The 115343-nt window shown below is 72.3% G+C and carries 45 protein-coding genes (2 of these 45 cut by a window edge); 23 read left to right on the forward strand and 22 right to left on the reverse strand.

The features are described 5' to 3' along the window. The 4 genes from KR546_RS04760 to KR546_RS04775 all read right to left on the reverse strand — a co-directional run. Positions 1 to 24384, reverse strand: the 5' portion of a protein-coding gene (locus tag KR546_RS04760) for a Calx-beta domain-containing protein (RefSeq protein WP_338019091.1). The gene continues 10551 nt to the left of window position 1, outside the view; only the first 24384 of its 34935 coding nucleotides appear in the window; its start codon is at positions 24382 to 24384; its stop codon lies beyond the left edge, outside the window. A gap of 417 nt (positions 24385 to 24801) precedes the next feature. Further along, positions 24802 to 64194 carry a Calx-beta domain-containing protein gene (locus KR546_RS04765; RefSeq protein ID WP_238443559.1) on the reverse strand — a complete coding sequence of 13131 codons (39393 nt, stop codon included), beginning with the start codon at positions 64192 to 64194 and terminating at the stop codon, positions 24802 to 24804. 125 nt (positions 64195 to 64319) lie between these two features. Then, positions 64320 to 65249: a hypothetical protein gene (locus tag KR546_RS04770; protein ID WP_238443560.1), complete on the reverse strand. Its 930-nt coding sequence runs from the start codon at positions 65247 to 65249 to the stop codon at positions 64320 to 64322. 81 nt (positions 65250 to 65330) lie between these two features. After that, the gene (locus KR546_RS04775) at positions 65331 to 65681 is read right to left on the reverse strand and encodes a nuclear transport factor 2 family protein (protein ID WP_238443561.1); all 351 of its coding nucleotides are present in this window, start codon (positions 65679 to 65681) and stop codon (positions 65331 to 65333) included. Positions 65682 to 65991: 310 nt separating this feature from the next. On the opposite strand from KR546_RS04775, the gene KR546_RS04780 reads away from it, so the two are divergent. From KR546_RS04780 to KR546_RS04790, 3 genes are read left to right on the forward strand one after another with little or no spacing between them, the layout of a single operon-like run. Then, positions 65992 to 67458 carry a M20/M25/M40 family metallo-hydrolase gene (locus KR546_RS04780; protein WP_238443562.1) on the forward strand — a complete coding sequence of 489 codons (1467 nt, stop codon included), beginning with the start codon at positions 65992 to 65994 and terminating at the stop codon, positions 67456 to 67458. 60 nt (positions 67459 to 67518) lie between these two features. After that, positions 67519 to 67965: a fluoride efflux transporter FluC gene (locus tag KR546_RS04785; protein ID WP_238443563.1), complete on the forward strand. Its 447-nt coding sequence runs from the start codon at positions 67519 to 67521 to the stop codon at positions 67963 to 67965. After that, positions 67962 to 68321, forward strand: coding sequence for a fluoride efflux transporter FluC (locus tag KR546_RS04790; RefSeq protein ID WP_238443564.1), 360 nt, complete (start codon positions 67962 to 67964; stop codon positions 68319 to 68321). Before KR546_RS04785 ends, KR546_RS04790 begins: the two co-directional genes overlap by 4 nt. Here the strand turns inward: KR546_RS04790 and KR546_RS04795 are convergent. Beyond that, positions 68307 to 69227, reverse strand: coding sequence for a COX15/CtaA family protein (locus KR546_RS04795; RefSeq protein ID WP_238443565.1), 921 nt, complete (start codon positions 69225 to 69227; stop codon positions 68307 to 68309). The two genes, KR546_RS04790 and KR546_RS04795, sit on opposite strands and share 15 nt — an antisense overlap. 194 nt (positions 69228 to 69421) lie before the next feature. Between KR546_RS04795 and KR546_RS04800 the strand changes: the two genes are divergently transcribed. Further along, positions 69422 to 70432: a heme o synthase gene (locus KR546_RS04800; protein ID WP_238443566.1), complete on the forward strand. Its 1011-nt coding sequence runs from the start codon at positions 69422 to 69424 to the stop codon at positions 70430 to 70432. Between the two features lie 177 nt (positions 70433 to 70609). On the opposite strand, the gene KR546_RS04805 is transcribed toward KR546_RS04800, so the two are convergent. From KR546_RS04805 to KR546_RS04840, 8 genes are all read right to left on the reverse strand, one after another. After that, positions 70610 to 71356, reverse strand: coding sequence for a hypothetical protein (locus KR546_RS04805; protein ID WP_238443567.1), 747 nt, complete (start codon positions 71354 to 71356; stop codon positions 70610 to 70612). After that, positions 71353 to 72213, reverse strand: coding sequence for a cytochrome c oxidase assembly protein (locus tag KR546_RS04810; protein ID WP_238443568.1), 861 nt, complete (start codon positions 72211 to 72213; stop codon positions 71353 to 71355). The genes KR546_RS04805 and KR546_RS04810 overlap by 4 nt, the downstream gene beginning before the upstream one ends. A 6-nt stretch (positions 72214 to 72219) precedes the next feature. Beyond that, a complete protein-coding gene (locus KR546_RS04815; protein ID WP_238443569.1) occupies positions 72220 to 72552 on the reverse strand; it encodes a cytochrome C oxidase subunit IV family protein in 333 nt (110 codons plus the stop codon). Between the two features lie 52 nt (positions 72553 to 72604). Further along, positions 72605 to 73186 (reverse strand): cytochrome c oxidase subunit 3, encoded by a 582-nt coding sequence (locus KR546_RS04820; protein ID WP_238443570.1) that lies wholly within the window; start codon positions 73184 to 73186, stop codon positions 72605 to 72607. A 51-nt stretch (positions 73187 to 73237) separates the two neighbouring features. Beyond that, a complete protein-coding gene (gene ctaD, locus KR546_RS04825; protein ID WP_238443571.1) occupies positions 73238 to 75310 on the reverse strand; it encodes a cytochrome c oxidase subunit I in 2073 nt (690 codons plus the stop codon). Between the two features lie 85 nt (positions 75311 to 75395). Beyond that, positions 75396 to 76595 (reverse strand): cytochrome c oxidase subunit II, encoded by a 1200-nt coding sequence (gene coxB / locus KR546_RS04830; RefSeq protein WP_238443572.1) that lies wholly within the window; start codon positions 76593 to 76595, stop codon positions 75396 to 75398. A 356-nt stretch (positions 76596 to 76951) separates the two neighbouring features. Then, positions 76952 to 77698, reverse strand: a complete 747-nt coding sequence (locus KR546_RS04835; protein ID WP_238443573.1) for an ABC transporter permease — start codon at positions 77696 to 77698, stop codon at positions 76952 to 76954. Continuing rightward, positions 77698 to 78588 (reverse strand): ABC transporter ATP-binding protein, encoded by an 891-nt coding sequence (locus tag KR546_RS04840; protein ID WP_238443616.1) that lies wholly within the window; start codon positions 78586 to 78588, stop codon positions 77698 to 77700. Before KR546_RS04840 ends, KR546_RS04835 begins: the two co-directional genes overlap by 1 nt. A 299-nt stretch (positions 78589 to 78887) precedes the next feature. Here KR546_RS04840 and KR546_RS04845 point away from each other — a divergent pair, with 299 nt between their 5' ends. Genes KR546_RS04845 through KR546_RS04860 form a run of 4 tightly spaced genes read left to right on the forward strand, consistent with a single transcriptional unit; the run spans position 78888 to position 84278 of the window. Continuing rightward, entirely contained in the window at positions 78888 to 80210 is a 1323-nt protein-coding gene (locus tag KR546_RS04845) for an AI-2E family transporter (RefSeq protein ID WP_238443574.1), read from the forward strand. Next, positions 80207 to 81058 (forward strand): 50S ribosomal protein L11 methyltransferase, encoded by an 852-nt coding sequence (locus tag KR546_RS04850; protein ID WP_238443575.1) that lies wholly within the window; start codon positions 80207 to 80209, stop codon positions 81056 to 81058. Before KR546_RS04845 ends, KR546_RS04850 begins: the two co-directional genes overlap by 4 nt. After that, a complete protein-coding gene (locus tag KR546_RS04855; protein WP_238443576.1) occupies positions 81055 to 82299 on the forward strand; it encodes a class I SAM-dependent RNA methyltransferase in 1245 nt (414 codons plus the stop codon). Before KR546_RS04850 ends, KR546_RS04855 begins: the two co-directional genes overlap by 4 nt. Positions 82300 to 82355: 56 nt before the next feature. Further along, a complete protein-coding gene (locus KR546_RS04860) occupies positions 82356 to 84278 on the forward strand; it encodes a potassium/proton antiporter (RefSeq protein WP_238443577.1) in 1923 nt (640 codons plus the stop codon). Between the two features lie 11 nt (positions 84279 to 84289). On the opposite strand, the gene KR546_RS04865 is transcribed toward KR546_RS04860, so the two are convergent. Further along, on the reverse strand, positions 84290 to 84709 hold the full coding sequence (locus KR546_RS04865) for a hypothetical protein (RefSeq protein ID WP_238443578.1): 420 nt from the start codon (positions 84707 to 84709) through the stop codon (positions 84290 to 84292). Between the two features lie 92 nt (positions 84710 to 84801). Between KR546_RS04865 and KR546_RS04870 the strand changes: the two genes are divergently transcribed. The 3 genes from KR546_RS04870 (at position 84802) to KR546_RS04880 (ending at position 87430) form a co-directional block, all read left to right on the forward strand. Beyond that, positions 84802 to 85629 carry a TIM barrel protein gene (locus KR546_RS04870; RefSeq protein ID WP_238443579.1) on the forward strand — a complete coding sequence of 276 codons (828 nt, stop codon included), beginning with the start codon at positions 84802 to 84804 and terminating at the stop codon, positions 85627 to 85629. A gap of 121 nt (positions 85630 to 85750) precedes the next feature. Then, positions 85751 to 86878, forward strand: a complete 1128-nt coding sequence (locus KR546_RS04875; protein ID WP_238443580.1) for an SAM-dependent methyltransferase — start codon at positions 85751 to 85753, stop codon at positions 86876 to 86878. 84 nt (positions 86879 to 86962) lie between these two features. Continuing rightward, positions 86963 to 87430, forward strand: a complete 468-nt coding sequence (locus KR546_RS04880) for an SRPBCC family protein (protein WP_238443581.1) — start codon at positions 86963 to 86965, stop codon at positions 87428 to 87430. Positions 87431 to 87433: 3 nt separating this feature from the next. Here the strand turns inward: KR546_RS04880 and KR546_RS04885 are convergent, their stop codons facing one another. Continuing rightward, on the reverse strand, positions 87434 to 87820 hold the full coding sequence (locus KR546_RS04885; protein ID WP_238443582.1) for an MmcQ/YjbR family DNA-binding protein: 387 nt from the start codon (positions 87818 to 87820) through the stop codon (positions 87434 to 87436). 138 nt (positions 87821 to 87958) lie between these two features. On the opposite strand from KR546_RS04885, the gene KR546_RS04890 reads away from it, so the two are divergent. Further along, positions 87959 to 88162 carry a hypothetical protein gene (locus KR546_RS04890; RefSeq protein WP_238443583.1) on the forward strand — a complete coding sequence of 68 codons (204 nt, stop codon included), beginning with the start codon at positions 87959 to 87961 and terminating at the stop codon, positions 88160 to 88162. Positions 88163 to 88313: 151 nt separating this feature from the next. After that, on the forward strand, positions 88314 to 91868 hold the full coding sequence (gene metH, locus KR546_RS04895; protein ID WP_238443584.1) for a methionine synthase: 3555 nt from the start codon (positions 88314 to 88316) through the stop codon (positions 91866 to 91868). Positions 91869 to 91954: 86 nt separating this feature from the next. Here the strand turns inward: metH and KR546_RS04900 are convergent, their stop codons facing one another. After that, positions 91955 to 92923 carry a type IV toxin-antitoxin system AbiEi family antitoxin domain-containing protein gene (locus KR546_RS04900; protein WP_238443585.1) on the reverse strand — a complete coding sequence of 323 codons (969 nt, stop codon included), beginning with the start codon at positions 92921 to 92923 and terminating at the stop codon, positions 91955 to 91957. Positions 92924 to 93071: 148 nt separating this feature from the next. Between KR546_RS04900 and KR546_RS04905 the strand changes: the two genes are divergently transcribed. Continuing rightward, a complete protein-coding gene (locus KR546_RS04905; RefSeq protein ID WP_238443586.1) occupies positions 93072 to 94286 on the forward strand; it encodes a CHAD domain-containing protein in 1215 nt (404 codons plus the stop codon). Positions 94287 to 94476: 190 nt separating this feature from the next. Here KR546_RS04905 and KR546_RS04910 read toward each other — a convergent pair whose 3' ends face one another. The 5 genes from KR546_RS04910 to recC all read right to left on the reverse strand — a co-directional run bounded on the left by KR546_RS04910 (position 94477) and on the right by recC (position 105738). After that, positions 94477 to 95115 carry a protein-L-isoaspartate(D-aspartate) O-methyltransferase gene (locus tag KR546_RS04910; protein WP_238443587.1) on the reverse strand — a complete coding sequence of 213 codons (639 nt, stop codon included), beginning with the start codon at positions 95113 to 95115 and terminating at the stop codon, positions 94477 to 94479. 116 nt (positions 95116 to 95231) lie between these two features. Further along, complete coding sequence (locus tag KR546_RS04915) at positions 95232 to 96734, reverse strand: LVIVD repeat-containing protein (RefSeq protein WP_238443588.1); 1503 nt, start codon at positions 96732 to 96734, stop codon at positions 95232 to 95234. 141 nt (positions 96735 to 96875) lie between these two features. Next, entirely contained in the window at positions 96876 to 98768 is a 1893-nt protein-coding gene (gene recD, locus KR546_RS04920; protein ID WP_238443589.1) for an exodeoxyribonuclease V subunit alpha, read from the reverse strand. Beyond that, positions 98765 to 102184, reverse strand: a complete 3420-nt coding sequence (locus KR546_RS04925; protein WP_238443590.1) for a UvrD-helicase domain-containing protein — start codon at positions 102182 to 102184, stop codon at positions 98765 to 98767. Before KR546_RS04925 ends, recD begins: the two co-directional genes overlap by 4 nt. Continuing rightward, positions 102181 to 105738, reverse strand: a complete 3558-nt coding sequence (gene recC, locus KR546_RS04930; RefSeq protein ID WP_238443617.1) for an exodeoxyribonuclease V subunit gamma — start codon at positions 105736 to 105738, stop codon at positions 102181 to 102183. Before recC ends, KR546_RS04925 begins: the two co-directional genes overlap by 4 nt. 247 nt (positions 105739 to 105985) lie before the next feature. Between recC and KR546_RS04935 the strand changes: the two genes are divergently transcribed. The 4 genes from KR546_RS04935 to KR546_RS04950 are packed head-to-tail and all read left to right on the forward strand — an operon-like array spanning position 105986 to position 107713. Continuing rightward, entirely contained in the window at positions 105986 to 106273 is a 288-nt protein-coding gene (locus KR546_RS04935; protein ID WP_238443591.1) for a hypothetical protein, read from the forward strand. Positions 106274 to 106294: 21 nt separating this feature from the next. Next, the gene (locus KR546_RS04940) at positions 106295 to 106747 is read left to right on the forward strand and encodes a hypothetical protein (RefSeq protein ID WP_238443592.1); all 453 of its coding nucleotides are present in this window, start codon (positions 106295 to 106297) and stop codon (positions 106745 to 106747) included. Beyond that, positions 106744 to 107292, forward strand: coding sequence for a hypothetical protein (locus KR546_RS04945; RefSeq protein WP_238443593.1), 549 nt, complete (start codon positions 106744 to 106746; stop codon positions 107290 to 107292). The genes KR546_RS04940 and KR546_RS04945 overlap by 4 nt, the downstream gene beginning before the upstream one ends. After that, complete coding sequence (locus KR546_RS04950) at positions 107282 to 107713, forward strand: hypothetical protein (RefSeq protein ID WP_238443594.1); 432 nt, start codon at positions 107282 to 107284, stop codon at positions 107711 to 107713. Before KR546_RS04945 ends, KR546_RS04950 begins: the two co-directional genes overlap by 11 nt. A gap of 47 nt (positions 107714 to 107760) precedes the next feature. Here the strand turns inward: KR546_RS04950 and KR546_RS04955 are convergent, their stop codons facing one another. Further along, entirely contained in the window at positions 107761 to 108375 is a 615-nt protein-coding gene (locus KR546_RS04955; RefSeq protein WP_238443595.1) for a hypothetical protein, read from the reverse strand. 209 nt (positions 108376 to 108584) lie between these two features. On the opposite strand from KR546_RS04955, the gene KR546_RS04960 reads away from it, so the two are divergent. The 5 genes from KR546_RS04960 to KR546_RS04980 form a co-directional block, all read left to right on the forward strand. Continuing rightward, entirely contained in the window at positions 108585 to 111386 is a 2802-nt protein-coding gene (locus KR546_RS04960) for a bifunctional acetate--CoA ligase family protein/GNAT family N-acetyltransferase (RefSeq protein WP_238443596.1), read from the forward strand. Positions 111387 to 111549: 163 nt separating this feature from the next. Continuing rightward, positions 111550 to 112410 (forward strand): phosphoadenylyl-sulfate reductase, encoded by an 861-nt coding sequence (locus tag KR546_RS04965; protein WP_238443597.1) that lies wholly within the window; start codon positions 111550 to 111552, stop codon positions 112408 to 112410. After that, complete coding sequence (locus KR546_RS04970) at positions 112407 to 113198, forward strand: precorrin-2 dehydrogenase/sirohydrochlorin ferrochelatase family protein (RefSeq protein ID WP_238443598.1); 792 nt, start codon at positions 112407 to 112409, stop codon at positions 113196 to 113198. The genes KR546_RS04965 and KR546_RS04970 overlap by 4 nt, the downstream gene beginning before the upstream one ends. Beyond that, the gene (cobA, locus tag KR546_RS04975) at positions 113195 to 114097 is read left to right on the forward strand and encodes a uroporphyrinogen-III C-methyltransferase (RefSeq protein WP_238443599.1); all 903 of its coding nucleotides are present in this window, start codon (positions 113195 to 113197) and stop codon (positions 114095 to 114097) included. Before KR546_RS04970 ends, cobA begins: the two co-directional genes overlap by 4 nt. Beyond that, positions 114094 to 115343, forward strand: partial view of a nitrite/sulfite reductase gene (locus KR546_RS04980; protein WP_238443600.1) — the 5' portion only. Its footprint extends 655 nt past the window's final position; only the first 1250 of its 1905 coding nucleotides appear in the window; it begins with the start codon at positions 114094 to 114096; its stop codon lies off the right edge, out of view. The genes cobA and KR546_RS04980 overlap by 4 nt, the downstream gene beginning before the upstream one ends.

Raw genomic sequence — 115343 nt, forward strand, 5'->3', positions numbered from 1 at the left:
GCCGCCCTCGGCCTCGTCGCGATCGAACCCGAAGACCTGGCCGATCTGGAAGGTGTCGGCCCCACTGCCACCCTCGAGGCTGGTGATGGCCGAGTTGTCGTCGACCGCGAAGTAGTCGTTGCCCTGTCCACCCAGCACGCGCACCCGGCCGTTGATGGACGTGTCGTAGTTGATGCGCTGGACCTCCTGGGGGCGAACCGACGGATCGCCGTCCGGATCACTGGCCCGGGTCTCGTCGAGCGTGCCGTGCAACAGGGCCACGAAGGCCGGGCGGTCCGCCGCCTCCCGATCGGTGCCCAGGTACTGCTCCGGGCCGGGGATCCAGGCCGCCTTGCGCAACAGGAAGATGTCGTCGGTGGGCCGCAGGTTGCCGAACTCGTCCTTGCCCTCGTCTGCGGTGTCGATGCCGTGGACGACCAGTTCGTCCACCCCGTCGTGGGGCTCCCCGGAGTCCAGCACGTTGACCACGTAGTCACGCAGGGCCCCACGCGACCCGGTCGTGTAGACGGTGTAGGTGTCGCTGCCCGCCTGGCCGTCGAGGTTGAGCGTGTGCAGCGCACCGACGTCCATGGTCTGGAGCATGTACACGACCAGGAAGTCCTCGCCATCCTCGGCCTGCAACTCCACGAAGGCCGACCCGAACACCTCCGTGTACGACCCCAGCCACGTCTGGTCCAGCAGGATCGTGTCCACGTCGGCGTTGCCGAACACCCGCGCGATGCCGAACACGTCCTCGTCGACCAGTGGCGTCGACAGGTCGTCGTCGACGAGGCCGGCCGTGATCTCGCCCCGCAGCAGCATGTCGGTGCCGTTGCCGACCTCGGCGGGACCCGTGTGGTAGGTGCCTTCGGCGTCCTGCTGGTCGCCGCGGACCACGATGTTCGTGCCGGCCAGGATGAAACTGTTGGACGTGTCGTCGGCGTTGAGGGCCGGCGTCCAGACGTCGTCGCCGACCACCAGCAGCACGCTGGACAGGAGAGCCGCGATGGTTCCGTCGAGCCTGGTCGTCAGCACGTTCTCGGCGAACCAGTACGACCCGCCGTCGTGGATCCACAGGTGCTCGTCGAGGTCATTGGTCTCACGGACCGTCAGGCTGATCGATCCGGTCGCGGCCTCGGCCAGGACCAGGTGCAGGATGCCCTCGATCTCGGTGAGCCAGATGGACCCGGTGGCACGCAGGGCGACGTCGTCGGGACCAGTTCCCCTGACCGTGGGCACCGTCGCCTCGAACCGCGCCGAGTCGATCTCGAGGTCGTTGCCGTCCTGGCCGATCGACCCGCCAGTCGCGTCCAGGTCGATCGAACGACCCCGGATGTCGACGTAGGAGGTGGCGTCGGCGGCCGACAGGATCGTCCCGGCCAGGCCGACCGGATCGGCGACCGCGTCGATGATCGAACCCGCGAGCGTCTGTGCAGCGACGTCCCCGTCGGTGTCGATGAGGTCGATGCGCAGGTCACCGCTCGTCTCGGTCAGGTAGATCCCCTGGTCGGACGTGCCCTCGGTGTCCAGCGCCAGCAGCACACCGCCGGCACCGGTTGCGTCCACGTCGATCTCGAGGAAGTTGGTGGCCTCGCCGATGCCGCCGGCCATCCCGGCGAGGCCAGCCTCCATCGTGATGTTGACGGCGGTCACGTCGGTGGGGGTCGGGTCGGTGCCCAGCACGCCGGTGCCGCTCTCGGCGTCCAGGATGCGTTCGTCGGCCAGCAGGTGCACGTCCGACCCGGTCGACGTGATGTCGCCGACGCGCAGGTCGCTCCCATCCCTACCGCCGAGTCGCTCCAGCACGGTGATGGCCCCGTTGGTGGTGATGTCGACCTTGCCGTCACCGTCGACGTCGGAGTCGACGTCGGTGTCGGCGACGATCGTGATGACCGAGTCGAAGCCACCCCCCGCGTTGCGGACGTGCTGGATCAAGATGTCCCGGCCACCCGTGATCGACGCGAACGTGACGTCGCTGTCGATGGTCGTGCGGTTGCCCCCGAAGGCACCCAGCTCGGTGTACGCGTCGCCAGTGTCGGGGCGGAAGTGACGGTCGAAGAAGCCGGAACCACTGCGGCCACAGGCCACCGACGTTGCCGGCGAGCAGTCGTCCTCGCGGGGGTTGCCCGGCGGCGTGCGGAACAGGGGCGAGGTCGGCTGGCTCGACCGTGCGGTGAGCAGCAGCACCTTGACCGGTGCCACCTCGACCGGGGTCAACTCCTGGGCGGTGTCCAGCAGGTGGACATCGGCGTCGTTGCCGGCGTGGAAGATGTCGACGGTGACGGCGAGCGGACCGGTGGTGACGGTCTCGCGCCGCACGACCCGCAGGTCCACGACCGCATCGGAGTCGGCATCGACCCGCAGCGTCGCGAGTCGCAACTGGGCATCGAGGTCGACGAACTGGACGAGCTCGACCGGGATGGGGCGCCGGGACGTGATCACGCCGGACGTCGACCGGACGTGGGTGCCGATGTTGCCCGTGTGGCCACCGAGCAGGTCGGAGTCGGCGGTCATCTCCAGGACGTTGGTGCGCAGCAGGAGGAACGGTCGCGACGGGGTGCTGCCCACGACGATGTTGCCGCGGTCGTTGTCGATGATGGTGGTGCCGATGGGGTTCTCGATGGTGACCCCGACCGGATCGTCGGCCGCGGTCCCGGCCAGCCGGCCTTCCATGATGATGTCGGACTCGGACGTCGCTGCGGTCTGCAGGTTGCGGATCTCCACCAGCGTCGGGCGGAAGCTGTGGACGATGTCGAACTCGAAGGTGACGCCCGACGTGGCGTTCTCGGCCAACGACACGTTGTCGGCCGGGGTGGCCACGCCACCGGGGATGCGGTCGCCGGCGACCGTGACGAGCGGGTTCTGCGCGCCGTTCACGACGTCGATCAGGTGGGTCACGAGGTCACGGTCCGACGCGTTCAGGATCCGGACGTGGTCCCACGTCTCCTGGTAGTCGAACAGGCCCGCGTTGCCCCAGATCTCCCCGTCGGGAGCCGAGTTGGCGCCGAAGTCACCGGTGTTGAAGCGGAACCGGGCGACGCTGCTCTGGTCGTACCGGATGTCGCCGACCACGATCTGGCGACCGGCACCGAACGTGCTGTCCACGCCCATCGCGTTGCCCAGGTCATCGGTGACGACCACGTTCACCAGGCGCGTGATGGTGCCGAATGCGTCGACCTCCAGGATCGGGTTGGGCTCCCCGAGCATGATGACCGTCGCCTCCCAGTACACGAGGCGGCGAGGCGTGTAGGCGCCGGGGTAGTGCTCGTCGTGGCTGACGAAGGCCCCGCCGTACGCGTCGGCGTCCTTGTCGTAGCGCGTCACGTACTGATTCGCGTCGACCGTGAGGTCGGCGGTCTTGAGGAACGACTCGTCCTGGGCCGACACCTTGGCGGACGTGGCGACCTCGGCCTCGGACGTGGCGTCGGTGTCGCCGGCGAAGCAGCGACAGCCGGCGCGCGACCTGGCCAGCAGGGACAGTCCACGCTGTTCGGCCCGGAGCCAGATCGCCTGGTTGCCGACGAGTTGGTCGCCGGTCCCGCTGCGGGTGCGCACCAGCACCTGGGCCGTGCCGGCAAGCTTCGCCCTGGCGACGGCGTCCGAGTCGGCCCCGAACGCCTTGGCCAGCGCGTCGGCGTCGGCCCGCAGCGTGACCCCGTCGACGATGGCGTCCACGCGGATGCGGTCGCCGGTGATGCGCGCCGTCCCGGTGACCTCGGACTGGGTGGACGAACTGGGGTGCACGATCGCGGTCGCGGTGGCATCCGTGTCCACGCCCAGGCCCGAGCCGTCGCTGCTCGCGATCGCGACGCCGCGGATCGACGTGGTGGCGGCGACCACCACGTCACCACCCGCCGTCAGGATGCCCGCGACGACGGCGCTGGTGGTGTGGCGCAGGGTGCTGTTCGCATCGGAGTGGACCCCCGCGCCCAGCCCCCCGGCGCCGCCCCGCGCCGTCACCGTGCTGTCGAGCACCGCGGTGCCGCTGACGGTGATCGCGTCCGTGGCCAGCAACCGGGCGCCGCCGCCCACCGTCACCGTGGTGTTCGTCGTGACCGACGTGGTGGCGGTGGCGTCGCCGATCGAGACCAGGCCACCTCCTCCGCTGGTCGTGTTGGCCCCGACCAGGCCACGGTTGGTCGCCGTGACCGTGATGGTGCCGGCCTGCAACAGTGCGTTCGCGCCGATGGTCGTCGAGACGGTCGTCGTGACCGTGGCGGTGGCGGTCGCGGCCCGGACGTCGATCACCCCGCCACTGGAGCCGGACGACGACGCGGTCGGCCGGGTGTCACCGGACGGGGCGCCCGCGGTCGTGCCCAGTCCCCCGACGCCGTCCAGGAGCTGGGTCCCGCTGCCACCTGGCTTGAGGTCGAAGACCAGCGTGTGGACCCCTTGCACGGCACTGGTGAGGTTGACGCCCTCGATCTGGAAGCGGTGGGCCCCACCCGTGACGCCGCCGTTGCCGAACGTCACGTTGGCACCCGACGTGGGCGATGTCCCGAGCTGGAAGCTGGTCGCCGTGCGGTTCTTGACGAAGTAGACCCGCCCGTCCACCAGGCCCGCCAGGGGTGCGTCGGCTGCCCGGTAGATGCGATGCACCACCTGCGTGCCGGCCGCAGAACGGTCCGGAGTGAGCGTGATCGGTGCCACCGCGATGGGTCCGGGGTCATCGTCGCCGTTGGGATCGCAGTTGTCAGGGTCGGCCACCCCGCCGACCGCCCGGCAGTAGGTGGTGGCGAGCCGGATGCGGAACGCGTCGACCCGGATCACCCAGTAGTACGCACCGGTGCCGATGAGTCCCGGACTGATCGTGGCGCCGTTGCCCCCGGTGGCGACGTAGTACACGCGATCGCCGGTGTTGAGGCCGTGGCCGTTCTGGAAGACGCCGTCCTCGTTGGGATTGGTGCCCAGGAAGATCGTGTTGTCGTTGGCGTACTGCAACTGGTTGTCACCGCTCAACAACGGCTCCCCGCTGTTGGTCCCCGTCGTGCGCAGTTCCACGGCCTGCACGTTGAACGTCTGCCCGCCCAGGGCGCGATAGGTGACGGGATCGTTGGTGGCGAACGTGTTGGCGACGTTGACGACGTTGGTGCCGACCTGGCCGCCGTTCACGGTCACGCTGCCCGTGTTGGCGAGCGGGTCGACCAGCTTGATGGTCAGGTCGTCGACGACGTGCACCCGGTACAGCTTGCCCGCCACCAGCCCGCCGATGACACCGACGCCGGCGCCCGGGAAGTACAGCACCTCGTCGCCCTCGAGCAGGCCGTGCGCACCCCGGAACCGGATCTCGTCGGTGAGCGGGTCGACCTGGCCACCGTCGAACACCGAGCCCAACTGCAGCGAGAAGCGTGGGTCGAAACCGGCGCCGGCGACCGGCACGAGCACGGTGTACTGGCGGCCCGGAGTCAGCCCGCCGACGGTCGGCTGGCCGTTGTTCTGGTAGGTGACCAACTGGCCACTGCTGAGCCCGTGCTCCTTGGTGAAGGTGATGCGGTTGCCGCTGACACCGTCGGAGCGGTCGACGCCGCCGGCGGCGTTGAAGGTGCCGTCGCTGTAGTCCGGTGGGTCGATGTTGTGGACCGCGTCGACGGTGATGGTGCCGGCCGTGATGCGTGCTGACGCCCCGACGGCCACGGCGACGTTCGGCGTCGTCGTCACCGCGGCCCGGTAGGTCGTCACGTTGATGGCGCCCCCGGAACCCGACCGGGTACTGGCGTCGGCGTCGGAGTTGCTGACGGCACGCACCAGGACGCCGGTCGTGACGGTGATGTCGGAGGCACTCGACCCCAGGACGGCGTCGACGTCGGGCCGTGCGTACGCGCTCGAGTCGCTGGCGGTGTCGACGTTGATGGCCCCGCCAGTGCTCGAGTCGAGCAACGAGGTCGCCAGGTCCGACGCCTCAGCGAGCACGTCCAGGGCATTGGCGCCGGTGACGTCGCCCAGCAGGCTGGCCCTGGTCGTGCCCCGGGACGTGGCGACCGGGTCGATGTCCCCGGACACGCTGATGATGGCACCGGCGTTGGTCTTGGCGCGAGCCGTCGAGAAGTTGCCCGAGCGGGCGTCGACCGTGATCCGCCCGCTGGCGGCCAGCGTGCTCGTGGCCGATGTCGTGGCCGACACCGTGGCGCTCGCCAGCGCGTCCACCGAGGCGCTGGAGGTCTGGAAGAGCAGGGACACCCCGACCGAGCGGGAAATGGCCGTGGCGGCATTGGCGTCCACGAACTTCGCGCCGTCGTAGTTGTGGTGGGCACTGATCCGGATGGCACCGCCGGTGGTCGCGACGGTCCCGGTCACGGTGGTGGCGATCACGGGGCTGGTCGTGGCGTCGACATCAATACCGGACACCGTCACGCCGATGCTGACTGCCACACCCGAGGCATAGGCGTCGGCGCTGGTCGTGACGACCGACTCGACGACGACGTTCCTCGTGGCCGTGATCGAGCCCGCCACGGAGGTGGTGACCGTCGGCGAGGTCGTCGCGCGCGTCGTGACGGAGGTGGCACCGGCGCCCAGCGCCACCGCCACGGCAGCCGCGTCGGACTGGCTGGATGCCCTGACCTCGTTGCGGATCGTGACGTCGGTCGCGGCGAGCACCTGGCCGTCGAAGCGGGTCGTGATCGTGCCGCCCACCGTGGCCGCCGGGCGGATGATGCCGACGCCCACGCCCAGTGCCCCAGCGACGCCGAGGCCGTCGGCCTGGGCACGGGCGTACACGACGTTGACGACGTCCACCGTGGTCGCCGCCGTGACCTGGGTCGCGGCGCCAACCCCGGTCGTGACGATCGGCGAGTACGTCACGTTCACCACGCCACCGACGGCGCCGGCCAGCAGGCCACCACTGCCCAGCACCACGGTGCCGAACGCCGGGGCGACGGTGTCGCCGCCGTAGGTCGGGTTGCGGTTCACACCGGCATCGGTGACGTTCAGGCGGGACCCGAAGCGCACCGATCCGCCGGCCACCGAACCGCCCGCGACCGTGAAGGCACCCAGCGTCGGAGTGACGTTCGCGGTCACGCGGGCACCGGCGCCACCGAAGCCGACACTGGCGCTGACGCCGGTGCCGTCGGCGATGGCATCCGCGGTGAGCTTCGCGTCGAACGTGGCGGCATGGCTGCCGGCGTCGACGGCGCCATTGCGACCCAGGTAGGCCGTGACCGTGGGGGCCGACGTCGCCGTGGTCACCGTGCCGACACCCGAGGCCAGCACCGACACGGTCGTGAGGTCTGCCTCCGCCCGCACGACGGAGGTGCCCACGGCGTCGACGTCGACGCCGGCGGCGCCCGTGGTCGTGACCGACGTGGTCGTGGTGGTCGCGGTGTCGTCGGCGGGACCGATGCGGGCCACCACGCGCGTGACGTCGCCGGCCGCGACCTGGGCACCACCACCGCCCAGGGCGCTGACCCCGACCGAACTGGCCCGGGCCGTCGTGGTCGCCGAGCCGGTGGCCAGGACCCGGACGCTGGCGCCGGTGATCGTCGCCCCGGCGGCGACACCGGCGGTGACGCCACCACTGCTCGTGGCACCCACGACCAGGACCGAGACGTCCACGAGACCCACCGACACCGTGCCTGCCGTGGCGGTCGGCGCCAGCGTGCCGGTCGCGGTCACCGTGACCGCGCCTGCCCCTGCGGCCAGGACACCACCCGCCAGTGCAGTCGTCGTCGAGGCGGCACGGGCGCTGGTGTTCGAGCCATTGCCACCGACCGCGGCGACACCGATGAACTCGGTCCTGGCCGTGGGCGTGTCGACGGCCGTCGCGGCGATGGCGATGCCACCCGCCATGACGTCCGCCTCGGCGGTGGTCCTGGCCTGCGTGGTCGCGGCGACCGTTGCCGAGACGAACATCACGCTGATGCTGACGGCGCCCACGTTCACGCCCAGGGCATCGGCGGTGGCCGTGTTTGTCGCCGTGGCCGTGATGGTCGCGAGCCCGCTGCCCAGCCGCACCGTCCCGGCGACGGCCGCATCACCGGTGTGGGTGACGGCCGCGTCGGCATCGGCGCCGCTGCCCGTGATGGCGGCGATCCCGAGGAAGAACGTCGTCGCGGCGGACGTGTTGGCGGCGGTCGACGTCACCGTGAGGCTGGCGGCCGTCAGGACCGCGCCGCGCCCGACGTAGGCGCGTGTGGCGCCGCCGACCCCGGCGTCCGCGAGCATCACGTTGATCGACACGCCACCGCCGGACCCGCCCTGGATGTCGGCGTTCGCCGTCGTCGTGGCGGTCGCGGCGATCGTGGCCGCACCCGTGAGCGTCACGTTCGTGGTCGGCGCGGCGGGGACGGCCACGCCCATCGGCGCCCCGACGAACGCCTCGGTGGTCCCGGTCGCCGTCGCGGTCGACTGCCCCCCGGCGCCGGCGATCACGCCGACGCCGACCGGCGTGGCGTCACTGGTGGCCGTGTCGGTGGTGATCGCACGGACCAGGAGCGAGCCGGCGACGATCGTGGCGTTGCGACCCACGTAGGCCCGGTTGGTGCTCGCGACGGTGGCCACGGCCTCCACACCAGCGGCAGCTGCGGCGGCAAGGGCACCGCCGACGGCCGTGGCGGTCGCGGTCGAGGTCGACGTGGACACGACCGAGACCAGGCCGGCGAAGGTCAGCGTCGTGAGACCTGCCGGCGTCGCCTCGGCCCTGGTCCCGACGTAGGCCTCGGTGGTGCGCGTCACGGCGGCATCGGCGAGCGCCACCCCGAGCGCGACGCCCAGCCCGATCGCAGCGCTGACGACGTTCGCCGTCGCCGTGTGGGTCCCGGTGGCGGCGACCTGCAGCGTCGGGGCGGTCACGGTGACGGCGCCGCGGACGAAGGCGCGCGTGGCACCCCCGACGACGGCGGTGGCCAGCATGACCGACACGCCCAGGACGGTGCCGGCCGCGGCCCCGTCGGCCTCGGCGTCGGCCGTCAGGGTCGTCGTGGCGCGCACCACGACACCGGTCGCGGCGGCCAGGGTCCCGCCGTCGACGAAGGACTGGGTCGTGCCGTTGATGGTGCTGGTGGCATCGGCACCGGAGCCGGCCGCGCCGATGACGGCGAGCGCGACGGCGACGGCGATCGCCAGGGCCTCGGGGTTCAGCGTCGAGGTGGCCAGCACCGTGATCGCGCCCGTGCGTGCCGTCACCGACGAGGCGACGACGGCGGCGAGCACCTCGTTCTCGATGAGGTTGTCCACGACCGACGCACCGGCAGCGATGCCCCCAGAGCCGACGACCAGCGAGGTGGCGTCGGCCACGGCGGAGATCGCCGAGCTGTCGGTGGCGGTGACGCTGACCGCGTTGCCCGCTACGACGCTGCCACCGCTGATGTTCGCCGAGGTGGACGCCGTGGAGGTGTTGAGCGCGATGGCACCCGACGCAGCGAACGACACGGACGCGGGATCGGCGGCGATGGCGAGCGAGGCCACCACCGGAACGGCGATGACGACGCTCCACTGCCTGGCCGTCACGACCACGTCACCGATGGACGACGTGACCACCACGCCGTCGATGCTGCCCGCCACGACGCTGCGGATGTCGTTGTGCGCGAAGGCGAGCCCGAGCGCGACGGACACCGAGCCACCCAACCCGACCGCGACCGACAGGCTGGCGGCCGTGGCCACCGACTGGACGGTGACGACGCCGTCGACCCCGTCCACGGCCGAGACGGTGACGTCGCCGCCGTTGGCGATGACCGTCGACGCACGGCCGAGCGTGTTCGTGATGGCGGCCGAAGCCGTCGTGCGCACGTCGTTGAGCGTCTCCGCGCCGGCCAACGACACCGACCCGCTGCCGACACCCGATGCCGCCACCGACACCGCGATGCCGGTCGCGTATGCACCCAGCGTGGGGGCGGTGCTGGCGGCGACCGTCACCACGCCGTCGGCCGTCACCGTCGACGAGTCGATCACCGCGACGGCGCGGTCCTCGATCAGGTTGATGGCCAGCGAGTTGGCGAACGTCGCCGAGAGCGACAGGCCGGCGGCGGCCGAGACCGCGACCGAGACCGCCGTGGCCACCGTCAGCGCCTCCGTCGTCGACGTCGCCGTGACCAGGACGTCGTCCGCGGTGACCGTGCTGGCGCCCTCGATGGCGGCCCGCGCCGAGTTCGCGAGCAGGTTGCGCGCTGCCGGCACGGTCGCGGCCACGCTGATCGACACGACGCTGACCGACACCGCGATCGAGACGGCGGTCGGCACCGCGGTGAACGTCGACCGCTCGCTGGCGGTCACGATCACGTCACCCGTGGCGGAGACGTCGGCAGCCCAGATGGACGCGTCGGAGGCGTTGGCGATGTCGTTGAGCGCGACCGCCACGCCGATCGACACGGCAACGCCCAGCGCGCCGACGCCCACTGACAGGGCAGCGACGACCGGCGCCGACACCACGGTCGAGTCGTCCGTGGCGGTCACGGACACCGACGACGCCGTCACGCCCCGGCCCTGCGCCACCAGGCTGTCGGTGACCGCCGCCGTCGCCGACATCGACACCTCGTTCACCGTGACCGCGCCGGCGAGCGCGACGGCGCCGGCGACACCGGTCGAACCGGCCACGGCGATGGCGATGCCCACCGCGGCCGCGGTGATGGTCGGGCTGGTCGAGGCCGCCACGACGACGGCGCCCGTGGCCGACACCCGGGACGAGGAGATGGCGGCCGACACCTCGTCGGTGACGATGTTGATGCCGACGGAGGCCGACACCGTCTGGGAGAACGAGAACACGGGGTCGGCAGACGCCGCCACGGTCACCGCGGTGGCGACCATGACGATGGTGAGCGTGTCCGTCGCCGTCACCGTGACCGATCCGGCCACGATGTCGGAGCCATCCCGGATCGCGGCCGTGACGGTGTTGGAGACGACGTTGGTGGCCGAGGTCGCGGCGCCGGCGATCGCCACGGCACTCGCCACCAGCCCGACGGCCACGGCCACCGAGGCGGCCACGGGTGTGGTCGTGATGGTCGAGGACTCGGATGCCGCCACCACCACGGCCCCGCCGGACGTCACGTCCGCGGCCTCGATGACTGCGGCCACGTCGTTGTCCATCGTGGTGACGTCGACCGCGACCCCGATCGAGACGGCCGCCCCCTGCGAGCCGACCGACACCGACAGTGCGGCCACGACGGGCACCCCGACGATCGTGGACACGTCCGATGCCGTGACCGCGACCGACCCGGCGGTGATCCCGCGGCCGTCGGCCACGAGGCTGTCGGCGATCCTGGCCGTCGACGACATGGACGTGGTCGTGGCGGTGGCCGCCCCGCCGAGCGCCACTGCCGCGGTGCCCCCGGCCGAACCCGACACGGCGACCGCGATCCCGATGGCGGCGGAGGTGATGTCGGGCGCCGTCAAGGCAGCCACGACCACGGCACCGGTGACGTCGATCCTGGACGCGACGATCTCGGCGACCACGACGTCGTCGACGATGTTGACGCCGACCGAGGCGGCCAGGGCGCCGGAGGCCGAGAACACCGGGTCCGCTGCCACCGCGACCGACGCCGCGGTCGCGACCATCACGATCGTCAAGGTGTCGGTCGCCGTGACCGCCACCGACCTGGCCTCGACGGAGGATCCGTCGTCGATGGCGGCACGCACGGTGTTGGACACGATGTTGGTCGCCGAGGTCGCGGCCCCCGACAGGGCCACCGCCGTCGCGACGATGCCCACCGCCACCGCGATCGATGCCGCCGTCGGCGTCGTGGTGATCGTCGAGCTCTCGGAGGCTGTCACCGTGACCGGCCCACCGGCGACCACGTCCGCCGAGGAGATCACCGCCGAGACGTCGTTGGACATCATCGTCACGTCGACGGCGACGCCGATCGACACGGCGACACCCACCGAGCCCACCCCGACCGAGATCGCCGCCACGGCCGGCACTGCCACGATCATGGACGAATCCGACGCCACGACCGTCACCGACGACGCCTGGATGCCATGCCCATCCGCCACCAGGCTGTTCGAGATGCCCGCCGACGCCACCATGGCCACGGTGTTGGCCGTCGCAGCGCCGCCCAGGGCCAGGGCCCCGGCCACGCCGCCGGAGCCGGCGACGGCCACGGCGATGCCGACCGCCGCCGCGCCGATCGTGGGTGACGTCGACGCGGAGACCACCACGGCGCCTGACGCATCGATCCGGGACGCGTCGATCACGGCGGTCACCGTGTCGCTCACGACGTTGATCCCCACCGACACCGCCAGCGAGCCGGACGCCGAGAACACCGGGTCCGCGGCCACGGACACGGACGCGGCGGTCGCCACCATCACGATGAGCAACGTGTCGGTCGCCGTCACCGAGACGGAGGCAGCGTCGACGCTGGACCCGTCCTCGATGGCGGCACGCACCGAGTTCGACACGATGTTGGTGGCCGACGTCGCAGCCCCCGACAGGGCCACCGCCGTGGCGACGACACCCACCGCCACCGCGATCGATGCCGCCGTCGGCGTCGTGGTGATCGTCGAGCTCTCGGAGGCGCCCACCACCACCGCGCCCGTCGGTGCCGAGACGTCCGCACTCGCGATGACCGCCGACACGTCGTTGGACATGGTCGTGACGTCGACTGCCACCCCGAGCGACAGGGCCACCCCGACCGACCCGACCGACACCGAGAGGGCGGCGACGACCGGTACGGCGACGATGGTCGTTGCATCGGTGGCCGTCACGACCACGGATCCCGCCTCGATGCCCAGCCCGTCCACGACGAGGCTGTTCGAGATGCCGGCCGAGGTGGACATCGCCACCGTGTTGGCGGTGGCGGCGCCACCCAGCGCGACCGCACCGGCGAACCCCGGCGAGCCGGCCACGGCGACGGCGATCCCCGTCGCGCTGGCGCCGATCGACGGCGTGGTCGAGGCGGTCACGACCACTGCCCCGGTCGCCGCGATCCGCGAGGCGTCGATGACGGCCGTGACCTGGTCATGCACCTGGTTGACGCCCACCGAGGCCGCCACCGTGCCCGAGAACGAGAAGCCGGCCGTGTCCGCCGCCACCGAGATCGAGACGGCTGCGGCGACCATGACGATCAACAACGTGTCGGACGCCGTGACCGACACGGAAGCAGCCGTCACGTCGGAGCCCGCCTCGATGGCCGCTCGCACGGTGTTGGAGACGACGTTCGTCGCCGACGTCGCGGCACCGGCCAGCGACACCGATCCGGCCGCACCCACCGCGACCGCGATCGAGGCGGCGATCGGCGTGGAGGTGAGCACCGCCGCCTCGACGGCGTCGACGACCACCGCACCCGGAGTGGTCACGTCGGCAGCCGAGATCGATGCCGTGACGGTGTTCGCGATGGTGTTGACGTCGACGGCCACGCCCAGCGACAGCGACACGGCCACCGTGCCGACCGCGACCGTCAGCGCGGCCACCGCCGGCACCGACGTCAGCACGGTGGCGTCGGAGGCCGCGACCGTCACCGACGAACCCGCGATGCCACGACCGTCGGCCACCAGGCTGTCGGAGATCCGGGCCGACGACGACATGGCCATCGTGTTCGCGGTGGCGGCACCGCCCAGGGCCACCGCACCCGCAACCGTCCCCGACCCCGCCACCGCGACGGCGATCCCGATGGCGGCGGCGCCGACCGACGGGTTCATGTCCGCGGTCACCCGGACCGCACCGGTCGCGGCGATCCGTGAGGACTCGACGAGTGCGACGACCGACCCGCCGAGGTCGTTGACCGACACCGACACGGCGAGCGTGGCTGCGAACGCGAAGGTCGGGGCGGCCGAGATGGCGATCGAGGCTGCGGTGGCCACGGTGACGATGACCAGGGCCTCGTCGGCATCGACGGTCACGTCACGTGCGGTGATGTCCGAACCGCTGCTGATGGCGGCGCGGACGTCGTTGTCCACGACGTTGGTCGCGACCGTCGCCGCCCCGGAGATGGCGACACCCACGGCGCTGGTGCCCACGCCCACCGACAGCGAGGCTGCCGTCGGCGCCGCCGCGACGACCGTCGTGTCGATGGCCCTGACCACCACGTCACGGGCCGTCACCGTCGACGACGCGATCTCGGCGGTGGCCGAGTTGGCGACCTGGTTCACCGACACGGCTCCGGCCAGCGAGACCGCGACGGCGCCCATGCCGACCGAGACGCTGATGCTGGCGGCCAGCGGGACCGAGGAGATGGTCAGGGCCACGACCGCCACGACCTCCAGGTCACCCGTGACGGTCAGGGTGCTGCCGCTCACCGAGGCCACGACCGAGGAGGCAACGTCGTTCGTCGTGGCCGCACCGGCCAGGGCGATCGCCCCGGTGATCCCGCTCGGGGACGCTGCCACCGCCACGGCCAGGCCGACCGCGGTGGCGACCACGAGCGTGGCGGCCGTGGCCCGGACGGTGACGTCGCCGGCGACCACGATCGTGGCCCCGCTGATGGTGGCGCTGACGACGTCGTCGATGGTGTTGGTCGTGACCGCGGCACTCAGCGCGATCGCCACCGCGACGGCGCTGTTGGAGTAGGCGACGGCGACGCTCACGGCGACCGCCGTGGTGATTACCTGCGCGTTGTTGGTGGCCACGACGTCCAGGCTCGCTGCCGTCACCGAGCCGCCGGTGATGCTGGCCTCGATGGTGTTGCCCACGGTGTTGACCGCGACCGGGACCGCCGCCGCCAACGAGATGGAGATGACGGCGACACTGACGCTGACCGACGCCGCGATCGGCGTCGCCACGATCATCGCCGACCCGGTCGCGGTGACGGCGACCGCTCCCTCGGCCTCGATCGTCGAGTCGACGACGGTGGCGCGCACGGTGTCACCCACCTCGTTGACGGCCACGGCGCCGCTGATCGACAGGGCGACGCCCACGGCCGACGACGCGATCGACACGCTCACGCTCGCGGCGGCCGCCGTGGCGACGACCTCGGAACTCGAGGTGGCCGAGACGTCCACGGCGCCCGGCACGACGACCGTGCTCGCATGCACCTGGGCGAGCACCGTGTTCGTGATCATGTTCGTCGTGGCGGCGGCACCCAGGGCGACGGCCACGGCCACGCCACTGGCGTTGACGACCGAGACCGCGACGCCGACCGCGGTGCCGACGATCGAGCTGGCCTCGCTGGCGGCGACCTCGAGCGAGGCGGCCGCAACGGTGGCGTCGACCACGGCGGCCTGCACCAGGTTGTCGATGTCGTTGGTCGCAACGGCCACCCCGGCTGCCCCGCCCACACCGACGGACCCCTGCGGCACGACCGCGAGCGCCACGCTGGCCGCCGACGCGACGATGTCGGACACGTCGGACGCCGTCACGACGACGGGGCCCGGCGTGCTGACCGTCGAGGTCCGGATGGAGGCGCGGACCTCGTTGTCGATCGAGTTCACGGCGAAGGCACCGGCCCCCGCCAGGGCGACGCCGGCAGAGGACCCACTCGCGAGCGCGCCGGCGATGCCGATCACGGTCGCCACGATCTCGGCCTCGACCGATGCCGTGACGGACACACCGTCGGCACCGGCGAGGACGGGCGAGCCGACGATCTCGGCGATGGCGGACGCGGCGACGAGGTTGGTGGCGACCCCACCGGCGCCGGAGGCGGCGGCACTGGCATCGCTGGAGAAGGAGGCACCGACCGCGGCGGCCAGCATCGTCGCGACGACACTCGTGTCGTTGGCCGCGGCCACCGTGACACCACCGACCGCGTGGACCGCACTGCCGGTCCGCAGCGCCGCCAGGACGTCGATGTCGACGGTGTTGACCGAGACCGCCGCCGCCCCACCGAAGGCGAAGGCACCACCACCACTGCTGGTCGCGACGCCGACGGCGCCGGCGAACGCGGTGCTGACCACCACTGCGGTGCTGGTCGCCACGACGTCCACGGACGCGACCGGCGCGGCCGCCGAGCCGAGTGGGGAGCCGTCCACCAGCGCGGTGACGTCGCGGTCGATGGTCGCCACGACGACGCCGGCGCCGATCGCGGCCCCGCCCCCGGTGCCGGAACCCCCGGCGGTGACCTGGATGGCGATGGCGCCCGCGGTCCCGACCAGCGACGTGGCGTCCGTGGCGGTCACGGCCACCGGACCGCCGGTGGCCACGGGACTGGCGGAGACCGATGCGGTTGTCACTCCCGACGCGGTGTTGCCGACCCCCGACCCCGCCCCGGCGAGGCCAGCGGTCACACCCGACCCGCCACTGCTCACCGCGCCGGCGACGCCGATGGCGAGCGCGTTGACGAGGGTCGAGGAGGTGGCGTGGACGCTGAGCCCGGTCGGCGCCTCGACCGGCGTGTCCGTGACCTCGGCGACCACGTCGACGGCGATTTCGTTCACGGCGACGGCGGCGCCGATGGTGACGGAGGCGCCCCCGCTCTGCTGGCTGGCGACCGTGGCGGCGACGCCACCGGCGTCGGCGATGATCTGGGAGGCGTCGGTGGCCGTGATCCCCACGCTCGTCGCGCTGACGAGGGCCGACTGGAGGGCCGTTGCGCTGACCGAGGTGGTGATGGTGTTGACGGTGACGGCGCCTGCCCCGTTGAGGGAGAAGCCCGTCCCCTCGCTCCCGCTGCTGGCGGTTCCCCCACCGGCGATCGCAAGTGCGATGATGCTGCTGGTCGTACGTGCCCCGATGGCGATGGACGAGGCCTCGACCTGGGTGTCGCGGACCACTGCCCGGACGTCGGTCGTGATGAGGTTGACGGCGATGGATGCGCTGATGGCCAGCGGGGGGCCGCGCGCCAGGACCAGGCCGACGGCACCGGCGTCGGCGACGATCGTGGAGGAGTCGACGGCGTCGACGGAGACACCCGATCCGACCTGCACCACGGCACCGGCCACCGTCGCGGCCGACGTCGTGTGGATCGAGTTGCCCGAGCCGCTGCCGGCACCGGCGAACGACGCGCCCCCGCCGGAGCCCGTGGTCACCGCACCGGCGACACCCAGGCTGAGCGTCGTGATGGTCGTGGCCGTGGTCGTGGAGACGGTGAACGAACCGGTCGCCCTGACCACGGTGGCCGGAGCGACCTCCACCCCGGCATGGACCTCGGTCGTCACGTCGTTGGCGCCGACGGCGGCGCCGACCGTCACCGAGCGGCCGCTGCCACCGGACAGCTGGATCGCGACCGCACCGGCATCGGCGATGATCGTCGTCGTGTCCGCCGCCACCACGACGACGTCGCCCGCGCTGGCCGTCACCGGCGAGGCCCCACGGACGACGGCCTCGACGATGGTCGACACCAAGTTCACGGCGATGGCGCCCGCGCCGGTCACCCGCAGGTCGCTGCCACTGCCGGTCTCGACGTTGCCCGAGCCCGCCAGGGCGAGGACGATGACCTCGGCGCTCGAACCCGCCTCGACGACCAGCCCGGTGGCCACGACCGGCGTGTCCTGGACGATCGCCCGGGTGGCGTGACGGACGTCGTTGACGGCGATGGAGACACCGACCGCGGCGCCACCGTCCCCACCGACGGTGAGGGCGATCGCGCCGGCGATGGCGTGGATCGTCGTGGCGTCGGTGGCCCGGACGGTCACGAGGCCGCCACTGTCGACGGTGCTGTCGACGATGGACGCCACCGTGTCACCCCGGACCACGTTGATGGAGATGCTTCCGGCCCCGGTCAACGAGAACGTGCTCGCGGCATCGCCACCCCCGGTCGCCGCGCCGGCGGGGGCGCCGCCCGGGGTCTCTTCGCCGGGTGTGGCGGGGGCTTCCGGCGGGTTGGTCTGTCCGGTCGAGCGATCCCCACCCTTGACCGCGACGGCCAGTCCGATCGTGATGGTCTCGATCGTGGCGGCGGTCGCCGCCGTCACGTCCACCGCACCGCCCACGACCACGCTCGTGTCGGCAACGGAGGCGACGACGCGCCCGACCAGCACGTTGATCCCGATCGCCACCCCCACTGCCGCCGAGCCACCGGCTGCCACGGCGCCGCCACCGGTCAGGGCCCGGATCGTCGCGTCGTTGGCGCCGGACACCTCGAGCGCGCCACCGGCCGTGATGGACGAGTCGGTCACCGCCGCCCGGACGTCGCCGGTGACGACGTTGATGGACAGCGCGCCCGCGACCGCGGTCTCGCTGGATCCCGCCCCGGCCACGGACACGGCGACGATCTTGCCGTCCAGCAGCACGTCCTGCTCGCTCGACACGGCCGCGACCGTGACGTCCCCGGACACGCCGGTGATCACCACGTCGATGACGGTGGCAGACGCGTCACTGCTGACCTGGTTCCACCCCATGGCGGCACCGAACCCGGCCTTGTCGAGCCCGATGCCCAGTGCCCCGCCGACGGCCTGGAGCACCACGTCGTCGCGGGCGGTCACCGCGACGCCGGCCGGACCGGCCAGGTCGATGCCTGCCAGGCGGGCCTCGACGTCGTCGTCGACCAGGTTGATCGCGATCGTGAACGCCCCGCCCACACCTTTGCTCACCCCGGCGGACACGGCGACCGACCGCAGGGCGATGTCCTCGCTGGCCGCGACCGTCAGGTGCCCACCGACGACGAGCGACGGCCGGGTCGCGACCCCCAGCACCGCCGCACTGGTGTCGTTGGTGACCTGGTTGAAGCCCAACGCCGCGCCCAGGCCAACCCGGGTGCCGTAGCTCAGTCCACCACCGATCGCGATGATCCCGCCAGAACCCCTCGCCACGACGCTGGCCGCCCCACCCACCACGGCGTCGACATCCTCCAACCGCGCGTGTGTCGTGCCCAACAGGCGATTCACCGACACCGACCCGGCGACCGCGATGCCCTTCGAGGTCGTGTTGCCGGCGCCACCCACGCTCGCGGCGATGATCCGGGCATCCCGGCGCGCCAGCACCGCCAGGTCACCGGCAATCGCCAGCGTGGTCCCCAGCACGACGGCACGCAGGGCCCGGTCGACCTCGCTGTAGCTGAATGCGCCCGCGATCGCGGCGGTGGTGCCGGTGCCGGCGCCACTCAGGAACGAGCCGCCGCCGGTGATCGCCACCAGCCCGGTGCGGTCACGGGCCTCGACCGTCAGGGATCCGGCGGTGATCGTGCCGTCGTCGTTGACCGCTGCCACGATGACGTCACGCAGCAGGTTGACCGACACGGCCCCGGCGAAGCCGATGCCGGTCTGGGCCTTCGTCTGCGACTGTGGCTGGGCCTCGTCGAAGGCGCCGGGAGTGGACACGCCGTCCAGTTGGTCGTCAGGGGTGGCACCGCCCATCTCCTGGTCCTCGTTGCCGACGACGGCGGCCGCGACGGTCAGGGCGATGACCTCGCCCAGGGTGGCGGCCGTGACCGACACGCCCTCGGCCACGTCGATGGTGACCGTCTCGGGGCCGCGTGTGCCGAGATCACGCGATCCCACGATCGCCCGCGTCCGCCGGTCCAGGTCGTTCACGGACACGCTGACCCCGACGCCGATGCTCTCGCCCTTGGTGATCCCGCCTGCCCAGTTCGCGACGGTCTCCAGTGAGCCCGCGAACACCGACACCGACCGACCGGTCACCACGGCCCCGCTGTCGAGGTGGGCGAGGGTCTCGGAGTCCTGGCCGAAGTAGGTGAAGGTGCCGGAGACGGCGAAGGAGCCCGACTTGGCACCGGACTGGCTGAAGCCGAAGGCGACGATCTTCTCGCTCGCGGTCAGCGTGAAGCCGCCGTCCAGACCGTTGTACAGGTGGACACCGGACTCGATGACGGCCTCCGTGGTGTTGCCCAGCACGAAGATGAAGATGGCCCCGCCGAAGCCGCCCTTGGCGCCCGAGGACCCCACGGACGGCCGCGCGATGCCGGTTGCCCCCTCGGTGTCGACCTCGAAGAACCCGATCTCGACCCCGCCGGGGAGCACGAAGTCGAAGACACCGGTCATGTGCACCATCTGCAGGGTGTTGCCTGCGAACACCGAGACGACCTGCTCCTCGGAGTTGACGGTGTTGTTGGCGTGGCCGTTGACCGCCGGGTCACGCCAGCCGAGGTCCTGGTTGAGCATGGCGTCCGACTTGACCGTCGCACGCGCGACGTTGGTCAGCACCAGCACGTTGACGGAGCCGGCGATGCCGACCTCGTCGGCCTGGGCAACGCTGCGGGTCCAGGTGTTGAACACCCGCGACTTCAGGCCCAGGGTGCCGTCCATGTACTGGTTGATCGCGTCGTAGTTGTCGCCCTTGAGCATGTCGATGAGCTCGCCCAGTGTGGAGGGGAAGAACTCGTCGGGTCGGGTGCGGAACGGGTAGCTGATCGACCCGATGATTCGCATGGCACGCAGGGCGTCGAGTTGCGCGCCCGACTCGACGGTGGCCTCGGCGGTGTCGAGGACGACGGCCACCGAGACGGCGGCACTGATGGCCGCCTTCTTCTTGCCCTCGGCATCGGGTTGCGGTTCGGTGCTGCTCTCGGCGCTGAGCGACAGTTCGTGCGAGATCGTGGCGTTGACCTCGAGGTCCTCGTTGGACTTCAGGATCGCGGTCGACCCGGCCGTGGACCGCACGACGTGGTCGGCGAACACGAAGGCCAGGGCGCCGGCGACGCTGAGCGACGACGATGCTCCGCTGCCGCCCTTTCCGGCGTTGGCGTCGTAGTCGGCCGTGAGCTCGTCGAAGATGCTGTCGAAGATGCTCGATCCGGAGCCGGGCGCGTCGTCGTCGGCATCGTCGGGGTCGGACGGATCGGTCTTGGTGATCCCCGAGGTCGCACTCGCACCGTTGCTGGCATCCAGTGAGGCCGAGGCTCCGAGCCCCGTCGCGAGCCCGGAGTCCAGGACGTGCAGGGCCGCGAGGAAGTAGCTGCCACCCGGTCCGACCGGCCCGATGTCGATGGCCACGCCGGCGCGCGCCTCGTTCTCGCTCTCGGCGAGTTGGATGACCTGCTTGTCGACGAAGCGGAAGTCCCCCTGGAGGTTGAACTGGTCCACGGCCGTGATCACGTAGTACTGGCCGCCGTCGACCAGCCCGTCGATGTCGGGCGAGCCGTCGTCCTTGGTGTACTTGACGGCCTGGCCCAGCTCGAAGGTGTTGCCGAGCAGCGAGAAGTCCACCGGTGATCCGACCCCGGTGAAGGCGGGGTTGTCCAGCACGATGGTGTCGGCATCGGCGTCGACACGGTCGGAGTCGAAGGTCTTGGTGTTGACCGCCGCCCTGAGGTCCGGCGTGGGGCCGTTGGTCAGGATGATGGCCTCGCCGCGGTAGGCCCCCAGCTCGCTCTCGGCCAGTTGGATCGTGAGTGATTCGTCGAAGGCGGTGTCCGGGTCGTCCTCGACGCGGATGACGTTGTACTCCTGGCCGTCGACCAGCCCACCGGCCAGGGCGCCCAGGGACACGCCCCCGATGCTGTTGCCACGCCGGTTGGCGTAGGTCACGGCATCCCCGGTGGTCAGCGCGATCGGCCCGACGTAGATGCTGTTGTTCACCGGATCGACGTACCCGAGCTCGCCGGGACCTGCCGTCGGGTCGAACTCGAGCTTGACGGTGTAGCCGTCGTCAGCCAGGGCCGTGATGTCGCCGTCGACCTCCGTGAAGATCCTGGCCCGGGAGAGGTCGATGGCCGCGGCCAGCCCGGCCGTGCCGTCGGCGTACATCCCGGCCTCGGCCGACGTGCTGGACGCGACCTCGCCGGACGCGTTGAAGTTGGCGGTCTTGCCGGCGATGATCACCGCACCGGGGGCGAGCCTCGCCGTGGCGTTGGCCTCGGCGTAGGCGACCGCCAAGGACATGGCGGTCATCGTCGGGTCGACCGGGACGTCGCCGAGTTCGCGCTTGGTCTCGGTGGTCATCGACGCCGTGGCCGAGGCCGATGCGGAGAGGTTGGCCTCGACGGCCGACTCGATGAGCACCCCGGTCAGGATGTCGAGCAGGGCCGTGACGATCGCGCCGGCGTAGCCGATGCTGATGGTCTTGCTCTTGGCCTCACCGGTGGCATCGGCACCGGCCGACACCGCGATGCCCAACGTCCCGGTCGAACGCACCGTGGCGCCCTCGCGGATCGTGAGCGTGGCGTTGTAGACCTTCTGCAGCACCTTGACCGGCAGGGGCAGGAGGTCCGTCACCTTGGACAACAGCGGCTGGATCACGAAGTCGTTGACCAGCGTGGGGATCCCGAGCACCTCGGCGAGCGACCGATCGGTGGCGTCGGCGAGCAGGAAGATCTCGCCGCCGGTGATGGTGGCGCCGGCCCCGACGTCGAAGACGACGTCCTTGGACAGGAACGGGACGGGCAGGGGGTTCAGCAGGTCGGGCACCAGCAACTGCCGTGCCCACAGGTTGAGGTAGCCGTCCTCCTGGAGGTCGGGGTCCGGCTCCGAGGTGTTGAGGGCCGAGATCGTGACGCCGGGATCGACGAAGATGCGCTCGGCGAGGGCGTCGATGCTGCCGCCGTCGGTGAAGATGCTGCCGGCGAAGACGATCGTGTCGATCCCGCCATCCCCGACCGCGACATTGGGCGAGAGCGCATCGTCCAGCGTCTCACCGAACAGGCCGAGGTCACCGCTGAAGCCACTGTCGAGCGACTCCACCCGGATCAGGTCGTTGCCCAGGCCGGCCTCGATCACCAGGGCCCCGGTCGGGTTGGCGAAGTCGACCGTCTCGAACACGACACCGAGCGTCGACCCCACGATCTGCATGCGGCCGGCCGTGGGGTGGTTGCGCAGGACGATCTCGTCGTCGAACGGCGTCCCGAAGAAGGTCAGCGTCCCGATCGGGTCCTCGATGACGATCGGTTCCATGCCGGCGTAGCGGAGCACGACGCCGTCACGGATGATCGTGCCGCTCTGCGGCCCCGTCACCTCGTAGTGCACGACACCGCTCGCGCCCGAGAGCACGACCGTGTCGAAGCCACCGTCGCCCCCGGCGATGGTCCCCGCGATCGATCCGCCGGCCGCGACGACGAAGGTGTCCTCGTTGTCGGCCGCGCCCACCAGGTGCTCGAACCGGAGGAACGTCACGCCGGCCACGGTGCCGGCACCCTCGCCGGTCACCGACCACGACTGGTCCGTCGACGGCCCGGCCAGCGTGTCCGACCCACCGCCACCGTCGATCGTGATCGCCACGGACGCTGCGGTGCCCGTCACGGCGATGCGATCGTCGCCATCACCACCCAGGACACGCAGGTCGCGGCCGGTCGGTGCCCAGTCGAGACCGTCATCGCCGACCCATGCGACACCACTCCCGTCGATGGCCAGGGTGTGGTGCAGGACCGCGCCGGCCGCGGCGCCCACGCTGGCGATCACGCCGTCGTCGACCCACCGTGATGCGACGCCCACCAGGGCGACCACCAGGGGACCGTCGGGGTCGTCGGTGACCACCGTCAGCGTCGCCGCCGCCGTGCCGGGGGCCCCGGCGGTGAAGGTCACCGAGATGACGGCCTGCCCACCGGGCGCGATGTCGGCGGTGGTCCAGGCGACGGCGAACGTCCCGGACCCGTCCTCCAGGGTGACGTCGACCAGTGCGAGGGGACCGTCGCCCACGTTCGTCACGACGACGTCCACGGAGCGCGCCTGGGTGGGGACGACCCGGCCGAAGTCCACCGCCGAGACACCGTCGGCGGAACCGAGTGCCGTCTCCGAACTCGAGCTCGGGTCGCCGGCGGCCGCACTGGCGGCGACGCTCGACGTGTCCACCGTGCCGATGGCAGGTGTCGTCTCGCTCGCGTCGTCGGTCGCCGCGGCAGCGGGCTCGATCGAGGTCGAACCGTCCGCGTCCTCGGTGTCGTCGGTGCCCTGGTCGTCGCCGGTCTCGGCCGCGGCGTCCTGGTCGCTCGCCGACGCGTCCGTGGCCGACCCGTCGTCGTCCGCGACGACGTCGTCGGACGGCGCCGCGGCATCGGTGGCCACCTCGTCGGTGTCCGAGCCGGTGGCGGGATCGTCGACCTCGGTCGTGGACGCGCTCGCGGCCACCTCCTCGACGGCGTCGGCGGCCTCGTCGACCGACTCGTCCACCGATTCGGGGGCCTCGTCGACCGGGGCAGGCACGGTGTGGGTCTCGCCCACGGCCAGGGCGGGTTCCATGAGCCCGTCACCGGCGTGGTCCAGGCCGGCGACGTGGCCGAGTTCGTGGCGCAGGACGGTGCCGAGGTCCATCCCGTCCGACCCCCAGCCATGCCCGGCCGCGGTCGCGTCGACGGTGATCGTGTGCCCGCTGGTGGACGCCAGCTGGTCCCCCGACAACTCACCGACCGTGGCGGTCGTGCCGGACAGGTCCACGCCGGGCTGGGCCGCCTCCCACGACGCGATCGCCGCGGCGAGGGTCCCCGCCAGCTCGCCACCGTCGAGGTCGGCGACCTCGTCGCCGGCGGCAGACCCGCTCGCCGCCACCATGTTCTGGGCGGCGTGGGCGGGCACGACCTCGGACCAGAAGTCGCGGCCCTGCTCGAACAGGCCACGCAGGGCCCCGGTACTGGGTGCGAGGATCGGTCGGGGGAGCAACTGGCTCGCGGCCTCGAACGCATCGAGTCGTGCCGACACGGTCCCGAGCGGGCTGACCAGGGGCACCAGCAGCAGGGCAGCGAGCAGCGCAACGATGACGCGCCGTGGTGCCCCGATGGAAACTGTCACTCGCCCCAACTTGCTGCTCGTGCCGCCCGACCCCCAGGCCGAGTGCGCTCGGCGACTCTCGCTCGCCGTCCCGGGGTTGTCAAGCGGCCCCCCTCGATCGGGGGCTCGCGTGCGCCTCACCGGTGCCCTCCGGGGGACCCCAACCCGAACGGATCACCCCGTCGAGGCGCTCCGACGGTCCCGCGGGCGGGCAGGACACGTCGCGAGGGCATGCAAGTGACCGAGACGTGACGACGAATCGGCTCCGGATCCCCTTCGATCGGGAAGCAACGCTTGTGAATCATGGATCGATCCCGTCACCAACGCGTGTCAACGGGCGATGCGCCCTGTTCCCTGTCCGGGCATGAACTCTCGACCTCGACTCGAGACCGAGGGAGGGATCGGCGGGGGCGGACGGGGCACGCGCACGGGGTGCGTTCACCGGGGTCGGCCCTTGTCGTCGTCATCGATCGTGATCGTCGTCGACGTGGTCGAGCCGAGGGTCGCCCCGGTCACGACGGCCAGGTCGACGGCGAACCACTCGGTGCCCTCGCGACCGTTGTCCCCCACGATCGACACGTCGACCGTGGCCACGGTCTGGCCCGCCGCGAACGTCACGGTGAACGTCGCCGGCACGAAGTCCTCGCCGGCCTGGGCGGACCCCGCCCGCGTCGTCACCGTGATCGTCACGGGCACGGTGGTCGGCTCGGACAGCTCGATGCGCAGCGGCACGGCGTGGGTGGCGTCGGTCTCGTCCACGGTCAGCGACGAGGCGGTCATCGACACCGTCGGCACGACCGGCTCGGGTGCGGGCTCGCCGGGCGTGTCGCCACCGTCATCGGGCTCCGGGGCGGTCGGCTCGTCGCCGGGGTCGTCGCCCGGATCGCCCGGATCGTCCTCCGGTGGCGGGGCGGTCGTGCTCGTGGTGGACGACGAGGCCATCAGCCCGTCGGTGCGCACCCGGACCCGTTCGACCGACAGGGTGCCGGCCAGCGCGAGGAACCCGAACGCGCCGTCGGCCACCGCCGCGTTGAAGGCCAGGCTGGTCACGAACGCACCGTTCAGCGTCACGCTGACCGACGCACCCTTGATGACCACCATCAGCACATGGTCGACGCCGGCCGCCAGCGACCAGGACACGGCCGCGTCGACCACCAGGCCACCGCGGGGTGACACGTGGCCGACCTGGACCTGCTGACGTGCCAGGTCCAGCAGCACGAACTTGGTGTCGTCCACCCCGTAGGTGTCGAACGACAGCCCGGCCCGACCCCCGGCGGACACCCGCAGCGTGGTCGTCAGCTCGAGGTAGGCGTTGGCCTGCAGGCGACCACCCGGGTCCACGGCCGCCATCGCCGGCGTGGCGCCGCTGACGGTGGTGGTCAGGCGGCCACCGGTGGCGGTCCACGTCCCGCTGGCGGGGGGCCGGGCCACCGCCCCGAAGCCGTCGTCGAACTCCTCGGTGAGGTCGAGGGTGATCGTGGCGGGCAGGACCTGCAGGGTGAAGTTGTCCAGCCGCCCACGGGCGTTGTCTGACCCGAAGCCCACCAGGCCCTTGTTGAGGGCCACCTGCTCACCGTTGAGCATTCGGGGTGCGAACGTGTGGGTGAAGAAGTCCCGGCCATCCATCGCCACCCACACGACCGTGCCGTTGACGTAGATCACCAGGTCGTACCAGCGGCTGTGGCGCACCCCACCGGGGACCGACGACTGCGTGACGACGTGCCAGCCAGAGGCGTCCCGGTATCCCATGACGAGCTTGTTGGTCGCGTCGTCGATCCCGGCGAACTTGAAGTCGGTCGGCGAGAAGTAGTCGAAGATCACGTACGCGTTGGACTTCCAGCCCCCGGTGGCCTTGTCCATCCAGACCCGGGCGTGGACCTCGTAGTAGATCGGGAGGTAGGCGTCGGCGTAGAGGACGGCGGCCGCGTCGCCACCCAGCGAGCTGGCACCCACCGACAGGACGCCGCCGGAGACCTCGAAGCTGCCGGTGTCACGCACGAACCCGGTCAGGGCACCGTCGTTGAAGTCGGCCGAGCGCAGCACGTCGCGACGTCCACCCGGGATGTTGCCCGGCTGGGGGTCCGATGGCCCACCGGTCTGGTCCTGCCACAGGCCGTGGTCCTGCTGGACGATCAGCCCGAGCTCCCCGTACGGCTCGCCGTTGCGCTCCTCCTCGGAGCCGACCGCGCTGGCGATCGTCGGGTCCGCGCCCTGGCTGGCCGACAGCGCGTAGAGGAACTCGAACAGCCACGGCGGCACCTGGCGCGACACGGTCGCGATCCCGAACGGGGCGAACGGCACGATGTAGGAGTTGAACTCGCCCACCCAGTCGATCAACCGGTCGCCACCGGTGTTGCCGATCAGGACGTCCAGCCCGGCACCGCCGTACGCCCGGTCCTGGTACAGCGGATGCGTGTCCGGGGTGTCGTTGGGCGACGGCTGGATCTTCTTGCCCTTCTGGTCGCCGAACGCGCCCTCACCCTCCACGGTCATGACGTCGTCGGCGTTGAGCAGGTCGTTGCCCCAGCCGCCGTACATCGAGTCCTGCCCGGTGCCACCGACCAGCCAGTCGTTGCCGAGGTCCCCGAAGATCGCGTCGCCACCGTCGGAGTGCCGGTGCGCGTAGGCCAGGCAGGTCCCGTTGGGTGCGAGGTCCACGCACCCGTCCATGGTCGGGCCCTCGTCGCTGTAGAGGTTGAGGAACCACACCAGTCCGGACTGGCCCTTGTTGACGGTGCCGTCGGCGTTCAGCAGGATCGTGCGGCGCGGGTCGTACTCGTCGTAGAGGGCGAACTCGCCGAGGCGGTCCACGATCGGCCCGTTGTCGTGCCAGGCGTCGTCGTCCTCGCCGAAGTGCAGCAGGTCGCCGGGGTTGTACGGCCGTGTCCAGTCGGTGCGGTACGCATTGTCCAGCAGGTCACCGGTCGCACGGTCGAACACCTGGGTGTAGCCGTTCCAGATGGCCTCGCCGCCGGCGATGGCGTCGTCGCCGGCACCGCCGTGCAGGAAGTCGCCGCCGATGCCGCGGGGCAGCCCGACCGGCGGGTTCTCGTTGTTGCGCTGGCCGACCACGCTCGGGTAGTTCGGCAGGATCTCACCGCCCAGGCCCCCGAAGATCACGTCGTCGGAGTTGTTGGCGTCGAACAGCTGCTGGTCGCCGCCCGAGGCGTTGGGGGTCAGGTTCATCGGGGTCAGGTCGACCGTCTTCTTCAGGTCGCCGTCGATGTTGATGATCGCGGTCTGGACCTCGCCCGGGCTGGAGATGTACTGGTCGAGGTAGTCGCCACACAGGACCGACTTGTTCTCCGGGCAGGTGCCCATCGGCTGGAAGGCGGTGATGCCGTACAGCGGCTCGGAGAAGCACGTGCCGCTGCCACTGCCGGTGCACGGCGTGCCCGACTCGGTCCAGCCGGTGTCGCTGTTGCGGCTGGTGAAGATCCGTCCGTCGTCGCCGAGGATGCCGTCCTGGCCCACGCCGCCCGACAGCCAGTCGTTGCCCCAGCCACCGATGATGTCGTCGTCGTCCGCGTCGCCGTACACGACGTCGGAGCCACCGCCGACGTAGATGTCGTCGTCGCCCAGCCCGCCGTGGACCTCGTCGTTGCCGAACACCTCGACCCAGCCCGGCGACTCGACCATGTTGCGGCCACCCGGGTCGGGGATCGGGAAGTGGTCGCTGCAGTCGTCCACGGTCTGGCTGCCACCGGTGTGGCACTCGCCGTCGCCCAGGCCGAACCGGTCGGGCCGGAAGTCCGGGCCGCCCGGCGTGTAGTCCAGCAGGTGGACGCCGCGGACGACGACCGAGGCGCCGTACACGTCGTCCCAGGCGTACTCGACGTACTTGGTGCCGCTGTCGCAGCCGTAGGTCGCGTTGCCGGGGGTGTTGTCGCAGACGTCCGTGCCGTTGGTCCCGGTGATGCGGATGATCCGGCCGTTGTCGCCGACGATCACGTCGGCGTTGTCGACGTGGCGCGCACCGGGCACCGCGTCGCCGGGGTCGATCCCGCCGTTGTCGTTGCGGTCGGTGTGCAGGCCCGAGTCGCCGAACAGGATGTCGGCGCCATCGGGCCGCAGGTCGACCCCGGTGTCGACGTCCAGCTCCGGGTTGCTCGCGGCCAGCTCGGCGGCACGCTCGTCGTCGAGGCTGAAGAAGTCCGAGCTGCCACCGACGAGGTCGTCCTGGCCGAGGCCACCGAAGACGATGTCGTTGCCGCCACCACCCTCGACGTAGTCCTGGCCGTCGGTGGGCGCGTCGAACGAGGCGACCAGGTCCAGGTCACCGACCAGGTCGCAGGTGCCGGCCGCGGTCGGCGCGTCGTCGTCGGGGTCGGCGGTGGCCGGGCACCCGTCGGGGGTGCGCGACGCACCGACGTGGTGGTCGGCGGCGTGGGCGGACTCGATGCCGCCGTCGCCCTGGATGATGTCGTTGCCCAGCTGGCCGAAGACCATGTCGTGGTCGCCGCCACCGGCGAGGTAGTCGTTGCCCCAGCTGCCGACGCCGAACAGGCCGTCCTCGAAGGCGACGTTGTGCCACGCGGCGTAGTCGACCAGGTACTGGGCCCACCAGGGGGCGGTGTCCGGGTCGCGGTGGTCGCGTGCCTCACCGTCGGTGAGCAGCTCCCCGCTGGTGTCGCCGGTCGGGGTGGACCCACACTGGCTCATGTCCGAGCGGCTGTAGATGATCTGGCCGCACAGCGTCTGGAACCGACCGGAGGTGATGTCGCCGGTCTCGACGTCGGTGGAGTCGGGGTCCTCGGTGATCCGCGGCGTGCGGTCCAGGACGACGTTGTCGCCGAACACCAGGTCGTCGTCCAGGTCGCCGTCGGCCATGTCGTGGCCGGCCTGGCCCAGGATGACGTCGCGGCCGAGGCCGCCGTAGATGACGTCGTCGTCACCGTTCTGCAACGCCACGGAGCTGATCCGGCGGACCGAGGCGATCCGGGTCGTCTGGATCTTCTGCAGCAGCGGGCTGGGCAGGTTGGGGTCGGCGACGTGCTGGTCGACGCGGATGTGGTCGCCACCGATGATGTCGTCGTATGCCCACTCCGGCCCGTCGCCGACGGTGCCGTCGGGCGAGCCGCAGCCATCGGCGAGCTGCCAGATCGTCGGGCAGCCACCGTCGCCGTGCAGTTCGTCGCGTCCTGCCTCCATGAGGTCGACGTTGTCGAAGACGCTGGTGTTCGTGGTCGGGATGGTCAGCCCGCGGGTCAGGATGTCGACGTTGATGCCCGAGTCGCCGTACACGTGGTCGGTGCCACGCTGGCCCAGGATGAGGTCGTCCCCGGAGCCGCCGGCGAGGTGGTCGCCAGCCTGGCTGCCCAGGATCGTGTCGTCGCCCTCGCCGCCGTAGATGGTGACCCCGACCGATGGCAGGTCGGCGGCGTCGCGGTCGGCGAACAGGGCGCTGGCGTCGATGACGTCGTTGCCGGCGTTGGAGTAGGTGTTGGCCACCGGGAACACCCACTGGGCGTCCTCGTTCTCGTCGATGGGCACGTCCACGAAGGGGTTGAACGGCTTGTCGCCGAACACGCGGCCGTCGACCGTGGACGGGTCGCCGGAGTACCAGGCGCCGTCCTGCGAGGTGTCGCCGTACAGGACCAGCGGCGAGTCGGGCCCACCCAGGACCGCGCCGTCGGCCGGGTCCAGCACGATCGTGTCGCCACCCATGCGGACGTCGCCGGCGAGGTCGGGGTCGTGGCCGACGACCGTCAGCGGCACCGTGAAGTACGTCGGCCCGGCGGGGTCGGCGATCGTCGGGGTCAGCGCGGCGCCCCGCAGGGTCAGGGTCGTCGCGGTCACGCCGACGACCGTGAACGGCCCGGCGATCCCGGAGATCTCGACGACCAGGCCGACCCGGAACCCGGCGGCCAGGAAGTCGCAGCCCGAGCACGTCAGGGTCGAGGTCGGCAGCGCCCCGCCGACGGCGGTGTTCACCCGGATCGACATGGCGGCGGACAGCTCGACCCGGCGCGGGTCGACCACGGCCACGAACGCGGCGGCCAACATTCCGACCGCGAGTGGTGTGCCGGTGATCCGCTCCAGCACCAGGATGCTGCCGATCCCGCACCCGTCGTACGGGTCGTCCAGGATGCAGTCGGTGGGCGTGCCCGCGAACCCGGTGATCTCGTACAGCACGCCGTCGATCGTGATGCGCTGGCCGACCCGGAACCCGTCGTCGGCCCAGGCGAGCCCGTCCTCACGACGCACGGTCGCACCGGCGGTGGTGCTGGTCTCGACCTCGACGTCGGCCGTGACGGCCAGCTCCCAGTTGCCGCCGCCGTGGACGACGGTCAGGCCACCGTGGCGTCCCGGCACCTGGAGGGTGGCGGTGCCGGTGGTCGGCTCGGTCGCGCCGGTCAGCGGGGCCAGGGTCATGGTGGCGCCGTCCAGGGCGACGACCCGCCACGAGCCCTCGGTGCCGCTGATCAGCACTTGCTGGCCGACGTCGAAGCCGTCCGCCTCCCAGGTGCCGCTGGGCCGGGTCACGTCCACGTAGCCGTCGATGTCGCCCGGCGTGACCGTGATCGCCCCGTCGTACTCGACCGCGCCCGCCTCGGCGACGGTGACCGTCGTCGTGGACGGGCCGGCGGGGACGACCGCGGCGCCGACCGGGCGCAGCACCAGCGTGGCGTGGGTGACGTCGACGACCTGCCAGGTGCCCACCAGCCCCGTGACGGTGACGTTCTCGCCGACCGTGTAGCCGTCGCCGATCCAGCTGCCGGAACTGCGGGTCAGCGAGACGCCCGGGACCGGGACCAGCAGCCCGCCCGTCACGTCGTCGATCGGGGTGATCGTGACCACGACGGTGGTCTCGGCCGGCGTGAGTGGGTCGAGCGTGCCCTCGATCACCAGGTGGTCGTTGCCCTCGCCCAGCATCAGGTTGACGACCTCGACGGTGGACTGGCCGCCATTGGTGTCGACCACCCCGTCGGCGAAGTTGATGGCGCCCCAGGTGATGCCGCCGGGCACGATCGGGGACTCGCCGAACAGGATGTCGTCGGGGTCGAGGCTGGGGTCGAGCTCGAGGAAGTTGAGCTCGCCGGCCATCCCGAAGCCCGACAGCGTGGTCTGGGTCATGGTCCCGGACTTGTCGGCCTGCGACGAGTCGTCGAAGATGTTGAGCACGTCGATCTGGGTGCTCTCGGGGGCCTGGGCGGCGATGTTGAACAACGGCCCGTCGGTCTCGCCCGGCAGCTTCAACCCGTTGCGCAGGGTGCGGTCCGCGCCGGCGGCCACGCCACCCTCGACGGCCAGCGGGCCCTGCAGCTTGGACAGCAGGTGGGTGGTGGCCGGGAACACCTTGACGTTCTCGCGGCCCGGCAGGCCCAGGTAGTACTGGTCGGCCCGGAACACGACCTCCTTGAGGGTGGAGAAGTCGCCGGCGTCGAAGGTGACGACGGCGGCGATCCGCACGACGGTGACGTCCAGCGTGCCGGTCAGCCAGCCGGGCAGGGTGACCGCGACGTCGGTGAACGGGTCGGTCAGGGTGAACTGGAGCGTGCTGTCCTTGTCGTCGTTGGCACCACGAACCAGGTCGATCTTGAACTCGGCGCACTGGGCCGGGTTCGCGGCGTTGCAGACCCTGACCCACTGGCCCTCGACGAAGCCGTCGTCCAGCCAGCCGAGTTCGTCACCGGTGATGTCGCGGACCAGCTGCCAGCCCCCGAACCACGGGTTCGTGGCGTCGGCATCCTGGCTGACCGTGACCTCGCCGGCGAACAGGCCGCTGCGGACCAGCCGGCTGATGCTGACGTCGTCGTAGCTGCCGGCCGCCGCGCCCAGCGGAGCGGTCAGGGTCAGCGCGTCCTCGGTGACCGACAGGACGTAGACGTCGTAGGTCGACCCGCCGAGGGCGACCCGGACGAACTGGCCGGCTTCGAAGCCCTCCTCGACGAAGCTGCCGAGGTCACTGCCGGTCCCCCGGGTCAGGACCGCACCGGCGAGGTCGATCGTGCCGCGGAACAGCCGGGCCGGGACGTAGCCGCCCACCTCGGCGTAGTCGCCCGGGGTGACCGCCACGCCGTCGACCTCGACCACGTCCACCAGGCCGTCGGTCTCGATGGCGACGTCGACCGGGGCGGTCGGGGCCTTCGTCAGGCGCATCCAGATGCCGTCGCCGGCGCCGGCCATGACCAGCTGGGTGTCGCCCTCGCTCTCCAGCACGACCACGCCCGCGGTCTCGTCGTCCCAGACCTCCACGTCCAGGCGGACCGGCGGCGCGTACAGGCTCGGGAAGGTGTACGGGTCCGTGCCGAACATCCCGGTCGAGCTGTCGTCGAGCTCGAAGCCGATGATCGCGGTGCGCGGGTCCTGGCGGCGGGCGTCGTCGCGGGCGGCGACGACCAGCCGGACCGGGTCGTCCCAGTTCGTGGCGTCGAAGGTCAGCGTCCGGGTCGCGGCGTCCCAGCAGTCGGGGTTGGAGACCGGGCAGATCGCGCCGACGATCTCGATGGCCTGGTCGCTGTCCCCGTCGATGACCACCCGCACGACGACCTGGCCACTGGTCGGGGCGACGGCCAGCCGGACGAGGATCTCGTCGGTCAGGCGGTCGCCGACGTCGCCCTCGATGACGATCGTGCGCTGGTCCTCGGTGGTGGTGCCGGGCTCGACCTCGCTGACGTAGACACCCGGGGTGTCGTTGTCACGCAGCAGCACCTCGACGTTGCGGACGTCGGTGCCGTCGTAGCGGTCGTCGGTCGAGATCACGCTGTGGTTGACCGTCACGACCCGGTCACCCTCGGAGCGCAGGTCGTCGAAGGCGTAGACCCAGACCCGCTGGTCGACGTCCCAGTCGGCCGCGGTGAAGGTCAGTACCAGCGCCCGCCGTGGGACGAAGTCGGAGCCGAGCGCGATGAACCGCTCGCGCTGGAACTCGAACTCGGCGTCGCACGCGACCTGGGTCCCGGCGCACAGCCACAGGGTGTCCCCGGCAGGACTCCCGTCGGCCTCCTCCTGGTTGGAGCGCGTGGCCGAGACGGTGACGTACACCGGTCCGGTCGGGACGGCGGCCAGCCGCACGTCGTAGCCGTCGATCGCGACCGGGCCACCCTCGCGGACCGACGTGAACCCGTCGGTCTCGGTGATGACGACGTTGCCGGTGTCCTCGGTGGCGACGTTGAGGTCGATGCCGTCGACCGGCAACCCGTCGTAGTCGGGGTCGTCGGAGGTGACGCCGAAGTTGACGCTGCCCGAGATGCCCTCGAGCTCGCGGACGATGATGTCCTCGACCACGTCGCTGGTCACGTTGATCGTGTCGCTGCCCAGGCCGCCGATCACCCGGTAGGCGACGCCGTAGGCGGTCGACAGGACGAAGAACTCGTCGTCGCCCTCGAGCCCGTCGACCTCGATGACCTCCACCGTGGTGTAGCGCACGTTCAGGCCGGCGCCGAAGATCCCGGTCTTGGTGATGACGAAGTCGTCGGCGAACTCGGTGCCCAGCACGACCACCTTGTCGAAGCCGGTGCCACCGTCGATCGAGACCGGCGCGTTGATGTTGTAGGAGACCTCGTCCTCGCCGCCACCGGCCCGGATGTCCAGCGGGCGGGCGGTCGAGAAGCCTAGGCCGATGATCGGACGGGCGACCCCGTCGGCGTCGACCGGGATGACCGTCGCGAGCCAGTCGAGCGCGACCAGGGTCGGGTCGGTGGTGTCCAGCGCGTCTGCGGCGGTGCACCGGCCGTCGTCGTTGGCGTCGGCGCGGACGACCGTGCCGGCGATGAAGTTGGCGTCGGCGGCGTTGCAGATCCCGTCGTCGTTGCTGTCGGCCAGGTACTCGCCGTCGCTGCCCAGCGGTGACGAGACGTCCTCGATCGTGCAGTCGCCGTCGAAGGTCACGTCGACGTTGCAGGTCGCGGCCAGGGCGAACGCCCGCACCGTGAAGATGTCGTTGTCGTCGCCGCCCTCCAGCCGCAGCTCGGCCTGGTTGGCATAGACCGTGAACTCGTCGTTGCCGGTGCCACCCAGCACGACCATCGGTGCGTTGGTGCCCGGTGACAGCCAACCCCGCGTGGTCGCGACCAGGGTCGGGAAGGTGTCGGCGGGTGCGACGTTGCCGCCGAGCGCACCGAACGGCGCGGCCACGTCGTTGTCGCCGGCGGTGCCGAAGGTCGCGCGGTGGGTGCCGAAGACCTGCCCCACCTGGAAGGCATCGTTGCCCGCGCCGCCGTCCAGTGTCACGATCACCGAGGTGTCGTCGCTGTAGAAGGCGTCGTCGCCGTCGCGGCCGTGCACGTTCAGGCGGCCGTTGAGGCCCGTGTCGTAGTTGATCCGCTGGACGTTGCTCGACTGGTCGGCCGGCGGGACCTGGGTCGTGTACTGGTCGGGCGTGCCGTGCAGCAGGGCGACGAAGCCGGGCCGGTCGGCGGTCTCGGTCGGGCTGGCGCAGGTGCCGTCGGCGGCAAGGCCGTAGTCGGACTCGGTGTCGATGCAGCGCGACCGACGCAGCAGGAACAGGTCGTCGGAGTCGTCGGTGCCGTACACGAACGCCTCGTCGACCCCGTCGTTGGCCAGGCCGGTGTCGAGGATGTTGATGACCCAGTTGCGCTCGTGGAGGTCAGCCGTCGAGCCGGTGGTGAAGATCTCGTAGGTGTCGGTGTCGTCGCGACCGTCCAGGGTCAGGGTGTGGCCCGCCCCCGGTGCCGCACCCAGTTGGCCGGAGCCGACGTCCATGGACTGGAGGTAGTACACGACGAAGGTGTCCTCGTCGTTGTTGCACAGCGCGACGGTGCCCGCGACGCAGTCGTCGTGGGCGACGTCGGTGCCGTACGCGCGCGTCTTGGAGCCCAGGAAGATGTAGCCGTTGCTGCCCAGCGTGGTCCCGCCGCCACCGGCGACGTACGGGTCACCCGTCGGGTCACCGAACTGGATCACGTCGACGTCGGTGTGGCCGTACACCGTGGTGAGGTCGAGCGGGCCCGGGTTGGTCGTGGACGGGTCACAGGTCAGCGCGGTCGGGTTCTCGCAGCCGGCGATGATCTCGCCTCGCAGCACGATCGTGGTGCCGTAGGTCGGGTCGAGGTCGGCCGGGAGCAGGGCTGCGGCGGTCGCGTCGCCCCAGATGTCGATTGTCTCGCCGGCGAGGATCCGCGAGTTCTGGTGGGTGTCGACGTCGTCACCGACGCGCAGGGCCACGAAGCCGACCAGGGCGATGATCGTGCCGTGCAGCAGGACCAGCAGGTCGTCCTCCCCACGCTGGAAGTCGCCGTCCGCCAGCAGCAGCAGGTCGTCGTCCTGCGGTGCCAGGCGGTGTTCGCGCACGGTCAACCGGACGTCGCCGGTGAACGCCCGCGCCAGCACCAGGCGCAGCTCGTGGTCGGTCTCGGTGACGTAGATCGAGTCGTCGGCCTCGAGGCTGACGTCCTCGCTGCCACCGTCGAAGTTCGAGTCGATCTCGAGGTCGTTGCTGCCGTCCGGGTCCCCGATGCTGGCGGCGGTGTTGGCGCCGCCGACGCTGGTCGTGACGGCCTCCCAGTCGTTGGCGTCGATGTCGATGGTCTGGCCCCGGACGTTCCAGGCGTCGTCGCCGAGCCCGCCGTTGCGGGCGTCGTTGACGTTGCCGTCGATCGTGGCCAGCGAGACGTCGTTGGTGGTGTCGACCGTGTCGACCTGCAGGTCGCCGTCGGTCTCGACCAGGAAGATGCCCGGGGTCGACGCCGCCGTGGTGTCGAAGGCGTTGAGCACGCCCAGCGGCGCCCCGTCGAGGACGTCGACGTCGATCTCGAGGTAGTTGCCCGCGTTGCCGATGCCGCCGACCACGCCGCCGAGGCCCGCCCGCATCGTGATGTTCACCCCGCGGACGTCGGTGCCGCTCGTCGGCGTCGCGGGCGTGATCGACGTGTACGGGTCCGGGCTGGCCTGGGCGTCGTCCTCGGCGTCCAGGATCCGACCCAGGGCCCACAGGTTCACGTCGTCCCGGCTCGACCAGATCGCGTCCACCCGGAAGTCGCCCAGGCGCTCCTCGGCGTTGACGAAGCCGTTCGTCGCCAGGATCACGGACCCGGCCCCGTTGCCATCGGCGTCGGCGTCCACGATGCCGGTGAACGTGACCGGACCCGCGGCGACGTGGTCCACGCTGTTGTGGCGCACCGAGACGTCGTCGCCGGCCTCGAGCCAGGCCGTCCCGCCGGTCGGACGCTCGCCCGCGGTCGGTGCGCCGTCGCCGTCGACGTCGCTCCAACCGGACGCGAACAGGTAGTGGGCGGTGACCGGCGTGGTCCCGGTGGCGAAGTTGCCGAGCTCGTAGTAGGGGCACGGGGCGGTGGCACCCACGGGGGTGCAGTCGGGCCGGAAGAAGCGGTGGTACTGGTCCGGCACGAAGTCGGGGCCGTGCTGGGCACGGTGGACATGGGTGGCACCGGGTCCACCGGGGGTGGTGCGGTCCTGGGACGCCAGGACGAAGATGTCGATGTCGCCGCCGGCCACGATCGGGCCGAAGGAGATGACGAAGGGATCGGTCGCGGCCCGCGCGGCGTCGGCGTGGCGGTGGGAGGCGACCGTCAGGACGATGTCGCCTCCGGCGTCGGCCGTGATGACGATGTCGCGGGTCAGGATGGGCTCGCCCGGGGTGTAGGTGCCGATCGGCATGCGACGCTTCGGGTCGCCTGCGGGCGGGGTGCCGTCCTCGGTGTAGTCGCTCTCGATCAGTTCGACGTTGATCGGGATGCGGTTCGTGGCCGGGTCGGTGTGCGAGCCGATCGAGCCGTTGGGTGCGTCCAGGTCCAGGACGTTGGTGCGGATGAGCTGGTCGGTGCCGTTGGCGTAGCCGCCCGGGTTGACGTAGGCGTCGGTGTACTCGATGTCGCCGCGGTCGGCGCGCACGATCGTGGTGCCGATCGGGTTGTGGACGACACCGTTGAGCAGGATGTCCCAGCCGTTCTCGGCGGGAGGCGCGTTCGCGTTCTGCAGGTTGAGCATTTCGACGATCGTCGGGATGTAGGACGCGATGATCTCGAAGTCGAACGTGGTCCCCAACCCGACGACCGTGTCCCGGAAGATCACGGCCGGGGCGTTGGCGTTCGGGACGTTGGTGACGTTGACCGTGATCGTGTTCGACCCGGGTGGCAGCGACACGTCGATGTCGTTGACCACGATGTCGTGCAGCGACCGGTTGACGATCCGCACGTGGTCCCAGGTCTGCTGGAAGTCGAAGATCGCGGCGTTGCCCCAGATCTGGCTGGAGGGCATCCCGTCGAACTCGTCGGCCTGGAACAGCACGGTCGACGACTGGTCGTAGATGATGTCGTCGAGCACGATCGTGCCGTCGCCGACGGCGGTGCCCGACGTGTACAGGTCGGTGAGCAGGTCACCCTGGCCGTCGACCCCGGTGACGTTGACCAGCTTCGTGATGGTCCCGTCGGCGGCGATCTCGATCTCGGGGTTGGGCTCGCCCAGCAGGATCGCGGTCGACTCCCAGTTGATGTGGCGCGCGGTGTTGTTCGGCGAGGAGCCACTGCCGCCACCGAAGACGATGAAGCCACCGCCGGTCGTGGCGCGCTGGGTCACCGACGAGCCGGTCGCGAGCGCGTAGACCTGCAGGTCGGCCGTGGTGACGAAGGCGTCCCGGACGCCGGTCACCCGCGAGGTGCCGTTGGCGGAGGAGTTCGCCGTGGAGTCCTTCGCACCGGCGAAGCAGTCACAGCGGGCGTTGGCCTTGGCGTGCAGGACCTGCTTCTGGTTCGCCTCGAGCCGCACGGATTCGAACCCCTCGACCATCGCCATCGTCTGCAGGGTGACCGACGTGGTCCCGTAGGAGTGCGTCCGGCTGTCGGCGTCGGAGTCGCAGAAGCCACAGTCGGCGTCGGAGTCGGAGTCCGTCGTCGCGGTGACGTTCGTCTGGGCCGTCAGGGCGACGTTGGCGCCGGTGAGTGTGGCGTTGGTCCGGACCGTCAGGGTGGTGAGCCCGGTCGTCTGGCCGACGTACACGTCGGCGGAGGAGTCGGCGTCCCCACCGAAGGAGCCGAAGTCCGATTCGCCGGTCGCCTCCGCCGACACGTCCGTGAGCGCCGTGGCGGTCAGGTCACCGCCGGCGGTGATGGTGCCGCCCAGGCTGACACTGGTGTGGTGGTCCACGAACGTCTGTGAACGCGTATCCGTCCCACCGATGAAGCCGCCCGAGTCCGACTTCGCGAGTGCGTCGGCGTTGGTGATGGTGCGGCCCTGGACCTGGATGGCGCCGGACGCCGTCAGGCTCGCACCGTCGGCGATGTCGAGCGCACTGTTGTTGGTTGCCCGGGTCGTGGCCCGGCCACCGCTGAACGAGGCGAACCCGCCACCGATGCCGTCGACCGTCGCGAACAGGCTCAGGATCGAGATCGTGTGCACGGCGATCGTGCTCGCCTCGAGGACGACCCCGGACGCGATGTCCAGGTTCGTGTCGAGGGTGCCCGTGGCCGTCGCCTCGACGTTGCGCACGTCGATGGCGCCGCCGCCGGCACCCGAGCCCGAGGCGACCGCCTTCTGGTCGCCGGCCTCGGAGAACGTCAGGGTCGCGGCGCCACCGATCCCGGAGAAGCGACCGTTGTCGTTGCCCGCCAGCGCGGTCGACAGGTCCACGCGCAGGTGTGCGGTCCCGCTGCCCGTGCTGGTCAGGTCGATGCCCTCGTGGGCGAAGCGCTGGCCGGACGCTGACAGGTTCACGGTCCAGTCGGTGCTGCCCAGCTCCGGGTTGTAGCCGTCGACCCGGGTGATCTGCGAGGAGATCAGGATCGGCGTGCCGCCGAGGGTCTGGAGGCGGAACTGGTTCGCCCCGAGCCCGGTCGTGTCGACCAGGTAGGTCGTCCCGTCGACCAGGCCCGGGATCCAGGAGAACTGGGCCAGCGTCAGCGAGTGCTGGCGGTCGTGGTTGGCCTCGGTCTTGCTCGGCGAGAGGTTGACCGGGTTGCGACCGGCCGCGCGTGCGTCGGGGTCACTGCCCGCGTCCCCGCCGTCCGGGAGGAAGCAGTTGGCGTCGGCGGCGCTGCCGACCGCGTCGCAGTACGACGTGTGCAGCGTGATCTGGAACGCGTTGATGACGTGGACGAAGTACATCGCGCCGTTGGTCAGGCCGAGGTTGAAGCCGTCGAGGCTGCGGTAGATGACGGCGTCACCGTTGCTGTAGGAGTGCGCCAGCCACAGGTTCGGCGTCGTGGTCGAGGGCTGGCCCACGTAGATGCGGTGGTTGTTGACCTGGTTGAGCGGGAACGACGTGCCCGTGTTCGGGCCGGCGCTGCCATTGCTGTTGACGTCGACCATGGCGTTGATGAACAGCGTGGTGGCGTCCGGGGCGCGGTACGTGACGTTGAGTCCGTCGGCGAAGCCGTGGTTGGTCGTGGTCGTGATGACCTCGGTACCACCGTTGATGCTCGACACGTTCCGCGAGTTCTCGCCCTGGCCGTCCGGCAGCAACTTGATCGTGAAGTCGTCGATCACGTTGACCGAGTAGCGCTGCCCGTTGGCCAGCCCGGTGATCTGGCCACCACCGTTGGTGTGGTAGTAGACCGACTCGCCCTCGGCGAAGTTGTGCTCGACGTTGAAGGTGATCGTGTCGTTGGCGGTGCTGACCTGCGAGCCGGCGTTGAAGGCGTTGCCCAGGTACAGCGACGTGCCGTCGCGGTAGATGACGTTGTAGGCCTGGCCGCTGTCCAGGGAGCAGCAGGCGCCGCTGTAGACGATGGTCTCGCCACCGCTGAGCTGGTGGGCCAGCGGCACGCCCGCACCGAGCGCCGTGAACGTGACGAAGTTTCCGGTCCCATCGGAGCTGAGGACGGTGCCGTCGCTGGCCTGCGACCCGCCGCCGCCGTGCTCGGCCGAGATGGTGATCGTCCCGCCGGCCCTGACGAGGTTGGTGTCGTCGAGGGTGACGGACACGTCGGGGTTCATCGTCACGCTGGAGTTGAAGTCGGAGATGTTGAGCGCGCCACCGCTGGTGCCGCGCGCACGGGCGTCCGCGTCGCTGACCTGGTTGCCGCGGATCGTGACGTTGCCGCCGACGTTCACCGTGGTCGTGGAGGTCCCGAAGGTCACCGTGAGGTCGGGCGACGTGTGGGCGTGGGCATCGCCACCGGCAACGGTGACCGCGCCACCCGCGCCGGCCTTCATCGACGCGTCACTGGTGGAGAACGCGATCGCGAGCACGTCCAGCGAACCGGCCCCCACGGTGGTCGTGGTGCCGACACTGCCGTCGAAGTTGGTGGTCGTCCGACCGTTGGCGAACGCGTCCGTGGACGTGCCGGCATCGATGGAGACGGCACCGACGGCGAGCGAGCTGACGGCCGCGTTCGCCTCGTTGCGGTTGTAGGAGGCGATCTCGACGTTGCCGTTGGTCGTGGCGAAGGTGGCGCCGGCGGCGACCGACGTGACGACGTCCGCCGCGGCAGTGGCGTCGACGTCGGCCGCGACGCCGGCGACCAGGCCGAAGGCGGTGTTGGACGCCGAGCCGAGCGCGCCGTTGCCGTTGATCGGCTCGGTGGTGCCGTAGTTGTGGCGGGCAGCGACCTCGATGGTGCGCCCGGTCCCGGCCGTGATGGACGCCGAGCCCTGGACGGTGGTCAGGACCGTCGGGTCGTGGTCGGCGTCGGCCCGCGTGATCGACACGCCGACGATCGCCCCGGCGACGCCGGTGGCGTGGGCCTCGGTCTTGCCCGTGAAGGAGGAGCGGATCCGGACGTCGCCGGTGGTGGCCGTCAGCTGGGAGTACGCGCCGACGGTGGCGCGGGCCGTGCCGTCCTGGTGGGCGGCCGAGGTGGCCACGCCCACGGCACCGAAGAGCGAGAACGAGTTGAAGCGTGGCGACGCGTTGATGTTCGACGTCAGCGAGGAGTCGGCGGTGATGCCACCGCTGCCGGTCGCGGTCACCACGGTCGGGTTGCCGACCGAGCCGGATGCGCCGCCGCCGAGGCGCCACATCCCCGTCCCGTCGCCCGGGTCGTTGGCGTTGGTGGAGGCGTGCGAGCGAACCGCGGTGTAGTCGTTTCCGCCGAAGGTGACGACGTCGCCCTGGTAGTAGGTCTGGCCCGAGGCCCAGGCGCCACGGACGCGCTGCGGGCCGATGCGCACCGCGGCCGAGCCGAAGTCTTCCGCATAGGCGTCGAGCACGTCGACGTCGAGCAGCAGTGCGAAGCCGGTCGAGTCGATCGTGACCGAGGCCCCGTGGACGGCGGTCGCGTCGAGGTCGACCCTGGTGGCCGTGACCTCGGCGCCGTTGCCGATCCATGCACTCGTGTCGCTGCTGATCCGGCCCCGGGCGGTCAGGGCCGAGATGCTCAGGCCACCCGAGACGTCCATGCCACTGATGGTGGGGGAGGACGTCGCGGTGTTGGTGCCGGTCATCACCAGTGCACCGGAGATGTTGACGATGGCGTCGTCACCGACGAAGACGTCCACGTCGTGACCCACGTTGGCCTCGACGGCCGACGCGGTGATGCTGATCGCGGCGCTGAAGCCCACGTAGTCGATGTCGGCGTTGGCCAGGCTGGTGGCGGTCGCGGTCAGCGTGACGTTGCCCGCGCCCGTCTGGCCGGCGTCGTCCTCGTCGACGATCCGGGCCCCGTTGCCGATGAACGCGCGGGTCACCGAGCGGAGCGTGATCGAGCCCCGGGCTGCGTCGTAGTCCTGCGGGTCCGCCGGGGTCGGTGGCAGGAAGACCACGTCGTCGCCGATGATGGCCTTGGCGTCGAAGACGTTGATCCCGATGATGCTGCCACCGCCACCCATGGCCACGGCGTTCGCGAGGGTGTTGGGCGAGGTCGCCGTCGCGACCAGGGCGTTGCCGCCGAGGTCGACGGACGCGCCGTCGCCGACGAAGGCCTCGACGGCCCGGCTCACCCGTGCCTCGGCGGTCAGGACGGCGACCGCGATGGCGCCGATCGTGATGCCGCCGGCCGTCGCCGTGGCGGTGGCCACCGGCTCGGTCGCGGTCAGGGTCACCGTGCCGGCGTACAGCGCGGTGTTCGGCCCGACGTACGCGCTGGTGAACCCGGCGAGCTTGGCCTCGGGGAACAGCACGTTGACGCCCAGGACGCCACCCGCGGCCGCGAGGTTCACGGCCGTCGCGACCGACGAGGTCGTGGCGCTCAACGTCACGTTGCCACGGCTCGTGCCGTTCGCGGACCGGATCTCGACCGCCCGCGTGCCGGCCGGGTTGGCCGCGTCACCGAGGCCACTGCGACGGACCGGCTGGCCGATGAAGGCCTCGGTCCGGCTGGTGACGACGGCCTCGGAGCCGGCGCCGTTGCCGCCAGCCAGCCCGATCGCGAAGGAGAGGGTCGTGGCCGTGGCCGCCACGTCCCCGTTGGCGGTGACGGTGAGGCCGTTGGAGTGGATCACGGCGCCGTCGCCGATGTAGGCGCGCGTGGTGCCCATCGCCCACGACGTCGGGATCAGCACGTTCAGCGCGATGGCGGCGACGGTGGCGGCGTTCACCGTGGTGATCGCGTCGATGTCGGAGGCCGCGGTGATGGTGATGGCGCCGGTCACGGCCACCGTGGCGTCGGGGTTGCCGCCGGCAGTACGCCCGACCGGTGCGCCGATGAAGGCCTCGACGGACCCGTCGGTGATCGCCTCGGCGACGACGATGGCCGCACCGATCAGCGCGGCGACGTTGACCGCGTTGCCGTTGGCCGTTGCCTGCATCTGCAGGCGTGCGCCCGGAGTGCCGGCCTGCAGGGTCAACGCGTCGGCGACCAGGTCGACCCCGTCACGGACGTAGGTGCCGGCGTAGCCGGTGACCCGGGCCGTCGGGGCGAGGACCCCGAGGTTGACCGTGCCGATGCCGATGCTGTCCGCGTTCGCCTCGGCCAGGAGCTTGGTGTCGATGACCAGTTCGATCGTGCCACCGGTGCGGACGAGGACGTCGGTCTGGACGTTGCTCGCGTCGATCGAGCGGTGCGCACCGATGAACGCCTCGACCTCGGAGTCGTTGGTCGCGTCGGCGTCGATGATGCCCAGGCCGATCAGGGCCGAGACGCCGATGCTGGTGGCCTCGGCGAGTGCCCTGAGCGTGGGCGCGCTGGCCCCGAGGTGGATGTTGTCGGCCACCACGTCCACGCCCTCGCCGATGTAGGCGCGGACCTTGCCCGCCAGCGTCGTGGTCGGGAAGAGCACCGAGACCGACACCAGGCCGACCGCGGCGTTGAACAGCTCCGGCGTGGCCGTCATCACGGCGGTCGCGTCGACGTCGAGGTCACCCGCCAGGTCGATGTGGGAGATGTCGCTGACCGGCGCGTCGCCGGCGGCCGACCCGACGTGGGCGTCGACCACGCCGGTGATCGTGACGTCGGCGAACATCACCGTGCCGCTGGCCAGGCTGACGCTGACCGCGGTCGTGTCGGCGTCGGCGTTGTAGACGCCGTTCGCGTCGATGTCCAGGCTCGGTGCGTCGATGTCGGCGCCCTGGCCGACGAACGCCCGCGTGGTCCCGGCGACCTCGGCGGTCGGGAACAGGGCGGCGATGGCCACGCCGCCACCGGTGCCGGCGCCGACGTCCGCGATCGCGTCCATGTCGGAGTACGCGCGCACCACCAGCGGCTCGTCGACGTCGATGAGGGTCGTGCCGACCGAGCTGAAGCCCTGGCTGGCACCGACCGGGGTGCCGACGAAGGCCTCGACCACGCCCGCGGTGAGGGCGTTGGCGTCGACCCCCACGCCGGCGATCAGGCCGATCGCCAGGTTCTTGCTGCTGGCCTCGGTGTGGTAGACGATCCGGTTGCCGAGTTCGCCGGCCTGGACGGTGAGCGAGTCGGCGGAGATCGCCGTGCCCTCGCGGACGAAGGCGCGGGTGGCGCCGTGGACGGTGGCGTTGGGCAGCATGATCGACAGCGCGAACAGGCCACCGGCGATCGAGTCCGCCTCGGCGTCGGCGCGCATCTCCGCGTCGGCCTTCACTTCGACGTCACCACTGACGGTGATGTCGGGGCGGTCCGCGCCTCCCTCGACCGTGACGGGCGGCCCGATGTGGGCCTCGACGGACGCGCTGGAGTTGATCGTGGCCTCGGCGTACGCCCCGGCGAGCGCGATCAGCCCGACCGCGACCGGGACGGTGAACGAGACCGCCTCGTAGATCCCGGTGGCCGTGACGGTGAGCGAGTCGCCCTGCGTGACGTCACCGGAGAACTCGGCGCGGGTGGTGCCGCCGATCTCGGCCAGCGGGATCGACACGCCGATCGCGACCAGCCCGCCGGTGCCCATGTGCGACTCGGCGTCGGCGTCCATGTCGGACACGGCATCGACGACGATGCCCCCGTTGGTGCTGACCGTGGAGGCCAGGCCGACCCGGGCCTCGACGTCCGAGCCGCTGCCGACCGTGGCGACGGCGCCGGCGCCGGCGCCGGCGAACAGCCCGGTTCCCACGACCAGCGTGTCGGCGTCCGCATCGTTGTGGCCGGTGGCCTGCACGGTGACGCTGTCGACGGCGCCGCTCGTGGTGGTGATGTCACCGTCGACCCGGGCGTGGACCCGGCCGTTGGTCTCGGCGATGGCCACCGCGATCGACACCGACCCGAGGATGCCGCCGTTGATGATCGAGACGTCGGCGTCGGCGTGGTTGCTCGAGACGGCACCGAGGCGATCGAGCATCCGGGCCTCGACCAGGACCCTGCCGGACGAGACCAATTGGGAGGTGCTGGCGACGATGGCGTCGATGTCGGCGTCGGACGCGATGGTCGCGACGGCCACGGCCCCCGAGACGCCGATCAGGGAGAGGCTGCCGATGATCGCCTCAGCGTCGGCCTGGTGGTCACCGATGGCACGGATCGTGATCGACTGCGAGCTCGTGATGTCGCCGAGGACCTCCACCTGGGTCAGGCCGGAGACCGTGGCGATCGGCACCATCGCGCTGATGCTGACGCCCCCGCCGCCACCTCCGGGCGTGAACACGTCGGCGGAGTTGTGCCCCTCGGCCTGGATGGTCACGTGCCCGGACGGTGTGGCCATGGCGGCGGTCGAGGACAGCTTGGCCAGGGTGGCGCGATCGCTGTCGGCGATCGCGACGGTCGCCCCCAGGGCGATGGCGCCGATGAAGATGTTGATCGCGTCGACGTCGATGGCCTGGTTGCCGGTGGCGACGACGTTGATGCCGCCGCTGCCGACCGTCCCGGAGGAGCCGGCCGACGCCGAGGTGGTCCCGGTCACGTTGACGATCGCCACGGCGGCCGACAGCGCGAGGCCGCCACCCTGGACCGAGATCGCCAGCGACTGGGCGTCGACGTCGGTCGTGGCGCGGACGTCGACCGAGCCGACGACGCCGGCCGTGCCCAGGGCCGTGACGTTGCCGAGCGTCGCGGTCGTGTCACCGTCCAGGTTCGCGACGCCGATGCCGGCACCGGCGGCGGCGAGGCCACCCGCCACGCCGATCGTGATCACGAACAGGTCCCGGTCGGCGGTCGCGTCGACGTCGATGCCGGTCGCGGCCGCCGGGACCGCGCCACTCGCGAACGACGCGACCTGGGTGGCAGTGGCGTTGATCACGACGACCTGCGCACCGACCGCGACGACGCCGCCGCCCCCGGTGAACGCGACCCCGGTGAGGTCCTCGTCGTAGCGCGCGAGCACCTTCACGTGCCCCGCGAGGGCCGTGATGCTGGTACCGGCACCGATCGTGGCGGTCACGTTGCTGACGATGTTGACGACCAGGACGGAGGCCCCGATGGCGACCACGCCGCCCTGGATCCCGCCGGCGATCCCGGTGAAGGTCAACTCCTCCTCGGCGACGACCTCCACGTCGCCACCGGCGATGATCGTCACGCCCGTGCCGATCGAGGCGCTCGTGCCGCCCGGCGAGTCGACCGCCAGCCGGTCCTCGGTCGCCGTCTCCCCCGGTGCGTTGGAGGCGATGCCGGCGCTCGCGCTGGAGGTGGCGCCGGTGATGCGCGTCGAGAGCGGGTCGGTGTCCCCGCTGTCCGTGCCGTCGAGGATGTTGCGGTAGCCGTTGCTCCCGTCGGTGCCGGACGCGGATGCATCGGCCTGCTCGCTCGCGCTGCCGTTCTCGGTCGACAGGGAATCGTCGCTGATCCGCCCCCACGCCTCGGGGTCGTCACCGGTCCCGGGCTTGGTGGCGAGGTAGTAGCGGTTGCCCACGCGGACGATGTCGTTGACGGCGTAGGCCGTCCCAGCGTCCCAGACCCCACGGTCGACCGCGCCGAAGTTGTCGATGAGGTCGCGGTACTCGTCGTCCGCGGCCGAGGCGTCCCTGCCGATGCCGCGCCACGCGGCCGGGTCCTCGCCGATCGACCCGGGGGCGACGCCGTCGTTGGCCTCGATCGCCCGGTAGTACGCCCCGCCGAAGCTGACGATGTCGCCCGTCGCGTAGTTGGTCCCGGCGTTCCACACGCCCTGGTCGGGTGACGGGTCGCCGTTGTCGGCAGCCTCGTCGATGGCCGCCTGTCGCTGTGCCGCCGTGAGGACACCCCAGGACGGGTTCTCCTTGAGTTCGTACACGTTGCCGTCGGAACCGGTGACGATGTCCCCGCCGGCGTACGCCGTGCCGGGAGCCCACGGACCGCGGTCCGCCGCGGCGTCGTAGGAGCCGTCGTCGTAGGTGCCGTCCGTGGCCGTGCCGATCGACCAGACCGAGATCGAGCCCGACACGCCGACGAAGCCGGCGCCGACCGACACGGCCAGCGTGAGGAAGTCCTTCTTCGCCAGTGCGAAGACGCCGACGTCGTGGGTCGCCCAGACCTGCGAGGCGTTGCCGATCGAGGCCGCGGTGTCGGTGCTGACCGACCCGACGTCGACGGCGCCCGCGATCCCGACCAACCCACCTGCGGCACCGCCACCGAGCGTGAAGGTCGAGACGCTGCTGACCGCCGCGACGTTGACGGACTGGTTGCCCAGGCCCGTGCGATCGGCGTTGATCACCGCACCACCCGCGATGCTGGCAGTGGTCGTCATGGTGACGACCGTGACACCGACCGCGCCGGCGATCCCCACCGTGCCGCCACCGCCGGCGATCGCCAGTCCGACGACGTCGGTGAAGGACACGGCCTGGACGGCGAGGCCGCCCATCGTCCCGGTCTGGAACTCGCCACCCGACATGACGTCGTTGTGGATCCCCGACAGGTCCGGCCCGACGCCCTTGGCGTCGATGGTCGCGTTCGCGCCGATCGTGGCGGTCGTGTCCTTGGTCAGGGTCAGCACACCGACCGAGGCGCCGATCCCGACGGTCCCGGCGATGCCCAGGCCGGTGGCCACCATGACCACGCTCGACTCGTCGCGGGCCGACACGAGGATGTCGCCCACGGCGTAGAGCGTGACGCCGGTGCCGACTGTCGCGGCGGTCGTGCTGGTGATGACGATGACCGCGACGGCGCCACCCACGGCCACCGTGCCACCGCCGGCCAGTCCCGCGGAGACCGAGATGATCGATTCGTCGGCAGTGGCCCGAACCTCGATGTCGTCCTCGGCCCGCAGGTGGGCGTCGTTGCCGACCGCGGCCGTGGTGGTGAGGTTCGCGACGAGGACGTCGGCGGCGGGGGCGACGGCCACCGCGCCGGCCAGCGCGAGCGCACCGGCGATGCCCAGGTGCTCGAACTCGTTGCTGGCGGCGACGCGCACCGACTGGTCGGTGTGGGCGTCCGTGACGCCGACGTTGATGGTGACGTCGTCACCGATGGTCGCCGTGGTGGTCGCGGTGACGATCGTGACGGCACCACCGACGTTGACGGCGACCGAACCGGCCGCCCCACCGGAGATCCCGATCGTGGCGATGTCGTCGCGGTTCGTGGCAGTCACGGCGACGCCGCGGAACGGCGGGGTGCTCGTCACCGTCGATCGCAGACCGAACAGTTCGAGCTGGTTCGGCGGCGGCGACTCGTTGGCCGGCAGCAGGGTGTGGTCGGTCCCGATGCCCGCGACGGGGCCGGTGAGGTCGACGATCACGCCGGTCGCGTCGCCTTCCTCGTCGACCGTCTGGAGTCGCACGACGTTGCCGCCGACGACGTCGAAGATGCGGTAGGTGACGCCTTCCTCGAGGCCACCGATCGGCGTGCCACCACCGGCGTAGTAGCGGACCTCGTCGCCGGCCGCCCACGGGTCGCCGTCGGGGCGGTCGTAGGGCAGGGTGATCGTGTTCGCCCCGACGTTCACGTCGAGGGTCGGGTCGAAGGTGGGCGCCGGGGCGCTGGGCGCCTCGGCCGCCACGGCGGACACGATGCGGTGGATCCGGCGCGTCGGCAGGGTGCCGCTGAGGTCGATGATGCCGTCGGCGACGTCGATCTCGGTGAGCGCCAGCTGGATCTGCGTGCCGGACACCACGATGACGTAGTACGTGCGGTCCTCGGTGAGCCCGGTCGGGCCGCCGTTGGCACCCTCGGTGTACTCGACCGCGTCGCCGGTCGTGAACCCGTGTGCCCCGGTGCAGGTGATCGTGTCACCCGCGACGCCCGCAGAGTTGAAGGTGCAGGTGCCACCGTCACCGCTGATGGCGTGACCGGTGCCGGGGGCGTCGAAGATGTTCGCGTCCGGCTGGCCGAGCGCGAGGGGGTTGAGGATCGTCTTGAGGCGCAACTGGTTCGGGCCCAGCGTGCCGCCCGCCAGGTCGACGTAGTACACGCCGCCGTTCTTGAGCCCACCGATCGCACCGGTGCTCTCGTCCGCGGCCGTCGCCGGGTCGTCCAGGACACCGCCGGAGTAGTAGACGACCTTGTCGCCGTCCTCGAGGCCGTGGGCGTAGGGCAGCGTGATCACGTCGGTGGTCGTGTTCACGTCCGTGCTCGGCCGGAACCGCGTCTCGGTGATCGTCGAGCTCGAGGTCCCGGTGGCTGCCGGCAGCGTCAGCGTCCCCTTGGCGACGACGATGCTGTTCGCCCCGATCCATGACTCGGTGGTCTTGGTCACGACCGGGACGGCGGCCGCGGCGCCGATGCTCGCCGTGCCCGAGACCGAGATGTTCCCGGAGATGGCCTGGAGTTCCGTGAACTCGCTCGCAGCCACCCGGATGCTGCCGTCGGCGGTCAGCAGCGAGCCGTCAGCGGGGTTGGGGCCACCGTCGACGTAGGCCTGGGTGGTGATGGTCAGGACCGAGACGTCGGCGTTCACCGTGACGGCGGCGGTGCCCCCGACCGCGGCCCCGGCCGAGATCGACAGGATGTCCTCGGACGAGGTGGCGTCGACGGTGATGTTGCCACGGACCTCGACGTCGGCCGAGCGGCCGATCCAGGCACGCGTGTTCTTGGTGATGACCTGGACGTCGACCCCGACCCCGACACCGGCGGTGCCGCCGATGGCGAGCGCGCCGGCGACCGAGTCGACGATCGTGGTGTCGCTGGCGCTCACCGCGACACCCTGCGACACGGCCGCCCCGGTGTTGTCGTCGTTGACCGTGGTGCCCGCGCCGAGGTAGGCCAGGGTCGTGTCGTCGGTGATGTGGACGCTGGCCGAGCCGGCCACCCCAGCAGTCTGGCCGCCGCCACCGCCGATGGCCAGCAGGAAGATGTCCTGCGACTGCGTGGCGGCCACCGTCAGGCCGATGGCGCCCTTGGCGGCCAGCGTCGCGTTCGCCGCGTTCGCACCTCCGGACGCCTCGGAGCCGACGAACGCGAGCACCGTCGAGGTGCGCACGAGGGTGGTGCTCGACACGCCGATGCCGGCGCTGGAGCCGAAGGCCAGGCCACCCGCGTAGAGCTGGATGTCGTCGGGGTCGGTCGCGGTCACGGCGAGGTCCCCGCCCGCGAGGACCGTGCCGGGACTGCCCGCGGTGCTGCCGATCGAGGCGCGCGTCCCGGTGGTCACGACCGCGACGATGACCGACGCGGAGATGCCAACCGACGTCGAGGCGCCCACCGAGGCGGCGACGGTGAGGATCTCCTCGCCCCCGATGGCGGCGATGGTCACGTCGTCGTCGAAGGTCGCCGTCGCACCGATGCCGAGCTCGGCCCGGGTGTCCTTGGTGACCACGTGGACCGCGATGCCGATGCCGATTCCGGCGTTGCCGAGCGTGCCACCGAGACCGCCGGCGCCGCCCTTGAGCTCGGTCGTCGACGACGCGGTGATCGACAGCCCCTGGTCGGCGCCCGGGGTGAGGCCGTCCTGGTTGATGTCGGCGTCGTCGCCGATCCGGGCGATCGTCGTGAAGGTCAGCACGTCGACGATGACCGAGCCACCCACGGCGACGCCACCGCTGTCGGCCGAGACGGCGCCGCCCAGGCCCAGCGAGGTGATCTCGACGTCGCCCACCAGCGGGATCTCGTCGCCCAGCGCCATCGGGGACAGCGACGACGTGGCGTCCAGCGCGATGGTGCCCGTCGCGTCGATGTCGGCGTCGTCACCGATCGTGGCCAGCGTGGAGACGGTGACGACGTTGACGGCCACCGCGGCGCCGACGGCCGTGTCGCCCAGGGCGCCGGAGGCAGCGAGGTTCTGCATGCCGACCGGCGAGGAGGCGTCCATCGTGACGTCGCCGTCGGAGGCCGTGATCGTGGCACCGCTGCCGATCGTCGCCTCGTTGACCAGGGTGACGATGTTGACGCCGACCGAGCCGGCGACCGCGGTGGAGCTGTTGGTCCCGCCGGCGGCGGCCACACCCCAGACGCGGAACTCGTTGACCGCGTCGGTGACGGTCGTGGCCGAGACGGTGACGCTCTCGCCCTCGAGGGTGGCGTTGGCGCCGACGGTCGCCGTCCCGGCCGCGTCGACGACGTTGACGCCGACGGCGGCACCGATGGCGGTGTCGGAGTCGATCGCGTAGCCGATCGCACGTGCCTCGCCGTCCACGTGGTGGGTCGAGCTGACCTCGACGGGTCCGTTGGCGGCGGTCAGCGACAGTCCGGCCGCCACGAAGGCGCCCGACTGCGTGTCCTGGTTCTCGACCAGCACGTTGACCGCGATGGAGGCCGCGACACCGGTGCCGCTGCTGCTGTTCCCGGTCTCGGACGACGACTGGCTGCTGGCCTCGTCGGTGCCCTCCGTCGAGTCCGGCAGGTCGGTGCTGCTGCCCGAGGTGTTGGGGTTGCCGTCGACCTGGTTCTCGGCCTGCTCGTCCGCGTTCGCACCCTCGTCGCTGTTGTCGGCCTTGCCCTTGGCGCCGGCGGTCGAGTTGGCGCTCGTCAGCGCCACGGAGGTGATGCGCACGGCGACGCCGTCGTCGCCGGAGAGGTCACGGAAGGTCGCGGCGAAGGTGTCGGTCACCACGACGTTGACGGCGATCGCCGCGCCGACCGCGACGTTCTTGCCGCCGGCAGCGGCGTCGGCCTCGACCGAGGACGAGCCCCAGAAGTTCGCCTCGACGGTGACCGCGCCGGTGGCCGCGACGCCCGTGCCGGTGCCGACGCGGGCGCGGGTCGTGACGGTCGAGATCGTCAGGCTGACCGCCGGCGCGACGCCGTTGCCCGAGCCGCCGGTCGCGTCCGCGCCGGCCGCGACCTCGTTCACGGCCTCCTGGAACGTGGACGCCTTCACGGTCAGGTCGTCGCTGCCGGTGAACGCGACGCCGTCCGCGATGTCCGCCGTCGTCGTGACGGTCAGGACCTGGACGGCGACCGCGATGCCGACCCCGGTGGACCCACCCTTGACGCTGGCCTTGCCGGTGGCGATGTCGTGGTTGTTGCTCTGCGCCTCGATGGTGGAGTCGCCCGTGCCCGCGGCGACGGTCGCACCGGTCGGCACGATCGCCGTGGTCGTGACGGTGACGACGTTGACCGCGACGGCACCGCCGATGCCGACGTCGCCGTTGCTGCTCGCGCCGGCCTGCGCGGTCGCCGTGCCCTCGTGGGCGTGGAGGCGGAACAGCTGGTTCGCGGCCGGGGAGGACGGCAGGAACGCGCCGCCGGCGACGGCGTCGTTGGCCGCGACCAGGTCCCACTCGTCGTCGACCTCGTCCCAGGTGTAGACGCCGGGAGCGTCGTCACCGTCGGCCTCGGTGAGGTGGACGTACGCGTCGTCCTCCGGGTCGAGGCGGAACAGGTCGTTGTTGCTCGGCGCACCCGGGTCGAACGGCAGGATGTCCAGCCCGATCGAGCCCTCCGGGAACGCCGAGCCCTGGTCGATGCTGCCACCGTGGACGACCCACGAGGCCCCGTCCCAGGTGTAGACGCCCGGCGCGTTGGCCCCGTCCTGGGCGGTGAGCAGGAAGGCGTCGCCGTTCTCGGCGGGTGCGGAGGTCGGCAGCGTGTCGCCCTCGGGGACGCGGACCCACTTCGCGTCCGAGGACTCCCCACCACCGAGGTCCTGCGAGGACTGGTACTGGTACAGCTCGACCTCCGGCAGCTCGTCGACCTGGTCGACGAGGACCCACTCGTCGTCCCCGTCGTCCCAGCGGCGGACCGGGTCGAGGGTCGAGGCCGCCATCAGGGCCTGGACGCTGACGCCGTTGGCGGTGACGGTGGTGTCCCCGAGCGTCGCGGTGTTGGTGACGGTCAGCACGTTGACGGCGACCGCGGCGGCGATCCCGGCGCTGTCCCCGGACACCTTGCCCTGGCCGTTGGCATCGGCCCGGCCGTCGGCGTTCGCGGCCGCGCGGACGGTCACGGACCCGGCGGCGGTGATGGTCAGCCCGTCGAGGATGGTGGCGGTGGAGGTGGCCCCCGCGATGTTGACCGCGATGGCGGCCCCGACCGCGACCGGCGAGCTCGAGCCGTCGGCGTTGGCGGTGTCGGCCTGCTCACCGTCCGAGCCGGAGGACGCCTCGGCCGGCGCGGTCCCGCTGCCGCCGTTGGCGGTGGAGGTGGTGTCGGCGTGGTCGCGCTGGTTGGCGATCTCGGTGTTGGTGCTGTCCTCGGTCCCGGGGTCGGAGTCGCCCGGGGCACCCTCGGCGCTGGCGGTGGCGTCCGAGACGACCCGGCTGCGGCCGATCGCCTCGACCAGGACGTCGCCCCCGGCCGTGACGTCGCGCTGGAGCTCGGCCGTGAAGTCGTGGTCACCGATCGACAGCGCGAAGGCGATGCCCACCGCGGCGTCACCCGTGGACTCGGCGGCGCCCTTCGCCGTGGACGTGACCAGGTTGTCCGACGGGGGTGCGCGCGCGGCGATGGTCAGCGACCCGGTCAGGGTCAGCGGCCCGCGGGTCCCGTCGTCGGCCACGATGGCCGACCGGCGGACGTTGGACAGGGTGATCGCGACCGACGGCGCGACGGCGACGCTCCCGGCCGCGCCGGCCTCGGCGTGGCTGGTCACGGAGTGGCCGCCGGTGGCCACCACGGACATGTCGGCCGCGCCGGTCGTGACCAGGGTCGCGGCGGCGTCGACCCGCGCGTCCACGAAGTCGTCGACCAGGGCGATCGCGACCGAGGCGCCGATGCCGGCGTCCTCGCCCTCGGCCTTGCCCTTCGGCGTGGCCTCCACGGTGGTCTCACCCGTCGAGGACGCCTCGATCGCGATGTCACCGCCGGAGACGGTCACCTCCGAGCCAGCCGCCAGTTCGGCGAGGTGGTGGACGTTGACGATGGCCAACCCGAGCGACAGCGCGACACTCACCCCGGCACCGGACGCACCGGACACCGCGCTCGCGCCGAAGACCTGCTTCGCGTCGCCGAAGAAGGTGAGTTGGCCGGCCTCGACGGTCAGCCCACCGCCGGCGACGAGTGTGCCCAGCACCCGTGCCTGCGTCGTGACGTCGGCCAGCAGGATCGCGACGGCGACCCCGATGCCCGCGTCCGCCGACTCGGTGATCGCGGAACCGTCCGCGCTGGCCGTCGCGTCGCTGTTGGACAGCGCGCGCAGGGTCGTGGCACCCCCGCTGTCGATCGTCACGGTCGCGGGGATGGTCGCCAGCGCATTCGTCGTGGTGAGGTTGACGGCGACGCCGGCGGCGATGCTGATCGGCCCGGACTCGCTCTCGGCGGCCGGGTCCTCGGCGTCGCCGCTGTTGCCTCCGCCGGCGCTCTCGTCGGCCTGTGCGTCGGCCTGGTTGCGCTCGCCACCGATGATCTCGTTGAGGCCCGCCTCGCTCTCGCCATCGCCGTCCCCGTCGCCGGCCGCAGGCTCCTCCGAGGGGCTCGCGCCCTTGGCCGACGCGACCGCGGTGGCGGAGGTCTCCGACTGCAGGATCGCCTCGATGGTGACGTCGCCGCCGGCGGTGACGTCGCGCTGGGTCGTGGCGATCGCCTCGTGGGTGGCGAAGGTCAGCGCGACCGCGATGCCCAGGGAGAGGTCGCCGGCCGACTCGGCCGCGCCCGCGGCGGAGGTGTGTGCCGCCGTCGCGGCGGTCGACATGTCGGCACGGATGGCGACGTCACCCGACGCGACCAGGCCACCCCCGGCACCGGCCCCGATCTGTGCGGTCCGGCTGACGTTGGAGATGGTGATGGCGACCGCCGGGACGATCGCGATGCCGTCCGACGACGCCCCCGCCTGGGCCGTCGTGGTCGTGTGGTGGCCACCGAGCGCCTCGATGCTGACCGCGCCCGTGCCGGACAGGGTCGCGTCGGCACTGTCGGCGACCTCGGCGACGGCGTGGTCGTTGACGATCGCCAGCGCGACCGAGATGCCGATGCCGAGGTCGCCACTGGACGTCTTCGGGCGCGGGGTCGCCGAGGCGATCGTGCGACCGTTGGAGCGAGCCCGCAGGACCAGGTCCTCGCCGCCGCTGACCACGACCACCGCGTCGCCGGTGATCGCACCGCGCGTGTCGATGGTCGCGATGGCCAGCCCGAACGAGACCGCCAGGGCGACGTCGGCACCGCTCGCACCCGAGACGGCGAGCGCCTGGGTGTCATGCTCGGCCAGGCGGACGAGGTCACCCTCGGACGGCGAGTCCGGCCACGCGACGACCGTGGCGATGTCGGCGTCGACCAGGTCGTGGACCCGGGTCCAGTCGTTGGCCGTGGCGTCGTACTGGTAGACCCCGGCCTCGTCGTCGCCGTCGTCGGTCCGCAGCTCGAACCACGCGTCGTCGACGGGCTCGAGGACGACCAGGTCGCCGTCGTCCGGCTCGTCCGGGAAGGTGCTCGCGTCGTCGATCGCCACCCAGGTCGTGGTGCCACCGTCGAAGCGGTAGTGGCCGGGGGCGTTGCCGTCGTCGGTGGCGGTCAACCGGAACAGGTCACCATCGGTGGCACCGGCGGTCTCGGGCAGCTCCTCGCCGTCGTCGACGTCGTCGACCTCCTGCCACTCCCCGTCGGCCTCGACCCAGCGATACAGCGTGCGCTGGACCAGCTCGTCGCCCCGGTCGACGCGGACGAAGCGCGTCCCGTCGAAGCGCTGCAGCTGGTCGCTGTCGGAGGTCGTCATGTCCGCCGTGGCCTCGAGGCCGGCCGCGGTCACGTCGCCCGCGACGATCGCGATGTTGGTGACGTCGTTGAGCGTGATCGCGACACCCAGGCCCACCGCGGCGCTGCCACCGCCGTCCGCCGCGCCACCGTCGGCAGTCGACTGGCCGTCCGCATTGGCCGACGAGCGAGCGGCCACCGTGCCACCGGTGGCGGTGATGGTCACGCCGTCGGGGACCGTGGCGCTCGCGGTCGTGGTGACCAGGCTGACGGCGACCGCGGCCGCGACGTTGATCGAGCCCTGCGAGGACTCCGCGTCGGGCGCGTCCTGCGTGGTGCCCTCACCGCCGTTGTCGGCGGCCTGGCCGCTCGCACCGTCGCGCTCGGCGTTGACGAGCTCGTTGACCCCGCCCTGGTTGCCCTCGTCCTCCGAGCCGTCCTCCTCACCGTCTTCCGCCGGGTCGGGGTCGTTCTCGCCACCCATGGCCGACGCGACGGCCTCGGTCTCGACGTGGGTCCGGCCGAACGCCTCGAAGGTGACGTCGCCGCCGGCGACGACGTCGCGCTCCGTCGTGGCCACGTAGTCGTGGTAGACGAACGACAGCGCGACCGCGATCCCGACGGCGGCGTCCCCGGTCGACTCGGTCGATCCCTGCGCCGTCGTGATGACGTCGTTGGTCGCCGGAGGCGCGCGACCCGCGACCGTGAGCGACCCGGACAGGTCGAGCGCCGGGTCGGAGCTGCCCAGCACCCGGCCCGTGCGCGAGACGTTGGAGATCACGACCGCGACCGCCGGGGCGAGGGCGACGCCACCCTTGGCCCCGGCACGTGCCGTGGTCGTCGACGAGTGCCCGCCACCCGCGGCGACCGTGACGTCGCCGCCGATCGGCGTCAGGAACGACGTGGCTGCGGGGATCTCGGCGAGCGCGCGGTCGGTCACCAGGTTGAGCGCAACCGACCCGCCGACACCGAAGTCCGTGCCCTCGGCCGGCTCGTGCGGCAACGCCTCGGCGGTGGTCTCCGCCCGGCTGTCGGCCGTGATGCTGATGTCGCCGGTCGAGGTCACGGTCGCGACGTTGGGCGTCGGGTCGGCGACGTCACGCAGCAGCGCCTGGGTCGTCACGTTGGAGATCGCCAGGGCGAGCGAGATCGCGATGCCCACGTCACCGGCGGAGGCTCCCGAGACGGCCTTCGCCCCGAGCGTGTGGGTGGTGTCGCCGAAGTACTCGGTCATGTCGGCGTCGACCACCAGCCCGCCGGACACGATCGTGCCGGCCACGGTCGCCCGGGTGACGATGGTCGCGAGGTTGATCGCCACCGCGACGCCGATGCCCACCGTGCCACCGTCGACCGCCGAGCCGTCGGCGCTCGCCGCCGCATCGGTGTTGGCGGTCGCACGCACCGTGACGGCACCGGTCGCCGTCACCGTCACGCCGGCGGGGATCGTCGCGGTCGCGGTGGTGTCGGTGAGGTTGACGGCGATCGCGGCGGCGACGGCGATCGGGCCGGACTGCTCGGACTCGGCCTCGGGGGTCTCGCCGGTGGTGCTGCCCTGGGCACCCTCGGCGGCGGCCTGGTTGTCGGCGGCGGCCCGCTCGCGGTCGGCCAGCTCGTTGACGCCGCTCTCGGCCTCGGCGTCGCCGTCGTCGGCGCCGGTGTCCTCCGAGTCCTGGCCCGCCGCCGAGGCGACCGCCGTGGCGGACGTCGAGGACTGGCCGATCGCCTCGAGGGTGACGCCACCGCCGGAGGTCACGTCGCGCTCGACGATCGCGGTGACCTCGTGGGTCGCGAACGTCAGGGCCAGCGCGACGCCGATCGCGGCGCTGCCGGCCGCGGATGCCGCGCCCTTCGCCGTCGTGTGGGCACCGGTCTCGGCGGTGTTCGCGCGGGCGGCGACGACCAGGTCGTCGCCGGTGGTCAGCAGTGCGCCGGTCCCGACCCGGGCGGTGCGGTCGACGTTGGAGATCGTGATCGCCACCGACGGGACCAGGGCGACCCCGTCGGAGGAGGCGCCCGCCTCGGCCGTGGTGGTGGACGTGTGCCCGCCGGACGCCGCCACCGTCGCGGCACCCGCCGACGACAGGTCGACGGTCGCGCCGTCAGCGATCTCGGCAAGCGCCGCGTCGTCCACGATCGCCAGGGCGACCGCGGCGCCCACGCCGACATCGCCGCCCACGACGATCTCGCGCGGTCGAGCGACCACCGTGGTCGCGGCGTTGGACCGGGCGGCGACGGTCACCGCCCCACCACCGGTGACGGTGACGTCGGCGGTCGGGGCCAGGCGCCCGGTGGCGCGGATGTTCGCCACCACCAGCCCGAACGAGATCGCGACGGACACGCCCGTCCCGGTGGCCCCGGAGACGGCCTCTGCTCCCGTGGCGTGCTCGGCCAGGCGGATGAAGTCGCCCTCGGCGGGGGCCTGCGGCCACGCCGTGACCAGCTCGATGTCGGGGCTGGCGACCGCGTTCCACGTGTCGGCGTCGGCGTCGTACTGGTAGACGCCCGGGGCGTTCGCGCCGTCGGTCTCGGTCAGCTCGAAGACGGCGTCGTCGGCCGGTTCGAGGACGAACAGGTCGCCGTCGTCGGGCTCGTCGGGGAAGGCGTCGCCGTCGTCGACCGTGCCGAGGTCGACCGGGTCCCAGCCGTCGTCGGTGTCGTTGCGGGTGTAGGTGCCGGCCGCGGTCCCGTCGTCCTCCTCGGTGAGGATGAACGCGTCGCCGGCGTCCGCGTCGGCGTCGTCGGGCAACTCGTCGCCCGAGTCGACCTTCTTCCACTCCTCGTCGTCGGCGTCCCACTGGTGCAGGTCCCGGGTGGGCAGCGACGCGCCCGTGTCGACGCGGACCCACCGGGTCCCGTCGAAGCGACGCAACTGGTCGCCGTCGGTGGTGGCCATGCCGGCCTCGACGGTCAGTCCGGCCGCCGTCACGGTGCCCGCGACCTCGGCGAGGGTGTCGACGTCCAGGTCGGTGATCGCGACCCCGAGGCCGACCGAAGCGGCGCCGCCGTCGGCTGCGCCACCGTCGCCGACCGTGGTCGCGTCCGCGTTGCCCAGGGCCCGGACCACGACGGCGCCGGCGCTGGTGACGGAGACGTCGACCGGGATGGTGGCCACCGAGGTGGTCGTGACGACACTGACGGCAACGGCGGCGGCGATGGTGATCGGCCCCGACGACGTCTCGGCGTCCGGGGTGTCGTTGGTGCCCGAGCCGGAGCCGTCCGACGAGTGGCTCGCGGCCGTGTCGTCGGCTGCCGTGCGCTCGTTGGCGACCTGCGTGGTGACGTCGCCGCTGGGGTTGGACTCGGTCCCCGCGGCCGATGCCGTCGCGGACGTCGTGACGTCGGTCTGGCCCGCGGCCTCGATGGTGGCGGAGCCACTGGCGGCGATGTCCCGGGTCACCGTGGCGAGGTGGTCGTGCGTGACGAACGCCAGGGCGAGTGAGACACCGACGGCAGCATCCCCGCTCGACGAGCTCGAGCCGACGGAGCTGGTGGTGACCGTGTTGGTGGCCGGGGGCGCCCGTCCCGCGACCTCGAGCGAACCGGTCAGGGTCAGGGCGGAGGTGGCGTCGTCGCCGAGCAACCGGCCGACGCGGGAGACGTTGGAGATCGTCACGGCGACCGCGGGTGCCAGCGCGACACCGCCGGCGGCGCCGGCCTGGGCCGTGGTGGTGGTCGAGTGGCCGCCCGAGGCGACGATCGCGAGGTTGCCACCGGGCAGCGCGAGCACCGCACCGGCGGGCACCTCGGCACGGCCACGGTCGGTCACGATCGCCAGGGCGACGGAGCCGCCGACGCCGAGGTCGTCGCCCTCGGCGTCGCCAGCAGGCGTGGCCGACACCGTGGTCTCACTGGTGGACGTGGCGGCCAGCGTGGCCCCGCCGGCGCCGGTCACGTCGGCGGTGTCGGCCAGCAGCGCCTCGGTGGTGACGTTGGAGATGCCGATGGCCAGCGACACCGCCACCGCGACGTCGCCCCCACTGGCCCCCGACGTCGCCGATGATGCGAAGGTGTGCGTCGTGTCGTCGGTGTCGGCGGTCGCCATCGCGGCCTCGACGGTGACCAGCCCGGCGGCATCGACCGTCCCGGCCACCAGGGCCCGGTTGACGACCGTGGCCAGGTTGATGGCGACGGCCACCCCGACCGCGGTCCCGGAGCCGTTCGTGGCGGCCGACCCGGTGGCGTTGGCCGTCGCGGTCGTGTTCGCACGTGACCGGAGCAGGACCGGCCCGGCCGTGGCGGTCACGGTGACGCCGTCGGGGACGACCACGGTCGCCGAGGTCGTCGTCAGGTTGATGGCGAACGCGGCCGCGACCGAGATCTCGCCGGACTGCTCCGACTCGGCGTCGGGCGTGGCGACGGTGTCGTCGGTCTGGCTGGCCCCGTTGTCGGCGGCCCGCTGGTCGGCGAAGTCGCGCTGGGCCGTGGCCTGGTCGTCCGCCGACTCACCGGTGTCCTCGGCACCGGCGGCGGACGCCGACGCGGTCGCCGAGGTGGTCGTCTGCTGGGTGGCGGTGAGCTCGACACCGGCGGCGCCGGTCGCGGTCACGTCCCGGGCGACGGTGGTCGAGACGTGGTGGTCGGCCCAGGTGAAGGCGAGCGCGATCCCGACGGCCGCACCGGTCGCCTCGGTGACCCCGCCGGTCGCGGTCGTGGCCACGGTGGCAGCCTGGTCGGCGCCCATCGCGAGGCTCCCGACCTCCAGGAGTTCATCGGCGGTGGCGAGCAGGGTGGCGGTGTCGACCGTCGAGACGGTGATGGCGATGGCCGGCGCGAAGGCCGTCCCGCCCTTGGCGCCGGTGCGCGCCTCGGTGGCGACGTCCGTGTCCGAGTCGGCCGCCAGGCTCACGGCATCCGCGCCGGTGAGGGTCGAGCCGGTGCCCAGGGACGCCGACGTCGTGGCATCGACGATGGCCAGTGCGACCGAGGCCCCGATGCCGGTCGCGTCACCCGATCCGGCGTCCACGCCGGCGGTGGCGCTGGTCGCGACGTCCTGGTCACTGGCCGCCGCGAGCGTGAGGTCCGTGCCGGTCGCGATGACGTCGGCGTCCGTGCCGACGGTCGCGGAGGCCGTGGCGAGCACGATGTTCACGGCGAGCGAACCGGCGACCCCGACGTCGCTGCCCCCCGCGCCCGAGGTGGATGACGCCGCGAAGGCTGACGGGTCGCCGCCGGTCGTGACCTCGACCGTCACGCTGTCGGCTGCCGACAGGTCGAGCTCACCGGCGAGCCAGGCCCGGGTGATGATCTCGGCCACGTTGACGGCGACCGCGATCCCGACCCCCGACGCGGCGTCCTCGGTGGGCGGGGTCTCGGCGCCGGGGGCGGCGCTGCCGTCGTCGACGAAGGTGAGCACGGCGCCGACCTCGCCGATCCGGACCCACGATCCGGCCTCGGTTCCGCGGTAGATGCGGTAGCCGGTGGCGCCAGCCACCTCGGTCCAGGTCACCTCGATGGTGCGGTCCGTGGCGCCGTCGGCGATCGCCAGCTGGGCCTCGGCGCTGGGGAGGCTCTCGTCGCCGTCGAACAGCGCGGTCACCACGTAGAAGAACGTGGTGTCCGTGGCGAGCGTCCCACCGGCCTGCGCGGTCAGGGACGGCGTGGAGGGGACGAACTTGACGTTGCCGGCATCGGCGGTCGCGGAGGCCCGGTTGCGGGCCGCGGCACGCACGACGACGGCGCCCGGCACGGCCACGGCGTGCGCCCCGGCGGCGCCCGGATCGATGAATGCCTCGGTGGTGGCCACCAGCACGGTCACCGCGAGCGAGGCGGCGAGGTCCTGGGCACCGTCCGCGGTCTGCGACTGGCCGTCGGCCCGGCCGTCGGCGGCGTCTGCCTGTTCCGTCGTGCGGGTGGGGTCGTTGGCGGACTGGTCGTTGCCCTGGGCACCGCTGGGCGCGGCGGCCGAGCTGGTCGGGGTCTGGTTGTCCGTGGCCGCCTCGACCGTGAGGTCCCCGGCGGTGATCGGCGTGGCGGCCGAGCTGTCCACGAAGGCACGCGACGTCGTCACGACCACGCCGACGGCCACGCCGGCTCCCGAGCCGGCCAGCGAGGAGTCGCCGACCGTCGTGACGTTCGTGTCCATGCGCGACGTGATCGAGACCGTGTTCGCACCGGCGTCGATCACGCTGGTGTCGGACACCTGGCTGACCGCGGAGGCGACCAGCACGGAGGCGGCGACCGACGAGTCGCGGGTCGTGACGTCGTCCCAGTTGGTGCCGTCCGCGCTGGGCGCGGTGGCACTCGGGCCAACGGGGTTCTGGGCCTCGTAGCGGTTGCCGTCGGTCGGGTCGGTGACGACGTCGCCCTCGGCGTAGGCGGTGGCGCTGTCCCACTCGCCCCGGTCGAACCCGCGGGCCCGCGCGATGGCGGTCACGTCGACCCGGCTGGCCAGCGTCACGTTGCCGGTCGCGGTGATGGAGGAGGCGCCGCGGACCCGGACCCAGGCGTCGTAGATCAGCTGCACGATCGCCGAGTTGATGCCGGTCTCGTCACCGTCCTCGACGATCGGGCCGTTCACCACGGCGTCGTCGGCGGGCGTCCCGGTGCAGCCGGTGATCCCGGTGAACGAGGTGTCGGTGGTGCCGGTGTAGGAGCAGGCGTCCGTGATCCCGTCGATCACCAGCGTGCCGTCGTCGGCGAAGCCGTCCGTGGAGTCGACCGTCAGCGTGCCGCCGGCGAGGTCCTGGGAGGCGCCGTCGACCGCGGTGCGGGCAGTCCCCGCCAGCGCGTCCAGCAGGACGACGTTGCCCACGAGCGTCGCACCGTCGACGTCGATGCTGCCCTCGACCCCCAGCAGCGTCGAGGTGATCCCGAAGGCCGACTGCCCGTTGCTGGTCGCGCGCGCGTTGAAGGTGATGTCGCCGGACCCGACGTCGATCGTCACGCCCGGCGCGACCTTGATCTTCTCGGCGTTGACCGTCAGGTCGGCGCCCGGCACCAGGAAGTCGCCCGTGAACTCGACCGTGTCGGTGCCGTCACCGCCATTGATCGTCACCGAGTTCGTCCCGGCGATGGTGAAGAAGGTGTACTCGACGAGTGGCAGCTCGGTGGAGCCGGTGAGGGGTTCGAAGTAGCGCACCTCGATGGTGGCGCCGTTCGGTGCGACCTTCATCCAGTCGCCGTCGAGCAGGAGCGCATCGTCGCGGCCGTTGATCGTGACGTCGGCGGCACTGACGTCGACCGGCTCCAGGTCCGCGTAGGCGATCGCGCGGCCGTCCACGACGACGACCCCGGACTTGGGCCCGGTGGGGGTCGACGACACCCGGTCGGCGCGCACGCGCAGCGTGTCGTACCCCCGCAGTCCCCCGTCGACCGTCCGGACGTGGGCGCCGTGGGCCACGTCGAAGACGTCCTCGTTGTCGGCCGCGCCGTACAGCACCTCGACGCCGTCGAAGGCGAGCCCCGGCAGCGACCCCGCCCCGTCGCCGTCCACCGTCCAGGTGGTGTCCCCGGCCGGTCCCGCGACCGTGTCGGTGCCACCACCCCCGGTGAACGAGATCGAGGCGGTCGCGCCGACCAGCGTGGCGTCGACGGTGAGGGTGTCGTCGCCGGCGCCACCGAGGAGGTGCACGATGGTGATGCCGTCGAGCGACAGGCGGTCGACCGTTCCGTCGGCGGCGACCAGGGCCAGGGAGTTGGTGTCGGCGTCGTGGCGCAGCACGTGGGCGAACGCCTCGCCGTCGGCGACCGTCGCGGTGGCGACGTCGCCGGCGACCGACCAGTGCGAGGTGGCCTCGACGGCCGCGTCGCTGTCCGCGGCGTCCGTGGTGGCGGGCTCGACGGCCGGCTCCACGGCCTCGTCCTCGGGCTCGTCCGACGACGCGTCGTCGTCCGGCTCCGAGGAGACCTCGTCGGTCGTCTCGGCCTCGCCTGGTTCCTCGGCGGTGTCGGACTCGTCGGTGGCGTCGGACTCGTCGGTGGCGTCGGGCTCGTCGGTGGTCTCGGCCTCGTCGGGGGCATCGGTGGTGTCGTCCTCGCCCGCAGGCTCGGAGGTGGACGAGTCGTCGGTGGCGGCGTCCTCGGGGGCGTCGTCGGACCCGCTGTCGTCGTCGGTCGTCTCTTCGGCGTGGGCCGTCTCGGCGTGCTCCTCCTCGTGGTCGCCCGCAGGCTCACTGGACTCGGCCGCAGCCGGCGGGGCGGTCACACCGTGACTCTCCCCCGGCGCCAGGGACGACTCCATGAGCCCATCGCCGGCGTGGTCGAGGCCGAGGACGTGGCCGATCTCGTGGCGCAGGACGGTGCGAAGGTGCATGCCCCCGTCGCCCCAGCCGTGGCCGGCGGCGGTGGCGTCGACCGTGATGGTGCGACCGGAGGTCCGACCGAGCTCGCTGCCCGGCAGGTCACCGACCGTGGCACCGATGCCGGACAGGTCGGCGTCGGGGTCCGCATCGGCCCAGTCCGACAGCGCACCGGCCAGGGCCGCGTCGAGCTCACCCGCCGACAGGGCCGCCACGTCGCCGTCGAGCACGCTGCTCGCGGCCACCATGCGGCGGTCGGCGGAGGCGGGGACGACGGTCTGCCAGAAGGTCCTGGCCTGGTCCATGACGCCCCCGAGCTGCTGGGGGCTGGGCGTGCGGACCGGCATGACCGTGGGCAGGGGATCGAGGTCGACGGTCGGGACGACGGTCGGGGTGGTCGGCAGGACGAGTGGCAGCACGAGCAGGGCCGAGGCGAGCGCCATGAGCGCGCGCCGACCCGTCGGCAGTGCCCCAACTTCCTGCATCCCCGGTGGTCCCCAACGAGGCGTCGATGTCCGCACGGCCCCCCGTGGACATCGGATCGCACACTCAACGCGCTCCGAGCGCGGCTGTCAAGAGATTGGCGAAAATCCAGGACTCCGGTCCTGATTCAGGCATCCAGCTGCTCGTCGAGACGGCGCAACGGCGCGAGCACGGTGCCGGGGAGCGACCCCGGGAGCCGGCAGGCGTCGTGCAGCCGGGCCACTCGGGCCGACCACGGGACGACGACCACGAGCCGTCCCCCCGCGGCCCGGACCACCTCCGTCGCGGACCGGGGGCCGGTGTCGACGAGGACGACTGCTGCGGCTCCGGACTCCTCGATCGCCGCGAGGCCCGGGCGGTCCCGCCGCACGACCAGCACGTCCCCCGGAGCGTCCCCGGGCAGGGCACCGGGCCCCACGACACCGCCATCGACCACCACCCGGACACCGGACGGGGGTGCGATCCGCCCGACCGCGGCGTCCACCCGGACGGCACGCAGCCCGTCGACCCCGGGCACGCCGGTCGACGCCGCCCACGCACGATGCCCCGCCAGCACCTCGGGGGGGACCTGCCGCACGTCCGGGACCGGCACGTCCCCACGACCGACGACCAGGCTCGGACGTTCCCGCCAGGCGGACAGGGCTCCGAGCGCCAGGGCGATGGTGGTGACGCCGACACCCCCCGCCGACCCCACGACGCGTGTGCTCTCGACCTCGACTCGAGGGTCACCCGCCACCAGGTCCGCGACCACCTCGGCCAACGTCCCGTGCTCGGCGGGCCACGCCACCACGGCATCGACCTGCTGCGCCAGGCGGGTCGCGGCGATCGGGTCGTCGTCCGGGCCGACCAGGGCGACGCTGGGGAGGGGGACACCGTCCACCGAGGCGTCGGCGCTCGACCCCCCGACCCCGACCAGTCGCAGTCGGGCCGGCAACGCCTCGCCCCGCGTGACCTGCCATCCGAGCCGGGACTCGATCCATGCCCCGACCTGGTCGACCAGGTGACGTGGACCGTCGACGACGACCGGCAGTGCCACGAGGTCCGATCGATGCACCATGCGTCCCGTCCACGGCAGTCCGCGGAGGACGCTAGGTCGTGCGACGACGGGCAGAGACCCGGATGCCGGACCTGTGGATGGTCAGGTGTAGTCGCGGTGGTGGGTGATCTGCCCGTCGTCGCCGAAGGCGAAGAACGACGCACGTGGGAGATCGCTCCAACGACGACCGCCGGCCTCGTACGAGATCGTCCACTCGACCGCCATCTCCCGTCCGTCGGCCGCCTCGATCACGCGCTTGGCCGTGATCGCGACGTCCTCCTTGCCGGCCAGGTAGTCCTTCAGGTAGGCCTGGATCAGGAGGTTGCCCCGATGCGGGGGGTTGTACGGCTCGAGGTAGATCGCGTCGATGTCGTAGAGGCTGGGAAGGTCGTCCAGGTCGCCCGAAGTGAGCATGCCCTGGAGACGGTCCCAGGTGTCGGCAGCCTGGCCCACGCAATCTCCTTCTCGGTCCGGCCCACGGTCGTGGTCGTCCGGGTCGGACGGCCGGACGGGGGAGTCGGCGCGTGCTCGCGCCCTCCCCGACCGTGGGGCTGACGCTTGATGCTAGTCCCCCGGGACGCAGGGCCCAACGAGGTGTCGACGACACGGGCGGCCGGCCCGATCGTTCGTCGCACGGCCCCGGGGCGACGGCGTCCGCCCACACCGGCCGACGGCGAGCGGCAGGACCGGGTGGCAGACTGGCCAGCGAGAGGACCGTCCGACCGTCCTGTTCCCACCCGTCGCCGACCACCCGAGGTCCCGCATGTCCACGCCCATGCAGTCCGCTGCCCTGCCGGAGGGATCTCGTGTCCCCGACGGACTCGACGACGTGGCTGCGGCGCTGGCCGACCGGCTGCCCGAGCACCTGGACGCCCTGGTCGAGCTGGCCAGCATCCCGTCGATCTCGCTGGCGGGCAACGACCCGGCACACGTGCGGCGCAGCGCCGAGGCGACGGCGGACCTGCTGCGGGGGGCCGGCCTGGAGGACGTCCGCCTGCTCGAGGTGGACGACGCCCATCCGTACGTCACCGGCTCGCTGTGCCACGCCGGCGAGGCCGCGCCGACGCTGCTGCTGTACGCCCACCACGACGTCCAGCCGGTCGGGACGCCCGACCGCTGGAGCAGCCCGCCCTTCGAGCCGACCGTCCGCGACGGACGGCTCTACGGACGTGGCTGCAGCGACGACAAGGCGGGGGTCATCGCCCACGTCGCCGCGATCCGCGCCTGGGTCGACGCCCGGGGCGAGCCGCCCGTCAACGTCAAGGTCGTGATCGAGGGCGAGGAGGAGATCGGCTCGCCCCACCTGCCCGTGTTCCTCGAGCGATACGGACCGATGCTGGACGCCGACGTCATCGTGATCGCCGACGTCGGCAACTTCAAGACCGGCTGGCCCGGGCTGACCTGGTCGCTGCGAGGCCTGATGGACGCCACCGTGACCGTGCGTTGCATGGCCCAGCCGGTCCACTCCGGCATGTGGGGCGGACTGGTCCCGGATGCCCTGACCGCGACTGCCCGGCTGCTCGCGACCCTGCACGACGATCGCGGCGACGTCGCGGTCGACGGGTTCGCGGCCGGCGCCCGGGAGCTGACCCCCGAGGAGCGGGCCCGCGTGGAGGCGCTGCCCCCCGACCCGGACGGGCTGCGGACCGAGGCCCGGACCGTCGAGGGGCTCCACTGGCTGGGTGACCCCGACGACTCCCCCCTCGAGCGAATCTGGTTCACGCCGACGATCACCCCGACCGGGATGTCGGTGCCCGACCTCGCCCACGCGTCCAACACGCTCCTCAACGAGGTGTCGACGAAGCTGTCCTGCCGGATGGTCCCGGGGCAGGATCCCGCCCGCGCCTTCGCGGCCCTGCGTCGCCACCTCGAGGAGCACGTCCCGTGGGGACTGGAGGTCGAGGTCTCGCCCGGCGAGACGGCCCCCGCGTGGGTCACCGACCCGTCCAGTGCGGCCCACGAGGCCGCCGCGGCCGCCTTCGAGGCGGGCTACGGCCACGACGTCGCGTGGATGGGCTGTGGTGGGTCGATCCCCCTGGTGGGACCCTTCGCCGAGTCGTTCGGGGGTGCCGCGGCACTGCTCATCGGGGTCGAGGACCCAGCCTCCAACGCCCACGGCGAAGACGAGTCCCAGGACCTGGGCGACCTGGCCCGCACGGCCCTGTCCGAGGCCTACCTCTTCGCCGAGCTCGCCGACCGCGCCGAGGCCGTCCGCGCCCGGGGGGCGTGACCCAGCGGATCGACGCCCCCCGACGGACACCGGCACGCGGCGAAGGCTCCGGAGGCCACGGTGGACCACCAGCAGCGGCAGGGCTTCCACGCGGACGCGGTCTCGACCCGCACGCCCGAGGCAGGACGGTCACCGACCGCGCGACAACTGGGCGCGGTCTTCCTCGGTGGGATGCTCGGGGGCGGGGCGCGCATCGGCGTCGCCCTGGCGCTTCCCCACGACGCCGGGATCCCGTGGGCCACGCTGCTGGTCAACGTGCTGGGCGCGCTGGTGCTGGGATTCGTCGGGACCCGGCTGGCGGCGTCCGCACCACCGACGTCGCTGGCCGTGCCCCTGCTGTGCACCGGCTTCCTCGGCAGCTTCACGACCTTCTCGACCTTCTCCCAGGAGACCTGGGAGCTGGCGAGTGTGGCCGCGGACCCGGTCACCGCCACGGGCTACGTCGTCGGCTCGCTCGTGCTCGGGGTGCTGGCGGCACGGGCCGGCATGGTCGTGGCGCGGCGATGACCATCGTGGTGGCGATGGTCGCCAGTGGGCTGGGGGCGACGGCCCGGGCAGCACTCGACGGGCTGATGGTGCGTCGTTCCGGCGCCACGTTGCCGTGGAGCACGACGACGGTGAACGTGGTCGGAGCGTTCCTGCTGGGCCTGCTGGTCGGACTGCACGGGACGGGTCGGCTGGGCGACGACGCACTCGCGATCGCGGGAGCCGGCTTCTGTGGCGGCTTCACCACCTTCTCGACGTGGATGGTCGAGACGATCGAACTGGACACCGGGGTCGGTCACGGACCCGCGATCGCCAACCTCGTCGGGATGGTGCTGGCAGGGCTGGTCGGCACCGCCGCCGGCTCAGCGCTGGCCTGATGCCCGGTCCGGCCCCGGTCGAACGGCCATCGCGAGGTGCCAGGCGGCGGCCCAGACCAGCGCGGCGCCCAGGATGTGGAACACGACGGGCAGGGGCGGCACGCCCAGCGCGTACTGCAGGTAGCCCAGCCCACCCTGGGCCAGTTCCAACCCCAGCAACAGGGTGGCGGCGCGCCGGACCCGAGTGGCGCCCATGGCCACGGCGACGGCCAGGACCGCGACGGTCGCGCCGACCAGCAGCCACACGGCGTCGGCGTGCGCCACCGCGATGGTGCGGATGTCCAGGCCCAGCCGGACCGTCCCCGGGTCGCCGGCGTGCGGACCCGAGCCCGTCACCAGCGTGCCCAGCACCAGCACCGCGCCGGCGACGACGACCACCGCCCCGGTGGCGAGCCGCAGGCCGGTCACGTCGTCGTGCGGTCGCGGATCCGTCCGGCCCACCAGCACGACGGCCGCCGCCACCAGCGCCATCGACGCGAGGAAGTGCGCCGCGACCACCAGGGGATGCAGTCCGGTCAGGACGGTGACGCCGCCCAGCGCTGCCTGGGCCCCCACGCCGACGGGCTGGACCCACGCGAGGCGCCGCAGGTCGGGGCGGTCACGCGCCTCGCGTCGCGCGGCCAGCACGACCCAGACGGCCGCGGCCAGGACGACGAACGTCAGCAGCCGGTTGCCGAACTCGACGAACGTGTGCCACTGCGCGTCGGCGGCTGCCGGGACGACCCGAGTGCCCTCGCAGGCGGGCCAGTCCGGGCAGCCCAGGCCGGACTCCGAGACCCGGACGATCCCACCCGTGAGCACGATCCCGATGTTGGCCACCAGGGCCGCCAGGGCCGCGCGACGCAGCCGCGGGAACCCGGGACCGGACCGACCGGTCCCGACGGCCGAAGGGGCGATCGTGGACATGCCCGGCAGGGTACGCCGACTCCCGACGGGCTCGTCCGCCCCGCAGGGGGCGCCGGCCCACGGCTCGCCCCGACGTCGCCGCGGGCCTACCCTCGGGGGTCCGGGAGCCACCCCACCAGTGGGGTGCCCCGACCGTGCAGGCCCGGCCACCTCGGCCACCTCCCACCCGCCGGTCCAGGATCGGTCCAAGATCAATGAGCGCTTCACCCGCCGAGTCGTCGGCCGCCGAGCATCGCCGTGCCACGCCGGCCGGCGATGGCGGGGCACGCACCTCGGCGGGGTCGGCGGGGCTGGCCGAGGACCCGCTCGCACCCGGCGTCGGACCACTGCACACGGTGGACCGACGGTCGACCGTGCTGGCCTACGTGGCGGTGACCAAGCCCCGCATCATCGAGCTCCTGCTGGTGACGACGGTGCCGACGATGTTCGTCGCCGCCGAGGGGTGGCCCGGACTGGGGCTGCTCGTGGCGACCGTGCTGGGCGGGACGCTGTCCGCAGGCGGCGCCAACGCGATCAACAACTACTACGACCGCGACATCGACCGGGCCATGGCCCGCACGGCCCAGCGACCGACGGCCAACGACACGATCCCGCCGCGCAACGCGCTGTGGCTGGGGATCGGACTGGGCGTGGCCGGGTTCGTGCTGCTGGCCACGACCGTGAACCTGCTGGCCGCGGGACTGGCGACCTTCGGCCTGCTGTTCTACGTGTTCGTCTACACGATGCTGCTCAAGCGGCGCACACCCCAGGCAGTGGTGATCGGCGGGATCGCCGGCTGCATGCCCGTGCTGACCGGGTGGGCGGCCGTCGGGGCGCCGTTCAGCGATCCCCGGCCGTGGCTGCTGTTCGGGATCCTGTTCTGGTGGCAGCCACCGCACTTCTGGGCGCTGGCGATGAAGTACCGGGACGACTACGCCCGCGCCGGGCTGCCGATGATGCCGGTCAGCTGGGGCAACGACGAGACCACGCGACAGATCCTGCTGAACAGTTGGCTGCTCGCGGCCCTGGTGCTGGCGTACGTGGCGGGTGCCCCGGCCGGCTGGTGGTTCGCCGTGCCGGCCCTGGTGCTCACTGCCGGCTGGCTGGTGACCGCCCACCGCCTGCGGTCCCGACGGACGGTCGAGGCCGCCATGCGGCTGTTCCACTACTCGACGGTCTACCTCGCCCTGGTGTTCGTCTTCGCCGCCGTCGATGCGGTCATCTGACGATCAGCTCGCGAGGGTGGCGACGCCTGGCCTTCGGCCAGGTCGGAGTTCCTCGCTCCGCTCGGAACATCCCGTCCTGCGGAGCAAGCTTCATCCTGCGATGGTGGCGACGCCTGGCCTTCGGCCAGGTCGGAGTTCCTCGCTCCGCTCGGAACATCCCGTCCTGCGGAGCAAGCTTCATCCTGCGATGGTGGCGACACCCCACATGGTGCTGGGGTGGACCGTGCACACGAAGTAGAACTGCTCGGGGGCCACGGGCTCGGCGCCCTCCTCGGCCGGCCACTCGAACTCGTAGGCACGGATCTGTGCACCCGGGAACGGCGCGGGCTCCTCGGGGGTGAGCTCCTCGGTGCCCAGCTGGGCCGTGCTCGACCCGTACGCGTCCTCCTCCGGCAGGCCGTAGATCGCGAGGTTGTGCTCGACGCCCGGGTCCCGGTTGTCGAAGGCGTAGGTGAACATCCCGGCCGCGTCCTCGGCGGACTCGATGGTCCACTCCTGGGTCTCCTCACACCCGCCGTCGGTGGGCAGGCAGAACGCGTCGAGGCTCTCGGCCGCCATCGTCGGGGCGTCCGGGGGCACCTCCGCGAGCAGGAACTCGGGTCCGTGCGGTTGGGCGTTGACGTTGAGCGCGGCCGGGTCGATGCCCAGCGCGCCGGCCGCGATGACCGACCCGATCGCGATCGGTCCGAGGACCGCCAGGGCGACCCCGAACTGCTTGGTCCGGTTCAACGAGTCCTGGGTGGATGCCAGGGTCGCGGCCAGCAGGATCCCCGCCGCGGCGATGATCGCCAGGGTCGCGGCACCTGCCGACGTCGTGTAGAGCAGCATCCAGGCATACAGCCCGATCATTGCCGCCACCACGACGACGATCCCGAGCGGGATCACCACCGGGAGGAATGCGCGCTTGCGGAAGTCGTCGTTCATGCCGGTCCTCGGGACTGGGTCGTGGAGAGGGTCATGCGGTCGATGCGCGCCTGGCGGTCTCGACGCTCGTCGTCGGCAGCCCAGCGGAAGAACTTGACGGCGATGATCCCCCACAGGAGGAACCCGCCCCCCAGCTTCATGATCAGGCCGCCGATCCGCATGTCGGTGATCAGGCCGATGTCCCAGGGCTGGCTGACCGCGTTGTAGACGGGGTACAGCGGCACGTCGCCGAACAGCAGGAAGGCCGAGGGGATCGTGGGCAGCAGGGTCATCATGAACAGGTACAGCATCTGGGACAGCGGCTGCATGCGGGGCAGCACCGCGGGGAACGGCGAGAACACCGGGGTCCACATCAGCAGGGCCGACCCGATCAGGACCAGGTGGTCGGCCGCGTGGAACACCTCGCTGTCGAGTTGGAACGCGACGACGGCGGGGAGATGGGTGACCAGGAACACGAGGTTGAACAGCACCCCGGCGACCAGTGGCCGGGTCAGCCAGCGGACCGCGGCGCGGACCCGGTCGTTGCGCAGCAGGACGTCGCCCATCCACTCCGGCAACCCCAGCAACAGCAGCGGCGGGATGACGAAGGCCTGGAGCACGTGCTGGAGCATGTGGAACGAGAACAGGTGCTCGGACAGGGCCGCCAGCGGCCACCCGTCAGACAGCCAGAAGGTCGCGACGCCAGCCACGAAGAACGCGGCCTGACGGCCGGTCACGGCCGGCTGGCCGGGCCGCGTCATGGTCGGGCCGTGTCGTCGGATCAGCCCCCACCAGGCCGCCAGGACCCCGATCGACAGCAGGGTGACGTCCAGGGGGAAACCCGCCTGCACGTCGACACCGCCGAGGGTGAAGTCCATGTCGTCTCAGCTTCCCATCAGGGTGGGGACCTCGGCGATCGCCAGGAAGGCGATGCCGTACAGCGTCAGCGCACCGACCAGCCCCGTCACCATCAGCCGGGTGTACAGGCGGGTGTCGTACTTCAGGTGCATGAAGAAGCCGACGATCAGGCCGAACTTGATCGCCATCAGGGTCAGCAGGATCGGGATGTGCAGCCAGCCGAACTCGACGAAGTACGTGGAGAACTCCATCAGCGTCAGCACCGACAGGGCGCCGGCGATCTCGACGTACTGGCGCACCGTCGGCTCGTCGTGGTGCGCGGCCTGCGTGGTGGCGTCGGCGGTGGTGGCGTCGGACATGTGCGCGCTTTCGGTCTCGCGGGGGTCGGGGAGTCCGTGTGGACGGGCCCCACTATCCCCAGGGGATCAGGTAGACCACGACGAAGATGATGACCCAGATGACGTCGACGAAGTGCCAGTACAGCCCGATGATCTCGGTCTTGAGGGGCTGGCTGGCCTTGACCTTGCCGACCCGGCTGTAGGACCACAGCCCGAGCAGCATGATGATGCCCACGGTCACGTGCACACCGTGGAAGCCGGTCAGGACGAAAAAGGACGAGGCGAACGGGCTGGCCGTGGGGACCAGGCCCTCCTTGAAGAACTTGGTGAACTCGTAGGCCTGTCCACCGACGAACACCAGGCCCTGGAAGGCCGTGGCCAGGATCCACATGCGCATGCGGCGCATGTCGCCCTGTTCGTGGGCATGGTGGGCCAGCACCATCGTCAGCGAGGACATCAGCAGGACGAACGAGCTGACCGACGTGTAGACGATGTCGAAGATCTCGCCGTCGGGGCCACCCGCAGTGGTGTTCAGGTACATCAGGTAGGCGGTGATGAACGCCCCGAAGAACATGAACTCGGACCCCAGGAAGACCCACATCGCGAGTTTGCGATTGTCGAGGCCCAGGGAGGTCTCTTCAACGGCTGCGGACACGGCAGCCTCCTTGCGTCGTTCGGGGCGCTCGGTGCGCCGGGTTCGTGGGGCTCATGCCGCAGCCGCGCTGGGCTCCGGGTCGTCGTCGTCGCCCTCGGCCACGGGCTCGAGGATCCAGCCGAACAGGCCCATCATGAGCCACAGCGCACCGACGACCAGCAGGGCCGGGTTGGCGAAGGTCAGGCCGTAGCCCAGCGGGAGCAGCCCCACGCACATGATCAGCGGCCAGTACGACGGGTCGGGCATGTGGATGTGCTCGGTGTCGCCGCCGTGGTCGTCCGGGGTCGCCTTGGCGAGCGCCTCGTCCTCCGGCAGGGCCACGTCGTCGGGGGACGCCTTGGCGTTGCCGGAGGTGTCGACCGTCGCCGTGCCCCCGGCGGTGGCCGGGAACTCGTCACCGTGTTCGTCGGCACTCGCGGGGGACGTCGACGGGTCATGGTCCTGCGAGGCACCGGCGGGCACCGGTCGCAGGCTGCCGTCCTCGGCCTCGGCGTACTTGCGCTCCCAGAACTCGTCCCGCGCGGTCACCTCGGGGATCTCGTAGAAGTTGACGTAGGGCGTCGGCGAGGGCGTCATCCACTCGAGCGTGCGGGCGTCCCACGGGTCGTCGCCGGACGCCTCCCCGGATCGCAGCGAGGTGACGAGGTTGAACAGGAAGATCGACGCGGACACCGTCAGCACGGCGACCCCGGCGGTCGACAGGACGTTGTACAGCGCCACGTCGGTCCCGAGCTCGGCGGGCAGCACCGCGGTGCGGCGGGGCTGGCCGAGCAGACCGGACATGTGCATCGGGCCGAAGGTCAGGTTGAACCCGAGCAACCAGGTCCAGAAGTGCCACTTCCCGAGTTTCTCGCCGAGCAGCTTGCCGGTCACCTTGGGGAAGTAGTAGTAGATCCCCGAGACCAGCCCGAACAACGCACCACCGAACAGGACGTAGTGGAAGTGGGCCACGATCCAGTAGGTGTCGGTCTGCTGGGCGTCGTGGGGCACGATGGCGTGGGTCACCCCCGACAGGCCCCCGATGGTGAACATCGACACGAAGCCGACCGAGAACAGCATGGCGGTGGTGAACTTGACCTTGCCGCCCCACATCGTGAAGACCCAGTTGAAGATCTTGATGCCGGTCGGGACGGCGATGAACATCGTGGTCAGGCCGAAGGCGGACCGGGCGACCGGCCCGACGGCGGAGGTGAACATGTGGTGGGCCCACACCCCGAAGCCGATGAAGCCGATGGCGACCCCGGCGAAGACCATCGCGGCGTAGCCGAACAGCGGCTTGCGCGAGAAGGTGGGCATGACCTCGCTGACGATCCCCATCGCCGGCAGGATCATGATGTAGACCTCGGGATGCCCGAACAGCCAGAACAGGTGCTGCCAGAGCACGGGGTCACCGCCCGTGGCGGGCTGGAAGAACTGGGTGCCGAACACCACGTCGCCGTTGAGCATGAACAGCGCCACGGCGATGATCGGCAGGGCGAACAGCAGCAGGAAGTTTGTGACCAGGGTCATCCACGTGAACACCGGCATGCGCATGAAGGTCATGCCGGGCGCCCGCATGTTGAGGATCGTGGTGATGAAGTTGACGGCGGCCGACAGCGACGAGATCCCCACGATCTGCAGTCCGACGGCGTAGAAGGCCATGTTGTCGCCGGGGATCTGGGTCGACAGCGGTGCGTAGCCGAACCAGCCACCGTTGGGGATGGCGTTGAACAGCACCGACGAGTACAGGAACAGCCCGCCGAACAGGAACGTCCAGAACGAGAACGCGTTCAGACGGGGGAACGCGACGTCACGGGCGCCGATCTGCAGCGGGATCAGGTAGTTGAAGAAGGCCGCGCCCAGGGGCATGACCACCAGGAAGACCATGGTCAGGCCGTGCAGGGTGAAGGCCTGGTTGTAGACCTCCTCGGTGACCAGGGTCGACTCGGCGGACGCCAGCTGGGCCCGGATGATCCAGGCCGTCACGCCACCGAGGAAGAAGAAGAGCATGACGGACCAGAAGTACATGATCCCGATCTTCTTGTGGTCGGTCGTCGCGAGGTAGCCCTTGAAGCCGTCGAGGGCGGTCGGACGACTGAACACGCTCCGCGAGCGGGCCTGTGGGGGCGCCGTGGTGGTGGCCATCATCGTCTCCGGGTCGTCACGGTCTGCACGTGTCGGTGGTGTCGGTGGCGGGGGTGGGTCGGACTCGGACGAGGTCGGCGACCGGTCATTCCATCGTCAACAGGTAGGCGATGACGGCGTCGAGCTCGTCCTGGGGCAGTGACTCGAAGCTGTTCATTCCGATGCCGTCGCCGGGACGCATCGCCTTCAGTGACGGGGCGTTGCGGACCCAGGAGGTCAGCAGCTCGACGTCGACCTCGTCGGTGAACGCCGAGTTCGGATCGTCGGGGTCCTCGCGGAAGTACAGGTCGAAGATCGCCCCGGCGAACTCCTCGCGACTGAGCAGGTGGGTCAGGTTGGGGCCGGTCCGGGGCACGAAGTCGTCGGCCGAGGCCACGGCGGTGTCACTGATCTGGCCATGGCAGGCCACGCAGTTGCTCTGGAACACGTAGTGGCCACGGGCGACCTGCTCGTCCACGCCCTCGGGGACCTCCTGCGCCTCGAGCTGCTCGGGGGTCAGCTCGGCGAACGCGGCGGCGACGTCGGAGGGCGCCTGCTGCTCGGCGACCCACTGGTCGAACTCGTCCTGCTCCAGCACCTCGGCGCGGTTGCGCATGTTGGCGTGCGACAGGCCGCAGTACTCGGCGCACTGGCCCAGGAACCGGCCGGTCGTGTCGGCCTGCATGTTCAGGGTCGTGATGCGGCCCGGAAAGACGTCCTGCTTCCCGGCCAGCGCCGGGACCCAGAAGGAGTGCAGGACGCCGCGGTCGGCGGACCCGGCCTCCTCGGCCCGCATCTCGAGGTGGATCGGGGTGTCCACCGGGATGACCAGCTCGTTGGCGGTGATGACGCCGGAGTCGGGGTAGCGGTACTCCCACCACCACCGGTGCCCGATGACCTCGATGGTCATCGCACCCTCGGGCTCCTCGGCCAGTGCGAACACCTGTTGGACGGTCGGCACGGCGATGCCCGCCAGGATCAGGGCCGGGATGACCGTCCACACGATCTCGAGCCGGGTGTTGCCGTGGACCTGCTTGGGCAGCTCGTCGTCGTCACTGCGTCGGCGGTACCGCACGACCGTGTAGATGATCAGGCCCTGGACGAACACGAACACGACGGCGGCGACGACCATGACGGCCTTGAACAGGTCGTCGGGCGCCTCGGCGAAGGGGCCCTGCGGGTCGAGCATGGTCTGCGCGCCGGAGCAGCCGGCCAGGACGAGGGCCAACAGCGCCAGGCCGACGCCGCGGAGCACGCGGCCGGGTCGGGGGGCGCGTCGGGGGCTGCGCGATGGGGTGCGTCGCACCGTGTCGTCTCCTCGTTCCTCGATGCCCCGTGGCTGGTGGCCACGAGCCGACGACCCGGTGGTCCGGCACGCGCGGGGCGCACGAGAGGACGGTCCGGTCAGCGGGGTGGGCATGCAGTTGTTCGTCGACCCCGGGTGGTCCGTGGTGGTCGCCGAACACCCTGCTGCGGTGTCGACGGCGACCTGCTCGGCCCGGGTCCGGGGCTGGCGTGACCGATGCGCCGACTCGGCGTCCGCCGGGGCGTCGTGCCGTGCCGGGCATCCTCCGCGAGTCTAGCGATCCGGCGGCCACCGTCCGCTCGGCCGTGCCCCGGGGATCGTTCGTGGAACGACCGCGACCGGTGCACGACCGTCGCTCAGCCGTCCCAGCGGAAGGAGCGCACGGCGGCGACGGTGGCCACGACACCCCAGCCCACCACCACGGCCGCCGCCGACCAGTCGATGGTCGCCGGGCTGGACAGGGCGGCGCGCAGCACGTTGCCCAGGGCTCCGGAGGGCAGCAGGGAGCCGACCGCCGCGACGTCGGCCGGCAGGGCGTCGGGGTCGAAGGCCAGGCCCGAGACCAGCAGCAGGACGAGGAACAGGGCGTTGGTGAGCGCCAGGGTCAGCTCGGCCGTGAGCGTCCCGGCCATGAGCAGCCCGATCGCGGCGAACACGCCGCCACCGACGAGCGTGGCCACCACGGCCACGGCCAGCGAGCCGGTCGGCTCCCAGTCCAGCAGCAGGACGGCCACCGCCACCGTCGCGGCCACCTGCACCGCGAGCAGCACCACCATCGCCAGGGCCTTGGCGAGCACGAACGACCCACGCGTCAGCGGCGACGTCCCGAGTCGCTTGAGCACGCCGTACTTGCGCTCGAAGCCCGTCTGGATGGCCAGCGCGACGAGCCCCGTCGCCATCGCCGAGATCGCCAGGACCCCGGGCACCAGGAACGCGACCGGGTCCCCGTCGGTCGGGAGCACGTCCACGAACCCGAAGAAGACCAGGATCCCGAGCGGGATCCCCAGCGTGACCACCAGGCTCTCGCCGTTTCGCACCAGCAGGCGCAGTTCGAGTCGGGCCTGGGCCAGGACCATGCGATGGCGCGGTGCCGGGGCGCCCATCAGCGCCGCTCCTGCTCGTCGACCAGACCGGTCCCGCCGGTCAGCCGCAGGAACACTTCCTCGAGTCCGCGCCGCCCCGCGTTCAGGCTGGTCAGGGTGACGTCGGCCTCGGCCAGGGCTGCCGCGAGCGCCGCCACCAGCCCGGGTGACGGCGGTGCGGCGATGCGGTGGTCGAGGTGGCCGCGATCCCGGACGTCCACGCCCAACCGGGCCGTCAGCGCAGCGGTGTCCACCACGCGGTCCGTGGTGAACACGGTGTCGTCGGACCGGGCGAGGTCCGACGGGGTGCCGGCGGCCACCACCCGGCCCCGGTCGATGATGACCACGTCGTCGGCCAGCACCTCGGCCTCGTCGAGCAGGTGGGTGGTCAGCACCACCGCCACGCCGTCGTGGGCCAGCCCGTCCACCAGTTCCCAGGTGGACCGACGCGCCGCCGGGTCGAGGCCCGCCGTCGGCTCGTCGAGGAACGCGACCTCCGGACGACCCACCAGCGCCAGCGCGAGCGCGAGTCGTTGCTGCTGTCCGCCGGACAGGTCACGGAAGCGGGTCCCGAGGGACCCGTCGAGACCGGTGCGATCGAGCAGGTCGTCGACATCGAGCGGGTCGGTGAACAGTGCCGCCTGGGTCGCCAGCACCTCGCGTGGCCGGGCCTGTGGGTACACGCCCTGCTCCTGGAGCATCACGCCCAGGCGTGGCCGCACGAACGACCCGTCCGCCACCGGGTCACGACCGAGCACGCGGACCCGGCCCGCGTGCGGCCGCCGCAGGCCGACGCACGTCTCGACCGTGGTGGTCTTGCCTGCCCCGTTGGGTCCCAGCAGGGCGAGGGTCCGTCCTGCCTCGACTGCGAGGTCCAGCCCGTCCACCGCGACGTGGTCGCCGTAGCGCATGACCAGCCCCGACACCTCGATCGCCGGGGCGGCCGACGTGCGAGTGGCTGCGGACACGCGCGGCTCCTGGCCTCGCTGGACGCGCCCGGGACCCCGGGCGGAGGGACGAACGACTCGAGCGTAACCGCGGTCGGTGGGCGCCGAATCCGGCTCCCACCGGGGCCGACCGCCTCGGGGACGCGTCGGTGGCGGCCGTCCCCCAGACCGGTCGTCGGCTCCGGCGCAGGGCCGTCCGGGCCACTGGTCGGGACACCACCGGCCTCCCCACCGGCGACCTGCCCAGGACGTAGGCTCGCACCATGACCCGCGCCACGGAGTCCGACGTCCCGGACGACGATGCACCCGCGACCGATGACCGGTCGCGGGACGTCCGTGATGCCCCTGACCAGGACTCGACGGCAGCCGCGGGAGCCGACCGTCCAGCGGACGACGCCGGTCACTGGAGCGACGGCCTGCCCTTCGGCTCCGACACGACCGACCCCGACGCCCGGGGCATCGCCCAGGAGGTCGTCGTCGTGCCCTGGCGACGCTGGCGGCCCCGCCTGATCTGGACGCTGGTGCTCGGCATCGCGGGTGGATGGCTCCTGGCCGGTCTCGCGTCGGCGTTCTTCGGCCGGGTCCGGCCGATCCTGATCAGCATCACCGTCGCGCTGTTCGTCTCGTTCGCGCTGGAGCCTGCCGTCAAGTGGATGAGCCAACGCGGCATGTCCCGTGGGCTGGCGACCGGCATCGTGTTCCTGGTCTCCACCATCGCGTTCGTGGGCTTCCTGGCCGCGATGGTCCCGCTGATCGTCAGCCAGGTCGCCACCCTGGTCGAGTCCGGCCCCGAGATCGTGGACTCGCTGAGCAGCCAGGCCCAGAACCTGCCGTGGGGACTCGGCGACCGCGCGGCCGAGTGGATCGCCGGGCTCCAGCAGGACCTGCCCAACCGCCTGCCGGACTTCGCCAGCTCGGCCAGTCGCGGCGCGCTCAACGTGGGTGCCTCCGTCGGTGGGGCCCTGTTCAACCTCCTGACCATCGCCCTGGTGGCGTTCTACCTCGCCGCCGACGGTCCGCGTTTCCGCCGGGTGCTGTCGTCCAACATGCGTCCGGGCGCGCAGCGCGAGTTCCTCGAGGTCTGGGAGATCGCGGTCGAGAAGACCGGGGGCTACCTCTACGGCCGGGTCCTGACCGCGGTCGCGTCGGCGGTGTTCCACACCATCGTGTTCCTGGTGATCGGCCTGGACTACGCGTTCGCGCTGGGCGCATGGGTGGGCGTGATCTCCAGCGTGATCCCCGTCGTCGGCACCTACCTCGCCGGCATCCTCCCGATCGTCATCGCGCTGGCGTCGTCGTTCGGCCAGGCCATCTGGGTGCTGGTCGCGATCGTGGTCTACCAGCAGGTCGAGAACCTGGTCGTGGTCCCCCGCATCACCGGCCAGACAGTCGAGCTGCACCCGGCCGTGGCGTTCATCGCCGTGCTGATGGGGGCTGCACTGTTGGGTGCCGTCGGCGCGCTGCTGGCGATCCCGACGGCCGCGATCGTGGCCGCGCTGTGGTCGGCGCGCAAGGAACGCCACGACGTCGTGGACCACCACCTCACCAACGGCGACCTGCCACGGAGTGGGGAGGAACGGACGTGACCGACACGAGCACGGGGGCCGGCACGGGCCATTCGGGGCACTGGGCGGCCACCGTGCCGACCGGGCCGGGGGACGACGCCGAGCAGCTCGCGGCGCGCCTGTGGGCGGTCGGGGCCCTGGGCGTGTGGGAGCGGTCCGGCGAACTGGTCGGGTACTTCCCTGGCCCACCGGACGACTTCCCGGACGACCAGCGGGACGGGCTCCCGGACGACGTCCGGTGGAGCCACGAGCCCGAGGTCGACCACGTCGCCGCCTGGCGGGCCGCCGCCCGGCCGGTTCGCGCCGGTGCCGTCGAGATCGTGCCCGACCACCTCGCGAACTCGCACGACACGCCACCCGGCGTGCATCGCATCCTCCTGGACCCGGGCCAGGCCTTCGGATCCGGTCACCACGAGACCACCGCCGGATGCCTCGAGGTGCTCGCCGAGGTGGATCCCGCTGGTCGGTCCGTGCTGGACCTCGGCACCGGGACCGGGATCCTGGCCATCGCGGCGGTCCTGCAGGGTGCGGCCTCCGTGCTGGGGGTCGACACGGATCCGCACGCCGTCGCCGTGGCGCGGGACAACGCCCACCACAACGACGTGGAGGTCGACCTGGCCGTCGGGGCGCTCGACGACGTGGACGGCCGGTTCGACGTCGTGCTCGCGAACCTCCTCACCGCCACGCTGGTCGAGCTCGCGGACGACCTCCCCGGCGTGATGGCCCCGTCCGGGTGGCTCGTGGCCAGTGGGGTCGGCACCGAGCGGGCCCACGTCGTCGCCGACGCCTTCACGCGGGCCGGACTCCGCGACGTCGAGGTCCGGCCACGCGGGGAGTGGGTGGTCCTCGTGGCCCGGGCCGCGACGTGAGCTCGCTCCCCGAGGGGCCGATCGAGGCGGTCGTGGACGGGTTCACGCACGGAGGCGAGGGCGTGGCGCGGGTGGACGGCAAGGCGGTGTTCGTCCCCGGGACCCTGCCCGGCGAGCGGGTCCGGCTGGAGGTGGTCGACGACCGCAAGCGGTGGGCGCGCGGACGGCTGCTGGACGTCCTGGACCCGGCCGCCGAGCGCGTGGCACCACCGTGTCCGCACGCCCACACCTGTGGCGGCTGCGACCTCCAGCACGTCACGCCCGACAGCCAACGTCGGCTCAAGACCCGGGTCGTCACCGAGCAACTCGTCCGCCTGGGCGGTCTCGACGACCCACCGGTCGCCGACACCGTGGCGGTCGGCCCGGACCTGGGCTATCGCACGGTGGCGCGCATGCACGCCGACGAACAGGGCCGGCTGGGCTTCCACCGGGCCGGGACCAACGACGTCGTCCCGGTCGCGGTGTGCCCGGTGCTGACCCCGGGGGCCCAGGACGTCCGCAGCGCGGTGGGCGACCGGACCGGGGCGGCCGAGGTCACGGTCCGGGCCACCTCGACCGGCGACCGCGGGGCGGTCCTGCATCCCGGTCCGGGCCCCCTCGACCTCCCCGGGCTCGACGACGGGGCGACGCTCCAACTCGCCCAGCCGGACGGCTCGACCGTGACGGTGCGCGGCGACGGGACCGTGACCGAGCGGGTGGCGGGGCTGGACTTCACCGTCGACGTCGACGGGTTCTTCCAGACCACGACCGACGGCGCTGCGGCACTGGTCGAGGCGGTCCTCGGGGTGGTCGGCGACGTCTCGGGACTCGTCGCGTGGGACCTCTACGCGGGCGTCGGGCTGTTCAGCCTGCCCCTGGCTCGCGCCGGCGCCACCGTGACGGCGGTCGAGGGGGTCGCCCGTGCCGTGGACCACCTCCGCGACAACGCGTTGCGTGCCGGACTCGACCAGTCGGTCGTGGCCGATGCGCTCGACGTGGCCGACTTCGTCCGCCGCCGCCACGACGCCCCGCCCGACGTCGTGGTCCTCGACCCACCCCGCACGGGTGCCGGCGCCGAGGTGGTCGCCGAACTCGCCGGACACCGACCCGGCGACATCGTCTACGTCGCCTGCGACCCGGCCGCGCTGGCACGCGATGCCCGCGCGCTCGCCGAACACCACTATCGGCTGGTCTCCGCACAGCCGTTCGACCTGTTCCCGATGACCCACCACGTCGAGGTGGTGGCACACTTCCGGCCCTGATCGCGCGGACTACCGTCGGGGAGCGCGGCACGACCAGTCGTCCACTCGGGAGAGCGATGGCCGGACCGTTCACCACCCTGTTCGCCGCGATGCGTCGTGGCTCGCCCCCGCCCGGCCCACCACGTCGACCGCTGTGGGTCCTGCTGCGTGACGAGGCCGCCCACGCCGTCCGTCGCGTGCTGACGCCGGCCAGCCTGCTCGCGGCCGTGGTGGCGGGGGTCAGCGTGTTCGTCGTGCTCGGCCCGGCGACGCCCGGGCCGGTCCTGGGCCAGGCCTGGCGCCCGGTGCTGGCGACGGTGCTCGCCCTGGTCGCGGCGGCCTTCGCCCACTTCCTGCTGGCCCGACCGGGTCGTGACCAACGCCGGTCCACGACCGTCGCGATCGTCGCGGCCACGGCGCTCGTGGTCGCCGGCACCGTCGTGCTCGCCAACCTCCTGGACCTGGTGACGTCCGCCTTCCCCGCGCCACCCGGTGGCGGCCCCACCCTGGACGCCAGCCTGTCGATCGACCCCGCCATCGCCATCGGCGGGATCCTGCTGGTCGTCGCGATCGTCTCGTCGGCCGCAGGCCGGCGCCTGGGCGTGCCCACCTCCCTGCTCTTCCTCGGACTGGGCGTGCTGGCGGGCCCGGGTGGGTTCGGCTGGGTCGACGTCGGTGGTGCGGCCACGACCCGCAACCTGGCGGTCGTCGCCCTGGTTGCCATCCTGTTCGACGGAGGCGTCACGACCACCGTCTCCGACCTGCGGCGGGCGGCCGCACCCGGCGCCGTGCTCGCCACCGTCGGGGTCATGGCGACCGCGGCGATCACCGCGGGGATCGTCGTGCTGGTCGTGCCGGGCACCGACGCCCGGACGGCCTGGCTCGTGGGGGCGGTGGTGGCCTCCACCGACGCCGCCGCCCTGGGCAACCTCCTGCGCAACGTGCGGCTCCCCCACCGGGTCCATGCCCTGTTGACCGTCGAGTCCGGTGGCAACGACCCGATCGCCATCCTGCTGACGGTCGGCATCCTGGCCAGCTGGGACACTCCCGTCGCAGCGGGCGACTGGGTGTCGTTCGCACTCTGGCAACTGGTCGGCGGGCTGGTCGCCGGGATCGTCGTGGGCACGATCGCGAGTCGCCTGATGGGGCGCCTCGCGCTGCCCGGCATGGCGCTGTACCCCGTGCTCGCGCTGGCGATGGGCGGGGCCGCCTACGGACTGGCCGCGGTGCTCGGTGCCTCCGGGCTGCTGGCCGCCTACGCCTGCGGCGTCGTGATCGCGGCCACCGACGTCCGCCACCGTCGTGCCGTCCGGCGCTTCAGCGAGGGGATCTCGACGGCCGTCGAGATCGGCCTGTTCCTGCTGCTGGGGTTGCAGGTCGTCCCGGCCGGACTGGTCGAGGTGGCCGTGCCCGGGTTGCTGATCGCGCTCGGGCTGTTGCTGGTGGCCCGCCCGATCGCGGTCGGCGCGTCCCTGGCCGGGTTCCGGATGCCGATCCGGGAGGTCGGGGTCGTGGCCTGGCTGGGGGTGCGCGGGGCCGTGCCGATCGTGCTCGCGACCTACGCCGCGACCGCCGGGGTCCCCGGGGCCCAGGACATCCTCCACCTCGCCTTCTTCGTCGTGGCCGTGTCGCTGGTGGTCCACGGAGTGACCGCCCAGCGGGTGGTCGACGCGGCCGGGCTCCCGGCCGACCCCGACCTCCCCCCGGAGGTCGCCATGCTGGTCGGCGACCTCGACGGGGTCGACCTGCTCGAGGCCGAGCTGACCGCGACGTCGCCCCTGGTCGGCGAACGGCTCGCCGACCGTCCGCCGGTCCGCGGGGTGCGGGTCCTGCTGGTCACCCGCGGTGACGTGACCCACGCCGCCGACGGGGACACGACGTTCCGGGTCGGCGACCGGCTGGTCCTGTCGGCCACGGACCGGCGTGGCGGGCTGGACGCCGTGCGACGGTGGCTCGGCGCCCCGCCCGCCTCGTCCACCACGGACCTCGACCGCCGCTGACCCGCTCGGACTCAGTCGGAGGGGGGTCGCCACGCGCGCCGCCAGGTGCGCTCGGCGTCGGCGAAGGCGTCCAGGGGTGCGACGACGTCCTGGACGGCCTCCAGCAGCTCCTCGAGCTCGGACGTCTCGGCAGCAACGGTCCGCACCTCGTCGATGCTGGTCCAGGCCTCGTCCAGCGCTGTCGCGCAGTCCTGCCAGTCCGCTGCCAGTGGCTCGACCTCCCAGGCCGGCATCCACGCCCGGGCGTCGTCGATCGCCCCGGCGATGGCGTCCAGCCCGACGCCGATCGGGGCCGGCTCGACCCGGCCGGTCGGCAGGGTCGACAGCAGCACCCGGCGCCCCGACTCGATGACCTGGGCACAGTCGAGGAACGCGCGCCACGCCGGCACGAGGTCGGCCGGCAGGTCGGGCTTGCGACGGAACAGGGGCATGGCCCGCACAGGCTAGACGGCCCCGTCCCGGCCGCCGACAGGCCGTGGGATACGGTCCCCGGCCGTCCACCCGTCGACCGAGGGATCCACCCATGCTCGTGGGCGCCTCCGTGCCCAGCCGGGACCCGCTCGCCGCGGCCGATGCGCGTGGCGCCGACGTGGTCCAGGTCCACCTGTCCGCACCCCGCAACTGGCGCGCGCCCCGACGCCGCGAGGACGCCGCGGCACTGGCCGCGTCCGGTCGGGTGGTGGCCGCCCACGCGCCGTACCTGTGCAACCCGGCGTCCGCCGACGCCGCGGTGCGTGACCGGACGACGGCCAGCCTGCAGGCCAGCCTCGACGAGGCCGAGCGCTGTGGTGTCCGGGGTGTCGTGGTGCACGCCGGCCACGCGGCCGGGGGCGGCTCGATGGCGGACGCCCTCGACCGCTGGGTCGGGGTGGTCGAGCGGCTCGCCTCACCGGTTCCCCTGTGGATCGAGAACACCGCGTCGGGCGCGACCGCCCCGGGGCGACGTGCGGAGGACTTCGGTGCACTGCTGACCCGGCTGCGGAGCACCGACGTGGTCGCCCGCGGGAGCCTGTCGGTGGGCGCCGTCGTGGACACCTGCCATGCCTGGGCCGGTGACCCGGCCTGCGCCGAGGACCCCGGGGGATGGCTCCGCGCCGTGTCGGTCGGCACCGGCGGCATCGACCTGCTGCACGTCAACGACAGCCGCGATCCGGCCGGGGCGGGCCGGGACCGCCACACCAACCTCGGCGCGGGCGAGATGGGCACGGACGTGCTGGCCACGATGGTGCGCACTGCCGCCGAGCTCGGCGTCCCGGCAGCGCTCGTCGAGACGCCGTCGGAGGACGGCGGCCAGGAACGTGACCTCGCGCTCCTGCGCACGTGGCTCGGCCAGGGGCCTCCTCCGGTCTGACACGACCACACCGGCCGACCCCCGGCTGCGAACCCCGGCGGCGAACCTCCGGTGCGGGTGGGCACACTCGACCCCGCCCCACACCACGCCACCACCGGAGCCCACGACCGCAGGAGCACCCGTGTCCGCCAGCACCGACCCGGCAGCGCGCGACGTCGACGCCGACCCTGCCACGTCCCACGACGACGACGCCGACCAGCCGCTGGCCTTCCGCCTGCTCGACGAGGGCCTGGTCCCCGAACCGGTGCTGGCCCGGGTCATCGACCTGCGCGTCGCGCGACTGGTCGACCGGCACCGCTCGCTCCCGCCGGACGTCCGGGACCGCGACGTCGTGGCGCTGCGCCGGTCGTTGGACGACCAGCCCATCACCGTCCACACCGCGGCCGCCAACGCCCAGCACTACGAGGTGCCGACCGCGTTCTTCCGACTGGTGCTGGGACCCCACCTGAAGTACTCGTCGGGCCTGTGGTCCACCGACGACGACCTGGGGGGCGCCGAGCGTCGGATGCTGGACCTCACCCTCGACCGGGCCGGGCTTGCGGACGGCCAGGTCGTGCTCGACCTCGGCTGCGGGTGGGGCTCGGTGTCGCTGCTGGCCGCCGAGCGCTTCCCCGCGTCGCGCATCGTGGGCGTGTCCAACTCGCGGACCCAGCGTGAGTTCGTGCTGGCCGAGGCCGCAGCCAGGGGCCTGGACAACCTCGACGTGGTCACGGCCGACATCGCCACGTTCACCCCCGCCGACGCCGGCATCTTCGGGCGCGTCGACCGGATCGTGTCCGTCGAGATGCTCGAGCACGTCCGCAACCACCGGCGGCTGTTCGCCCGGGTCGCCGACTGGCTGGCCGACGACGGCGCGATGTTCGTGCACGTGTTCAGTGGTCGTGACCTCGGGTTCGCCTTCGACGCAGACGACCCCACCGACTGGGTCGCCCGGTACTTCTTCTCCGGGGGACTGATGCCCTCCGACGACCTGCTGCTGCACCGCCAGCAGCACCTGGTCTGCACCGACCACTGGTGGATCGCCGGACACCACTACCAGCGCACGGCACTGGCGTGGCTCGACAACCTGCACGCCCACCGCGACGAGGTCCTCGAACTGTTCACCGCCGACGTCGGCGCCGACCAGGCCCGCGCCTGGTACCGACGCTGGGCAGCCTTCTTCCTGACCGTCGCGGGCCTGTGGGGCCACGACGGTGGGCGCACCTTCGGCGTCAGCCACTACCGGTTCACCCCCCGCCCGACCGTGTGACCGTCGGTGGGCGCATCCGGCCTGCTTGACGCCGGGGGCCGCGGGCGACGACGATGACCGATGCGTCACCCTTCGGAGGTTCCCGTGGCCAGCGACACCTACACCGTCTCCCGTTCCGCCCGGATCGACGCACCGCGGGCCGTGGTCCACGACCTGCTGGTCGACTTCCACGCATGGACGCGGTGGTCACCGTGGGAGGACGTGGATCCCGAGATGGAGCGCACGTACGCCGGCAGCGACCGGGGTGTCGGTGCCCGCTACGCCTGGCGCGGGAACCGCCGGGCCGGTGCCGGCTCGATGGAGATCACCCGGGTCACCGACGACCTGGTCGGCGTCGACCTGCTCTTCACCAAGCCGTTCAAGGCACGCAACGAGCTCGAGTTCCGGCTCGACGACGCCGACGGGACGACGACCGACGTGACCTGGACGATGACGGGACGACGCACCCTGATGACGCGGGTCATGGGGCTGGTCCGCAGCATGGACGACCTGGTCGGACCCGACTTCGAACGGGGTCTCGTCCAGCTCGATCGGGCGGCGACGACCGGCTGACGTTCAGGGGCGGTCGTCGGCCTCCAGGACGCCGACCAGGCGTGCCGGGGCCGTCACGCGGTACGAGTCCTCGAGCAGCTCGGCCACCTCGTCCAGGTCGGTGGTGTCGTCGAGGTCGAGCCCGAGCCAGCCACACGGACCGAGGTAGCCCGGGACCCAGAACCGCGGGTCGGCCTCCAGGGCACGACGCTCGCCGGGGTCCGGCTGCACCATGATGGCCTGCTCGTGCTGGAGCCACTCCCCGTCGGCCTTGTGAGACCCGCCGTAGTAGGCGAACACCTTGCGGGTGAAGAACGCGGGGCGCCCGTGCGAGACCTTCTCGTCGGCGTCCGGGAGGGCCAGCGCGAACGCGCGGACCCGGGCGAGCCAGGGGTCGTCCGGGTCGAACATCCGTGGATGGGCCATGCCCGCAGTGTGGCATGCCGGGTGGCCGGCCCGCTGGCCCGTGCGCGCCGGCCGGCCAGCCAACAGCGTCCGCCGGCGACACGGGACGTAGGCTAAAGGTCGGAGCACCCGAGGAGGCTCGTCGTGACGTGGACCTTGTGGACCATCATCGGGGTGCTCATGATCCCGGTCGTCATCGCCGGACTGGCCGTCGCCTGGCGCGATCGCGGACGCAACCGGGCCGTCGGGCACCGCGGCGAGCACCAGGCCGGCGAGGGCGAGGGCTACGCGTCCGCCGGCTTCGCCGCGACCCAGCGGGGGATCGGCCACGGCGGTGGCGGCGCCTGATCGGCCGGTCCGGGCACGGTCGAGCGACACGAGCCGGCTGGTAGCCTCCTCGGTGAACGGCCCGAAGTCTCGGTCACCCGTGTGACGCGTCCCTCCCGGCATCCCCGGTCATCGACGCGCCACCCACGCGTGCGCCAAGCGAGACCCGAACATGGTCGATTCCTCCTTCTCCCATCCCTTCCTGGATGCCCTCCGAGACCGCGTGCTGGTCGTCGACGGCGCCATGGGGACGTCCCTGCAGGACGCCGACCTGTCCGTCGAGGACTTCGGCAGCGACGACCTCGAGGGGTGCAACGAGATCCTGGTCCGCACCCGTCCGGACGTCGTGCTCGACGTCCACCGCTCGTTCCTGGACGTGGGCTGCACCATCATCGAGACGGACACGTTCGGCGGGGCGCCCTGGGTGCTCGACGAGTACGACCTGGCAGACGACACCGAGGAGCTCAACGCCACCGCGGCCCGCCTGGCCCGCGAGGCCGTGGACGAGCGCGCCGGTGACGGGGTGCCCCGGTTCGTCGCCGGCTCGATCGGGCCCGGCACGCGGTCGCCGACGCTCAGCCTCGGCAACGACCCCGCAGAGGCCAAGGACTTCATCGACGTCGCCACGATGGAGGCCGGCTACGCGCGCCAGGTCCGCGGGCTGCTGGACGGCGGCGTCGACCTGGTCCTGATCGAGACCTGCTTCGACCTGCTGCAGGTCAAGGCTGCCGTCGCGGCCACCACGGACGTCTTCGCCGAGCGGGGCGAGCGCGTCCCGATCATGGTGTGCTTCACGGTCGAGAAGGACATCAACACGATGCTGCTGGGCTCCGAGCCCGCCGCGGCGATCGCCGCGCTGGACCCCCTGCCGATCGACGTGCTGGGGATGAACTGCGCGACGGGGCCGGACGACATGCGCGAGCACGTCCGGACGCTGTCGCGCCACTCCCGCCTCCCGATCGCGGTGGTCCCCAACGCCGGCATCCCCGAGATGGTCGACGGCGAGACCTGCTACCCGCTGGCTCCCGAGGGCCTGGCGCAGGCCCAGCGCGAGTTCGTGGCGGAGTTCGGCGTCACCATCGTCGGCGGCTGCTGCGGCACCACGCCCGAGCACCTCGCCCAGGTCGTCGCGGCGGTCGAGGGGCTCACCCCCGCCGAGCGCGAGGTCGAGTTCCAGCCGTCGCTGGCGTCGCTGTACGGCGCCGTCACGATCGAGCAGGACACCTCGTTTCTGATGATCGGGGAGCGCGCCAACGCCAACGGCTCGGCGGTGTTCAAGCGGTTGCTGCTGGACGAGGACTGGGAGGCGATGGTCGAGCTGGCCCGCGACCAGGCCCGGGCCGGCGCCCACGTGCTGGACGTCTGCGTCGACTACGTCGGACGCGACGGCGTGGCCGACATGGTCGAGGTCATCGATCGCTACGCGACCCAGTCCACCCTGCCCCTGGTCATCGACTCGACCGAGGTGGACGTGGTCGAGGCAGCGCTGACCCGGCTGGGAGGCCGGGCCGTCATCAACTCGGTCAACCTCGAGGACGGCCGGGTCAAGGCCGACCGGCTGCTCCCGCTGGCGAAGCGCTACGGCGCCGCCGTGGTCGTGCTGGCGATCGACGAGGAGGGCCAGGCCCGCACCACCGACTGGAAGGTCCAGGTCTGCAAGCAGGTCGCCGACATCGCCGTCGGCGAGTACGGGATGGAGACCTCCGACCTGGTCTTCGACTGCCTGACGTTCCCCCTGGGATCGGGACAGGAGGACCTGCGCGGCGACGGGATGGCGACGCTGGACGCCATCGAGCGGGTCAAGGCCGAGATCCCCGGCTGCTACACCACCCTGGGCGTCTCCAACGTGTCGTTCGGACTGTCCCCGGCCGCCCGCCAGGTCCTCAACTCGGTGTTCCTGCAGATGGCGATCGACCGGGGACTGGACTCCGCGATCGTCAACCCGGCCAAGATCCTCCCGCTCAACCGCATCGACGACGAGCAGGAGCAGGTGGCCCGCGACCTCATCGAGGACAACCGCGGCACCGCCGGCATGGGTGGCACCGCCGACGCCAACTACGACCCGCTGCACCGCCTGATGGCGCTGTTCGACGGGGTCGACGCGACCACTGGCAGCGGCGGGCCGTCGCTGGCCGACCTCGACATCGAGGAGCGCCTGAAGCAGCGCATCATCGACGGGGTCCGCGACGGCATGATCGCCGACCTCGACGAGGCGATGGCGGCCGGGTACCCGGCCCTGCACATCGTCAACGAGTTCCTGCTCGACGGGATGAAGGTGGTCGGCGAGCTGTTCGGCTCGGGCCAGATGCAGCTGCCGTTCGTGCTGCAGTCGGCCGAGGCGATGAAGTTCGCCGTGGCCCACCTCGAGCCGCACATGGAGGCCGGTGACGCATCCGGCAAGGGTCGGGTCGTGCTTGCCACCGTCAAGGGTGACGTGCACGACATCGGCAAGAACCTGGTCGACATCATCCTGCGCAACAACGGCTACGACACGATCAACCTCGGCATCAAGCAGTCCATCGACGCGATCCTGTCCGCGGCCGAGGAACGGGGCGCGGACGCGGTCGGGATGTCCGGGCTGCTGGTCAAGTCGACCGTGGTGATGAAGGACAACCTCGAAGAGATGAACAAGCGGTCGCTGACGAACCTGCCGGTCCTGCTGGGCGGTGCGGCACTGACCCGCAGCTACGTCGAGGACGACCTGCGCGGGCTGTTCCACGGCGACGTCTTCTACTGCAAGGACGCGTTCGAGGGACTGTCGGTGCTCGACCGGGTCATGGAGGCCCGCAAGGCCGGCGTCGCGCTGCCCGAGGAGTTGGTCGGCCGTCGCGAGAAGCGCACCCCGCACAAGACCCCGGCCGCCGACGAGCCACCCCGGATCGACGCCAAGGGCCGCCCGAAGTCCGCCGTGGCCACCGACGTCGCGATCCCCGAGCCGCCGTTCTGGGGCTCGCGGGTCGTGCGCGGCGTCGGGATCGACGACATCGCGCCGATGATCAACGAGGTCGCGCTGTTCCGCAACCAGTGGGGCTACTCCCCCGGTGACCGCTCCCCGGCCGAGTACCAGGCGTTCCTCGACGAGCACGCCCGGCCGGCGCTGCGGTCGTGGATCGAGGTCGCCAAGCGCGACAAGATCCTCACCCCCGAGGTCGTCTACGGCTACTGGCCGGTCAACGGCGACGGTGACGAGCTGGTCGTGTGGGATCCCGAGGCGCCCGGCGAGGTCGAGGTCACCCGGATCGCCTTCCCGCGCCAGACGCGGGGACGCTGGCTGGCGATCCCGGACTTCTTCCGCGACGTCGACAGCGGCGAGGTCGACGTCCTGGCCGTGCAGTGCGTGACGATGGGCCACCGGATCAGCAAGGTCGCCAAGGACCTGTTCAACGCCGATCGCTACAACCGCTACCTGCACGCCCACGGCTTCGGGGTCGAGATGGCCGAGGCGCTGGCCGAACTGTGGCACCGCCGGGTCCGTGAGGAGTGGGGCGTGGAGGGCGAGGACGGCCCGACCGTCAAGGACTGGTTCCGCCAGGACTACCGCGGCTCGCGCTACTCGTTCGGCTACGCGGCCTGCCCCGACCTCGAGGACCAGCACGTCCTCGACGGACTGCTGGACTTCTCCCGCATCGGCGTCGAGGTGACCGACGAGTTCATGCTCGACCCCGAGCAGTCCACCTCCGCGATCGTCGTCCACCACCCCGAGGCCAAGTACTTCAACGCCCGCTGACCCGCCCCACCTCCGGTCGGTTGGGGAGTGCGAGCCCGCCCACGAGGGTTAATCCGACAACCGATTGGGAGCCCACGGCGGCGCCGTCAGGAGTAGTGGGCGAGCGCGTCCTTGAGGTCTGTCACGACGAGGTGACCGCGGCGGGTCACGTCGAACCAGTTGTAGCGCTTGAACGGCAGCCATCCCCGGATCGTGATGTCGTTCTCACGCCGGCGATCGTCGTGCCAGTCGAGCAGGCTGCCGTGCGCGAACTGGGAGTCCAGCTCGACGGGCAGCTTCGGGGGGACGTAGACGGCGTCGATGAACCGCTGACGGCCCTTGATGTCGACCACGGGGTGGTTCATCGCCGTGGGCGGAATGCCGGCGGCCGTCGTGAGCGACAGGAACTCCGACTCCAGTGCGCTGCGGCTCACGACCTCCAGGGGCGACAGCTCGTCGAGGAGGGCACGCAGGGCCACCTTGCCACGAAACCGTCCCATCTGCCGCATCACCGTCCGGATCTCTTCCGGTGTCGCCAGCGTGCGACGAACAGACTCGGCCACCAGCCGCCGAAGGCGAACGGGCCCGCAGACGGCGGCCAGGTCGGCCAGGGTGCGGGCCGCAGTCGTGACCGGGTGGCCTGCCACGTCCGTGACGTGCTCGGCCCGCAGGGTCAGCGATCGGTGCACGCGCACCCCGGACCGCACGTGTGGGCACGTGCAGCCGACGACCAGGTGCACCTCGCTGGTGGGCGGCGTCGACGACAGGCCATGGACCATTCCCGCCGTCTGTCGGGCGAGGACCGCCTGTCGACCGACCGACAGGAGGGCGACGAATCGCCGTGTCCGGTCACCGCGGGGCACGGCGCGATCCCGGTAGACGCCGTGGGCTTCACGGTCGTACCAGCCTCGATCGTGGCGACGCCGCACCACGGAAGCCGACACGCCGCAGTCGACGGCCTGCGCAAGCGTGAAGACCCCGGCCTGTCGCTGCAGGACCAGGCGGAGGGCGGCATCGGGGGATTCTGGGACCATGGCCCGCAGCATGGAGGACCCGCCGTCGTGCGGAGCATGCACCCGCGGCACCTGTGGATGACGTCAATGATGTGCAGGGCCGATCGTGGGGTCGCGGCGTGCCGTGGTCTCGTACTGTCGAGGTGGTCCGCCACCCCGGTGCTCGGGCACTGCGGTGGATGGCCGAGACGTCCGCGGAGGAGGAAGCAGGATGGCGTTCGAGTTCGAGCGGGACGAATCGATCGACGAGGCGACGGCCCGGATCGCGCACGAACAGTTCGGCGCTGCCCTGGCGTGGCTGTCCGTCGCCGAGGCCGCCGAGGCCCAGGACCCCGGGGCGGCGGACGATCGCGCCGGCGACGAGGCCTGGGGGTTCGCCGTGGACGACGCCCAGGTGGCCGACTTCGTGCGCCGGGAGGTGGACACGGCCGCGTCGGTGGAGGAGGCGGTGCACGAGGCACGCAAGTGCTGCAAGCGGGTTCGGGGCCTGGTGCGACTGGTGAGACCGGCGATGGAGGACGCCTACCAGGCCACCAACACGGCCACCCGCGACGCCGCCCGTGAGCTGTCGCCGATCCGTGATGCCCATGCCCTGGTGGCGACCTTCGACGACCTCGTCGCGGCCCACGCCGACCAGGTCCCCACCGGTGGCATCGCCGGCGTCCGCCGCGCACTTCAGGCCCGCGCCCAGGACGCCACCCACGCGGTCACCGCCAATCGCGACCGGATCGACGCGGCCCGCCGGCAAATCGTTCGGGCGCGCGACGGGCTCGAGGGCTGGCCACTGGCGGGACTCGACCGCGACGAGCAATGTGGCGCGGTGGCCGCCGGGGTCAGCAAGACCGCCGACCGGGCCCGCGACGCCTTCGCAGAGGTCCTGGACGTGCCCGGCCCGCCTCCGGACGAACTCCTGCACGAGTGGCGCAAGCGCGTGAAGTACTCCTGGTACCACGTCAGCCTGGTCGAACCCGCGGCACCAACCTTGCTGGGCGCCCTCGCCGACCTCCTCCACGACCTGTCGGACGTCCTGGGTGACGATCACGACCTGGCGATCCTCTCCGCGGACCTTCGGGAGGACCCCGACGGCTTCGGCGGCGAGCACGAGGTCGAGGCCGCCCTGGTGCTGGTCGAGGGCACGCGGCGGGACCTCCAGCGACGCGCGGTCGGTGTGGGCGCCCGCCTGCACGCCGAACCCCCCGACGCGCTCGGGGCTCGACTCGTCGCCCTGCTCCGAGCATGGTGGCGGCACGGCCCGGAACCGGAGGCAGGAGAGATCGAGGACCTGCACGACCAGGCCGATGACCTCGGTGACCGCACGAACGGCCAGCTCCGCGACCTCGCTCGGCAACGGGACGTGCCCGGCCGGTCGCGGATGGACCGGGCGGGCCTGCTCGGCGCCCTGCGTGCTGCGGGCCACCCGGACTGATCGGGCGGACTGATCGGGCGGGTCGTCGACCCGGTGGCCGCGACGCGCCCCCGGTCGATTGTCGGATCCAGCATCGTCAGCGGGCTCGCACTCCCCAACCGACGGGGGTGGAGCCGGACCCCCCGGTCGATTGTCGGATCGAGCATCGTCAGCGGGCGTGCACTCCCCAACCGACGGGGGTTGCGTGGAGTCAGGGAGGGTCGACGCCGTGGGGGCCGGTGAGCGGGACGAAGCGGACCGGTCCGAGGGACTCCTCCGAGACGACGTCGCCGTCCCGTCGGAGCAAGAGGAGCTCCTGGTGGGTCCGCGGCCCGACCGGCATGACCAGCCGACCGCCGTCGGCGAGCTGGGACCGCAGGGGCTCGGGGACTGACGGTCCGGCCGCGGCGACCGAGATCGCGTCGAACGGCGGCACGTCGGGTCGACCGGCAGCGCCGTCGCCGGTGACGACCTCGACGTTGGCACGGTCGGCCAGGTGGGAGCGGGCACGCTCGGCGAGATCGGGATCCTGCTCGACGGCGGTCACACGACCAGCCAGCTCGGCCAGGACCGCGGCCGCGTAGCCACAGCCCGCACCGACCTCCAGGACGCGGTCGTCGGGACCGAGCTCCAGCGCCTCGGCCATCCGCGCCACGATCCAGGGCTGGGAGATCGTCTGGCCTCCACCGATGGGGAGCGGGCGATCCTCGTAGGCCTCCCAGCGACGCGCACGTGGGACGAAGCGATGACGCTCGACTGCGCCCATGGCGGCCAGCACCCGCTCGTCGCGGATGCCCCGACCGCGCAGCTGGCGCTCGACCATGGCGCGACGACGCGAGGCATGTCCCATGTCGCCGAGGCTAGGTGGTCCGCCGGTGCCGTCAACCGTGGACCAACGGGTCGAGCCCGCCACGAGGGCGGGCTCGACCGCGTGCTGCCACCACGGGCGTGCTGGTCCCGTGCGGGTCAGGTCCGCGGGATCACGCAGGCCCATCCGAAGTCCGGGTCGGGGGCGTAGTCCGCGACCAGCGCCTCGACCCGCGCGATCTGGGTGGCCGACATCGCGGGCGCGTTCACCTGGCGGTGTGCCGCGGCGTTCGCGTCTGCCCCGTCGGTCAGCGACAGGACGTCGACGCCCCGCGAGTTGTCCGCGACGTAGATGTAGTCACCGTGGAAGTACGGCGCCCAGCTGACGCTGTCGTCGGGCCGGAAGTAGGCCACCTGGATCGGGTCGGTCGGGTCCGACACGTCGAGGAAGCGCGTGCCCTGCGCGTACCAGGAGTACGCGACGATGTTGTCCTGCACCTCGAAGTAGTGCGCGGAGCAGAAGGCGTTGGGCGTCGTGCCCTCCTCGCCGGCCGGGCTCCACGTGCCGACCACCTCGAGCCGGAACGGGTCGTCGGGGGTCGACATCCAGCCCTGGCCGTCGTAGCTGCCCTCCAGCGACGCGATGCTGAACATCCCGATCCCGTCACAGGTGGACGAACCGAACGCCTCCTCGGTCGCCATCAGCAGCGAGCCGGGTCGGTGGTCGGGCGACGGGTTGCCACCGTCACGCAGGGTGGATGCCACCGGGCGGAACGAGTTGTGCATGAACTGGGACGGCACCTCGTCCTCGGGGAACCCGCCGCCACCGAACGGGATCGGGTCCCACGCGGTCGCGACCCGGCGCACGCCGGTCAGGGGGTCGAGGTGGCGGCCGGTGGTGTGGTAGCCACGCACACCGCCACGCCCGGAGACCCAGGCGATGCCGGCGGCGTCGACCTGGACGTCGTGGGCGTAGTCGGTCACGCCGTCGTTGCGACCGGTGTCGATCGGGGTCTCGTAGGTCGAGATGTCGTCGAGGTCGCGCAGGTCGGTGACGAACACCGGTCGCCCACCGGGCCACTCGGCCGCCTGCTCGGTGTTGCTGGCCGGGCCGCCGGTCCACAGGAAGTCACAGTCGTTGACGCACGTGGAGGTGTGCCCGGTCGGCAGCTCGTGGAAGGTCTTCAGTTGCAGGTCCTCGGGGTCGGCCGCGTCGACGACGTACACGCCGGCGATCGAGTCCGGATTCGACGTCGAACCGTTGTAGGCCCGGGGGTCCCGCGCCATGAAGACGACCTTGCGGTCCTGGTCGACGTCCATGTCCTCGTTCTGCCAGAACGTCCCGGAGGTGTCCGACGGCAGCTTGAGCTCCTCGGACGTCAGGTGGTCGAGCAGCACCGGGTCGGCCGGGTCGGCCAGGTCCCACGTCTGCAGGCCGAAGCGACCGTTGACGACCATGATGTCGCGGGCCCTGGCCCCGTTGCCGTAGGACAGGAAGTTGATGGAGGTCGCCTGGGCGGCCTCCGGCAGGGTCGCGTGCAACTCCACGTTGGCAAAGTCGCCGGGTGGCAGTTCGTCGACCGGCTCGGCGACGGCGATGCCGGCCGGGGCCGCCATCAGCAGGACGGCGGGAAGGATCACTCTCTGGAACGGACGTCTCATCGAACACCTCGGGGGACGGCGGACCGATCGGCGGACCGACCGGTCAGCGGCTGGCTGGGGGTCCGTCGAACGCTAGACGGGCACCACGGCCGTGCGCGAACGGAGAAGTGGTGCCCGTGCCGCACGATCGAACGGGATGGCTCAGGAATGCGCGACGCCCGGCCCGATGCCCTGCCCGATGCCCTGGCCGACGCCGCGCTGGAGCCGGCCGCGAAGGTCCGACGCGCGTCGGACCCTGCCCTGCACGGTGGCGGCCAGGACGTCGGAGCCGCCGACGACCGTCACCCGACGACGGGCCCGGGTCACCGCCGTGTAGAGCAGCTCGCGGGTCAGCAGGGGTGACGGGTGGTCGGGCAGCACGACGACCACCTGGTCCCACTGGCTGCCCTGGGACTTGTGGATCGTCATCGCGTGGACGGCGTCGTGCGCCGGCAGCCGGTCCGGATGCACCGTGAGGACCTCTCCTTCGGCGGTGCGCACGTCGAAGGCCGTCCGGACACCGTCGGGCGTCGCGACGAAGACGCCGAGGTCGCCGTTGAAGATGCCCAGCGTGGCGTCGTTGGCGGTGACGAGGACCGGTCGACCCGGTTGGCGGTCGTCCCACGGGCGCCAGCCGATGTCGGCCGACGCGAGCCAGGACTCGGCCCGCTCGTTGAGCCGGGCCACGCCGACGCGTCCGAGGTGGTGGGCCCCGAGCACGACCGACGACGACAACGCCTCCACGGCGCCGGCGGCGTCGCCAGCCCGCGCGTGGGCCACCAGCCGAGCGCCGCGTTCGGCGACCACGGACCGGATCGCGTCCAGCCCCGCGTCCGCGTCGGCCAACCAGGTGACGTCGGGTGCGGTGGCGCAGACCTCGCTGACCGCGTCCACGTCGCCGCGGCGGATGGCAGTGGCGAGACGCGCGATCCCGGAGTCGCCGGCGAACCGGTGGACGCGCTCCAACACCACCAGGGACGGATGGTCGACGGCATCCAGCGCCCCGACGACGTCGCCCAGCACGGTGCCGGCCTCGACGGAGGCGAGCTGGTCGGGATCGCCGACCAGCACCAGTCGGGCGGACGGCCGCAGCGCCGCGAGGAGGTGGCGCATCAGCGGCAGCGCGACCATCGACGCCTCGTCGACGACGACCAGGTCGTGGGGCAGCGGGTTGCCGGGTCCGTGCCAGGGGGCCCGGCCCGGCCGCAGCCCGAGCAGCCGGTGGAGGGTGCTGCCGGTGTCAGCAGCGAGCTCACGGACCCGCGCGGCCAGGTCGTCGGGGAGGTCGCCCGACGCCACGGCCTCCTCGACGCCCTCGGACAGTCGCGCCGCGGCCTTGCCGGTCGGGGCCGCCAGCGCCACGGTCGGCGGGCGTTCGCCGGCGGCCGACACGTGGGTGGCGAGGATCCGTGCCACCGTCCAGGTCTTGCCGGTGCCGGGACCGCCCGCGAGCACCACCAACCGCCGTTGCAGGCTCTCGGCGGCAGCGCGGCGCTGTGCGTCGCTGTCGGGGTGGACCGCGAAGACGACGTCCAGCGCGACGGCCTGGTCGACCCGGGACGGACCCGGGTCCACCTCGTCGGGGTCGTCGCCCACCTCGCCGAGCCGGGCCAGCAGGGCCGTGCCGACCTCGTCCTCCATGGCCAGCCACCGGTCGAGGTAGACGAGGTCGCCCGACACGACCAGCGGCGTCACGCGGTCGTGATCACGCAACTGGCCCGCGTCCCGCAGCACGGTCGAGCCGGCCCACGCGCCGGACCGGACGTGCTCGGCCATCGCCTCCAGGTCGGCTTCGATGGCGGCTCGCAGCTGGTCGTCGAGCTCGGCGACCTCGTCCAGCTCGAGCAGCTCCCCGAGGGTGCGCAGGTCGAGCGCGACGTGGCCGCGGGTCGGCGCCCGGGCCGCCAGCGCCAGGGCCAGGACTTCGCGCTCGTCGGTGCACCCGACCACGGCGGCCAGTCTCGTGGCGAGGTGGAGTGCGGCAGACTCGAGCACGCCGGCGTCGGCCAGGGCGGCCATCGTCGGGCCGACGTCGAGGATCGTCGCGGGGCTCACGCCACCACCTCCCGGCCGTGGTGCAGCCGCTCCGACAGGTCGACCACGAACGACGGGGGCGGCGTCCAGGCGAACACGCCGGCGACGTGGCCGTCGGGGTCGACCGGCGTGTCGGGACCGACCATGCCACGCACGAACAGGTAGCCGATCGCCCCCAGGTTGCGGCCCGGGTCGTAGTCGGACAGGCGCCAGCGGAGGAACCGGTGGACGGCGACCGCGTACAGGGCGGCCTGCAACGGATAGTGGCCGTGATGCATCGCCGTCACGAGCGAGCCGCGGTCGTAGTGGTCGCTGCTGGGGTCCTCGTCGCGGCCGTAGAGGACGTTGGTCTTGTAGTCGACGACGTGGAAGACGTCGCGGTCGTCCTCGACCCGCCGGGCCACCAGGTCGACGAACCCGGTGAGGTAGCCACGCACCACGCGGTGCAGGGCCGGGTCGTCCAGCCGGGCCGCGTGGTCGGCCATCGGGTCGCCGGCGGGCAGGCCGGCGAAGGCGTCGCGAATCGCCCCGAGGTCGACCGCACGAGGACCGTCGCCGGCGACGCCCAGCCCGAGCGGCAGTTCGAAGGCCAGTTCGTCGATCCGGTCGCGGGGCGGCAGGTCCGCCAACCGGAGGCCACCGAAGGCGTCACCCAGCGGGGTCCGCAGCGTCGCGAGGACGCCGTCGACGAGGTCGTCGGGAGACATCCCGAGGACGGACCGGGTGGCGTCGTGACCGGGACCGACGAGCGCCCCCAGTCGGGCCCGGACCTGGTCGCCGACGTCGCTGGCCGTGAAGTCGACGTGCTCGTAGAGGTCGTGGACGAGGGTCCCGACCCGGGCACCGCCGGTCATCTGGCCCAGCGGAAGCGCCCGTGCGACGGTCCCGGGGCCCTCGCCGCCGTCGCCGCCGTCGCCGGCGGTCCGCGCATCCTCGTCCACCTCGGCCACGACCGCGTGGTCGGCCTCGTCGGTGCGGGGTGCCGTAGCGTCGTCGCCGACCTCGACCTCGGCACCGGCGAGTCCGGCCCGGCGCGGCGTGGCCAGGCCGGTGAACGACGTCCGGGTCCAGGTGCGATCAATGGGGCGGTCGAAGTCGCGGGCCGCGAGCGGCGGGACCTCGTCGTCCGAGCCCGTGACGGGCACCGGCTCGGGCTCGTCGGACATCCACGTCCACGACACGGTCCCGTCGGTCAGCGCGACCAGGTCGTCGGCCGCCTCCTCGACCCCCTTGGCCATGGCCGAGGTCGACGAGCCGGTCACCGACGTTCCCGGGCGACGCAGCAGCAACTTGCTGAGCGGCGCCCTGGTGTAGCCGCTGCCGCGCCACCACCACGCGATGCATCGGTGGCGGGCTCGGGTGAACGCGACGTAGGCCAGCCGGAGGTTCTCGGCATTGTCCTCGTCGGCCTCGTCGTCCCGATGCTCGTCGAGGCGGGGGCCCCCCAGTTCGAGCACGGGCTCGTCGCCGGTGGTGGTGAACGGCACCGAGGGTCGCTTCGCGGCGAAGTTGAGGTAGGGCAGGTAGACGACCGGGAACTCGAGACCCTTGGCCCCGTGGATGGTCATGATCTGGACGGCGGCACTGTCCGTCTCGAGCCGGCGCGCCCGCTGCTCGGCCGGCACCTCGTCACCGACCACGCGGGTGCGCTGCTCGGTCAGCCACTGGACCGCCGCCGTGGGGCCGTCGCCTGCCGAGCCGGACCGGTGCAGCAACTCGCCGACGTGCTCGATGTCGGTGAGCATCCGGGCGCCACCGACCTCGGCGAGCAGCCGCGCGCCCAGGTCCGTGTCGGCATGGAGGGTGCGCACGAGGCTGGCCACGCCGTCTCGTCGCAGGACGGTGGCCCACCGGTGCAGGTCGCCGGCCAATCGGTCGAGGTCGCGCTCGTCCAGGGCCGCCCGGCGCTCCGTGGACATCCCGACGAACGCCGAGCCCGCGACCGCCCGGGCCCGCACGGTGCTCGACGGCAGGTCCAACCCCTGCAGCAGCGCCAGCCAGTCGTCGGCTGCGGGTGCCTCGAACACGGATCCGACGCCGTTGACCACGTGGGGGATCCCGGCTGCTTCCAGGGCCTCGGTCACGTGCTCGACCGAGCTGTGCGAGCGGACCAGGACGGCGATGTCGGCGGGCCCGAGCGGCTCGCGTCGGCCAGCGACGGTCGGGGCATCCGCCAGCAGGCGCGTGACGTGTGCAGCGAGATCGGCGGCGATGGCGCGACGGCCCGGTTCGGCACGGACGTCACCGCTGTCGGGCACGGGGTGCAGGCGAAGCTGGAGTGCGGCACCTTCCGCCGCCAGCCGGTCACCGTGGTGCGAGCGCACCGGGCGGTGGGCGATGCGGTCGTCACCGAAGGTGGTCTCCCGGAACAGGGTGTTGACCGCGTCGACCAGCGACCGGTCCGACCGCCAGTTGGTGGCGAGGCTGAAGTGGGTGGTCGCCGGCGTGCTGGTGGCACGGACGTAGGCACCCACGTCCGCCCCCCGGAAGCGGTAGATCGCCTGCTTGGGGTCGCCGATCAGGACCAGCGTCCGGTCGGCGAACAGTGTTTCGAGGATCTGCCACTGCACCGGGTCGGTGTCCTGGGCCTCGTCGACCAGCGCCACCCGGAAGCGCTGGTGGAAGGTCGCGACCACCTCCGGTCCGGCCCGGGGGTCGGCGAGGCTGTCGACGAGGCGGACCATGAGGTCGTCGAAGGTCATGATCCCGCGACGATCCTTCGCCGCCTGGATCTCGCCGCCGATCAGTCCCGCGACCCGGGCCGCCTGGACGGCAGCGTCGTCGGCGGCCGCCTGGTCCGGACCGGGCGAGACCGTGGCGTGGGGGTGTCGCAAGCGCTCGACCATGATCTTGTGGACCTGGTCGCCGCTCGGCGCGGCGGCGAGGACCTCGTCGGAGGACTCGGCGGAGTACAGCCGCACCAGCAGGTCGGCGGCGGCGTCGACCATCAGGTCGTCGGCGTCCTCCACCAGGCGGGCCGAGCCGTCGACGTCACCCGCGAATCCCACGCTGCGCAGGACCTGGTGGGCGAAGCCATGGATGGTCGAGATCAGCGCCGCGTCGATCTCGGACAGGGCCGTCTCGACACGCTCGGCGCGACGACGCAACTCGTCGGGGCCCACGCGGCCGTCCGCGCCTGCCAGCGCAGCGAGCACGGCGTCCCCGTCCGTGTCGTCCGGAGCTGTTGTGCCCCGCTGGACGGCGCGCAGGTGGCGACCGGCGACCGCCAGGCGACCACGGATCCGGTCGCGCAGTTCGGCGGTGGCGGCCCGCGTGAACGTGACCACCAACAACTCGTCCAGTGACGCGACGCCCTCTGCGACGTAGCGCAGGACCAGGGCGGCGATCGTCCACGTCTTGCCGGTCCCGGCCGACGCCTCCAACGACACCCGGCCGGTCGGCAGGGGACCGGTGAGGTCGAACTCCGGGCGGGTCATGCCGGCACCACCACGGTCTCGACCTCGGCACGTGCGTGGTGGGCCACGACACTGCTCCGGTGCAGGACGTCGTAGACCCGTCGTGCCCAGCGGGCCAGCTCGTGCGGCTCGTCGTCCCACCACGCCGGGGCGTCATCGAGGGCGGCCCGGCCGGCGTTCACGAGCGTCACCAGCGACCCCGTCCCGAAGACCCGCTCGACGTTCGGATCGTGCCCTTCCCCCCACTTGGTGCGGTAGCCGGCCGACCAGGAGCCGCCGGCAGCACCGAGTGCCGCCGCATCCTCCTTGCCGTCCACCCGTGCACGCCAGTAGGCACCCGAGGTGTTGGTGAAGAACGGGACCGGGTGCACCAGGAGCCGTCGGGCCACGACCACCAGGTCTGCCAAGACCTCCTGGGCCCGGGGCGGGTCCAGTGGCTCGAAGACGTGGCTCACGGCCGCCTTGGTGACCGCCTTGTCGTTGTGCTTGGCAACGACGACCAGGCGGGTCGGGTGGCCCAGCGCGCTGCGCACCAGGTGGGGGATCCACCCGCCGACGAGTTGGCCCGCCCGCGCGGACGAGTAGGTCGGCCGCAGGTCGACCCCGCCGGCCGGGACCGCCACCACCCCGCGCAGGCCCGCGGCGCCGAGGTCGAGGTCCACCTCCACGTCCTCCTCGGCGATCGCGTCGGACCACAGGTCGGTCCGCAGGCGATGGGTGGCGTCGGCGATGGTCACCGCCATCGGGAGGCGGCTGGCGACGGCGTTCTCGGCGAGTCGACCGACGGGCAGCACGCCCTCACGACGCATGGTGCGCAGGCGCTCGGCCGGCTCCTCACCCGCGATCAGCCCGCGCAGCAACGCCTCGCCGAGCGACCATCCGCCCAGGCCCGTGGCCTCCACCGTCAGGTTGTCGTCGCGGGCGTCCTCCCACGTCCGGTCGCGGAACCCGAAGACGTGCTGGAGCCACGACCGGGTCGGGGCGGACAGGATCGAGACCAGTGCCGGCACGGTCAGGAGGTCCGGAGGGTCGGGAACGTCCGTCGGCGGCGAGGTGCACAGCAGCGCCGGGACGGTGGGGGGACCGGCCGCTGCACGGGCACCGTCCAGGGCGACCCGGTCGAAGGCCCGGTCCCCCGCCGCCTCGTCGGAGAAGTTGCGGGCGTCGGCTGCACGGAGGGTGTGGCGCACGTGCACCACGTTCGCGGCGTCGTCTCCATCGGCGGTGTCGGCCGTGGCCGAGACGACGTCGAGCAGCTCGGCGACCACCACCGACGGCGGCACCTCCTGGTTGGTGCGCTCGTCCGCACCCCGGTAGGTCACGACGAACCGGTCGCGGGCCGACAGCAGGGCGTCCAGCAGCAGCTGGCGGTCCTCGGTCCGGGGGTCGCGGTCCCCGACCAGTGGCTCGAGACCCATCACGTCGTCACCGGACGGGACGCGGTGGCGCGGGAACGCCCCGTCGTCGAGCCCGAGCACGACCACGACCCGGAAGGGCACGCTGCGCATCGGGACGAGGGTGCAGACGGTCAGGTCACCGGTCTGGTGGTCGGCCCGGGTGGGCCGGCCGCCGAGGTCGTCGGCCAGCATGCCACGGAGCTCGCGCAGCGTGACCGTCGCGGACACGCCGCCAGCCCGGGCCGCGAGGTCCTCCAGGAGCCGGTCGAGCTGCCAGCGCTGCCAGGCGTCGTCCTCGTCCACCTCGGTCAGCAGGTCGGCCGCATCCCGCAGGATCGCCACCCAGTCCTCCACCGGGTGCCCGGGATCGTCGGCTCCCTCGTCGCCTTCGACACCCCGGATCCCCACCATCCGGTCGACGAGGTGGTGGAGGCGCGCGACGAACTCGGACAGTCGTCCGACCAGGGACGGCTGGTCACCACCCCGGTCGTCGGCCAGCACCTCGTCGGCGATCGTGCCGGACCCGATGGCCATGCCGGCGAGGAGTCGGTCCAGTCCGAAACGCCACGTGTTGACGGCGGTGGGCACCCGGAACCGGGCGCGGTGGTCCCCGTCCAGTCCCCAGCGCACGCCGGCGTCCGCGAGCAGCCGGTCCAGCTGGTCGACGTCGTCCTCGGCCAGCCCGAAGCGTCGACGCACCGGGTCCCGCCGGAGCAGCTCCAGCACCGGTCCGGCCTCCAGCCGCGAGTCGGCCAGGTCGAGCAGGTCCGCCAGCGCCGACAACAGGGGATTGGCGGTCCTCAGCGCACGGTCCGCGACCCGGACACGCAGGTCGGGCAGCCCACTGTCCGGCCCGGCGGCGGCCCGGAAGGCGGCGTCGACCAGCGGTGCGTGGGTCTCGACGTCGGGGGTCATCACCACGACGTCACGCGGTTCCAGCGTCGGGTCTTCGGCCAGTGCATGCAGGATCGCGTCGCGCGCGACCTCGACCTGGCGGATCTGGCCGTGCGCCGCGTGGACCTGCAGGGACCGGTCCCGTGGGTCCAACCGCCAGGGTGCGGGCCGACCCTCGGCATCGACACCGGGCGCCAGGTCGCCCCGGACGTCGGCCTGCACCCGTGCCAGCAGGGTGGTCGGGGCCGGGGTCCTCGAGCCGTCCGTGAGGCCGTCCGCTCGATCGTCCGCCAGGCCGTCCGCTCGATCCTCCGCCAGGCCGTCCGCTCGATCGGCTGGGGGATCGAGGTCGGTCGGACGGTCCCTGCCTCGGCCGGCCAAGACGACCTGCAGCTCACGACTGTCCCGCGCCCACCGTTCCAGCAGGGGGTGGGCCACCGGCGGCAGCGTCGAGGCCGCCCGGACCGGTCGACGACGTGGCTGGTCGGAGATGTCCGTGGCGGCCAGCGCCCGTGCCGCGTGCTCCCACGCACGAGGCGACGGGTGCAGCACGAACGCGTGTACGTCGTGCCTGGTGGACAGGGCGTCCAGGACCCGCAGGTGGGCGCTGGCCACCGCCGTCAGCGAGAACAGCAGCACCCGGTCCGGCACGCCGGGCAACCGGCCCGCGCCCGCGTGCAGGTTGGTCACGGCCCGGTCCATGCGCTCGACCCGGGTCTCGCCCAGGGTCGCGCGAGCCGCCCGCAGGAGCACGGCCTGCCAGCGCAGCCGGTCGGGCAGCGCGCCGTCACGACCGTCGGGCAGCGGTCCGGTCCCGTCCCAGCCGACCCAGGCGGTGACCAGGTCTGGTCGGTGCTGTTGGTAGCGGTCCAGGAGCACGGCCGCGTGGCGCAGGGCCGGGAGTCGCCGGAACCGGGACCCCGCGAGGTGCACGCCGAAGGCACCCAGGTCCCCGAGGTCGACCTCGCCGCGATCGACGAGGTCGACGAGGGTGAACGTGAGGGCCCCCGCGTCCCACGGATCGCGGGTGGGCACCGGCTCGTCGAGGGCGGCGGCGACGACGCGATCGACGACGGTCAGGGGGAACGGGAACGTCAGCCCGGCCGCCACGCCGTCACCGGCCGGTCCCGCCCCGAGTCGATGCGACAGCTGCTGGCTGATCCATCGCTCGATCCCACGCGAGTGCACGGCGACCCACTCGGGCGCGAACACGTCCCCGGCCGGCTCGACGAGGATGTCGGCGAGCGCCGCGACGAGGTGGTCGGCGCGGGCGCCACGATGCACGTTCAGCAACGGAGGACTCTTCGGTGGGCAGGGAGGTCGGGCACGAGGTTGGGCACGGGGTCGAGCACGAGGGGTGGGTCGGCGGGGAGTCACTCTACGGGGCGGTCGGGACATCGACCGCCCCGCGGTCGTTCGGCGACGCACTCCGGCGATGCTGTCCACAGGAGTGCACGAGAGCCCATGACAGCGACGCGGTCGGCTGCCATACTGGCCCGCACGACGTCTCCCCCCGCTCGAAGGACGTGCGATGCTCCTCCCCCCGCAGCCCGAACCTGCCACCACCCGCCCCGACGTGCCTGAGCCCGGCACGCACCACCCGCCGCTCGATCCCGTCGGTGACACGGCCGGATCGGCCCTCGACGCCCTGCGCCGGCGGTTGTCCACCGAGGCCGGCGAGGGGGTCATCTCGACCGGGATCGTGGTCCTGATCATGGCCCTGATCGGTGCGGCGATGTGGGTCGCGTTCTCCGGGACCGCCAAGGAGGCGACGGACCGGGTCGACGACGAGGTGCAGAACATCGGGTCGGACGGCTGACCAGCCGCGCCGGCCGGATCGATGCCGCTCCCCCGGGCCGCGCCTGCCATCCTGCTCGGGTGGCGTGGCCGCCTGCCCCGGGGCAGGACCAGGACCTCGTGGCTGCACGACGAGGCCGGTTCCAGCCCCGTGACGGCCATCGGCGGCGTGGCGATGTTCCTGGTGTTCGTGCTGATCGCGACCCAGACCACGATTCACCTGTTCGGCAGCTCACGCGTCGGTGCCCTGGCGCTGGAGGCGGCGACCCGTGGCGCTCGGGCCGATGGCGCGCCGTGTGCCGCGGCGATCGCCTGGGCCGACCAGCGCCTGGGCGGATCGTCGCGGATGGCGGTGTCGTGCACGGCCGGGCCCGACGACGTCGAGGTCCGCGTGTACGGACCGTCGCCCGCCCCCGCGCTGGCCCTGTTCGACATCGCGACCGGGCTGGCCACGCTCGACCGCCGGGCCAGCGTCCGCATCGAGACGTTCCGATGAGCGGTGCGGGAACCCCCACCCACCTCGTCGCCCGCCGCGACGACCACCGCGACGACCACCGCGAGGCCCGGATCGATCTGCAGGCCCAGGGCGGTTTCGTCGCGGGAGGCGAGACGCTGCTCCTCGGCAGCCTCGTGTTCCTGGTCGGCGTCCTGCTGGCGGTCAACGCCTGGAACGTGGTCGATGCGAGGATGTCCACCGACGCGGTCGCCCGGGAGGTCGCCCGCACCCTGGTCGAGGCCGACGGCGGCCCCGCCCTGGAGGCGCGTCTCGACGATGTCGCATCCGCCACCCTGGCCGCGATGGGGCGGGACGGGACACCGCGGCTGGCCTACCTCGACCCGTCCGGCAGGGAGGTCTCGGACCCGGCGGTCCTGGTGCAGCGCTGTGCCCGGGTCACCGTCCGGGCGACCATCACCATCACCACCGCCCGGCTGCCGTTCGTGGGCACCTGGGGCACCCCGTGGACCATCACCGGACAGCACCACGAGATCGTCGACCCGTACCGGTCGGGACTCGCCGGGGAGGCCACCTGTGGGTCGTGACCGCCGACACGAGGACGGCAACACGCTCATCCTGATGCCGATCGGGGTGCTGATCGTGCTCGCACTGTCCGCGATCGCGGTCGACTCCGCGCTGGTCTACCGGGCCCAGTCCGAGCTCGACGCGGCCGCGGCCGGGCTGGTCAACGACGCGGCCGCCGCCGTCGACCAGGCCTCCTTCTTCGACACCGACACCGGGATCGTGATCGACCCGTCCACGCTCGACACGCTCGCACGTCGACACGCCGCCGTGGCCGACGACCTCGACGCCACCTGTCGTGCCACCGTCACCACCACCGGAGACGAGCCGGTCGTCACCGCCGACTGCACCGGCACCGCCCGCACGATCTTCCGCGGCGTGGTCGGCGCCGCCACCGACGTCGACGTCACCACGACGGCGACGGCCACCCTGCGCCGCGGCTGACCCACCACCCCGGGGAGGCAGGTCCGGCCAGTTTCGAGCGGGGCCGGTCAGGAGGGTTGGTCGTCGAGCCCGTCGGGATCGGCCCACAGCGCGTCGTCGTCGGCATCCGGCGCCGTGGGGGCGAGACGCTCGATCAGGCCGAGGTCGTCGGAGAACTCCAGCACCTGCAGCACCTCGTCGTCACCGTCGACATGGGCCACGCCGACCGGCGCCCACGTCTGTGTCGCGGCCCGCTCCCACAGGACCCCCAGCGCGCGGTCGTCGTCGACGGCCCGGGTCAGCAGCACGCTCGGCCGCCGGTCCCACAGGTCCCCGATCGCGGGGTCGAGGTCACGCAGGCCGGACGAGAGTCCGAGCACCTCGCAGTCCGGGGCCGACAGCTCGCCGAGCCCCTCCAGGTCTCGGGCGTTGAACGCCTCCACGAGGGCGTCGACCAGGTCGTCGTCGCGCACCGGGGTCCACGAGTCGACTTCGGTCGGAAGCTCCTCGTCGCCCGCCAGGATGTGCATGCCGTCGGCCAGTTCTCGCTCCCCCACGGCGAAGGACTCGTCCGTGCCGTCGTCGGACGACTCCGCGCGGTCCGACGAAGCCTCGTCCACCTGGTCGACGAGTCGATCGACGCGTGCCTGCGCCGTGGCCTCGTGCCGGTCGAACGGATCCATGGCATCCTCCTTCGGCCGACCACGGGGCGGGGGTGACCCGTGGCACCGGTGACGCCGGGCACCATCGTGGCAGGCCCGGCCCCTCCGGGCAACCGGTCCGGCGATCGATTCGGTCGTGGCCGGTGGCCGCCCAGCACCCCACGGCCTGATGCGACCCGCCGCTGCGCCATATCGTGAGGCCGCGGCCACCACGCACAGGAGCCTGCGCGATGCCCTCGGGCCCCACCACCCACGACCATGCCCTGCCCGACGGCACCACCGTCCACATCCGCCCGATGACCCCGGCGGACGCCCCGTTGCTGCTCGCGATGTGGGACCGGACGTCGCCGCGGTCGCGACAGCTGCGCTTCCACGGTGCCTACGACCTCGACGAGCGCAACGTCGGGCTGTTCACCGACTACGACCCGCGCTGGCAACTGGCACTGGCGGCGACGACCGGGCGGGACCACGACGAGCGACTGGTCGGCGTGTCCCGCTACGTGATCGATCAGGACCAGCCCACCCACGCCGAGTTCGCCGCCCTGGTCGAGGACGCCCACCAGGGACGCGGGATCGGGTCGGCCCTGGTCCGTCACGTCGCCGAGGCCGCCCACGAGGCCGGGGTCCGGGTGCTGTCGGGTGACGTCCTGGCCGACAACGAGTCCATGCTGCGGCTCATCCGTGACCTGGGCCTGCGCCACACCGATCGGCGCGCGTCCGAAGTGGTCCGCAGCGACCTCGACCTCGACCTCGGCGAGGACTTCCTCCGGGTCGTCGACGACCAGGAGCGCACGGCCGCCCGTGCGGCCGTGCACCGCTTCCTGCGTCCGTCCTCGGTGGCGGTCGTCGGCGCCTCCCGCGACCCCGATTCGTTGTCGGGGATGCTGCTCGCCAACCTGGTCGCGGGCGAGTTCGCCGGTCCGGTCTTCCCGGTCAACCCGCACACGTCCGAGGTCGCGGGCCTCGCCAGCCATGCGCGCCTGGCCGACCTGCCCCAGGTCCCGGAGCTGGTCGTCGTCACGCTGCCCGCGCCCCTGGTCAACGACGTGGTCGACGAGGCTGCGGCACTCGGCGTCCACGCCGTGTGCATCATCTCGGCCGGGTTCGCCGACGACGGCGAGGAGGGCTGGCAGCGACAGGCCGACCTGCTGCGACGCGCGCGCGGCCACGGGCTGCGCATCGTCGGCCCGAACTGCATGGGCGTGATGAACGTCGACCCGGCCGTCTCCCTCAACGCCACGCTCACGCCCCGGGTGCCACCGCACGGACGCACCGCCGTGCTGTCCCAGTCCGGCGTGCTCGGGACGACGATCCTCGACGCGGCCGCGGCCCGCGGCATCGGGGTCTCCAGCTTCGTGTCGGTCGGCAACAAGGCCGACATCTCCGGCAACGACCTGCTGCGGTGGTGGGAGACCGACCCGGACACCGACCAGGTGCTGCTCTACCTCGAGTCGTTCGGCAACCCCCGAACCTTCAGCCGGATCGCCCGTCGGATCGGACGTCACAAGACCATCGTCGCCGTCAAGGCGGCCCGCAGTGCCGCGGGGGCCCGCGTGGCGGCCCGCGGCACGCGGACCGACCCGGGCGCCGACCAGGCGGTGGACGCCCTGTTCGCCCAGACCGGGGTGATCCGGACCGACACGCTGCCGGAACTGCTCGACGTCGCGCAGCTGCTGGCCACGCAGCCGCTGCCGTCGGGGCCGGCCGTCGGCGTGGTCACCAACTCGGGGGGGCCGGGGATCCTCGCGGCTGACGCACTCGAGGCGAACGGGCTGGTCGTTGCGACCCTCTCCGCCGACACCCGCGCCCGACTGGCCCCGCACGTGGGCGAGGCCGCGGCCGACGACCCGGTCGACGTCCGACCCGGCGGCACCGTCGAGGACTTCGGCGCCGCCGTCCGCATCGTCGGTGACAGCCCCGAGGTCGATGCCGTCCTGGCCATCATGGTCCCGCTGCCCAACCAGCACCCCGACGAGGTCGCCCGGGCCCTGGTCCGGGCCCGCGACGAGCTCGACGAGGACACTCCCATGGTCGTGGTCATGATGACCCCGGACGGCCAGGTCCCCCACGGGCTCCCGGCGGCCGGGATCCCGTGCCATCCCTTCCCGGAGTCGGCGGCGGCGGCGCTGGGGCGGGTCGCGCTGCACGCTGCCTGGCGCCGACGACCCCTCGGCCGGGTGGTCGTCCCCGACGACGTCGACCGCACCCGCGCACGGCGCCTGGTGGAGCGTGCGATCGCGACCACCCCCGGGATGGCGACGGCACACCCGTCCGCCCGCAGCGCCTGGCTCGACCCGGTCGACGCGCACGCGGTGCTGGACGCCTACGCCATCCCGCGTCCGGAGGCACGATTCGTCACCACGCCAGACGGTGCGGCCGACGCCTTCGACCAGCTCGACGGACCGGTGGTGGTCAAGATCGTCGACGGCAAGCCACCCGACACCATGCTGGACACGGTCGAGGCCGGGCGGCGATCCCGACGGGCCGCCGCGGCCGGGGCCCGTGACCTGATCACCCGGCGCGAAGCGGGACTGGCCGACGACGTCCCGGACCGGTTCACCCACCCGATCGCCCCGGTCCAGTCGTCGGACCATCCCGACGTGCTGACCGGCCACGGGCCGGGCTGTCGCCTGCTGGTCCAGGAGATGGAGGACGGCACCGAGCTGTCCGTGTCGGTGCACCACGACCCGGTGTTCGGCCCGATCGTGGTGACCGGGCTGGGCGGGGACCTCGCCGACCTGGTCGACGACCGCGCCGCACGGATCACCCCGCTGACCGACCGGGACGTCGAGGAGATGCTGTCGGACCTGCGGATCCGTCCGGTGCTCGACGGCTGGCGCGGGACGCCCGCGGCCGACCTCGATGCCCTGGTCGACCTGCTGGTCCGGGTGAACGCCCTGGTCGAGGACCTGCCCGAGGTCGTCGAGGTCGCCATGAACCCGGTGTTCGTCGGGCCCGGCGGCGTGTCCGTCGCCGACGTCCGCATCCGGGTGGCGCCGGTCCCCCGGCACGCTCCGGCCGCCACCCCCTGACGGTCGGACCGTCTCCCGGCGCCGTCCCCGGCGCCGGTGCAACCCCGGCCCGTAACAACCGTTGCAACGGGTCGGGTTGGTCCCCACGACGAGGCCACACCACAGTCATGGCCGTGGACGAGCGGCAACCGCCGCGTCCTCGCCATGACCAGGAGCTCCCCCCGTGCAGGCCAGCACCCTCCGCTCGGTGACCCGGGGCGTCGACGACGTCCTCGACGGCGCCGGTGCCACGCCCGACCCGGGGCTGGCCGCGGTGGGTCGACGGGCCCGCCACGCCGGGGCGCTCGATGGCCTCCATCGTCGGGTCCAGGACGCCAACGACCGGCTGGTCGCTCGCGGCGCCGACGCAGCCGACGTGCTCCGCTGGGCGGCCGGCACCATCCCGCGGTTCGCCGCCACCTCCTCGTTCGGGGTGGACTCGGCCGTGCTGCTCCACCTGCTGTCACGCCACGCCCCCGACACGCCCGTCATCTTCCTCGACACCGGCCTGCACTTCCCGGAGACGCTCGCCCACCGCGACCGACTGGCCGAACAGTTCGGGTTGGACGTCATCTCGGTGACCCCGTCGTTGACGGTCGAGGACCAGCGCCGCCTGTTCGCCTCCCGGCTGTCGTCCACCGACCCCGACACCTGCTGCATGCTCCGCAAGGACCTCCCGCTGACCGCCGCCCTCGCCGCCGTCGACGGCTGGGCGACCGGCGTCCGCCGGGGCCAGACCGCGAGCCGGGCCGACGTGCCGCTGCTCAGCACGACCGTGAAGGGCGACCGGACCCTGGTCAAGGTGGCGCCGCTGGCGACCTGGACGCCCGGCGACGTCGCGGACTACCGACGGACCCACGACCTGCCGGCACATCCGTTGGAGGCGAAGGGCTACCGCTCGATCGGCTGCTGGCCGTGCACGCGTCCGACCGCGCCCGACGAGGACGCCCGCGCCGGACGCTGGGCCGACAGCGACCGGACCGAGTGCGGCATCCACGTCGACTCCGACGGCCGACTGGTGCGCACGGACGGCGCGGCGTCATGAGCCAGTTCGGCTACGTCGTCGCCCTCGAGCTCCACGACCGCACCGCCGTCCTGGTGGGTGGCGGACGCGAGGCCGTCCATCGGCTCGACGCCCTGCTCGCGGCGGGGGCCCGGGTCCGGCTGGTCACGCCCGACCCGTCCGACGAGCTCCGGGTCGCCGTCGAGGCCGCCGGCGACCGGGTCACGTGGCACGACCGGGACTACCGCGACGGGGACCTGGCGGACACCACGATCGCGATCGCCACCGGCGAGGACGACGGGACCGATGTGGCGGCCCTGTGGGACGAGTCGCGACGACGCCACGTCACCACGTCGGTCCTCGACGACCTCGACCACACCGACTTCGCCCAGCCCGCCCTGGTGCGCCGGGGCGACCTGCGCATCGCCATCTCGACCGGCGGATCCGCCCCCGCGCTGGCACGCCGCTACCGCGAGGACCTCGAGGTGCACTACGGCCCGGAGCACGCCGACCTCGTCGACGCCGCGGCCGAGGCCAGGGACCGGGCAGGTCGTCGTCCCGTCTCGTTCGAGCGCTGGGCCGGGAGGTGGTCGTGCGCCGTCTGGGACCTGCACGGCCTGGCACGCCGGGTCCGCGAGGGCGGCCGCGCCGGCGTGGTCGACCACCTCGTCACCACCCTGCTGCCGCCCGCCACGACCGACCCGGCCGCCGTGCCGGACAGGACCGGGACGGACCGGGACGACGACGTCCACGGCGAGCTGAGGCCCCGCCCGACCAAGGGCGAGGTCGACCCGGCCGACGACGCAGCCACACGACAGGACGCCGCATGACCCGCCAGACCACGCCCCGCCGTGACCCGTTCGACCTGGCCGCCCGGCTCGGCCTGGACGGGGCCCGACCGGGCTGGGTGCACCTGGTCGGTGCCGGCCCCGGCGATCCGGGCCTGCTGACCCTGCGTGGTGCGGCCCTGCTGGGCTCGGCCGACCTCGTGGCCTACGACCGGCTGGCCGACCCACGCCTGCTCGACCTGCTCCCGACCGGTGCCGAGGCCGTCCGGGTCGGCAAGAACCCCGACCGGTCGTGCCGCGAGCGCACCTGGACCCAGGACGAGATCACGACCCTGCTGGTCCAGGCCGCCCGCGAGGGCAAGGCGGTGGTCCGGCTCAAGGGTGGCGACCCGTTCGTGTTCGGCCGGGGCGGCGAGGAAGCCCTCGCCTGCCGCGAGGCCGGTGTCCCGTTCGAGGTCGTCTCGGGCGTGTCCTCGGCCGTCGCGGGCCCGGCCGCAGCCGGCATCCCGGTCACGCACCGGGGCCTCGCCACCGGCGTGGCGTTCGTCACCGGCCACGAGGACCCCGCCAAGCCCACCAGCCAGGTCGACTGGGAGTCGCTGGCCCGCTTCCACGGGACGTTGGTCTTCCTGATGGGCGTGCGCAACGCCCCCGAGATCTGCAGCCGGCTGCGTGAGCACGGCCGGGACGACGCCACGCCGGCCGCGGTCGTGCAGTGGGCGACGACCCCCCGGCAACGCGTCCTGCACACGACCCTGGCCAGCCTGCCCGACGACCTGGCCGGCAGCGGCATGGGCTCGCCGGCCACGATCGTGGTCGGCGACGTGGCGGCCGTCGGCCGCCTGCTCGGCCCGCCCGCCGAGCCGGCCCGGCGGACCACCACCACGCCCGCTGCTCCCCCCGTCCCGACGACCGTCGACGCACCGAAGGTGCCCGCATGACTGCCACCGCGACCTCCCCCGACGCGACCGACACGACCGAGGCGGCCGTCGGCCTGCTCCCCGCCACGTCGACCCACCCGGACGCGGACGTGGACGTCGACGCCGTCGCCGACCGCCTGTTCCCACGCGACCTCGACGTCGCCACGCTGACCCCGGACGACCTCCCGTCCGACGGCTGGGGCGACCTCGACGAGATCGACGAGCTCGACCGGGCGATCGCCGACGTCGCCGCCGGCCGGCTGTCCGAGGACGAGTTCAAGCCACGACGCCTGCACTTCGGGATGTACGGGATCCGCCAGTCGACCGACACCCACATGGTCCGGATCAAGGTCCCGCTCGGCCGCTTCGACGCCCGCCAGTTCGCCGCCATGGCGGTCCTCGTCGAGCGCCACGCACCACCGGGCGTCGCCCACATCACCACCCGGCAGTGCATCCAGGTGCACCGGGTCCACCGCAGCGAGGTGACCGACGTGCTGCGCCTGGTGGCCGCCGCCGGGCTGACCACCCGCGAGGCATGTGGCAACTCGGTGCGCAACGTCACGATGTCGCCGCTGGCCGGGGTCCACCCCGACGAGGTCATCGACCTGCAGGCGGTCGCGACCGAGACCATCCGCCACCTGCTGCGCCACCCGTCCTACCAGGCCCTCCCCCGCAAGTTCAAAATCGCGTTCGCCGCGACGACGACCGACGACGTCGCAACCGGGATCCACGACATCGGGGTCCGCCCGACGCTCGCCGACGACGGCACCCCGGGCTACCGGATCGTGCTGGGCGGCGGGCTGGGCTCGGCACCCCACGAGGCGGTCGAGCTCGAGGAGTTCACCCCGGCCGACCAGCTCCTGCCCACGGCGGTGGCCGTCCTCGACCTGTTCGACCTGCTCGGTGAACGCGAGAAGCGGGTCCGGGCACGGATGAAGTTCCTGGTCAAGAAGCTCGGCCGCGAGGAGTTCCTGGCCCGCGTCAAGGCCCGCCGCGAGGAGGTCCTGGCCACCGGACTGCGCTCGACGGTCACCCTGCACCCCCACGTCGACGAGGCCGACGCCGCCTCCGCACCCCGGGCCCTGCCCGACCACCTCAACACGGCCGGTGACGCGGCCGCCCGCTACCGCCAGTGGGTGGCGACCAACGTCACCCGCCAGCGTGACGGACGGGCCTTCGCCGTGTTCGCCTCGGCGCCGTTGGGCGACCTCACGGTGCCCCAGCTGCGGGCGCTCGCCGCGATGATGGAGACCCACGACCTCGACGA

It is taken from the genome of Salsipaludibacter albus (assembly GCF_019798055.1).
GTDB classification, from domain to species: Bacteria; Actinomycetota; Nitriliruptoria; order Nitriliruptorales; family Nitriliruptoraceae; genus Salsipaludibacter; species Salsipaludibacter albus.

Coding starts and splice junctions, on each gene's coding strand:
- KR546_RS04765 (WP_238443559.1), bottom strand. CDS start 64,194: ATGCAGGAAGTTGGGGCACTGCCGACGGGTCGGCGCGCGCTCATGGCG.
- KR546_RS04770 (WP_238443560.1), bottom strand. CDS start 65,249: ATGGTGCATCGATCGGACCTCGTGGCACTGCCGGTCGTCGTCGACGGT.
- KR546_RS04780 (WP_238443562.1), top strand. CDS start 65,992: ATGTCCACGCCCATGCAGTCCGCTGCCCTGCCGGAGGGATCTCGTGTC.
- KR546_RS04790 (WP_238443564.1), top strand. CDS start 67,962: ATGACCATCGTGGTGGCGATGGTCGCCAGTGGGCTGGGGGCGACGGCC.
- KR546_RS04795 (WP_238443565.1), bottom strand. CDS start 69,227: ATGTCCACGATCGCCCCTTCGGCCGTCGGGACCGGTCGGTCCGGTCCC.
- KR546_RS04800 (WP_238443566.1), top strand. CDS start 69,422: ATGAGCGCTTCACCCGCCGAGTCGTCGGCCGCCGAGCATCGCCGTGCC.
- KR546_RS04805 (WP_238443567.1), bottom strand. CDS start 71,356: ATGAACGACGACTTCCGCAAGCGCGCATTCCTCCCGGTGGTGATCCCG.
- KR546_RS04810 (WP_238443568.1), bottom strand. CDS start 72,213: ATGGACTTCACCCTCGGCGGTGTCGACGTGCAGGCGGGTTTCCCCCTG.
- KR546_RS04815 (WP_238443569.1), bottom strand. CDS start 72,552: ATGTCCGACGCCACCACCGCCGACGCCACCACGCAGGCCGCGCACCAC.
- ctaD (WP_238443571.1), bottom strand. CDS start 75,310: ATGGCCACCACCACGGCGCCCCCACAGGCCCGCTCGCGGAGCGTGTTC.
- KR546_RS04835 (WP_238443573.1), bottom strand. CDS start 77,698: ATGGGCGCCCCGGCACCGCGCCATCGCATGGTCCTGGCCCAGGCCCGA.
- KR546_RS04840 (WP_238443616.1), bottom strand. CDS start 78,588: ATGCGCTACGGCGACCACGTCGCGGTGGACGGGCTGGACCTCGCAGTC.
- KR546_RS04845 (WP_238443574.1), top strand. CDS start 78,888: ATGACCCGCGCCACGGAGTCCGACGTCCCGGACGACGATGCACCCGCG.
- KR546_RS04860 (WP_238443577.1), top strand. CDS start 82,356: ATGGCCGGACCGTTCACCACCCTGTTCGCCGCGATGCGTCGTGGCTCG.
- KR546_RS04865 (WP_238443578.1), bottom strand. CDS start 84,709: ATGCCCCTGTTCCGTCGCAAGCCCGACCTGCCGGCCGACCTCGTGCCG.
- KR546_RS04870 (WP_238443579.1), top strand. CDS start 84,802: ATGCTCGTGGGCGCCTCCGTGCCCAGCCGGGACCCGCTCGCCGCGGCC.
- KR546_RS04885 (WP_238443582.1), bottom strand. CDS start 87,820: ATGTTCGACCCGGACGACCCCTGGCTCGCCCGGGTCCGCGCGTTCGCG.
- metH (WP_238443584.1), top strand. CDS start 88,314: ATGGTCGATTCCTCCTTCTCCCATCCCTTCCTGGATGCCCTCCGAGAC.
- KR546_RS04905 (WP_238443586.1), top strand. CDS start 93,072: ATGGCGTTCGAGTTCGAGCGGGACGAATCGATCGACGAGGCGACGGCC.
- KR546_RS04910 (WP_238443587.1), bottom strand. CDS start 95,115: ATGGGACATGCCTCGCGTCGTCGCGCCATGGTCGAGCGCCAGCTGCGC.
- KR546_RS04915 (WP_238443588.1), bottom strand. CDS start 96,734: ATGAGACGTCCGTTCCAGAGAGTGATCCTTCCCGCCGTCCTGCTGATG.
- KR546_RS04925 (WP_238443590.1), bottom strand. CDS start 102,184: ATGACCCGCCCGGAGTTCGACCTCACCGGTCCCCTGCCGACCGGCCGG.
- KR546_RS04935 (WP_238443591.1), top strand. CDS start 105,986: ATGCTCCTCCCCCCGCAGCCCGAACCTGCCACCACCCGCCCCGACGTG.
- KR546_RS04940 (WP_238443592.1), top strand. CDS start 106,295: ATGCCGCTCCCCCGGGCCGCGCCTGCCATCCTGCTCGGGTGGCGTGGC.
- KR546_RS04945 (WP_238443593.1), top strand. CDS start 106,744: ATGAGCGGTGCGGGAACCCCCACCCACCTCGTCGCCCGCCGCGACGAC.
- KR546_RS04955 (WP_238443595.1), bottom strand. CDS start 108,375: ATGGATCCGTTCGACCGGCACGAGGCCACGGCGCAGGCACGCGTCGAT.
- KR546_RS04960 (WP_238443596.1), top strand. CDS start 108,585: ATGCCCTCGGGCCCCACCACCCACGACCATGCCCTGCCCGACGGCACC.
- KR546_RS04970 (WP_238443598.1), top strand. CDS start 112,407: ATGAGCCAGTTCGGCTACGTCGTCGCCCTCGAGCTCCACGACCGCACC.
- cobA (WP_238443599.1), top strand. CDS start 113,195: ATGACCCGCCAGACCACGCCCCGCCGTGACCCGTTCGACCTGGCCGCC.